We start from the raw sequence: 112,647 nt of genomic DNA, 5'->3' as shown, positions 1-112,647 counted from the left end.
GCCACCACTCGGCGTACTAGCGCACTGGGACTATGCCGAAGCAACGCACCGACTGCCGCCCGGCGCGACTCTGCTGCTCTACACCGACGGGCTCGTCGAGAAGCGCACGCTGTCGATCCAGAACGGCCTCGATCGGCTGCTCGCCGAGGCGCGCGACTCCGAATGGCCCGACCTCGAGGCGCTCTGCGACCATCTGCTCTCGGCCCTGGCGGAGACGGGCAAGGTGGCCGACGACATCGCACTGATCGCGCTCAGACCTCTGGCGCTGGCCGGAGCGCCGCTGTCACTCGACGTACCCGCCGAGGCGCACATGCTCTTCCAGGTCCGGCACGCCTTGCGTCGCTGGCTCCGCGAGTCGGGTGTCAATGCGCAGGATGCCGGGGAGATCGCGATCGCCTGCGGGGAGGCGTGCAGCAACGTCGTACGCCACGCGTACGGCGCCTCACCGGGCGACATGCACATCGAGGCGCGGCTGGTGGACGGCTCGGTCGAGCTGACCGTGCGCGACAACGGTCAGTGGCGGCTCCCGGCCGACCGCGGCGGCGGCTTGGGCCTGGCACTGATCCACGGGCTGTCGGACTCGGTGGACATCGACAGCGATCCGGAAGGTACGACGATCTTCATGCGACGACACGTAGCGGTCGGGGACGAGCAGTGACGGCGTACGCAGAGGTCGACGCTTGGACGAGCAACGGCGTCCAGGTCGTGCGGATCTCCGGCGAAGTCGACCTCACCAACGCCGCTGAGGTGCGGGACGCCATCAGCCGCGTCGCATCCCTCGACGCAACCGCCATCGCCGTCGACCTGACCGAGACCGCGTACCTCGACAGCTCCGGCATCGCGATGCTGTTCCGCCTCGCCGAACGACTCACCCACACTCGCCAGGAACTCCGCATCGTCGTCCCCCCGGACTCCCCCCTCCGAGCCGCCCTCGAACTCACCGACCTACCGCGGACTATCGCAGTCCAACACACCCTCGAGTGATCAAACGGTGGTCTTAGCCGACTGGCATTCCGGTGATGGCCTGGTGGTGGTTTCTGCGGGCGGCTGCCTGGTTGGCGAGTACTGCCGTCGCAGCGCCGGTGGCTGCGAAGAGTGCGCCGAGGGCGATCCAGCCTGGTGTGCCGTGGTCGATCGCGCTGGTGGTGACAACGGCCGGGCTAAGCATCTGGGCGACCGCATAGCCGGTCTGACTGAGCCCTTGGTACGCGCCGGCGCGAGCGGGGTCGGCGAGATCGAAGGCCATGGTCCACCCTCCGGCCTCGCCTTGGGTCTCGGCCGCGGACGCGGCAAGTGCGGCGAGGAGCAGTAGGGCGGTTGCTGTTGCGGTGCCGACGTACCCAGCGCACGCGAAGAGGACGCAGGCGGCCAGCAAGAACAGGCCTGCTCGTCGTACCGACTGTCCAGCAGTGCGGAGGTCTTGTGCGCGGCGGGACGCACGGACTTGGAAGAGCGCCACATAGACGGTGTTGACCAGCAGCAGCGCTGACACGACGACCGTCGGTGCATCGGTGTGGTCGGCGACCCACAGCGGTATCCCGACCGAGGTCAGTCCGAACTGGATCGCGAGTATGGCGTTGAGGATCGTCGACGCGACGTACGTACGATCGCGCAACGGGGACCTGCCACGCACTGATACCGCAGCTCCGCTCGACGCGTCCATGCGTGCCGCCAGTCCGTCGACCCTGCGACGCAGACCGATCAGCGGCACGGTGCCGAGCATCGTAACCGCGCCGACCAGGACAACTGTCAGGCGGTACGCCGCTGTCGTGTCGACCAGCAGCGCGAGCCCCGCGAGCAGACTGCCGCCGCCGATGAAGACGTTCATCACCACCCGCAGCCTGGCGCGAACGGTGACCCGCTCCGGGCCGACGTACCAACGGGCGAGCAATGTCACCTGGGCGGTGCTCTGCAGGCCGCGGGTGCCGGAGACGCAGGCCGCGATCACGATGAAGCTGATGACGTTGCCGGCAAGGGCATACGCCAGCAATGCGGCTCCGTTGGCGGCCAGCGTCCATTGCTGCAACCGGTCCGCACCGTAGCGGTCGCTGAGCCGCCCGCCGACGTACGACGCCAGAACGCCAACCGCGCCGGCCGCGGTGAGCCCGATGCCGACGGTGGCCGCGGACAGCCCGACTCCGCGGGTGAAGTAGAGGGCGCTGACGGCGAAGAACATGCCGCGGGACAGCGACAGCGCGGCCACGGCGGAGGCGAGCGCGCGTTCGACGGGATCACGGAGGAGTTCAGGCACGCGACAGTTGTCGCATCGGATGCTGTCGGGAGCCAGAGATGTAGCGTACTGCTTCATGATCGAGTACGAGCTCGCGGGCAACGATCTCGGCGAGGTGCGGTTCGCGATCTCACCGTTGCACGAGTTGGTGCTGTCCCTCCGGACACTGCGCGACCCCGGCCGGTTCCCCTTGCAACTGCCCTGGCTGCGGGCCACCGAGCCGGCACGCTCTGGGCTCGACCTGGAGCTGCTGAACGCACTGACCAACGAGGCGCTGTGGACGCCGGACTTCCTCACACCTCGGCCCTTCAGTCCGCTGGGCAGGATCGAGGACGAGCTAACGGCGCTTGTGGGCACTCCTCCTGGGGTCGTCCGCGCGGATCTCGCCGAGGTTCATCCTGGCGCTCTGCCGTCGGCAATCCGGGGCCGCCCGGCCACCGTCCTCCGCCGTCTGCTGGCCGCGCTGCGCGACTACTGGGACGCCTGCTTCGAGCCGTACTGGACGCGGATGCGCACGATCCTCGAGGCCGACATCGTCTACCGCGGCCGAGTCATGGCGAACGCCGGCCTGGCAGCGATGTTCACCGACATCGACCCCCATGTCCGGCTGGACGACACCGTCCTCCGGATCCACCTCCGCAGCGACCTCTCGTACCGCACCTCAACCGCCGGCCGCGGCCTCACCCTCACCCCCTCCCTCTTCAGCCGCCGCGCCGCAACTCCCATCTCCCCCGACGAGCCACCCCATCTCATCTACCCAGCCCGAGGCCTGGGCACCCTCTGGCAATCTTCCGTGGCAACGCCCCCTGCCGCCCTCGCAAACCTGATCGGCCGCGCCCGAGCCCGCCTCCTGTCCCTCCTGGAAACCCCGACCTCCACCACTGAACTAGCCGTCCGCCTCAACGTCACCCCCACCGCGATCAACCAACACCTCCGAGCCCTACAAGCCGCCGGCCTCCTGACCTCAGCCCGCCACGGCCGCTCGGTCCTCTACCACCGCTCCGACCTCGGCGACCGCGTCATCCGCGGCGCCTAGCTCCCGGCTTCGGGCAGAAATTGACAAGCGCTGAGTCGTGGAAGGTGCCAGGATGCCGGGCATGGTTGTGCGTGCGTTGAGTTTCGGGGCCGTGGCAGAGGCGTACGAACGGTTCCGGCCCGGATATCCAGTGGAACTCCTCGATCTGGTGACGTCGTACGCCGGCGAGCAGATCCGGACCGCGCTCGAGATCGGCGCCGGGACAGGCAAGGCGACCCGTCTGTTCGCGCAGGCCGGGATCGCGATCACCGCGACCGAGCCCGACGCGGCCATGCTCGCGGAGCTGCACAAACACCTACCCGCGAACGTCACGACGCTGCAGGCCGCGTTCGAAGACCTGCCGCTGGATTCGTCGTACGACCTGGTCTATTCGGCCGCCGCCCTCCACTGGACCAACCCAGAAGGCCGGTGGGAGCGCATGGCCTCCCTTGTCCGGCCCGGTGGCGTGTTCGCCTCGTTCGGCGTACCCATCGGGCTGGCCGACCCCGACCTCGACGAGGCCGCACGCGCCGCCCGTGCGCCGTACCTGGAGGACGACGGCGTCCCCTCTCCCGACGGCACACCCGCGGACCGCCCGATGCAATGGCCCGGCACGGAGCTCGAGCAGTCCGAGTGGTTCACCGACGTCCGGCAGTCAACGATCGAACGACTGTTGACGATGACCGCGCACGACTACGTCGGACACCTCTCAACGGTGTCGGCCTACGTAATGCTCCCACCCGCCGACCGCGACGAGGTCTTCCGCCGAACCCTCGAGGCCCTCCCCCAAACCGTCGAAATCAACGCCCAAATAGACATCCACCTCGCCCGCCGCCACAGCTAGCACGAGTCCGGCCAGGGGTTACGCTGTGGTCCACCCCGGACGCGAGGAGGAGCCATGGCCGACGACACCAATGATCCAACGGGCTTCGAGGCCGCCATCAAACCCTTGTTCCGGGAACGCGACCGCCGCTCGATGCTGAACCGCTTCGACCTCTGGTCGTACGACGACGTCAGCCTGCACGCCGACCGGATCCTCGCCCGTCTCCGGGAAGGCACGATGCCGTGCGACAGCGCCTGGCCGAGCGAGCGGGTCGACCTGTTCCAGCAGTGGAACGAGAACGGCAAGCCACAATGACCGGCAATGCCGTCCGACGTCGCCTTGTTGCCCTTAGCAACAACAGCTGATTCCCGATCCCAACTGCCACGACCGACGCCTGATCCACACGGGCGGCAACCAGTTCACATCATGCATGAGGGCGCACAGCTCCCAGAAGATTCCCTGCAAACGTAGTTCGCGGCTCCTCGCGCCCGCGGGTTGATCTCTCGTGGCGTCGTCTGCGCGGCTCTCACTCCCCTCGGTTTCTCTGACCTCTCGCGGGGGCACCTGACCATTGCCGTTCGATGCAGGAGAGGCGATGAGCGATCCACAGAAATCCAGTCCCGCTCCGCTGGAGCCAGCTGATGCCACCACTCCGGACACCGTCCGTGAGGGTGTGGTTATCGCCTTGCGGCCGATCGGGTCTCCAACCTCGATCGGCCTATACGGACTCGGCGCCGCCAGCTGGACGTTGGCAGGGCTGCAGCTGGGCTGGATCCCGGCCGCCCAGGGCAAGAGCGTGGCTGTCGTGTTGATGGGGTTCGCGTTCATCGCCCAACTGCTGGCTTCGGTGTTCGCGTTCATCGGTCGCGATGGCACGGTGGGTACCGCGATGGGCGTCCTTTCGCTGACCTGGTTGGTGATCGGTTTGGTGCTGCACAGTTCACCGCCCGGCACCACCAGTGACGCACTCGGAATGTTCCTCCTGTTCAGCGGTACGGCGATGGTGCTGGTCGGCATCACCGCCTCGACCAACAAGCTCGTCGTTGCATCGGTGTTCGGTCTGGCTGCCATCCGCTTCATAGTTGCCGGCGGCTACGAACTGTCCGGCAGCACCGGATGGGAACGTCTCAGCGGGGCGTTGGGGGTCGCACTCGTGCTCCTGGCGTTGTACACAGCCTTCGGCGCCGGCCTGGAGGATGCGCTCGGGCGGACAGTTCTTCCGCTGGGCCGGCACGGCGAGGGCAAGGTCGCGATGCAGGGCGGGCTGCTCGACCAGGTCAGCAGAGTCACGACCGAACCGGGTGTACGAACCAAGCTCTGATCTCATCACTCGCTATTCGCTGTCACGCCGATAACGCTGATCCCGGTCACCAGCGCCCACGAGGATCGGCCCCGGGACGGCGCCGCGCCGCACGCGACACTCGGGCACCCTCGGCGGCCGGCCCCGCTCGCCGAAGTACGGTGAGAGTCTTCACGATTGGGTACCGGCGACATAACAGACCACGTCTCGTGGAGGTACTGATGCCCGGAACGTCAGCGAACGTGAAGAACGAGAAGCAGTACGAAGCCCTCAAGGACAAAGGGATGTCGAAGCAGCGTGCGGCGAAGATCGCCAACTCCCCGAAGTCGAGCGAACACGGCGGCAAGCAGAGCGGCAAGGGCGGCAACAGCAGCCAGGGCGGCACGACCGCCCAGAAGAAGAAGGCCGGCCGCAAGGGCGGCAAGGCAGCCTCGAAGAGCTGACCGCCACAACCGCTGCGCGCTTGCCACTGAATGGCGCGGCCTCAGGAGCTTTCGAGGTTCCGGGGTGGGTACCGGCGCGGAATCATCCCTGAGGACAAAGGAGAAGCTGATGGTCTCCACCGGCGGCAGCACCGACCAGGATGTGATCGATGTCCTGACCGAGGACCACAAAGAGGCGCGGGAGCTTGCGAACCAGATCAGCGCATCCAGCGACGCCGACGAACGGCGAGAACTGACCGACCAGCTCATCGCGGAACTCGTCAGGCACTCGGTCGCTGAGGAGATGTACGTCTACCCCGCGATGCGCGACCACCTCCCCAACGGCGACCAGGCTGTCGAGCACGACATCAACGAGCACAAGAAACTCGAGACGCTTATGAAGCAACTCGAGGGCGCTGACGCCGGAACCACTGAGTTCGAGGACACGCTCCGGCAACTACAACAGGTACTCGTCGACCATGTGCAGGACGAGGAGACCGAGCACTTCCCGCAGCTGCGGGCCAACCTCCCCGCCGCCACCCTGGTCGAACTGAAGGACAAGGTCGAGCACGCGAAAAAGCTCGCTCCCACCAGACCACACCCCGGCGCACCGAACGCCGAACTCTTCCACAAACTCGTCGGCCCCGGCGTAGGACTGGTCGACCGCCTCCGCGACAAACTCACCGGCCGCTCGACGTAACAGGCGCAGATTCCGAACCCGCACGAGCCGACGAGGTCTCCTGCGGCGATCCCGCACTGCCACCCGACGAAGTTCTGAGCACCCGAGGCACGCCGGGAACATCCTGGGGGCGACCGCTAGTGTTTGCCTGGGCAAGGGACCTCACCTGGTGAGGGGCGACCCGAGGTCGATAATGCTGCCCTTGTTGCCATTTGCGCTCGTCGGTGTGGGCCGAACCGGACTGCCGATCGTCCAGGATCTCGGACAGCCGGGCCTGTCCTCATCGCGGCCGACGTCTGTCCCAGCGCGAACCGTCTATCCGAGCAGTCGGCCCGTCTTGCCAGATGACCTCACCGTGGCCGGAGTGCTCCTTTGTGCGCAACATCGGGGAACTCCTCGCGACCCGGTCGACGGCTCAAGGCGTTCGCGACCGAGCACAGGCTCCAGCTCATCAAGGTGTACGTCGAGGACCCGCGCCGTCCCGCGCCGCCTTCGACCTTCTCGAATCGCTCCTGGAGTCCGACGTGCAGCCGCTCGTCGTTCCAACGCTGCACCACCTCGCCGTACTCGGGCACCCGCGCAGATCAGAGCCGGCCAGCCGGGGTAGGCCTGACCACCGGAGCTTGCCTGCGCTGATCGAGGAAGATCTTGTCGCTGCGTCGGCGCGACCCGTCCGCTTCTCCGGCTCTTCAATGGACCGTCTTAAGCCGGTCCACCGCCTGACGGACGTCGTTCCGCTCGCGCACGTCGCCGGAGCCGGATATCTGCCGTGACGCTCGAGAGCCGACCATGGCGCCAATCCGAACTGCGCATCGATGAGTGCCAACGCGGATGCTGTGACCGCGACCTTGACGCCGGCCCGGAGGCACCGGCAAGCCCTTACGCATGACGCGAACCGAACTGTGGAAGACCCGATCGTTTTGCTGCACAGGGAGGTTTGCGATTGAACCCAGCTGGCACCCGGCCCTCCGACGGAGCTGGTCGAGCTGGGTCGGGAGCCTGATCCAGCGCTCCCGGGACGCACCAGCGCGCCGATCCGTCTACTGCGTCAGCTCGCGTCTGCCGCGTCGTCGAGGATTACCTCGTTGTGCTCGGAGCCGGTGGTCAGCTTCGGTTGGCCGGGCGGGAGGACCGGAGCCACCGCGCTCCACACTCGGCGCAGCGCGGCTTGATCGAATTCCTGCGGGGTCGCGGTCGCCAGCAGCAACACATCGCCACTGGTCAGCGACCGAACCGCGGCGAACGCTCCGGATGCCTCGAGACCAGCCACACCACCGAGCCGGTCCGCCAGTACCGCCGGGCACAAGGTGATCCAGCCGTAGCCGCGCAGAAACTTCGCGCTCTCCCCGATCGAGTCGATGGGATTGCGTTTGAGGGCCATGTCGAGCGAGGTCGTGTGGTTGATGTTGCCGTCGAGGACGACCTGCCCGTAGTAGACCGACCGGGACCCGACGCACTCGGCCAGGAACGACATCCACCGTTCGCCGGCGCCCGCAGCCGACAACTCCGGCGCCCACGCGTTGAGCGTCAGCCGCACCTGCCCGGGCTGGTCGAAGTGCTCGTCGATCGCGGTGATCTCCGCGCTTCCGAGATCTTCCTCAGAGTCGTCCCACATCGACAGGGTCAGGCCCAGCGGCCGAGTCTCCAGTCCGGCCAGGCGCTGCTCCCATCCGCGCTTCGAGAACTTCCGGTGTGACATCCGCGCGCCCCGGGGCTGGTCCACGAACCCCGCGCTGGCCGCTCCGGAAAGGACCTTGTCGAACAACGCGGGGAAAAACGCCACCCCAGACTCCAACCACCCGCGTGTCACCGCGGCGAAGTCCGCGTCGTCAGGGACCGAACAGTTCACCTCGACGTGTACGAGCGAGACGAATCGCATCCGTACTCCTCCAATCAGCCGGTCGCGGGAGCAGCGACAACGGTTCACAGTAGAAGCCGACACAACCGAGAGAGCGAACTCAGTGGATGGGCGGCGTTGCGGCACGAGGAGGTATTGCAGACAAGCGAAGTCCCGGTGGTAGTGCCTCCAGGGGTCACACCGCGGCACCGAGGCAGATGGCCCCGACCAGGACGGGACTGCTGTTGGTTCACGCTTGCTGTCGGGCGCGGGCGGTTTCACGGCCCGGGCTGGTCGCCATGGTCGCCGGCGGTGCGGTGCGGGGCCAGGTCCAGGCGGACCGCAGGATGAGGGCGAGAAGGATCAATTCCAGTACGACGCCAAGACCGTAGAAGTACAGCCAGGACTCGCCCACCGCGTTGAATGCCGTGACGGGGACGAAGAGCGACGCCACGATGAGGTTCGTGATGCGGTTCGCCCTGGCGGGCAGCGTCATCGACAGGACGACCATGAGGATCGGGATGGCCACGAGGGTCAGCGCCGAGGTCGAGAAGGTCTGGGAGAGGTCGAACTCGAAGACCTTGCCGTCGAGGATGTCTTCGACGACGCCTGGCGTGAAGAAGTTGAGAATGTCCACGTAGGCGTAGAGAAACATGAAGCTTGTCCACGTCGCGGCGAGCTTGGCTCGCACCGGGACCGGCTGGTCTTCCAGGGTGGCACGTGTTCTCATCATGGCCTCCGTTGTTGTGGTGTGCATCGGTAGGTCCACGATCGTCTGACCCGGCGACGGGCGCCTCGGCCCGGAGGCTCGGGTTCGCCTGGCCGATGGCATGGTCTGTCTCTAGTTCTTTCGGCTGGTACACCGAGGCGTACCGATCCCTAGGCTGGACGCGTGGTAACCATCCGGCGCTCCATCTGGCATGAGCCGCGGCCTGATGACGCCCCACCCGTCGGCCGGCTCGACTGGCTGCTGGTGGGCGTGTTCGCGGCCGCCGCCTTGATCGAGGGCATCGCTCGGCCTGGCTTGGCGTGGCGACCCGTTGTGACGGTGCTCGCCCTGGCGCTGATACCTGCCCTGCTCTGGCGGCGGGACCGCCCCCTGACGGCGGCCCTGGTCGGGTGGGGCGTCGCCGGGCTGCTCTCGGTCCTCCAGTTGGCTACGCACGCTGGGGACCTCGGCCTCGACTCCATGACGGCCGTCCTGATCCTGCTCTACTCCCTGGTGCGGTGGGGCTCCGGCCGGGAGATCGTCTTGGGGACGGCGTTCGTGACACTCGTCGTCGCGCTGGGGATGTACGCCGCCTCCGCGGGCCGGGCCGAGGTTTTCGGCGGGACCGTCCTCGTGCTGTTGTTCGTCGCCCTCGCGGTGGTGTTCCGCTACCGCGCGGACCTCTGGCGTCGCCAACAGCGCGAGATTCGCAATCAGGAGCGGGTGGCGCTGGCGCGCGAGCTACACGACACCGTGGCCCACCACGTCTCGGCCATCGCAGTACAGGCGCAGGCCGGTCGCGTGGTCGCCGGCATCCAGCCTGAGAAGGCTGCCGAGGTCCTGGCCGCGATCGAGCGTGAAGCGTCGCGAACCCTGGCGGAGATGAGATCCATGGTGCGGGTGCTGCGTGAGGAGGAAGCCGCCGCCTACTCACCGCAGCTGGGTGTCGCGGACCTCCCTGCTCTGGCGCGCGCGAACGCGACGCCCACCGTCGAGGTCTCGCTCGACGGTTCGCTGACCCGGCTGGCACGACCCGTTGACGCCGCGCTCTATCGACTCGCGCAGGAGTCGCTGACCAACGCCGTATGGCATGCCCGGAGCGCGACCCGCGTCGGGATCGACGTACGCCGGGAGGGCGACGCCGTCAGACTGCGGGTCAGCGACGACGGACGGACCGAGCCGGGGGCGGCCCCGGGGCCAGGATTCGGCCTGCTGGGCATGGCCGAACGCGCCCAGCTCCTCGGCGGATCGCTCTCCGCAGGCCCGGGGCCCGGGGGCGGCTGGGTGGTCGAGGCCGTACTGCCGGTGGAGGCGTTGCCATGAGCATCCGTGTTGTCGTAGCCGACGACCAGGACTTGGTCCGGACCGGGTTGGCGATGATTCTCGGCGCGCAGCCCGACCTCGAGGTCGTCGGAGAGGCGGCAGATGGGCTCGCAGCGCTCGACCTGGCGACCCGGCTGCGTCCCGATGTCCTCCTCGTCGACATCCGGATGCCTGGGCTCGATGGCGTCGAGGTGACGCGGCGCCTGGCCGGGCCAGACGTGACGGACCCGATGGCGGTCGTCGTGATCACCACCTTCGACCTCGATGAGTACGTCCTCGGCGCCCTACGCGCCGGCGCCCGCGGCTTCCTGCTCAAAGACGCCGGTCCGGAGCTCCTCGTGCAGGCCATCCACGCGGCGGCCAACGGGGACGCGCTGATCGCCCCCAACGTCACCCGCCGGCTGCTGGCAACCTTTGCCGGCCAGGCGCCGGAGGTACCGGTCCAGCCCATCACCCCGCTCACCGAGCGCGAGGAGGAGGTGCTCGCGCTAGTGGCACGGGGCCGGACCAACGCCGAGATCGCCACCGAGCTCTTCGTCGGCCTGAGCACGGTCAAGTCGCACGTCGCATCGTTGATGACAAAGCTCGGCGTACGCAACCGCGTGGAGATCGCGATGTGGGCCCACGACACCAGACGCGTGAGAGCAAATTAGCCGGTACAGATCGCAGCGTAGACAACCGCGACGAAGTGCTTCGCCAACATCAAGGAAGCGCACGGAGATGGCAGAGATGCACGTCAGGGCGTGGAATAACGGCGCGCACCACCGTATCCGGCGCCGGATACGGGCTGAAGATTCGCGTCGAGGACCGGACAGCATCTTCGAGCCGGCGTGGACCGACATCGTGCTGACTATTCCGGGCGAAGGTGAAGTAACGGCCGGCCGCCCTGTGGCTCACGTCCGGACGGTCATCCGTTCGCCGGGGCGACTGAAGATGCTGAGGATCTCCGACGGTTCCTCGCCCGTGCTACCGAACCAGTGCGGAACCTGGGTGCTGAACTCGGCCACCTCACCGGGGCCCAGCACCCAGTCCTGGTCGCCGACAACCAGATGCAGGTGGCCGGACAGAACGTAGATCCATTCATGGCCGTCGTGTGCGCGCGGCTGCGGGTCGACCTTGCCGGCCGGAACGACGATCTTCCAGGCCTGCGCGCCGTCAGGCTGTCCCGTCAGCGGGATCACGGTCCTGCCCTTGACGCGACCGGGCTTGAGCCGGATGCGCGGATCGCCTTCCTCCGGCGCGGCGACGAGATCGTCCAGCCCCACCTGGTAGGCGTGCGACAACGCGAGGAGCAGACCCAGCGTCGGCCTCCGCTGCCCGGTCTCGAGCCGCGACATCGTGCTCTTCGAGATACCCGTGACCTTCGCGACATCGGCAAGAGTCAACCGGCGGTGCGTGCGGAGCAGCTGCAACCGGGCGCCGACCCGTTCGAGCACTGCTGCGATCTCCGTCGCCGAGGTGTCCTCCACGCCACTCATCTGACGCCCATTTCCCACAAACAGCAACCTTCATAGCTATTCACCCGGCGCGGCCACAGCCTGAGGGCATGAACCCACCGCAAGAAGTCATCTCCCGGCCCTCGACGCCGGCAGCCGAACTGTCTGCCCGCAGCCTGAACGTCATGCGGATCGGTTATGCGTTCATGGGAATCGGTCTGGCAATCGTCAAGTGGCCGCTTCTCGTCAACAACGCCCGATCCCTCCCACTCTGGGAAGGAGTCGTCGTCTGTCTACTGACGGCTATGTCGCTCCTGGCCTTTCTCGGACTCAGATACCCCGTCCGGATGCTGCCGATCCTGCTCTTCGAGGTGATCTGGAAGCTCATCTGGATCGCTACGATCGCGATTCCTCACCTGATCTCGCACGACCTGGACTCCGCCACGCGCGCGGTGCTCGTCAACTGTTCCTTCGTCGTCGTCATCGTGGCCGTCGTCCCGTGGCGATTCGCCTGGCGGCACTACGTCCGGACGCCCGGAGATGCCTGGCATTAACTCCTGATCAGATCCGGACGCCGCGCCTGGCAAGCCAGGAATCGGTCAGGATCTCGGTCAGCTCGTCGTCGTCGAGGCGGTCGAGCCACGCGCAGATCGATGCCTTGACCTTGAACGTGTGCACCGCGAAGAAGACGTCGGAGCGATCAGCGAGCGCATCGCCGGAGTCGAGGTCGAGGGTCCAGAACTGCAGAACTTCCCGGCCCGCGTCATCCCACCGCAGCCTCGCGAACGGATGGCGTCCGACGTCGAACGTCGGCGAACCCTCATGCGCACGCCCGGGCCTCGCGCCGGCCAGTCCCCCGGCAATTCGCTCGACATCCTGCCACGTCGCCATCCGTCCAATCTCTCACGACAAGGCAGACAGCAGACGCTAGGACCAGTGGGTCGGGCGGGCCAGCCGGTTCGGGAGGGTGGTGGCGGCGTCGCCGTAGGTTGCGTTGATCTGCATCTGGGTCAGGAAGATGCTCTGCGCGAGGTGGGTGCCGCGAACGTCGGCGTCACGCAGATCGGTGCCGATGAGGTCGGCGTACGTGAGATCGGCCCCGCGCAGGTCGGCGCCGATCAGGTAGGCGCTGCGGAAGTCCGTACCCCGGAGGTCGGCGCCGCGCAGGTCCGCTCCCATGAGATCCGCGCCGCGCCGGTTGATCGGTGTGGGCGAGACGCCCGCGCGGACGAGCTCGCTGGTCCTGAGCAGCAGGTCGTTGATCCGTGAGCGATGAGCGAGTACGTCGAGAGCCGTGAGCGACTCCGGGCTGCCGAGGGCCAGCTGTTCCGTGTCGTCCAGCGCGCGCCTGAGCGCATCGGCGAGGGAAGGTGCCAGCTCCACGGCCTCGGTGAGGTACCAGAGCAGCTCGTGCAGCAGCCGCATCACCGCGAACGCCTCGAACATCTGCGCGCCCGAGTCCGCCGCCTGCCGCCAGTCACGGCCGCCGTACGTCACCTGGGTGACCTTCTGGCCGGCGCCGAAGCAGTCGTACACGGTGCAGCCAGGGAAGCCACCGTCTCGCAGCCGCGCGTGGATGCCACAGCGGAAGTCGTGCTTCAGATTCGGGCACGGTTCACCGGCCGGCTTATCGATGGCGAAGTCGGCGGAGGCGGTCAGCGCGAGCGCCACGCAGCACAGCCCGGCGCACTGCGCGCAGTCGGCGCGCAGGTCCAGGCGGCGTACGGGCCGGTGGCTCGGAGGCATGTCCCTGTCGAGGCTAGAGCGTGCTGCCGCACAGCGCATCAGCCGCGCCGGCCGCATCGTCACCTCCGCGGAGCTGCATCATCACCTCTCGCGCACAGGGAGCAGCTAACGGATGCCCGGAGTCGATCGCGAGTTGGTAGGCCCGCTCGGCGCCGTCGAGGTCGCCCTGATCCTGACGAAGTACTCCGAGATTGACCCAGCCCCGCGGGCCGATTGGCGCTGCCCGTGCGGCGTCATCGCGGCGAGTTGGGGCGCCGCGTCTGGTGGTTCCAATGGAGTTGTCCGTGCCATGACGTCTGTCTCACCGCACACCCCAAAGAGCGCCGACGCTTCGATGTCAGAAGCGTTAGCGGGCATCCTCGGAATCGGACAGGGTCGCGGCCCAGTCTGCGGACCAGCGGACGAGCGGGCGCAGCGCGCGGTGGGCGCCATGGCCCAGCTCGGTGAGGGCGTAGGTGGTGTCCGGATGCTGCTCGACCAGGGCGGCGTCGAGTAGCTCGGTCAGCCGTTGCCGCAGCACGCTGGAGGACATGTTGTCGCAGCGCTCCTGCAACGCACGGAACCCGACCGGCCCGTTTCGCAGTTCCCAGACGATCCGCAGGTTCCACCTACGGCCAAACAGGTCGAGGGCGGCCATCAGCGGCCGGCCGGTGCTCGACCCTCGGACCGCCCGTCCCGGCCTGGGTGTCGCCATCCGTCGTACCGTCCCATCTTGCGGCTTCGATATCCGACACACTATCGTCCACCACATCGATTCTATTTCCGAAGCACCGTGGGGTGCTTCGCGAGGCGATCACCACCAGGTTGTGCGACCGGCCGGCCCGAGATGTCCCGGGGGCGTTCTGGTCGCTCGCCGCTGAACGGAGGGTTGTTATGCACAAGCTGATGGTCCTGTATCCCGAGCCCGCCGATCCCGACCACTTCCGCGACTACTACGTGAGCAAGCACCTCCCGCTGGTCACACGCATGCCCGGCCTCCTCGCGTGGCGCTACAGCTTCGAGGTCGCAGCGACGCAGGAACCGACGCCGTACTTCGCCGTCTTCGAGGCCGAGTTCGCCGACGCTGCGGCAATGACCGCGGCTAGGTCGTCCCCGCAGGGCCAGCAAGCGGCTGCCGATGTCGCCAACTACGCCACCGGCGGTGCGGTCGTCATCGACTATCCGGTGCACAACGGCACCAGCTGAGCCAGGCATACGACGCGCTGGCGTGAAAGCGGCTCTCTTCCAAACCGGCGTCATCCCTGAGCCAACGAACAGGCTTTTGCTCAACTGGTCCGCGTGCGGCAATCAGTTCGCCGTCGCGGCGGGTGATGTCAGTCCGAGGCAGTAGCCATCCGGCAGGAGCGGGCGTCCCCGGCCCGCCGGCCACGGACAAGCCTCTCGCCGCCGGGTCGCGGCCGCGGTGCGCTCGCACGCAAGCGCACCGCGGCCGGCAGCCCCCAGACCGCCGACACCAGCCGGCAAGGACACATCGGCGATGATCCGTGGGCGGGCGGGAGCACGCGCAGCAGGCACGGAAGCGACGAAGCGCCTGCGTAGCGCGGGGATCCCCTACCTGATGCGCATGCCCGAGATAGCTCGAGCGATGACGAGGCGCTGGATTTCGGACGTGCCTTCGAAGATGGTGTAGATCTCTTCCAGCCTGGCGGCAACCTCGACCGGGAGGGGCACATCTGCCTCCTGACCTGCGGTTTCGCCATTCATCAATGATCATCGGTGACCAGCGCTTGTCAGCGTCTCACGGAGCAGTGACGGAGCAGGAACCTGCCCACAGCAACGTTTTGAGCCCTAGTCGAGGCTTGCACACAGGAGCAAACCCTCAACTCCGGCGAGCATGCTGACAGGCCAGTCAGCAGCGTCAGGTGGCCCGACTCACCCAGTCCGGCGCAGATCGTGGTTCAGAGCGTCACTCGGCCAAGCCAATCCCATGGAGGACGGCGGAACACGTAGCCGCAGCGTGACCGCCGGTCTCCTAGACCGTGCCTCGCAGGTTCGAATCCTGCTGGGGCACAGTGTGATGGGGCACAGTGTGTGCTGGGGGCACAGCACAAACGCGCTGGTCAGACGCAGAGCGTCATGAGCCAGTCCCACACGGACCGGTTCGCGTGGGACTACGCGTGGTGCGAACTCGTGGCGACCTAGGCCAATCCGAGTGTCTGCACGTCCACCCCTGCTCCTCAGGGCGGCCATTCCGAGCGCGGCGCAGGAACGCCTCTCGTCGGCCAGCCGGCCACCCACACCGTTCTGCGTTCCCAGTCGCGTGGGTCTTAATACTCCTCGTCAGCCTCGTGCGGGGCAGCGGGTCCACTCTCCCAGATTTCACGTTCGAGGTGATCCTGAGCAGCGCGCTCGGCAAGTAGATCCAAGTCACGCTCTGTCAGCTCTGGCTCGTCCCACCCGTCCTCCAGCCCCTCGTAGGTGTCTTCGCTCGTCAAACGCCGCTTCTCCGACTCGGTCGTCACCCACTGCCCAGCAATTGGATCCCAAGACCGCCCCCTTAACTCGTAAATCAACGTAATATCCTCGCGGCACCAAGAGTTAACCCACCCCGGAACCCGCCTCTCAATCTCTCTCCAGTCACGCTTTCTCGCCGAGGCACGGCGTCGCGAAAGAAGCAGGGTGATATCGAATCCGTAGCATTCGCTGACGAGCCGCTCGAGGTACGACGAGGGCTGACGGTACTCCCCCTGCAAAAGATACATCGTGAGCAATGCTTCCTTAACTGCTTCTGACTCGCAAGCCCAACTCCGGTCACGGATCCTAATTTTGTCGAGCCTTTCACGCAGAAACGCCGCAAAGTACATGGCGGTCTCGTTGTCTATGGACTGGCCCGATATGGCGCTTCGGATCCATCTCTTGAGAAGATTGTACTGAGCCTCACTCACAGGTTCACCGAATAGATGACGCTCCACTATCCACCAAGAGGCACCCAAGCAGGCACCGAACCGCCCCCGTGCGACCAACAGGCCGGCAGCGTCTGCTTCCGTGACTTCTTTGGCGTACTCAGACAACGCTAACCAAGATTTGCAAACAGAATCGCTAGCAAAATCGTCGACTGACGATGACGCCAATTTACGCAAGTTCCGCACTTCCGAAGTCCACTCATCTTTGAAAAACCCCGCCTCGTCGATGAGTTCCAGGCTTGCCCAGCCACTCATAAACATCATCTGAGCGGTGCGATTATCGTGCAAATAATCGGATATAAAATGCGACCGCGCATCCCGGTTGAGATTCAATAGAGCAACGAACGTCTCCAAGCGCATTCTGCGGCGTGGTGAATCCCAGTCATCACATAGCATATCGAACGCCAGTTTTCTACTGCGCTGCGGAAGCAGCGTGCCATCCATCAAGCGGATAGGCAATCCACTATTGCCTCCTCGCTGGCAGATGTCCTCAAATACTCGCCAACCACCACCGTCTTCTTTGTCGTCGTAGGCCTGGACCAGGAGTTCTGGCAAGACGGATGTCGGATCGGCGCGAAACGCCGTGATGATGTGGTCTGCCACCGATTTGGCGTCCGGCGCCGCACGGCAGAGCGACTCTGCTGTGAAGTACTCCAAGAAAGTTCGGTGCGAGAATCCGAAGATCCGTTCTCCATGTTCGCTCGTGCCGATCTTGGCCAGCAGCCATGCCCGCCCCGCGCAGAATTCCAAGAACTCTGCAGCTCGGCTCTTGGCATCGAACTCATCGATTCCCGCGATACTTGCCAGATACCCGCCGATTGCCTTGGTGATGACTTTCTCCTCAAGGCCAGCTTGCGCCGCCTTCGACTTATATACCCACCGAGCAATCTCTTGCATCAACCGTTCACCATAAGCAGGCATGTCTTCCGGCTGAGATATTCCGCGATGAGCGTCCCATCTGAGGAAGAGCAGCTCGGCGCACTTCGCGTAGATATCCCGGCGCTTACGAGGAATTGATCCCCTAGCTCTGTACAGGATGCACAGGAGCGATAGGAGCAACGGATTGCAGCGAAGATCCGTTACGGTCTGAGATTCGACGATGAACGGATCCGTCAGCTCTTGCCGATCAACCAGTGAAAACCAGCGAGCGGCATACTCTGCGACCTGCGGATCGGTGAACTCCTTGAGTCTGTAGTGCTGGAATAGACGCTCGTCCAGACTCGCGCGCTGATATCCCAGTTCACGGGAGGTAACGAGAACCGACATGGACGGATAGACCCGGCACAGCGCTTCGATTCGCTGAACCATTTCTACTCGTGCTGGAATGTCCGCGATTTCATCGAGTCCGTCAATTATGAGTTCGACTCGTCCCATCAGCAGGAGATCGCGCAGTTTGTCAGCGTCCTCTATCACATCCAGCGTGCGCTCCAACAGCCGGGCCATGTAGTCGACGAGCGAGCCGTGCCACCCCTCACGAAGATAATCTCTGCATCGCACGGCCAGTGTAATACGCGGGACGTCCTCAGAACCCGAAAGGGCATATACGAGATGAGATACGAATGTGGTCTTTCCAGCTCCAGGCGCGCCAGTCAGAACGATTCTGTACGGCAAACCGTTCCCCATCAAGGTTTCGCTGCTCTCCTCAGCGCCGTCGCTGCGGTAGATCACTCGTGGGATGTATAGATGCGCGAAGTCAGCTGCCGTATCGACATCTGTGTGCGTGAGGATCGGCGGTGGCTGGCGATTGCCAGTGCGCTCGAGCAGTGACGAATAGAGCTCCTCAAGCGCTCCTAGTCGGTCAATGTCGCTGGCCAGGTCAACGATTCTTGCGAGGTAGTCTGTTAACTCATCCCCTCTCTTGCGGACCATCAACGGGGTTTTCACAAATCTTGAGAATTGCGAAGCCTCGTCATTCGTCTTCTCCGCTTTCAAAGCGGCGAAGGCAGTGTCAAGCAATTCGACGATCCGCGTCCAAACCAAGTCCGCCGATTCGAGCCATTTTTCGGGCGAATCCACGTTCCATTTCTGGGCCGCCTTGATAAACGATACCCTGATCACATCAAGCGTCTTGTCGTCACTCGATAACGATGGGCCTAATAGCGAAACCGCCAGAAGACTCAGGATGGGCCGAACTGATGTTGATCGCAAAAACTGCTCGATGTCAGCGATTTCTGGCGCTGTAAGCGATTGCCCCACAAGGTCGTCGGCCAGGTCTAGCCAACTCGCTTCGAATCGGCCGGCAAGCCGGAGCCACCGGAGTCCTCTACTTCCGGCCGATAGCACAACTCCACCCGCGACCTGAGCAACGGTGCCTGAAATCAGCTCTCCCATGTCGGAACCATAGCCCCCCGATCAGCGGGTAGCCCACAACTCGACGTCGCGGCGATTCCACGGGATCACCGACGATCAAGTCGCCCACGCTCCAACAGTCGCAGACATCGACGCCGAACTGCGCGCTGCACTGGACGACAGCGTGTTCGTCGCACACAACGCGGGCATTGATCTTGGCGTCGTCGGCCGCGAACTTCAGGGCTATCGACCCACGCAAGTTCTGGACACGCTTAAGCTGGCCCGCGGGTTGCTGCCCGGCCTCGACTCGTACAAGCTCGGCGCGTTGGTCGATGCCTTCGATCTAGCCACAGGCCTTTCCCCCGACTTGGCGCCGCACCCAGGCGCCCACCGTCCAGCCATCTGTCGAGCCATCTGCTTGATCTCGACGCGTCGCTCACACCGAATGCTCTCGCATCCGGTGCCCGATTTATGACCGAGCCGGCCAGTTGGCGTGGCTCTGGAAGTACTGTGTAGCTTCCGGAGCCTCCGAGAATTCCAGCAAGCTGCCGACCTTGGCGGCAAGGATCTCCCGCACCTCCGTCGGCGTCGCGAAGAAGAACTCTCGTCGGAGATTGACTTGGTTCAGCCGCCGCTCCGCGAACGCCGAATGCAGTTCGTTCTCCAATGTCACTGCATCGTCAGAGAAGTAGAGCGCATGAACGTCGAACGGAAAAGGAACTGAGGCATCCCCCAGCTCGCGAATCCGGTCGAGCGGCTCGAGTCTGCGCGTGAGCCCGATCTTCACGACGTCCTTGCCGAAGGCACCGATGTTGCTGATGACGTACACATATCCGGCCCGGATATTGGCGGCCCGGAAGTCGTTCAGCTCGATGGCCTTGTCAAGCTCCCCCAGCCGTGCTTCGAGTTCGACCGCCTCCTCGAGCTTGCCCTGATCCCTCAATGCCTGCAATGCGTTCCGATAATGGGTTCGCTCTTTGTCGAGGCGCTCGCGCTCGGCCGCAAGTTCCTGCTCGGCTTTGCGCTCTTCGCGGAGTCGTTCCCGTTCCTCGCGCGCTTGCTCGCGCTCCTCCTGCACCTTCACCAGGTAGTCCGAGGTGAGCTCGATCTCCTCAAGTCTGAGAGCGTGGTAGCCCGGGGAGATCCGCATGTCCATCATGCTGCCGAGCCGGGCAATTGTCTCGACCGAGGCTTCAAGCCGCTTCTTCGCCGTCGCCACGGCGCCGGCTCGCAGGGATCGTACGCAGTTGTCCGCCTCAGCGTTGTACGCCCGGAGCATCAACTTGGCGAAGTCGGATGTCATCTTCCGTCCCTTTGCCAGGGAGTTGTTGTACGAGAACATGTCCGAGGCCAGCACAGCTTCCTTAGAACGTACGCGCGCCTTGATCCGCTCTCGTACGTCAGCGAGCCGATCTCTGTAGGCGTCGGCGTTCTCCAACGGGTGGTGATATTCGTAGATCCCAACCTGCTGCAGCAACAGCGCATCGTTGAGTTCCACGAGTTGCGCGCGGAGGTCCGCTGCCGACTGCTCCATGTCGTCGCGACCGTCCAGCGAACTCTGAGCCCGCAGACTCTCAACCGAAGCACGGAGATCGGCAAGCTTCTTCGTCTCGGCAGCGATCTCAGCTCGCAGTGCAGCCAGCCGGTCGCGCTCGCCGGCCAGCGCCTCATCATCGGACAGTGGCACGGTCGGCTCCGACACGATGCCCTGCTTGGGAGCCGACCCAGCATCCGGCGCGAGGTCCTCGGCAGGCTCGACCGCTGGTTCAGCAGCACGGTGTCTCGGTCTCGGCGATCCGTCCTGCTCGCCGTCGTCAGGAACCCAAAACGCCCAATTGACAGGCGCTGGTGGCCAGGACGGGTCCGGTAGCCAACCGTCCGGCGGCACCCAACCTTCTGGAGGGGTCGGCCAGCCCGGCGGGGTGTTGAACCTGAAGCCCTGCATGTCTCATCCTCCGCTCAGTGCCCACGTACTCCGGCCGACGTGTCGATGCGGGCGAGGGCATGCGGATTCTTCGAGACGACCGCCTTGAGGTACTTCAATGTCTCCGCAGGCATGACCCGGGCCAGATCGATCGCGTCGAACGTCGCACGATCGACAGCGACTGCGATCAGGGGCGTGAACGTCTCTTGCCCAGTGGCAGGATCGATATGCTCGACACCACCAGCAAGGGAGATGCTGTCGATCTTCCCGTCCCGATCCGATTCCCAGACTTCGTGCAGTGTCCTGAGCACCATGTTCTCGACCACCGACGAATAGCGGTCGCGTTGTTCCTTCAGCGTCTGAGGGGACTCGGTGACCTCGTCCTTGGCCTTCACATATCTGTACTGGCGGACCGTGGGGAGGTCCCCCGGTTGCGGAAAGGTCAGACTGATGCGCAGCTCGCGCGACTCCTGGTCGTACTCGTGGTCAACCGCCCAGGGAACGCTGTCGGGATACACCGAGTTGCCGAACACAATCCCGACGTACTCAGTCACCGCGTCCTGCTTCCCCGCCTGGAAGTTGTGGATCAGGACGTCGAGTTCAGCATTCGCGGCATCAACCTCGGCCTGACGGGTCTGGCACTCCTTGTCATAGCGTGCCCGAGCCGAGGCAAGGCTCTGAAGTCGCTGTTCCTCGGCGGCGGTGTGCGCCGTCAACTGCTCCAACTGCCGCATCGGGATCGAGGCCGAGTACGCCTGCCATTGCCGGTGCTGCTCCTCGAATGCTGCCCACGCCGCAGCAACCGTTGCAGCATGCTTCTTCTTGCCGGTCAGCGCGGAAAGACCCTTGGGCGCCTCCGGCTGCATGTACACCGGCTCCGCCGGCACCTGAATCGGAGCCGGCGGAGGAACCGGAGCCTGATACTTCGACTCGAACGGCGGATGCGAGGCGGACTTCCGCAACTTCTCCAGGTCTACGTAGTCGTCGACCTTCAGCGTCGCCTCGAGGATGCTGTCGATCTCCGCCAACTGCATCTCCAGGTGCGCGTTCATCGCCGCCACCTTGGACTCCTGCGCGGCGATGTGAAGTCGTTTCGCCTCCCGCTCAGCCTCCGCAGCAGCCCTCTCGTCAGCCTTGGCCGCCGCAACCCGTGCTCTCCCGGCAGCGTCGAGGGCACGGTCTGCCTCCCGCTGCGCTCGCAACTGCTCCCTCACAGCCGCAGCTTGCGCCCGCTCACGCTCGCGCTGCGCAACCGCAGCCTGGTGCTGCAACTCCGCGAAAAAACCACGCCTTCTACCCATTTCCACCCCATAAGCACGCGCGTCGGATCGACGCGCCCGTCCCCAAGGCCCACACCCCATGCGCCTCCTGTGCACCGTGCACGATAGTTGCAATCCGTAACCGAATCTACCCTTCAAACGACCGCTTCAGCGAGAGGTGCCAGCGCAGGTAGGCCACGGCGGACCCCTGAGGTCCCGGATCGGTAGAACGTCGACACGCGCTTGAGTCCGTCCCGAGTGTCGTCGTAGCCGCCTTGGCCGTCGATTCTGTCCGGGTCTCAGGCGTTGAGCTGCCGCACATCGGCGACGGAGGCGCGGCAATGGCGTACGTGAAGGATCTGTGGACTCGGGGCGTGAAGCAGGCGGATGGGACGACGGTACGCCTGCGGAACGAGCGATGGGGGCACGGCAAGAGGTGGTTGGCGGGGTGGGTGGATCCGGAGGGGCGGGAGCGGACTAAGGCGTTCGGTACGAAGGGGACGGCCGAGCGGCATGCCAATGCGATGGAGACGGATCGGGAGCGTGGGGAGTACATCGATCCGGAGGCTGGGAAGGTTCGGTTTGGGGAGGTTGCGGAGCGGTGGCTGGCTTCGCGGGTGGTGGATCCGGCATCGGCGATTCGGTACGAGACCATGCTTCGGTTGCACGTGGACCCGGTGTTTGGGCTGCGGCGGGTACGGAGTATCAAGCCGTCGGAGATTGCCGCATGGATCGCGAGGATGGGTGAGCGGTTCGGGCCGTCGACCACTCGGACGGCGTTCCTGGTCCTTAACGGAGTACTGCAGACCGCGGTAGACGACGATGTGCTCAAGCGGAACCCGGCTAAGGCTCGCGTGGTGAAGGTGCCTGCGGTGAAGCTCGGGCGGACGCAGGTTTGGGGCGATGACGTCGTACTCAAGATCGTTGAAGGACATGCGCCGGCGTACCGTCCGATCGCGTCAACTGCAGCGGCGTGTGGGCTGCGGCAGGGTGAGCTGTTCGGGCTGGCGGATGCGGACATCGACTTCGACGAGATGGTTGTTCGCGTGCGGCGGCAGGTGAAGAAGCTTGGGCGGGAGTTCGTGTTTGCGTTGCCGAAGAACGACACTGAGCGGACGGTGCCGATGTCGGATGGGACGGCCTTGATTCTGAGGGAGCACATCGAGGCTTACGGACCACGCCCGTACACCTTGCCCTGGGAGAAGGTCGACGGTGAGCCGCGGACGGTCAAGCTTCTGTTCCGGTGGACGGATGACAAACACATCCGGGCTCGTACGTACAACGAGCTGGTGTGGAAGCCGGCGCTCTTCTATGCGGGTGTGATCGCGGAACCGAGGACGGACCGGCGCGGGCGGCGGCAGTACGTGTCGAGTCGGGAGAACGGGATGCATGCGTTGCGGCACTACTACGCGAGCATCACCTTGGCTGGTGGTGTCAACATCAAGGAGTTGGCGGAGTACCTGGGTCATTGCGACCCGGGGTTCACGCTCCGGCTGTACACCCACATGCTGCCGCCATCGCATGAGCGGGCTCGGAAGGCGGTGGACTCCAGGCTGGCCAGACTCTTCTCTCTGACGTCTCACGGAGCAGGCACGGAACAGGGCGCCGTACGCTCCCCCACAACCTCCTGGGAGCCGGACGACGGCCTGGACCCCGACCAAACTCAAATCACCATCTGACCTGCACAAACACCTATCGGATGCGCATGCCGCTGATCGCCCGCGCGATCACCAACCTCTGAATCTCTGAGGTGCCCTCGAAGATGGTGTAGATCTTGGCGTCTCGGTGCATGCGTTCGACCGGGTATTCGCGGGTGTAGCCGTTGCCGCCGAGGATTTGGATGGCTTCTTCGGTGACCTTGACGGCTACTTCGCCGGCCTTGAGTTTGGCCATGGAGCCTTCGCCGTGGCGGTAGTCGGGGGTTTCGCCTCGCATGAGGGCGGCGGACATGTTGGCGGCTCGCCAGACCAACAACCTTGCGGCGTCGATCTCCATGGCCATGTCGGCGAGTTTGAAGGCGATGCCCTGGTTGTCGATGATGGGGCGGCCGAACTGTTCTCGGGTTTTGGCGTAGTCCAGCGCCACTTCGTACGCCGCGCGGGCGATGCCGATGGCTTGGGCACCGACGATGTGGCGGGTCATTTCGAAGGTGGCCATGGAAGCGTTGCGGCCTGACGAGCCGGCAGCGGCGGACTTGCGGGACTCGTGCGCCCGCGCCAGACGCTCGTCGAGTTTTTCCTTGCCGCCTAGGACGTTCGCGGCGGGGATGCGGACGTTGTCGAAGAAGACGTCGGCGGTGTGGGAGGCGCGGAGGCCGTGTTTCTTGAGTTTCGTGCCCATTTCGAGGCCACGAACCTCGGTCCGCGGTACGACGAAGGCCGCCTGGCCCTTGGTGCCCAGCGAAGGATCGACCGTGGCTACGACGACGTGGATGTCAGCGATGCCGCCGTTCGTGGCCCAGGCCTTCTGCCCGTTGATGACCCACTCGTCAGTGACAGCGTCGTAGACAGCCCGCGTGCGGATCGCAGAGACATCGGATCCGGCGCCCGGCTCGGAAGAACAGAAAGCAGCAACGCGTACGTCGTCCGCCGTGCCGTAGCAGCGGGGCATCCACTGGCTCCACTGCTCCGGGGTGCCGTTGGAGAAGATGGCGGACGACGCGAGGCCGGTGCCCTTCAGGGACATGCCGATTCCGGCGTCACCCCAGAAGAGTTCTTCATGAACGAGCGGCATCAGCAGACCCGAAGGGTCGACGAAGAGGTTGATGTTGGCGTCGAGGCCGTACAGACCGATCTTGGCGGCTTCCTGGATGACCGGCCAAGGCGTTTCCTCGCGCTCGTCCCACTCGGCGGCCGCAGGGCGGATCACGTCCGCGGCGAACGCGTGGGCCCAGTCGCGGATCTCGCGCTGCTCGTCGTTCAGCCCGAGTGAGAACGCGCTCCAGCCGGGTCGGGACCGCTCGGCGCCGAGTTCGCCGGCCAACGCCATCACGTCGGCGGAGACCGCGGACTTCGGATCGGTCATGGTCATCAACATCCTCCAACAGGCGGCAGTACGATGTTACCGACGAGTGTAACCGTCGTTTGCACCAAGGGGTACCGCTGTGGCTAAGATCGATCCATGAGCTCCGCGCTACTCGCGATCGGACGCCGCCGGACCACGGCGGAGCGTCGTCGCGACCGGGAGCGGGACATCATCCGGGCCACCCGCGACCTGTTCGACGAGCGCGGCACGATCGACGCCCAGATCGACGATATCGCCAAGCGGGTCGGGATCAACAAGGCGCTGATCTACCGGCACTTCGCCGGCAAGGAAGAGCTGTTCGCGCTCACCCTGGTCGACTACCTGAGCGAGCTCAACGACCAACTGACGAGCGCCGACAACCCGCGCAAAGCGCCGCTCAATCGGCTCAAGGCTCTCAGCGAGACCTTCGTCGACTTCTGCCTGGCCTACCCGGCGTTCACGGACTGCGCGATGAGCCTGCTCCGACGCACCGGCGAGGAGTTGTTCGGCGAGATCACCGAGCCGGTGATGATGAAGCTCGGTACGGCGATGGCCGCGCCGCTCGAGCGGATCGCGGCGATCCTGAAGGCCGGCCAGCGGACCGGCGTCTTCGACGAGGTCGACACTGCCTACCTGGCCAATCACCTGTACACACAGACACTCGGATCGTTGCATATGGCAAGGGTCGGGCTGATCGTGTCGAGCGGACAGCCCGGACACCCGGTGGTGCATCACGCGGATGTCGGTACGGTGCGAGAGACTGCCATCACGGCAACACTCGCAACAGCTGTCGGACGCAAAGCACTCAAAATCCAGCGAACTTCCGCCACCGCACGAAAGTCCAGAGGAGAGACATCGTGACCGAGACCCGCAAGGTGGCCGTCGTCGCCGGAAACCGGATTCCGTTCGCCCGGCAGGACAAGACCTACCGGCACGCCTCGAACTCCGACATGCTCACCGCCGCGCTGAACGGTCTGGTCGACCGGGCCGGCCTCGGCGGTCAGGAGGTGGGCGAGGTGGTCGCCGGCGCGGTCCTCAAGCACGCCCGCGACTGGAACATGGTCCGCGAGGTGGTCCTCGGTTCCAAGCTCGCCGCCACCACCCCGGCGTACGACATCCAGCAGGCCTGCGGCACCGGCCTGGAAGCAGCGATCCTGGTCGGCAACAAGATCGCGCTCGGTCAGATCGACGTCGGCATCGCAGGCGGCGTCGACAGCGCGAGTGACGCGCCGCTGGCAGTCAACGATCACCTGCGCAACATCCTCCTCGACCTCAATCGCGCCAAGACGTACCCGGACCGCCTGAAGGTTCTCGCCCGCGTCCGCCCCAAGGACGTCGTGCCGGAGATCCCGCGCAACGCCGAGCCGCGGACCGGCAAGTCGATGGGCGATCACGCCGCGCTGACCGCGCTCGAGTGGGGCATCACCCGCGAGGCGCAGGACGAGCTCGCGTACAACTCCCACATCAACCTCGCGAAGTCCTACGACCGCGGCTTCCAGAACGACCTGATCACGCCGTACCTCGGCCTCGAGAAGGACCAGAACCTGCGGCCCGACACGACCCTCGAGAAGCTGGCCAAACTCAAGCCGGTCTTCGGCAAAGGCGAGACCGCAACCATGACGGCCGGCAACTCGACCCCGCTCACCGACGGCGCGTCGACCGTTCTGCTGAGCACCGACGAGTGGGCGCGCGAGCACGGGCTGCGGCCCCTCGCGTACCTGACCCACTCGCAGACCGCGGCGGTCGACTACGTGAAGGGTGCCGAGGGCCTGCTAATGGCACCGGCGTACGCCGTCCCCCGCATGCTGCAGCGGGCCGGGCTGACGCTGCAGGACTTCGACTACTACGAGATCCACGAAGCGTTCGCGTCCCAGGTGCTGTCGACGCTGAAGGCGTGGGAGGATCCGATCTTCTGCAAGGAGCGGCTCGGCCTGGACGCGCCGCTCGGCGAGATCGATCGCGACAAGCTCAACGTGAACGGCAGCTCGCTGGCGGCGGGCCACCCGTTCGCGGCGACCGGCGGGCGGATCGTCGCCGCGCTGGCCAAGCAACTGGACGAGAACGGCGGCGGCCGGGGCCTGATCTCGATCTGCGCCGCGGGCGGCCAGGGTGTCGTCGCCATCCTCGAGAAGTAGGAGCTGAGATGACGGACCGCTACCAGACCTTCACCCGGACACCGCTCGGTCAGACCCTGGTGAAGAACCTCGGCCTGCCCGACCCGACGCCGTTACAGCGCTGGGTCGAGGGATCTCCGGTGATCGACGGGCCGGTCGTCTTCGGCGCGATCGGGGAGACCGACGCCGGCAAGGCGATCCAGGCCCTGCTGCGCGACATCGGCGCCTCGTTCAGTACGGCGACCGAAGGCGTCGCATCGATCGGCATCCGCCCGAAGGCACTCGTCTTCGATGCGACCGGCGCCGCGACGACCGCGGAGCTGACCAGCCTGCAGCGCTTCTTCTCCCCCGTCATCCGCCAGCTCGCCGCGGCCGGCCGCGTGATCGTCGTCGGCCGTACGCCGGAGCTCGCGACCTCCACCGAGCAGCACGTCGCGCAGCGCGCGCTCGAGGGCTTCACCCGCTCCCTCGGCAAGGAGGTGAAGCGCGGCGCCACGGTCAACCTCGTGTACGTCGCCCCGGACGCCCACGAGCAGCTCGACTCGACGCTCCGCTTCTTCCTCTCCCCCAAGTCCGCGTACGTCGACGGCCAGGTCGCCCGCATCGGGACCGGTCCGCTCGTCAGCAACGACCCGACCAAGCCACTTGCCGGCCGGATAGCTCTGGTGACCGGAGCGGCCCGCGGTATCGGTGCGTCGATCGCGGACACGCTCGCCCGCGACGGCGCGACGATCATCGGCGTCGACGTACCGCAGAACGCGGACCCGCTGCGCAAGGTCATGACCCGGCTCGGAGGCTCCGAGCTTCTCCTCGATGTCACCGCGGTCGACGCCCCGCAGCGGATCGCCGCCCACGCGCAGGAGCAGCACGGCGGGCTCGACATCGTCGTCCACAACGCCGGCATCACGCGGGACAAGCGGCTGGCGAACATGCGGACCGACGCCTGGGACGCCGTCCTCGACGTGAACCTCCGCGCCCCGGAGCGCATCACGGAGTACCTGATCGACTCCGGCGCGCTCAAGGACGGCGGCTCGATCATCGGGGTCTCGTCGATGGCGGGGATCGCCGGCAACAACGGCCAGACGAACTACGCGACCTCGAAGGCCGGCGTGATCGGTCTGGTCCAGGCGCTCGCGCCGAAGCTGGCCGAGCGGAACATCCGGATCAACGCGGTCGCGCCCGGGTTCATCGAGACCGAGATGACCGCGAAGATCCCGTTCACGATCCGCGAGGTCGGCCGCCGGATCAACTCGCTGCAACAGGGCGGGCTGCCGATCGATGTGGCCGAGACGATCGCGTGGTTCGCGGATCCGGCGTCGGCCGGCGTGACCGGCAACGTCGTCCGGGTCTGCGGCCAGAGCATCTTGGGCGCATGACATGCCGACCCGTCGGTACGACGACTCCCCCAAGTTCGGCGCGCTCTACGCCCGCACCGTGCGGGCCACGCTGCGCAGGGCCGACTACGAGCCCGACGAGGACGGGCTGACGCTCGAGCTGCCCCGGTCAGCGATCGACCAGGACCACCTCACGGCGTACCGCGATGTCACCGGGTTCCAGGCCGGGCCGGCGGTGCCGCCGACGTACCCGCATGTGCTCGCGTTCCCGCTGCACCTGGACCTGATGTCCGACCCCTCGTTCCCGTACAAGCCGATGGGGATCGTGCATCTGTCCAACACGATCACGCAGAAGCAGCCGATCCCGATCCACGCCGAGCCGGCCATCCGCGTGCACAGCACGCCGGAACGCCCGCACCCGAAGGGCACCGTCTTCGACATCATCAGCGAGGTCTTCGTCGACCACGAGTTGGTGTGGAGCGATCTGACCACGCTGCTCAGCCGCACGGCCGGCACTCCGGGCGCGCACGCGGACCTGCTGACCGACCCGGTCCTCCCGGCGGACGCGTGGTGGGACCTGCACGGCAACCTCGGCCGTCGGTACGCCGGCGCGTCCGGCGACCGGAACCCGATCCACCTGTTCAAGCTGACCGCTCAGGCGTTCGGGTTCCCCCGCCAGATCGCGCACGGGATGTGGGTCAAGGCTGCCGCGCTCGCGTCCATCCAGCGCGCCGGGCACCTGCCCGACGCCTTCACGGTCCGCGTCGACTTCCGCAAGCCATTGTTACTGCCCTCCCGGGTCCAGTTCGGCTACCAGCAGACCGGCAAGACGATCGATTTTGCGGTGTACGACGAGTCGCATGAGGTCACTCACCTGATCGGACAGCTGCAGGAGAACTGAGCTCCGCGATCCGATCGAGCACCTCACCGATCGCCTCCGGATCCCACCGGCCGCCGTCGCGCTCGCGGATCGCGAGCAGACCGGCCGCGTCCTCGCGCGCACCGATGACAGCCTGGTACGGCGCCAACCGGTTCTCGCGGATCCGCGCGCCGAGGCTGCCCTCGTCCGCGTGCGCGATCTCCACCCGCAGACCGCGATCCACCGCCCGACGGGCCACCTCGACGGCCCGCTTCTCCTCGTCGTCCGAGATCGGGAGTACGACGAGCTGCACCGGCGCGAGCCACGCCGGGAACGCCCCGCCGTGTACTTCGATCAGCTGCGCCATCGCCCGCTCGATGCTGCCGACGATGGCCCGGTGCACCATCACCGGACGATGCTTGTTGCCATCGGCACCGATGTACTCGAGGCCGAACGCCGCCGGCTGGTGGAAGTCGATCTGGATGGTCGACAGGCTGAACTCGCGGCCGGCCGAATCCTCCAGCTGGATGTCGATCTTCGGCCCGTAGAACGCCGCGTCGCCGGGCACCTCCTCGTAGTCGATGCCGGCCGCCTCCAGAACGTCCCGGAGCAACGAAGCGGCTTGGGCCCAACTCGCGGCGTCGCCGACGTACTTGCTGGACGGATCACCGAACCGCGCGTCCTCGGCCGGCAGAGCGAGGACGTAGCGCGACGCGCTGATGCCCATGTCGGCGTACGCCTGGTTGATCAAGGCCAAAGCCGCAGCGGCCTCCGAAGCGACCTGGTCGAGGCGGCAGAAGATGTGTGCGTCGTTGAGTTGCATCGCGCGGACCCGGCTGAGACCGCCGATGGCGCCGGACAGCTCGGCGCGGTACTGGCCGCCGAGTTCGGAGTACCGGAGCGGGAGTTCACGGTAGCTGTGCGAGCGAGAGCGGTACATGAGCGCGTGGTGCGGGCAGATGCTCGGCCGCAGGATCAGTTGCTCAGCGCCCATATCCATCGGCGGGTACATGTCGTCGTGGTACTTCGCCCAGTGGCCCGAGATCTCGTACAGCTCACGCTTCGCGAGTACGGGCGAATAGACCTGCTGGTAGCCGGCTCTTCGCTCGACCTCGGAGATGTAGCTCTCCAGGGCGCGCCGGACAGCAGCACCGGCGGGCAGCCAGTACGGCAGGCCGGCGCCGATCAGCGGGTCGGAGTCGAACAGGCCGAGCTCGCGGCCGATCTTGCGGTGGTCGTACATGATTCCTCCAAGAGAGTTGGAGCGAGCAACCACCGAGCACAACAAAGCCCCGGGGCACTCGCCCCGGGGCTTCGGTAGACAGTCAGGTGTCAGCGCGCCGGGACGAACCTCGGCGTCGTCGTCACTACTGCGCGCTTGATCACGTTTCTACGTTAGCAGATCAGAGTCCAGGCCAACGGGCCTGATGAGACCCTCTTGCGCAACCGACGCGATCAGGGCGCCGGTCTGCGTGTACAGGCGGCCGGTCGCGAAGCCCCGGGCGCCGGAGGCCGACGGGGACGACTGGTCGTACAGGAGCCACTCGTCGGCGCGGAACGGGCGGTGGAACCAGAGCGCGTGGTCCAGCGACGCAGGCTGGATGCGACGGTCGCCTATCACGATGCCGTGCGGCAGGAGGCTGGCACCGAGCAGAGTGAGGTCACTCGCATAGGCGAGCACACACGCGTGCAGTGCGGGATCGTCGGGAAGCTTGCCCGCGGCACGGATCCAGAACTGGCGGCCGGTCAACCCTGCAAGTCGTACGTCGAGCGCCGCCCACTCACGATCCCAGTCCGCAGCCGGACGGCCCGACCGCGCTTCGAGGACGGTCGCCAATCGCGGCGCCTCCTCCGGCGGTACGACGTCGTCCGGCATCGGGTCCTGGTGATCGAGACCGGGCTCCGGACGCTGGAAGGAGGCCGACATGTAGAAGATCGGCTTGCCGTTCTGCGAGGCGACGACGCGCCGGCTGCTGAACGAGCCACCGTCGCGGGTCGGCTCCGGGCGGTACACGATCGGTACCGACGTGTCGCCCGCGCGCAGGAAGTAGCCGTGGAGCGAATGCACGACTCGCTCCGGGTCGACAGTGCGGCTGGCGGCGGCCAGCGCCTGTCCCAGCACCTGACCGCCGAACACCCGCTGCATCGACGTCTGCGGCTGACGTCCCCGGAACAGGTCGACGTCGATCATCTCCAGGTCGAGCAGCTCGACCAGATCCTCCAGCGACTCAGGCATGCCTCATCCTGAGAGGCCGGTACGCCGATCCCACTATGGCACCGGTCACGCTGTGCCCCGGCCAACCGTCGCGCCCATGAACAACAACCGGAGGCCGTGAACAAGAAATAACCTGTTCAAGGCCCCCAGTTGGTGTCCAACTCCCCCACAGGTGGCCGGAGCGGGGTTGGATGGGTAGGGCTGGGTGGGGCGTGGCCGGGTGGGGCCGGGGTGGGCGAGGCGTGGCCGGGTGGGACCGATCACGTGGGGCCAGCCAACCGCCGCGCCCATGAACAGCAACCGGGGGCCTTGCACAGGAAATAACCTGTTCAAGGCCCCCGGTTCGTGTCCAACTCCCCCACTCGTGGCCGGAGCGGGCTGAGTGGGTGAGGCGTGGCCGGTGGGTGGGCGTGGCCGGGTGGGACCGGTCACGTGGGGCCAGCCAACCGTCGCGACCATGAACAGCAACAGGGGGCCGTGAACAGGAAATAACCTGTTCAAGGCCCCCGATTGGTGTCCAACTCCCCCACTCGTGGCCGGACCCGGGTTGGGTGGGCGAGGCATGGCCGGGTGGGTGAGGCGTGGGTGGGGTTGGGTGGGTGGGGCTAGTCGTTGTCCTCGCGGTTTAGTTCGGCGAGGAACTGCTCTACCTCGGCGCCCAGCTCGTCGGCCGACGGGGTCGAGTCGGCCAGCAGGCTCTTGCGGGACAGCGAGCCCTCAGCGGCGTCGTACTGCGTCTCGAGCGCCTTCACGACTGCACTTGCGTCCTCGGAAGCTTCGACCTGCTCGTCGACCAGCCGACCGGTGACGGCGGCCTCGTCGAGCAGGGCCTTGCTAGGGAGGAGAAGGCCCGTCGCGGCAGAGATCGCGTGCACCAGGGCCAGCGCGGCGCCCGGGAAGCGGTTCTCGGCCAGGTAGTGCGGGACGTGGACGGCGAAGCCCATCGCGTCCTTGCCGGCCTCGCCCAGTCGCACCTGCAGCATCGTGCCGGCGCTCGCGGGCAGCACCATCTCGCCGTCCCAGATGTTCGAGCGGGTGACCAGCTCGGGCCGGGTCGCGTGTGCGGTCAGGCCGAGCGGACGGGTGTGCGGCACGCCCATCGGGATGCCGTGGACGCCGACCGTGAGCGTCACGTTGTACCGCTCGATCAGCTGGCGCACTGCCCCGGCGAACCGGTCCCAGTGGTTGTCCGGCTCCGCGCCCTCGAGCAACAGGAACTCGACGCCGGCGTCGTCCGTGAGCAGGTGCAGGCTCAGGTGCGGCGGCGTGTAATCGGTGAACCGGTCCTCGGCGAACGTCACCTCAGGCCGCCGGGCCCGGTAGTCGTGCAACAAGTCGATGTCGAAGCGCGCGAGCAGCCGGTGGTCGAGCACCTCGAGCAGGTGGTCGGCGGTCACCCGGCCGGCCTGTCCCGCGTCCATGAACCCGTCCAGCGAGTGCACCATGACCTTCGGCGTCGCCGCCGGGCCGGTCGCCACCGACTCGTCGACGATCTCGTAGAGGTCGTCCGGTCGCAGCATCGTCGTTCTCCTTCACGCAGTCGCCAACAGGGCGGGTTGGGCCCCTCTATCCTGCCGTTCACCCAGTCCAACGCTGTCACTCGGGGCACAAATTCCGGCCGCGGCGAAGATTCAGGATGTTCCAAGAATCGTCGGTCGCCGAGACAGGTGGGAAAGCGCTTGCTAGGTTAGCGTCGTGAGCAGCGAACCAGATCCCGCCCTGACCGTCATGCTGGCGATGCACGACGACGCCAGGTCCCGCGTCCTCGTGCCGCGGGTCCGGGAGCGGCTCGAGGCGATCGCCACTGTGCTCCCGGTCGGCCCCGGGACCAGCTTCCTCGCCGACCCCGCCGTCCGGGCGGCGCTGCCGGACGTCGACGTACTGCTCACCGGCTGGGGATGCCCGCGGATCGGTCCGGAGGTGCTCGACGCGGCGCCGAAGCTGCAGGCGATCCTGCACGCGGCCGGCTCGGTCAAGGCGATCGTCGACCCGGCCGCGTTCGACCGCGGCATCCGGGTCTCGTCGGCCGCCACCGCGAACGCACAGCCGGTCGCCGAGTTCACGGTCGCCGCGATCGTGCTCGCCGGGAAGCGGGCGTTCCGGCTCGCGGCGCAGTACCGGATCGAACGGCGGAAGGCCGATCCGCACGGGATGCCGGGCAGTTACGGTACGACGGTCGGCCTGCTCGGAGCGTCACGGATCGGGAAGATGGTCGCGGAGCGGTTGCGCGGGTTCGATCTCGAGGTGCTGATCAGCGACCCGTACCTGACCGCGGACGAGGCTGCCGCGCTCGGTGCGGAGTTGGTCGGCAACGACGCGCTGTTCGAGCGCAGCGACATTCTCAGCGTGCACGCGCCGCTGATTCCCGAGACGGTCGGCCTGGTGGACGGGCGGCTGCTCGGTCTGCTCAAGGACGGCGCGGTGCTGATCAACACCGCCCGGGGCAAGATCATCGATGCCGACGCGCTGCTCAGCGAGTGCGTGTCCGGCCGGATCGACGCCGTACTCGACGTCACCGATCCCGAGCCGCTCCCGCCGGACTCGCCGCTGCTCGACCTGCCCAACGTCTTCGTCACCCCGCACGTCGCCGGTGCCGTCGGCAACGAAATCGCCCGCCTGGGCGAGATGGCCGTCGGCGAACTCGAACGCCTGGTCACCGGGCAACCCCTCCAACACGCCATCACCGCCAACGAACTCGGAAGGCTGGCATGAGTCGCCTCGTACTGCCCGACACCGACCGTGTGCTCTCCCGCCAGACCGGGTGGAGCCGTGCGCACTGGGAGGCGTTGGCGGATCACCTTCTCGACTCGCTGGTGCCGTACTTCTCCCCCGGCGCCTCGCTCGTCGAGCTGCCCGGCCGGCCGAGCCGCTCGGGTACGGCGTCCGACGCACTCGAGGGCTTCGCCCGGTCGTTCATGCTGGCCGCGTTCCGGATCGCCGGCGTGCAGGGCAAGGGCTGCGAAGACCTGATCGAGCGGTACGCGCGTGGCGTCGCGAACGGAGCGAATCCGGACCACCCCGAGGCGTGGCTGCGGCTCACCCCGCGGTCGCAGCAGATGGTCGAGGCAGCGGCGATCGCGGTGTCGCTGCACGAGACCCGCGAGTGGATCTGGGACCGGCTCGACTCGCGGGCGCAGCAGCACGTCGCGGAATGGCTCGGTGGGTTCAACGGGTCCACGACGCACGACAACAACTGGCGGCTGTTCCAGGTCGTGAGCGAACAGTTCCTCGCGTCGGTCGGGGCGCCGTACTCGCAGGACGACATCGACGGCGGCCTCGACCGGATCGAGGACTGGTACGTCGGTGACGGCTGGTACTCCGACGGCGACGGGCAGAACTTCGACAACTACATCGGCTGGGCGATGCACCTCTACCCGGGACTCTGGGCGCGGATGGCCGCCGCGACGCCGGGTGCGCAGTACGAGGACCGGCTGAAGCTGTACCGGGAGCGGATCAATCTCTTCCTGGAAGACGCGGTGCACCTCGTCGGCAACGACGGTGCACCGATCTACCAGGGCCGGTCGCTCACGTATCGCATGGCCGCGGCAGCGCCGTACTGGATGGGCGCTTTGCTCGACTCCACTCCCCTGAAGCCGGGCCAGACACGGCGGCTGTGCTCGGGTATCGCGCGGCACTTCGTGCAGCATGGCGTGCCGGATGAGCGCGGCGTACTGACCCTCGGGTGGTACGACACGTTCCTGCCGACGACACAGCAGTACTCCGGACCTGGCTCGCCGTACTGGGCTTCGAAGGGGTTCGTGGGCCTGATCCTGCCGCCGGAGCACCCGGTGTGGTCGGACCCGGAGGACTCGATCCCACTCGACGATGCGGATCAGCAGAGGGCGATGCCGAAGCCGGGATGGATCGTCCACGCGAGCCGCCACGACCAGGTCGTACAGCTGGTGAACCACGGCGCCGACCACGCGCCGGTCGCCGAGCCGGACGGCGTGGAGCCCGCAGGCGACCCGCACTACAACCGGCTGGCGTACGCGAACCACGCCGGGCCGGACCTGTCCGACCACGAGCCGCACGTGGACAACCTGATCTCGCTCGTCTCGCCCGACGGTGTCACCAGCGGCCGCGGCCGGATCCGCCGGCTCGGAGTGGATGAGCAGACGGCGTCCTCGTGGCACAAGGCGTGGCTCGGTTCCGAGGGTCCGTGGGCGATCGAGATCACGTCAGTGGTGCACAACGGGTGGGAGATCCGGTGTGCGCTGGTCGAAGGGCCGGACGGTGCATCGGTGCGCAGCGGCGGGTTCGCGGTCGCCGGCGAGCCATTGCCTGAGGCAACAGTCGGTACGGCGGCTGCCTCGACGCGGAACGCGGATGGGCTGGTGTCGGCGGTGGTCGGCCTGCATGGATATGACGGGGCCGGCGTGCATCGTGGGCTCGGCGTGAATCCGTTCGGTGCGCACTCGGCTACGCCGTACCTCACTGCCCCGCATCACGGCGAACCCTTGGTGCTGGTGAACGCGGTGCTGCTGACGCGGGACGCGCTGCGACCGGAAGCGCTGGCCGAGGGCCTCGATGTGACGGTGGATGGTACGACGGTGCGGATCGGCCTGCCGGGCGGCGGTGTCCGGGTCGTCGAACTGGGACGTCGGCACTAGATTGACGCCATGAGCACGTACGAAACACTTCTGCAGGAGCAGATCCGTAACGAATTCACGGCGTCACAGCAGTACGTGGCAGTGGCTGTCTGGTACGACGAGCAGGATCTGCCCCGGCTGGCTTCGCACTTCTACAAGCAGTCCCTGGAAGAGCGCAATCACGCCATGATGATGGTGCAGTACCTGCTGGACAAGGACATCCGGCCGCAGATCCCGTCGGTGGGTGAGGTCGAGTCGGACTTCAAGACCGCCCTGGAGCCGCTCGAGCTCGCGCTGGCCCAGGAGATCACCGTCACCCAGCAGATCGAGACGCTGGCCCGGACCGCGCGCGACGAGAGCGACTACATCGGCGAGCAATTCATGCAGTGGTTCCTCAAGGAGCAGGTCGAGGAAGTGTCCACGATGAAGACCCTCGTGAACGTGGCCAACCGCGCCGGCGAGAACCTGTTCCACCTCGAGGACTTCCTCGCCCGCGAGGTCGTCGGCGACGCCGCAAGCGACCCGACGGCTCCCGTGGCCGCCGGTGGAACGATCTGACGGTCACCGCTCCGACCGCGCATCAGGCGGCGCCGCCGACGAACTGCCGCCCACCAATCGCCGCCCACCAACGCCGCCTACCAGCTGCCGCCGCCCCCGCCGCCGCCTCCGCCACCGGAGGACCCGCCGCTGAAGCCTGACGAGCTGCCGCCTCCTCCGCCCGAGCTGGACGGAGTGGGCGGCGGGTCGAAGGTGCTCGCGACGGTCGCGCCCACCGCGCCCGCGGTCCAGCCGGATGTGTAGTAGGACGGTCCGTAGTACCAGACCGGGTCCGGAGTCAGCCGGCCCGCGGCAACCAGCTGCTCGCACACCCTCTGCCAGCGGTCGGCGATCCCGAAAGCGATGGCCCAGGGCAAGTACTTCGAGAAGATGTCCTCGCCCTCCTCGAACCGCAGCTGGTCCGCCTCGGCCGTGGCCAGGTACTTCTCGAAGCCGACCAGCTGGTCGGTCACCGCTCGCCCGGCCGGGTTCCGTTGCCCACGGCCACGGATCCCGATCCAGATGCCGATGGCAACGATCACGGCGACGACCGGGATCGCGATCACCACCGCCCGGCCGGCGCCGCCGGTCGTGGCGGCGACGGCCGTCCCGGCGATACCGGCGCCGAACACCCAGATTCCGATCATCGACATGCACGCACAGCCGAAGCCCGTCTTGAACGGCGATCCGCCGCCGGCCCGTGGCATCCGCAGGTACCAGCCGCGCTGCTTCACCTGCTCCCGCAGCGCGGCGATCATCCCGTTGTGCGCGTTCCGCATGGTGTTGTCGCCTACCGCGCCGCGCTGGAGCAGCACCTCCGAGCCCGGCTGCAGCGTCGGGAAGAGCCCGGACATCAGTGCCTGCTCGTGCGGTGCGGTCGCGACCGCCGGGTTCAGCAGGACGGCCTTCTGCGAGTCACCGGTGTTGTCGATCCGTACGCCGCCGCGCACGGCCATGTCGATCAGCGTCGCCGCGGTCTCCACCGTGGTGGCCTTGGCGTCGATGAGCAGGCCGCCCTCGGCGACCGGGATCCTCGGCGGCGAGAACGCGACCGGGATCTGGTCCTTGCTCAGATCGTCCTTCACCGGCTCGGCCGCGACGCCGTCCGGCGGGAACGTGCCCGGCGGCATTCCGGCGTACCGCTGGTCCTTGTTGCCGAACCTGGCGTATACGGCGGCGAGCACGATCGAGACCGCGGTGACCACGCCGGCGCCGATGAGCGAGAGCCACGACAGCCCGTTGCGCTCGAGCCAGTTCGGCGGGTCGACCAGGATCGGGGTGTCGTTCTGTACGGCGCCCGCGGTGATGCCGGCGACGACCGTGAGTTGTTGTCCGCGCTCGAGCTGGGAGGCGCCGAACACGCCGCGCTGACCGACGATGGACTTCTGCGGGCACGTCTGCGTCGACCCGGCCTCACCGGCGAAGCAGTCGACCTGGGTCACGCCTTGAGGGACTGTGACGTTGACCGTCACCTGGTTGATCACTGCGGACCAGGCGCTGCCGGTCGCGTCCCAGTACAGCTCGCTGTGGTCGGCGAAGTGCCGCAACGCACCGCGGACCTCGTACGAGATCACGTACGTCGCCTCGTTGCCGGGGACCGTGCGGTCCGCCGAACCGATCTTGATCTGGGTGTTCTCGTTGCGGTCGTTGTTCTCCTTGAACGTCTCCGTGGTGAAGTTGGTGCTCACCCCGGGCGTCGGCGAGGAGACCTTGATCTCCGAGACCTGGTACTCCTGGTCCTTGGAGTCGTCGTCCTTGTACGGCTCGCGGGTGACCAGGTCCCGGTAGATGCCGTGCCGGCCGGTGCTCCCGAAGACGTAGTCGATAGTCTCCTTCACCTGCAGCACGCCATCAGGCGTCACGGTGTAGTCGATGTGGAAGTTCCTGATCTCGTCGCCGGCGTCCGTCGTACCGGCGCCGGCCGGTACGGCGAAACCGGCCAGCGCCAGAACGACGAACAACGCGCTGATGACGAGCCCGAGTGCCCTACGCATGGCGGCGACACTACAGAGCGCGAGGGTCCGGCGGTGGGAGGCGGACACGAATCCGCGACCTGAAGACTCTTGTGCGAAGTGTCTGTTAGGGGAATCGTGGGTGGACCAGGAGGAACGTCATGGCAGACAAGACGAATGCTTCCCAAGGCACCGGAGCCGCGCCCGCTGTGGACAGTCCGGCCGCCATCCGCAATGTGGTCCTGGTCGGCCCGTCGGGCTCCGGCAAGACCACCCTCGTCGAGGCCCTGCTGGTGGCCTCCGGAGTCCTGAACAGACCCGGCACCGTCCTGGACGGAACCACGGTGTGCGACTTCGACGACGCCGAGCTCCGGCAGCAGCGCTCGGTGGGCCTGTCGCTCGCCTCGCTGCCGCACGACGGCGTCAAGGTCAACCTGATCGACACCCCTGGGTACGCCGATTTCGTCGGCGAGCTGCGCGCCGGCCTCCGCGCTGCGGACTGCGCGCTGTTCGTCGTCTCGGCCAGTGAGGGCGTCGACGAGCCGACCAAGGCGGTCTGGCAGGAGTGTGCCCAGGTCGGGATGCCGCGGGCGGTGGTGATCACCAAGCTCGACCACGCCCGGGCGAACTACCAGAACGCGCTCGCCACCGCGCAGGCCGCGTTCGGCGACAAGGTCCTCCCGCTCTACCTGCCCGCTGGTGACGGGCTGATCGGGCTGCTCTCCCAGACGTACTACGGGTATTCCGAAGGCAAACGTTCGACCTCCGCGCCGGATGCGGCGTACGCCGACGAGATCGAGGAACTCCGCGGCACGCTGATCGAGGGCATCATCGAGGAGTCCGAGGACGAGTCGCTGATGGACCGCTACCTCGGCGGCGAGGAGATCGACCAGAAGGTGCTGATCGAGGACCTCGAGCGGGCAGTCGCCCGCGGGTCGTTCTTCCCGGTCATCCCGGTCTGCAGCGCCTCCGGCATCGGCACGTTCGAGCTGCTCGAGGTGATCACCAGCGGGTTCCCGTCGCCGCCCGAGCACACCATCCCGGACGTCTTCAACCCGCACGGTGTCGCCCGCAAGGGGCTGACCTGCGACCCGGACGGTCCGCTGCTCGCCGAGGTGGTGAAGACGACGTCGGACCCCTACGTCGGCAGGGTCAGCCTGGTGCGGGTGTTCTCCGGCACCATCAGGCCCGACACGACGGTTCACGTGTCGGGCCATTTCACGTCGTTCTTCGGTGAGCACAACTCGCACGAGGACCACGACGAGGACGAGCGGATCGGCGCGCTGTCGTTCCCGCTCGGCAAGACCCAGCGCCCGGCGGGTCAGGTGGTCGCCGGTGACATCTGCGCGATCGGCCGGCTGACCCGGGCGGAAACCGGTGACACGCTGTCCGACAAGGCGGATCCACTGCTCCTGAAGCCGTGGAACATGCCCGAGCCGCTGCTGCCGATCGCCGTCCAGGCACACGCCAAGACCGACGAGGACAAGCTCGGCGTCGGGTTGCAGCGGCTGGCGGCCGAGGATCCGACGCTGCGGATCGAGCAGAATCCGGAGACCCACCAGATCGTGCTGTGGTGCATGGGCGAGGCGCACTCCGACGTCGTGCTCGACGCTCTGTCCAGCCGGTACGGCGTGACCGTCGACACGGTCGAGTTGCGGGTGCCGCTGCGGGAGACCTTCGGCGGGAAGGCGAAGGGCCACGGGCGGCATGTGAAGCAATCCGGCGGCCACGGGCAGTACGCGGTCTGCGACATCGAGGTGGAGCCGCTGCCGGAGGGATCGAACTTCGAGTTCGTCGACAAGGTGGTCGGCGGGGCGGTGCCCCGGCAGTTCATCCCGAGCGTCGAGAAGGGTGTCCGGGCCCAGATGGAGAAAGGCGTGTCGGCGGGGTATCCGATGGTGAACATCCGGGTCACGCTGCTGGACGGGAAGGCGCACAGCGTCGACTCGTCGGACATGGCGTTCCAGATGGCCGGCGGGCTCGCGCTGCGCGAGGCGGCGGCCGCTACGCACGTCAGCCTGCTCGAGCCGGTCGACCTGGTCTCGGTGCTGGTGCCGGACGACCTGGTCGGCGCGGTGATGAGCGACCTGTCCGGGCGGCGCGGGCGGCTGCTCGGCACGGACAAGGTCGGCGACGACAAGACGCTGGTCAAGGCCGAAGTACCGCAGGTTGAGATCACTCGCTACACGATCGATCTCCGGTCCTTGTCCCACGGCGCGGCCACCTTCAGCCGTCAGTTCTCCCGTTACGAGGCGATGCCGGAAGCGGTCGCGGCCAAACTGAAATGAGTTAAGGCTTGAGGCGGCGGCGTACGTCGCGGGATTTGAGGTACGCCGCCACATCGTCGTATCGCTCGCTCTGGTTGGCGAACTCGATGTACGAGCGGACGCGGTGCAGCCAGTCGAGCGTCGACGGCTTCACCGCGGCCAGCGCCTCGGTGAGATGACGCATGTCCAACGGCGGCTCGCCACCGCTGGTGAGCGCCTCGTCGATGACCTTGTCCACACCGCGCTCGATCAGCGCCCGCAGATCCGCGCCGCTGAACATCGGCGTCTGCGCGGCGAGCGCCTTCACATCGAGGCCGTCGGCCGGCACGTCTTTCGTCAGCACGGTCAGGATGTCCGCGCGGGCCGGCTCGTCCGGCGGCGGTACGAAGATCACCCGGTCGAAGCGGCCCGGCCGGAGCATCGCCTCGTCGACGTCCCACGGCGCGTTCGTCGCGGCGAGCACGAGCAGGCCGTCGTTCTCGGAGCCGATCGCGTCGAGCTCCTGCAGCAGTACGTCGACCAGCCGCCGCGCCTCGGATCCGCCGTGCTTGTGCCGCGCGAACGCCAGCGCGTCCAGCTCGTCGAGGAACAGCACGCACGGTCCGTTGGCGCGGGCGCGCTCGAAGGCAGCGTGCAGATTGCGCTCGGACACCCCGAGGTACGGGTCCATCACGTCCTCGATCCGGACGTTGATGAACGGCAGACCGCACTCCCCGGCCGTCGCCCGTGCGAGCAGCGTCTTTCCGCAGCCGGGCGGGCCGTAGAGCATGACGCCGCCGCCGGACTTGCGTCCGTACTTCTCGTACAGCTCCGGGCGGCTCAGCGGGAGGATCACCATCCGGTGGATCACCCGCTTGATCTCGTCCATCCCGCCGACCTGGTCGAAGGTGGTCGTCTCCTTCGCCGCCTCGGTGCTCAGCGAATCCGCCTCCGCCTCGGGACCGACCTTGATTCGTACGCCGCTGCGCTCGGCGATCATGCCGTCGACGAGCTGCTGCAGCCGACCTGTCCCCTCGACGACACCTTGCTGTCGGGCCGCTTCGAGCAGGTTCCGCAGCAGGGCGAGCCGTCCGTTCGCCGCGGCCAGCTCACCCACCGGCACGAACTGGTCGTCGGGAAGGCCTTGCTGGTCAAGCAGTACGACGTACTGGTCGAGCGCCTCCTCGTGCTCGCCCGCCGTGGCCAGCGACTCGGCGAGAAGCAGCCGAAGCATGACGTCCTCCGGGCTCGCCTCGACGGCTTTCCGCAGCGCGTCGATCCGGTTGTTACTCATGAACCCCATCTCCTGTTGATCCAGCGGCGGACCAGCGGTGGGACCACCCATGAGTACACGCAGAACGCCAGCCAGATCATGGCGAACGCGAACGACACAGGCGCGAGACCGACGGCTCGGAGGCCGTAGATGATCGCGACAACACAGATCCAAACGACCAGCGGATTCACCCGGGAGAACGGGCGCAGCGGAAGCATCAGCGGATGGTTGATCAGCTTCGCCTGGCGGGCCGCCGCGCGCAGGTCGGCGTCACCGGGTTGGGACGCGGCCGCGGACGCGAGTGAGGTGTAACCGGAGCGCGAGTCGCCGGTCAGCATGGAGGCCGTGCCGTGCAAGGCCCGCGCGTTCGGGTCCTCGGGGTCGTGCGCCAGCGCCTCGGTGCTGTGGCGATGCATGTCGCGGTCCTTCCCGAGCGCGAACGCCACCTGCGCACGAGCCGCCGACACCGCCGCGCTCTCCGGCGCGTGGGACGCGGCGCGCTCGACCAGTGCGCCGGCCTTGTCGGCTTGGCCGGCAGTCAGGCAGACCCGCGCGTAGCCGAGCAGGAGATCGGGATCGTTGGGGTCGAGGCTCAAACCCTGGAGGAACGCGGCCTCGGCCTCGGGCAGCCGCCCCTCGGAGCGCAGGGCCGAGCCGAGCACGTGGAGCAACGCCGGGAACGGGCCGTGCTGCGACAGGCCGTCACGCAGTACGTCGACAGCCTCGGCGTTCCGGTCGAGAGCGTGCAGAGCGGCGCCGCGGAAGAGGTACGCGCGGTAGTCGAGGGCTGTCTCGCCGGTCAGGCCCTGGAGCTCGTCCAGAGTGCGCTGCGGATGGCCGATCCGGAGCCAATGCGCCGCCATCTGCAGACGCGCTTCGCTCGGTTCGTTCATCGGATCACCGTCACCAGGAGCAGGATCAGACCCTCCGTCACAGCCCCGCCGATCGTGAGCCCGATCCCCACGGCCCAGAGCGAGCCGTAGTCCGTACCGCGGAGCTGGAACGCGCGGTCCATCGGGCGTTGCAGCCGGAGCTGGACCATGAAGCACAGCACTGCCACCACGCGTGAGCTGACCTGCAGGCTCTCGCCGTCGAGCAGGACGAACAGGGCGACAACCGCGATCAGGCCGACGAGTCCGGTCAGCAGGATCAGCCGGCGTTTGGCCACATCGACACCGAGCCGGCGCGAGTTCAGGAAGGCAACCGCCGTCGACGCGATCACGCCGCCGAAGAAGGCGACGTACGCCTGGGACATCAGCCGCCACGGGCGCACGGACATGTCCACACCCGCGCCGATCGTCGGGCGCAGAAGTTCGTCCGGCATCGGGCTCCTCGGGTGGACAGGCTCCGCACCATGTGATGCTCGCGCAGTGTATAGCCTGTGCCGATGAGCGAGAACTGCATCTTCTGCGGGATCGTGGCCGGAACCATCCCGTCGACCCAGGTGGCGTCCGACGACCGCGCGATCGCGTTCATGGACATCAACCCGGCGACCCGCGGCCACCTGCTGGTGATCCCCCGGACGCACTCCACCGACCTGCGTGAGGCGTCCGCCGAGGACCTCACGGCTGCGACCCTGCTCGCCCAGTCGCTGGTCGCCCGGGTGATCGAGCGTCTCGACGCCGACGGTGCGAACCTGCTCAGCTGCATCGGCGCGGACGCGTGGCAGTCGGTGTTCCACACCCACCTGCACGTGATCCCCCGCTACAAGGACGACCCCCTCCAGCTCCCCTGGCACCCGACGTCAGGAGACCTGGAAGAGATCAACGCGACCGCCGCGAAGCTCAGCTGAGCGTTCCGAAGAACTCGCGGAGATCCTGCACCAGCAGGTCCGGGGCGTCCTGGGTCGCCCAGTGGCTGCCGCGGTCGAACTCGTGCCAGGACACGATGTTTGCGTGGTCCCGCTCGGCGAACCGCCGCAGCGGCCGGAAGTCGAACGCGAAGCTGGCCAGCCCGGTCGGCGTGGTCGTCGGTTCCTTCGGGTGATCGGCGTGCTTGTCCTCGAAGTAGAACCGCGCCGAGGATGCGCCGGTGTTGGTCAGCCAGTAGATGGTCGCGTTGGTCAGTACATGCTCGTCGCTGCAATTGCTGAGCAGCTGAGCGATCCACGCCAGCTGACCGGTCGGCGAGTCGGCCAGGGCATGCGCCACGTTCTGGGGCGCCTGCTCCTGCAGCTTCGCGTAGGCGCCCAGGTTCTCGTTGAAGTACTGCAGGAACTGCAGATAGCCCTGCTCCTCGTCGGTCAGGTTCTCGAGCTCCGCCGGGTCGCCGCTGGGGAACGAGAACAGCTGCGTCACGTGTACGCCGATGACGTTGTCCGGATCGATCCGCCCGACCTCCGGCGACACGTACGAACCGCCGTCGTTGCCGTGAGCGCCGTACCGCTCGTAGCCGAGGCGGCGCATCAGCTCGGCCCAGGCGGCCGCCACGCGATACCTGTTCCAGCCGCGGTCCCGGGTGTGACCGGAGAAGCCGAAGCCGGGGACGGTCGGGATGACCAGGTGGAACGCCTGCTCGCCGTTCCTCGGGCTGGTCAGCGGCTCGATCAGGTCGAGGTACTCCAGCGAGGTGTTCGGCCATCCGTGGGTGAGGATGAGCGGGATCGCGTCCGGCGCGGCCGACCGCACGTGGAAGAAGTGCACGTTCTGCCCGTCGATCTCGGTGACGTACTGCGGGTAGGAGTTGAGCCGCTCCTCCCACTTCCGCCAGTCGTACGACGTCAACCACTGGTCGGCGAGCCGCTTCACGTAGGACAGCGGGACGCCGTACTCCCACTCGGGCGGCAGCGGTCCGGTCTGGACTGCGCCGGTGTGGTCGAGCTCGAGCTCGTCGGCCCAACGGGTGCGAGCCAGGCGGTCGTGCAGATCGTCGAGGTCGGCCTGAGGAATGTCGATGCGGAAGGGGCGGATCTCGGTGTTGTTGGTCATGGCATCACGCTAGAAGTCCATTAGGCGGGTTTGCTTCCTAATGGTCTGGGAGACTTTCGGACATGATCGAGACGTCGACCCGGCTCCTGAAGCTGCTGACATTGCTGCAGTCGCCCCGCGACTGGACCGGCGCCGAGCTCGCCGAGAAGCTGCAGGTGAGTCCGCGGACCGTCCGCACCGACGTCGAGCGACTGCGGTCGCTCGGCTACCCGGTCGACGCCACGCGCGGTTCGGTCGGCGGCTACCGGCTCGGAGCCGGCGCGGCCCTGCCGCCGTTGCTCCTGGACGACGACGAGGCCGTAGCCGTCGTGATCGGGCTACGGAAGGCAGCGGGCATCGCAGGCGTCGAGGAGATGTCGCTGCGGGCGCTGACCAAGCTGGAGCAGGTCCTCCCCTCACGGCTGCGCCGGCGGGTCAACACGCTGGCCAGCTACACGGTGCAGGTGCCTGCGGATGTCGCCGGTCCGGTGGTTGATCCGGAGCTGCTGAGTCAGTTGGCGGCTCTGTGCAGGGATCGGGAGCAGTTGCGGTTCGATTACCTCTCCCACGACGGCTCAGCCACACTCCGGCGGATAGAGCCGCACCGGCTGGTGAACTGGGGTCGGCGTTGGTACCTGGTCGGTTTTGACCGCGAGAAGGATGACTGGCGGACGTTTCGGGTGGACCGGATACAGCCGCGCATTCCGACCGGTCCGCGGTTCGCAGCACGCGAGCTGCCCGAGGGCGGTGATGTGTCGGCCTACGTGTCGCGTGGCGTCTCACGCGCCGCCTGGCGGTACACGGCATCGGTGGAGGTCGCCGTACCGGCGTCTGTTCTCGCTGAGCAACTGAGCGCAGCCGTGGGTGCGGTCGAGCCGATCGACGCGCAGCGGTCCTTGTTGCGGACCGGTGCTGACAGCGTGCAGACGCTCGCGGTCCACCTCAGCCTGCTCGATGCGGACTTCGTGGTCCGTGACGGGCCACCCGAACTGACGGCGTACCTCCGTCGGCTTGCGGATCGCTATCGGCGGGCGACCAGCTCATAGACGGACAGCAGCTCCGGGAGCAGGACCGACCAGTCGTACTGCGGTACGGCGACGAGGCCCGCGGAGCGGAGGCGTTCGCGGTCGTCGGGCCGGCGAAGCAAGCGCAGAACGCGGGCAGCGAGCTCGGCGGAATTGCCCGGCTCGAACAGCTCCCCCAGACGGCCGCCGTCCAAGACCTGATGGAACGCGGGCAGATCGCTCGCCACCACCGGTGCACCGGCGGCCATCGCCTCGAGCAGGACGATGCCGAAGGACTCGCCGCCGAGGTGGGGCGCGACGTACAGATCCGAGCCGGCGAGCATGTCGGCGCGGGCCTCGTCGTCGATCGCGCCGAGAAACAGAACGTTCTCCCGGTAGCGCGGCGGCAACGAGCGACGGGCCTCGTCTGCCTGTCCCGAGCCTGCGACGAGCACCCTCAGATGCGGGCGTTCGGCGAGCAGCAGCGGTACGGCGTCCAGCAGTACGCCGAGACCCTTGCGCGGCTCGTCCAACCGGCCGAGGAAGCTGATCGTGCCGTCCTGGCCCATCCACTCCGGACGCGGGCTGCCCTTGAACCGGGCGGTGTAGAGGCCGTTCGGGATGACGACGGCCTCACCGCCGATGTGCTGGACCATCATCGAGCGGGCGTTCTCGGACACCGCGATCCGGGCGTCGATCTTCTCCAGCGCCGGGCGGAGCAGGCTCGACGCGACGCTCATCGCGCGCGAGCGGACCTGCCAGGTGTGGAACGTCGCGACGAACGGCCCATCAGCCGACCAGAGCGCGATGATCGATGCGCTCGGCGTGGTCGGCTCGTGCACATGGACCACGTCGAAGTCCCCGTCGGCGAGCCAGCCCTTCACGCGAGCCGCCGTCCGCGGGCCGAACGTCACCCGCGCAACGGATCCGTTGTACGGCACGCCGACAGCGCGACCCGACGAGACGACGTACGGCGGAACCTTGTCGAAGTCGTCGACCGGTGCCAGGACCGAGATCTCGTGGCCGAGGGCGAGCAGCGCATCGGCGAGATCACGGACATGGTTCTGCACTCCGCCGGGCGTGCCCAGCGAGTACGGGCACACCACGCCGATCCTCACGGAACGATTCTCACCCCTCGAGGAAAATCCTCTGCAGCATGTGCCAATCCTGCGGGTGCGCTGCGATGCCGATCGCGAACGCGTCGGCGCAGCGCTGGGTCATCGCGGCCGCGCCGCCGTCGGGCTCGATCGCGTCGTGGAACGTGATGACGAGGTCCGGGCCGTCGTAGTGAAGCGTCGCCGGGATGAGTGGCGCGCCGGTCTTCAGACTCAGCGCGGCCGGGCCGACGGGCATCCGCGACGGACGGCCGAAGAACGTGACCGGGATACCGCGTTCGGAGAGGTCCCGATCGGCGACCAGGCAGACGAAGCCGCCGGCCCGGAGCCGGTCCGCGAGTACGGCGGTCACGTCGTCCTCACCGCCGGTCAGCGGAAGGACCTCCATGCCGAGCTTCTTGCGGTACTCGATGAAGCGGTCGAACAACGATTCCGGCTTGAGACGTTCGGCGACGGTCGAGACCGGCATCCCCGTCAGGCCGGCCCAGGCGCCGGCGTGGTCGTAGTTCGCGAGGTGCGGGAGCGCGCAGATCACGCCGCGTCCGGCTGCGTGCGCGTCGCGGAGCAGCTTCTCGTTGACTGTGCGGACGCTGTTCACGATCTCCTCGTCCGACCACTCCGGCAGCCGGAACGTCTCCTGCCAGTAGCGCAGGTACGAACGCATTCCAGCCAGAACGAGCGCGTCCAGCTCGGCCTCGGTTGCCTCCGGGCGTACGACGGCCAGGTTGCCGCGCAAGCGCCGTACGCCTCGGCCGTTGCGGCGGACCGTGCGGTCGGCGGCCTGCTGGAACAGCCACGAGACGGTGCGTTCGGGGAGGCGTCGTACGAGGGTCCAGGCGAGCGCGAAGGCCGCGTCGACCGCCCGCTGCTTGAGACCCTCCATCGTCAGTCGTTCTTCGGCTCCGCCGGCGGCGGGGTGTCCAGGCCCGCGTTCGCCGGGTCGGCCAGGACCTGCTTACGCACCGAGAGCGAGCGCTGGACGACGGTGATCGTGCTCGCCGCGGCGACGTACCAGATGACGATCTCCAGCAGGATCGGCAGGTTGAACACATCGGAGAAGAACGCCAGGATCAGCGTGAACACGAGCCGGTCGGCGCGCTCGGCCAGGCCGCCGCTCGCCTTCAGACCGAGGCTCTCCGCCTTCGCCCGGGCGTACGACGTGACCGCGCCCATCACCAGGGCCCACAGCGTCACCGCGGCCATCAGCGTCGAGTTGCCCTCGTGCGAGTTGGCGTAGTACATCACCAGGCCGCCGTAGATCGCGCCGTCGGCGATCCGGTCCAGCGTCGAGTCGAGGAACGAGCCCCACTTCGACGACGTACCCGACGTCCGGGCCATGTAGCCGTCGATCAGGTCGGAGAACACGAAACAGGTGATGACCACCACGCCGAGCCACAGCTGGCCGCGCGGGAAGAAGATCAGCGCCCCGGCGGACACACCGATAGTGCCCACCAGCGTGACCATGTCGGCGGTCACGCCGAGCTTGAGCAGGAGGGTGGCGATCGGCGTGATCACCTTGGTCCAGAACTGCCGGAATCTGTTAAGCATGGCGACGCGATCGTAGTCCAGACGGACCACTGTCCGGTGACATGCCACCCGATTCCACCTGCATGAGAGGTGAATCCGCGCGATGCTGGACGCTAGGAGGTGGGTGGGATGCGTCTGCTGGCCGGCGTGCTCGTTGTGCTCGTGGCCAGCGGCTGTACGGTCGCCCAGCGCGCCAACGACTCGCGACCGCCTGTCGTTCCTCCGACCGCGGTCGTGCCGACCGTCATCGCGCCCCAGCAACCCGAGGGCCTGGACGGTACGGCGGGAGCGCCCGGACCCCAGGTCTGTACGGCGATCACGCGCACGCTGGCCGCCAAGCTCCGGGTCCCGGTCACCGCGAAGCCGAACGCCTGGAACGACGGCGGCCTCCCCGCGATGGACCTGTGCACGCTGCTGCTCGAGGACCGGGCCGTGACGGTCGGCGTGAGCGCTCTGCCCAGTCAGCCCGACACACTCAGCCGCCTGATGGACGGGGCCGGCGCGCTCGAGGCATTGCCGGAGCTCGGACCGGACGCGTTCATCGCCGACTCGCGGCTGGTCTTCCACGTGGGCGACCGGGCCGTGCGGATCACGCCGGCGGGTGGGATCGATCGCAGCAACGCGGACGGGATCGACCGGGCGAAGGCGGTTGCGATCGCGCTGGCCGTGCGGGCCGCCGTACCGAAGAATCGTCGTCCGGCCCGGCAGTCGGACGAGACGTGTCAGCTGTCGACTCCGCAGGCGGAGCAGTTCGTCCGGCTGCAGGTTCAGCTGCGGCGCGACTATCGGGTGAAGGGCGCGTTGACGTGCATCTGGGGGACGTTCGACGCGACCGTGTCGATCGTCGAGGCCTTCGACCAGGCCGCGATCCCGGAGTCGCAGCGGGTGCCGCCGCCTCGTTTCGCGCCGATCGGCCAGCCCGGGTACTACCTTCCCGAGGCCGGCGAACTCGTGTTCCGGCAAGGCCGCCGCGTGGTCCGCGTCTCCGCGCTGACGAGCCCGCCCCGCGAGGTCACGCTCGACGCTCTGACCACCATCGTCGATCCGATGCTGCCGCTGTTCCTGCGTTGAAAGATGGCTGAAAACTTTCCGGTCCAGTCCAGCGTCTCACCACCATCAATCACCATTGGGGGTGGAGTTCATGATCAAGTGGACCGGGTACGGCGTTCTGACCGCCGGAGCTCTCGTCGCCGCGATGCTGGGGACCGGGACGGCGGCAGCACAGCCGAGCAGCACGCCGAGTGAGTGCCTGCTGAATCTCGGCTCGGTGACCGCCGGCGGGGATCACCGGATGCAGACCATCCAGGCCGAAGGCGCGCTGGTCGACGACCGGATCGTTGCCAAGGACCTCTATCCGGACGGACAGGTCAGGCTGAGCGCGACGGTTCGGTACGGCGCTGCCGAAGTCGGTGGCATGGCTCATCGGGGCCCGGTCATCATGGGTTCGACGATGTACGACACCAGCTACATCACGGCGAACGGCGGCGGAGGGGTAACGCAGAAGCAGGTCACGCGGGTCGGACCCGGCTGGCAGGTCTACCGCAGTCTCGACAGCTCGACGTACGTCACTGCCACTTACCAGCGTGAGACCGAGTACTCGCTGCGCACCGACGGCACGCTCTATCGCCGCAACGTGACATACAAGAACGGCGTGCCGAGCCGGCAGGTCACCGGGTGGCAGTCCGGCTACCGGGGTGTGAAGGCGATGACGCTGATCAGCCAAACGGCGACGTACGACACGTTCCTGATGACGCTGACGTCGGGCAAGCTCTACACGGCGCGCCTGCCGTTGGCGGGCGGGCAGATCATCCCGGGTGTGGTGAAGCAGGTGCGGGGCTCGACCTGGCAGGGGTTCGAATCGCTGGTAGCGGCGGCGTGCGGGAACGGGGTCCTGCTGCTCGGCATCGACAAGGACACCAAGTCCGCCTACCTGTATTCGGTGGGGCACGCGAACGGGACTGCCACCACGATCAGAATGATCCGCAAGGTGCCGGGAACCATCGGCGACCCGGTCTACTTCCACTGGCAGCTCTTCAGCGGCGAGCGGCTGGCCGGCGACTAGGGCCAGGATTTGGCGAGTAGAGCTCTGGTGTCAGCCAGGAGCTGTGGGAGGACCTTGGTGCCGGCGATCACGGGCATGAAGTTCATGTCGCCTGCCCATCTCGGGACAACGTGCTGGTGCAGGTGCGCGGCGATGCCTGCACCGGCGATGTCGCCCTGGTTCATACCGATGTTGAAGCCCTGTGCGCCCGACACCGTGCGGACTGCCTGCATCGCCTGGCGCGTCAGCTCGGCGACGTCGGTGACCTCGGCGGCAGTCAGCTCGGTGTAGTCGGCCACGTGCCGGTAGGGCACGACCATCAAGTGACCCGGGTTGTACGGGTACAGGTTGAGGACGGCGTAGGCCGCGTCGCCGCGGTGCACGATCAGCGCGTCCGTGTCGGGCAGACCGGGCAACCGGCAGAACGGGCAGCCCGAGCCGGCCTCGGAGCTGACCGGCTTGTTCTCGCCCTCGATGTAGGCCATCCGGTGCGGCGTCCACAGCCGCATGAACTCGTCAGGCTCCCCGACCCCGTCCTGCCGCACCAGCTCCTCCGGCTGGTACGGCGAGTCCGGGTGGTCCCTTGTCATACTTGGACGCGCTTCTTGACGGCCTCGACGATCTCGGTCACCGCGTCCGCGATCGGCACGCCGTTCTTCTGCTCGCCGTTGCGGTACCGGAACGACACCGAGCCGGCCGCCATGTCGTCGTCGCCGGCGATCAGCATGTACGGCACCTTGGACTTCTGCGCGTTGCGGATCTTCTTCTGCATCCGGTCGTCGGACGCGTCGACCTCGACCCGGATGCCCTGCGCCTTCAACTGCTTTGCGACCTCGAACAGGTAGTCGACATGCCCGTCGGTGATCGGGATGCCGATGACCTGGACCGGGGCGAGCCACGGAGGGAAGGCGCCCGCGTAGTGCTCGGTCAGCACCGCGACGAACCGCTCGATCGAGCCGAACAGCGCCCGGTGGATCATCACCGGCCGTTGCCGCGAGCCGTCCGGCGCGGTGTACTCGAGCTCGAACCGCTCGGGCAGGTTGAAGTCCAGCTGGATCGTCGACATCTGCCAGGTCCGGCCGATCGCGTCCTTGGCCTGGACCGAGATCTTCGGGCCGTAGAACGCCGCGCCGCCCGGATCCGGGACCAGCTCGAGACCGGAGCCCTCGGCAACTTCCCGCAGCGTCGCGGTGGCCTCTTCCCAGACCTCGTCGGAGCCGACGAACTTGTCCGGGTTCTTGGTGGAGAGCTCGAGGTAGAAGTCGTCCAGGCCGTAGTCGGCGAGCAGGCCGAGCACGAAGGTCAGCAGGTTGCGCAGCTCGTCGCGCATCTGCTCACGGGTGCAGTAGATGTGCGCGTCGTCCTGGGTGAAGCCGCGGGCGCGGGTCATGCCGTGCACGACACCGGACTTCTCCAGCCGGTACACCGTGCCGAACTCGAACAGCCGCAGCGGCAGCTCGCGGTACGACCGGCCGCGGGCCGCGAAGATCAGGTTGTGCATCGGGCAGTTCATCGGCTTCAGGTAGTAGTCCTGGCCCTGCTTGCGGATCTGCCCGTCCGCGCCACGCTCCTCGTCCAGGTGCATGGGCGGATACATGCCGTCGGCGTACCAGTCGAGGTGGCCCGAGGTCTCGAACAGCTGCCCCTTGGTGATGTGCGGCGAGTAGACGAACTCGTAGTCGTCCTCGACGTGCCGCTGGCGGGAGTAGTCCTCCATCACCTTCCGCAGGACGCCGCCCTTGGGGTGGAACACCGCGAGCCCCGAGCCGATCTCGTCCGGGAAGCTGAACAGGTCGAGCTCCGTGCCGAGCTTGCGGTGGTCGCGCTTGGCGGCCTCCTCCAGCCGGTTCAGGTAGGCCTTCAGCTCGTCGCGGGACTCCCACGCCGTGCCGTAGATGCGCTGGAGCTGCGGGTTCTTCTCGCTGCCCCGCCAGTACGCCGCCGCGGTCCGCATCAGCTTGAAGTTGCCGAGGTATCCCGTGGCCGGGACGTGCGGGCCGCGGCACAGGTCCTTCCACGCGACGCTGTCGTCGCGCTGGACGTTGTCGTAGATCGTCAGCTCGCCGCCGCCGACCTCGACACTCGCGCCCTCGGCCGCGTCGGCCGCCGAGCCCTTGATGCCGATCAGCTCGAGCTTGTACGGCTCGGAGGCGAGCTCTTCGCGGGCGTCGTCGTCGCTGACCACCCGGCGGCTGAACCGCTGCCGCTCCTTGATGATCTGCTGCATCTTCTTCTCGAGCTTGGTCAGGTCTTCCGGCGTGAACGGCGTCGGCACGTCGAAGTCGTAGTAGAACCCGTTCTCCACCGGCGGGCCGATGCCGAGCTTGGCCTCCGGGAACAGGTCCTGCACCGCCTGCGCGAGCACGTGCGCGGTCGAGTGCCGGATGATCGCGCGGCCGTCCTCGGAGGCTGCCTTGACCGGCTCGATCTCGTCGCCGTCGGCGACGACCCGGGACAGGTCGCGCAGCTCACCGTTGACGCGGGCGGCGATGGCGGAGCGGTCCTGGCCGAAGATCTCGGCGAACAGCTCCCCGATCGTCGTCGTCTCGGTCACACTCCGCTCAGCCTCGCCCTCGACGCCGACCAGATGGACCTTGACTTCCGACACAGTGCACTCCTTGGTTGCGGGTTCCCGGCCGATTGCCGGTCACGCCACAGATGGTATCGACATCGCGACGCCGACCCGACGGCGTATCCACAGGCCCGCCGTACCTGACGAAAGTCGGGGGTCGGGCCAGCCGTTGGTGCGATGTGCCGGGGGTGCCCGGATTCGTAGTTTCGACAGCGTGATCACCCTTGAAGGACTCACCAAGACCTACGGCGCCACCCGCGCCGTGGACTCGCTCGACCTCACCGTCTCGCCCGGCCGGGTGACCGGCTTCCTCGGCCCGAACGGCGCCGGCAAGTCGACCACGATGCGGATGATCCTCGGCCTCGACGCCCCGACCGACGGCGTCGCGCTCGTGGACGGCCGCCCGTACGCCGACTGGCCGTCGCCGCTGACCAAGATCGGCGCCCTGCTCGACGCCAAGGCGCTGCACCCGCGGCGGACCGCGCGGAACCACCTGATCGCGATGGCGCACAGCAACGGCATCCCGGTCAGCCGGGTCGACGCCGTGTTGTCGATCGTCGGCCTGGATCCGGTCACCCGGAAGCGGGCCGGGCAGTTCTCGCTCGGCATGGGTCAGCGCCTCGGGATCGCCGGCGCGCTGCTCGGGGATCCCGAGGTGCTGATGTTCGACGAGCCGGTCAACGGCCTTGACCCGGACGGCGTCCGCTGGGTGCGTGAGCTGATGCGTTCGCTCGCAGCCGAGGGCCGGACGGTCTTCGTCTCCAGTCACTTGATGAGCGAGATGCAGCTGACCGCCGACCAGCTGGTCGTGATCGGGCGCGGCCGGCTGATCGCCGACGCACCGGTCGCGGAGGTGATCGCGGGCTCGTCTCGCAGTACGGTCGCCGTCCGCGTCCCCGATCTCCGGCAGCACGCAGTACTGCGGGAGCGGCTGACGGCCGAGGCGGAGCGGGTGGACTCCGTCGACGAACGGCTGATCGTGACCGGTCTACCGGTGGAGCGGGTCGGTGATCTCGCGCACGAGCTCGGCGTACGGCTGCATGAGCTGCACACCGAGCATGCGTCGCTCGAGGAGGCCTACATGGAGCTGACAGCCGACAGCGTGGAGTACGGGGTGGCATCGTGAGCGACGCGATCCTCCACTTCGCCGACGAGCTGATGTCCTCGTGGTGGATCTACCTGGCGCTGTGGGGCTTCGCGGCGCTGGACGGCTTCTTCCCGGCGATCCCGAGCGAGACGCTGGTCGTCACCGCCGGTGTGTTCGCCGCGTCGACCGGTGAGCCCAACCTGTACGCCGTGATCGTGGTCGCGGCGCTCGGTGCGTTCATCGGCGACCACCTCTCGTACGCCCTCGGCCGCGGCGCCGGTGGGCGGCTACTCGACCGGGTCAAGCCGGGGACCAAGAGGCACACCGCCGTCCAATGGGCCCGGCGCTCGCTGGAGGAGCGCGGCGGTCTGGTCCTGGTCGTCGCTCGCTACGTGCCCGGCGGCCGTACTGCGGTCACGCTGACCATGGGCTCCGTCCGCTTCCCGCTCCGGAGCTTCACGCCGTTCGCCGCGCTCGCCGCGGTCAGTTGGGGCGCGTACTGCACGTTGGTGGGCTTCATCGGCGGTAAGGCCTTCGAGGACAACCCGCTCAAGGGCGTCGTCCTCGGCATCGGCCTCGCACTCCTGGTCACGCTGGTCGTCGAACTGGTCCGCCATCGGCTGCGCAAGCGCAAGCCTCAAGCTCAAGTAGACCCTCAACCCGTGGAAGCAGGCAGGCGATGAACGCGGTCCGGTCGGAGTGGACGAAGCTGTGGACGGTTCGGTCGAGCTGGCTGAACATCGTGGGGGCCGTCTTGCTGACAGCGCTGCTCGGTGTGCAGTACGGGTTCAGCCTCGCGTACGACAACTCCCATCGCGCGTACGCCGAGTCGCAGCCGGTCGGCGAGTTCGGCGCCTCGGTGATCCTGATCGTGCAGGTGGTCGTTGCCGCCTTCGCACTGCTGAGCGTGACATCGGAGTACGCCACCGGCAGCATCCGCTCGACCCTGCAGTGGACTCCGGTACGCCGGAACGTCGTGCTGGCGAAAGCCGCCGTATTGGCACCGGTCCTGTTCTGCTACGGACTAGTGGTGGCCGCGATCGCTTCCGTCACAGGAGGTCTGGCCGCGGGCTCCTGGGCTGAGTGGGACGCGGGCGGTCTCGTCGTCGACCTGCTGTCGGTCGGCTTCTATGCGACCGTGGCCGGCTTGTTCGTCGCCGGGATCGCCTGGGTGGTCCGCAGTACGGCGGGCACGCTGACCGTTGCCTTCCTGCTGCTCCTGGTCGTCCCGCTCATGCTCAGCCAGAGCTCACTCCGCGCGCTGGTCTGGGTCGTTGCGCTGCTGCCCGGTGGTGCCGGCCAGAACTATCTGACCGGCACCACAGACCCGCTCTCCCCCACCCTGAGCGCGATCGTCCTGGTCCTCTGGGCCTTGGGCGGTCTAGCGCTCGGCAGTCGCGTGCTGACCCGTCGCGATGCTTGAGATCGCGTCCGCCAGGGATTGCTCCGCCAACGGACGCAGGTGCGCGAGGCGCGGGACCAGCCCGGCCAGACTGAGCTCTGCCGTGATGAACCGGATGTTGTCGTCTCGGACGCCGTAGTTGGTGAAGTACGCGCGCAGGTAGGGCACCTCGTAGTCCCAGCCCTCCCGCCGCGTCCCTGGACCGTAGGCACCGCCGCGGCTGGTGATCACCACTACCTCGGTGTCTCCCAGTGCCAGCACGCCCGGAAAGGTGATGCGGTCGATCCAGGCCTTGAGCGCGGCGGGCAGCGAGAAGTTGTACAGCGGCGCTCCGATCAGGATCGTGCTGCTCGCCAGCACCTCGGTGATCAGCGGCTCGGTCAGTGCCCAGGCATCAGCTTCGGCGGCGTTCTCGACCAGGGCGCCGACCAGCTCGAGCGGCACCACGCCCTCCCGCTCGGAACGCCGGCCGAGCTGACAGTACGCCGTGTCGATGGGCGGCACCGGGTCCGCGGCGAGGTCGCGGTACCGGTACTCGGTCGAGTCGTGGTCGGACCGCCAGCGGTCCGCGAACAGTCTGGTCAGCCTCCTGGTCACCGACTCGTCGGAGCGATTGGCACTGGAATCCAGATGCAACAGCATGGTCACCTTCGTCGTCTCGTGGTCGTCAGACTGGGTGACGGCGGGTAGCGCGGAAAGGTGACCAGGTGGACGAGCTGACCGAGGCCTTCGAAGCCGAGCGCAGCAAGCTGGAAGCGGTCGCGTACCGCCTGCTGGGCTCGCACAGTGAGGCCGAGGACGCGGTGCAGGAGGCCTGGATCCGGCTCGACCGCACGGACGGCATCGACAATCTGGGCGGCTGGCTCCGCACGGTGGGGACGCGGATCTGCCTGGACATGCTGCGTGGTCGCAAAGCCCCGCCGGAGGATCCCGACGAGCTGGAGCAGGTGCCGACGGTACGGCGTACGCCGGAGGACGAGGCCCTGGTCGCGGACTCGGTCAGCCGGGCGCTGCTCGTCGTACTGGACACGCTCGAGCCGGCCGAGCGGATCGCGTTCGTGCTGCACGACATGTTCGCCGTACCGTTCGCGCAGATCGCCCCTATCGTCGAGCGGAACCCGGTCACCACGAAGAAGCTGGCCAGCCGGGCACGCCAGAAGGTCCAGGGCACGCCGTCGGTCCCCGCAGCCGAGTTGGCCCGGCAGCGTCGCGTGGTCTCCGCGTTCCTCGAAGCAGCCCGCGCAGGCGATCTCCACGCGATCCTGGCGGTGCTGGACCCGGACGTCATCCGGCGGGTCGACGCCACGGTGCTGTCTCCCGGCATGTCCGCCGAGCTACGCGGCGCGCGGGCAGTCGCGGAAGGCACGGCGGCGCTGGCCGCACGTTCCCAGCTGGCCGAGCTCGCGCTGGTGAACGGCGAGGTCGGCGTGGTGCTCGCCCCTCACGGCAAGCTACTGCTCGCCATCACCTTCACCTTTGCCGGCGAGGCGGACCGGATCACGTCGTACGACGTGGTTGGCGATCCGGACCGCCTCAGCCGGTTGAGTCTTGCGGTGCTCAGCGCGGAGCGTTGAGGGCGATCGTCACCTGCTCGGACACCCGGGCGGCCAGCTCCAACGCAGCGCGCCGGGTGGCGGGCTGCAGCGCGGAGTGGTCGAGCGGGCCCTCGGCGGCGATGTGCATGTCCATCGGGATGTCGACGACGGCGGCAGCGCGCGACTCGAAGTACGGCCGGAGCTGCTTCTCGACCTCCTTGTTGACGTCACCCGGACCGTTCGACACCGCGATCACCGCGCGGCGGATCAGCCGCTGCGCCTCGGGGCCCTGGTTGTCGAGCTCCTCGAGCATCTGCACGGCGGCCGCGCAGGACAGGCTCTTCCACTTGATCGGGATCACGAGGGCGTCGGCCGCCTTCATCGCCTCACGCCAGTTGCTGGAGCCCTCGTTGTTCCCGGTGTCGATCACGAGCACCTTGTAGAACCGGCTCAGCAAGCGGTGGATCAGATCGAAGTCGTTCGCCTCGATCTGGGCGTACGTCGTGGTCGCCGACGTCAGCACGTCGTACTGACCCGACACCTGGTGCCGCAGGTACGCCGCGACGTCACCGAGCCGGGCATCCGGCTGGGTCAGCATCGGCATCGCCTGCAGCATGTCCGTCACGGTGGACCGGGAGTTCGTGTCGTGGGTGCGCAGGTGCATGTTGCCGCGCAGCTCGTTGTTGTCCCACGCGACGACACCGCCGCCACGGGCCTGGCCGAGCGCACCCGACAGCAGCAGTGTGGTCGGCGTCTTGCCGGAGCCGCCCTTCGGGTTGGCCACAACGATCGTCACCGGACGCCGGAAAGCTGTCGCAGCGGTCGCCCGCGCGATCCGCTCGGACCGCTCGGCGCTGCCCGGACGAAGCTTCAGCATGCTGCGGACACCACGCTCGGCCGGAGCCTCCCGCGGCAACGGCAGAGCCTGGATCAGGTCGTCGGTGCGGAAGGAGAGGTTCTGCGGCTGGGGCTGCTGGCCGGGGATGCCCTGCGGGAAGAAGTGCTGCGCCGCCGGGGACAGCGGCTGACCGCCCTGACCACGCTGCGGTCCGCCCTGGCCGGGTTGACCGGGCTGACCCGCCTGGGGCTGGCCGGGCTGGCCGGGCTGGGGCTGGCCGACGGGGCCCTGCTCCGGGCCGAGTCCGCTACCCGAGCCGTGGAACGAGGAACCGCCGAAGACCGGGCTGTTCGGGGCCGCCGGAGTCTGGTCCGGGTGCTCAGCTGCCGACTCGGACGCGTCGGCCGGCTGCGGCTCGACCGGCTCCTCGTCGAAGTCCTCCGGCTGCGTCCACGACGCTGCGGCGGACTCGGCCACCGGCTGGGTCCAGGACGGCGCCGGCGGGGTGGCCTGCGGCTGGGTCCACGGCGCGGGCTGGTCGACCGGCTGGCCGGCGGCCGGCGTCGACCAGGAGTCGGCTGGGAACTCCTTGGACAGAGCGGGCTGCTGCTCGTCCTTCTCCTCGGCCGGCTCGGTGTCGTTAGGGTCCGGCTGGGTCCAGGAGGGGGTCGGCTGCCACATTCTCCGGACCTCGGCCGCCGCCGCTTCCCGGTCCTTGTGCTGTCCGGAGTTGTGCGAGTCGGTCACGACCTGGATCCCCGATTCTGTGAAGGGGGCGGGTGGCCCCTGGAGGGCTTGCTGGGTTGTCCGGAGGGTGAGGGCTCCGGGAGGCACCACTATCCCATGACCGGGTGTCCTCACCACGTCACCACCCGGAGCGTTCCGTGACCAGTATCCCGAGTGGCGAGGGGCATGCATCGGCCTGACGCGAAGAGGTCAGGAGGTGACCAGTCCGGCCTCGTGGGCGACGATCGCGGCCTGGACCCGGTTCTTCACGCCGAGCCGCACCAGTACGGCGCTGACGTAGGCCTTCACGGTCCCCTCGACCAGGTAAAGGCGGGCCGCGATCTCGGCGTTCGAGAGCCCCGCACCGACCAGTCCGAGCACGTCCAGCTCTCGCGGGCTCAGTACGGCGACCTGCTCCTTCGCGGCAGCCGCCCGCGCCATCGCGCCGCCTCCCGATCCGGCGCTCAGCTCGGCGATTACCCGCTGCGCCACCTTGGGCGACAGGTAGGCGGCGCCGTCGGCCACCGCCTTCAGTCCGGCGATGAGCTCGCGGGGGTCTCCTGACTTGAGCAGGAAGCCGCTCGCGCCGTCACCCAGCGCACGGGCGATGTACGCGTCCTCCGAGAACGTGGTGAGGATGACGACCGCGGTCTCCGGCACAGCCTTCCGGATCTCGGCGCCCGCAGCGAGGCCGTCCATCCGCGGCATCCGGATGTCCAGTACGGCGACGTCCGGCCGATGCCGGCGTACCGCTTCGACGGCCTCGACACCATCGGCTGCCTCGGCAACTACTTCGATCTCGTCGTCGGTGCCGAGAATCGCTCGGACTCCGGCCCGCACCATGGCCTCGTCGTCGGCGAGCATCACCCTGATCATCCGTTCCCCTCCGGAGTTGGTGCGACGGATCCGCTCGCCACGACCGCTTTGGCGACCAGTGCGCCGTCGGCGAAGCAGAGGCGGTACACGTAGTTGCTGGAGAAGGGGGCGGCCGGACGGTAGTACCGGCAGCTCCAGCCGGCCGGTGGGCTGTATCCCTCCGACGGCGCATCGATCATCTGCATCCGTGGCAGCACCTTCGCTACGTCTGCCTCGGACTGCCCGACGCTGAGTTGGTCGTACTGCGCGGGTCGCAGGATCGCGCTGTAGCCCGCGACGAGGTAGTAGCCAAGGGCCACCGCACCTACTACTGCACCGAGCAGCAGCGGTGCGGCGATGGCAGTGATCAGCCCGCGCTGTGCACTCCGTCGTACCGTGGCTCGCTCTACTGCGGCTGTCGGGGGTTCAGGACGACCGCCGGCTCGAGGCATTGTCGCTCTGACTGCGAAGCCGCCAGCTGGTCGCGGACCAGCTGCCAGTGAGCCGCCAGCGAGGCGGACCCGCTCTCGCAGGCCGTCCAGTCCTCGTCCGCCCGATGGCGCAGCCACCGGCCTGGCAGCTCCGGTGTCGACGACCTCCACGCGTACGTCGTCGTCTTCGGTGGACACGTTGACTGTCACGGATGCGCCGGGTGCGTGTTTGCTCGCGTTCGTCAGCGACTCCTGGACCACGCGGTGCACTGCACGGTCCACCATCGGCGACAGCTCACCGTCGAGGTCCCCGGTCAGCCGGACTGACAGTCCGGAGGCTGCGGCACGCTCTACCATCGCCCGCACGGTTTCGTCGTGCGGCATCGTCGGTGCGTCCTGATCACGCAGTACGCCGACGATCTCGCCGAGCCGTTCGGTCGCGGTGGCTGCCGACTCCCGCAACTCCCCCGCCGCCCGCCGGTGTGCGTCGGGCAGCGACGGGTCGAGCTCGAGCGCTGCAGCGCGCAGTGCGATCAGGCTGAGCTCGTGGCCGACCGAATCGTGCATGTCCTCGGCGATCCGCGACCGCTCACGCAGCCGCTCCTGGTCGATCTCCATCTGCTGTTCGCGCTCGATCCGCTCGGCCCGCTCCCAGCCAGCCGTGGCCAGCAGCGCTTGCTGAGCGCGGTACCGCCCGATCAGCCAGGGCAGTACGACGAGCAGCAGAGCGAGCAGGAGCATCAACAGCCACGTCAGAACGGCTTCGGTCGCCTGCGCACCCCGGCGTACGGTCAGAGCGAGAATCAGCATGCCCAGCAGCGACCAGCTGCACAGCAAGACGAAGTGCTTGAGCTGCGTCTCGCGCCGACCGGCCAGGTAGCTCAGCAGGCTGATCGCCGGTACCAGTGCGATCTGCACGCCGTTCGTCGTACCAAGGGCGAGGGCCAGGATGACGATCTCCGCCCAGGCCACTGCGGCCAGGGCTGCCAGCGGCCATCTGCGCCGGCCGTGGATAGCAAACGCCAGTACTGCGATGCACGCTGCTCGGAACCAGTACGGATCGTGGCGTGCGCCGCTTTCGGCGAGCACGAGGAAGCTGAACGCGGCCCACAGACCCACGTCCCCCAGGCGCCGCCACTTCATGCGGTAGACGCTACACAGTCGCGAGAAGGTCGCCCTACTGCCGAAAGTCAGGTGCTGCCTCGACAATCTCGAACGGGACCAGCGAGAGGTTCGGCACCGCCTCCCCGCGGAGCTGGGCGAGCAGGAGGTCGACGGCACGACGCCCCATCTCGGTCTGGTTCTGCCGGATGTGCAGGTACGGCGGTCCGCCGATGGAGTCGCCGGGCGAGTCGAAACACGCGACGACCCGGTCGCCGAGGACCCGGTCGACCATGCGGGCCAGGTTGTACTCACACGCGAAGTACGCCGTCACCTGGGGCATGCGGTCGCGGAACGCACGGATGACGTCCAGGTCCGCCCGCACGCTTTCGGTGGTCGTCGAGCCCGGCAAGGTGCTGCGGAGGTCGGTCAGCTCGTACGCGTGGCCGCGACCTGTAAAGGCTGCGCGAAAGCCTTCCAGACGGTCCTCAATGGAGGATGTGTTCACCGGCGGTGGCGAGACGAAGGCGATGTGTTCATGGCCCTGGTCCAGCAGGCGGGTGGTTAGTGCGCGGGCAGCCGCCACATTGTCCGTGTGTACGGCGGCTACCGGGATTCCGGCCAGGTGCCGGTCGACAAGGACCACTGGGAACCCGTCCAGGACCTGCCGGAGCAGACTGGCGTTGTAGAAGTCGCCGTGCACCGGGAACACGATCAGGCCGTCCACAGTGGCTACGAGCGAGTCGACCGCCTTCTCCTCGTCGGACTGGCGCCCGTGGGTTCGCCGTACGACCAGGTGGGCGTTGTACTCCGCACAGCGCTCCTCGATCGCGTTGAGCAGGTCCAGCCCGTACGCCTCGGACATGTCCGGGACGATGAGCGCGATCGAGCGGGCCTCCCGCCGTGGCGTCGGACGGAGCGGGATGGTCAGGTCGGTGAGGTCCGGCAGCCGGCGTACGACGAAGGTGCCCTTGCCGCGGATGCGCTCCACCAGACCGGCCTCACGCAGTACCTCAAGGGCGCGCTTGGAGGTGATCCGGCTGACCCCGAACTGGGCCGCCAGCTCCATCTCCGACGGCACCCGGTCCCCCGGCCGGAGGGCGCCGCGCCGGAGTTGCTCCAGGACGTGAGCGCAGATCCGCTCGTACAGCAGTGCCACCTGCGTGTCCCCTCGCCCGTTGTCTGGTTGACATATCCAATCATCCCGGACTGTCGGTGGCCGGTGGCAGTCTTCGGGCATGGACATCACCGGAAAGGTCGCAATAGTTACCGGAGCCGCGGTCGGCATCGGCCGCGCGATCGCTCGACGCCTCGCCGCGGCGGGCGCGTCGGTGGTGGTCGCTGACATCGACGCTTCTGGCGGCGAGCGGACGGCAGAGCTGATCGGACCGTCCGCGCGATTCGTGCAGGTGGACATGCGGGACGACGACGCGGTCGGCGAGCTGATGGCATGCCAACCGCAGATCCTGGTCAACAACGCCGGCGGTGGCGCTGTGCTCAGACCGTGCTTCCCGGAGGTGTCGGTCGAGCGGTGGACCGATTCGCTGCTGGTGAATCTCAGGGCGCCGATGCTGACGACTCAGCTGGCCCTACCAGGGATGCGGGCGGCCGGTGGCGGCGCGGTGGTGAACGTCGGATCGACTGCTGGGTTGGGATTCGGGCCGCACGTGTCACCGGAGTACAGCGCGGCCAAGGCGGCTCTGATCCGGCTGACGGCGACACTGGCGCCGCTCGACGGAGTGCGGGTCAACTGCGTCGTGCCGGACTGGGTGGCGACCGAACGCGGCGTGCGCGAGCGCGAGGCGCTCCCCGCATCGGAGCGCGGACCGGCCTTGGTTCCGCTCGAGGCAGTGACCGACGGAGTGGTCCGCTTCGTCGAGGACGAGACCCTTGCCGGCCGCGTCCTCTTGCTGAACCGCGCCGCCGATCCAGAATTACTAGCGGCGACCCCCTCCGACTGACAACATGCGCCCATGAACCGCCCTCCGGCCACCGCGACTCAGACACCGGACGCCACAACCCGTCAGCGGGTGCATCCGTTTGCCGTGCGGCCCGTGGTGGCCGTCGCGGTGCTCGTCGGTGTCGTACTGACCGCGCTGTCCGGGCGCTACGGCTACCACCGCGACGAGCTCTACTTCATGGTCGCGGGCCAGCACCTCAGCTGGGGGTACATCGACCAGCCGCCGCTGACCCCGCTGATCGCCCGCATCTCGACCACGATCTTCGGCGACACCGTGATGGGTCTGCGGGTGCTGTCGACGCTGAGTTGCGTCGCGACGATCATCGTGGTCGCGCTGCTCGCCCGCGAGTTCGGCAGTGCTCGGCGCGGCCAGGTGCTCGCCGCGATCTGTGCCGCCGTGTCCGGATTCGTGCTCGGCGTCGGCCACATGGTGTCCACAGCGACGTACGACCTGCTCGCCTGGATGCTGATCGCCCTGTTCGCGGTGAAGCTGCTGCGCACGCGCGACGGCCGCTGGTGGCTCGCGCTCGGGCTGACGGCTGGGATCGCCTTGGAGAACAAGTACCTCGTGGTGCTACCGGTCGCCGCGCTGCTCGTGGCGCTGCTCATCGTCGGACCCCGCAGCGTGCTGCGCTCGTGGTGGCTGCTCGCGGGCGTCGCCGTGGCCGGGCTGGTCGCACTGCCCAACGTAGTGTGGCAGTTCCAGCACGGCTGGCCGCAGCTCACGGTCGCCGGCGGGATCAGTGAGGACGACGGCACCGAGAACCGCATCATGTTCATCCCGCTGCAGATCCTGCAGCTGTCGCCGTTCCTGGTCCCGATCTGGGTGGCAGGGTTCCTCCGGCTGTGGCGGAAGCTGCAATGGGCGCGCTCCATCGCGCTCGCCTACCCCGTGCTGTGCGTGGCAGTCCTGCTCGCCGGCGGGAAGTCGTACTACGCCCTGCCACTGCTGCTCGTCCTCGTCGCAGCCGGAGCCGAGCCGACTCTGCGATGGGTAGATAAGCATCGGATCCAGGCCGTCATCGCTGTGGCGCTCACGGCACTGACCTCGGCCGTCTTCACGTTGCCGGTGCTGCCCGCATCAGCCGCCGACCTCGTCATCCCGGTGAACAAGGAGCAAGGCGAGCAGATCGGCTGGCCGGCCTTCACCGAGTCGGTCGCGATTGCGTGGGGGCAGATCCCGCCGGCGGAGCGGTCGACGGCAACCATCTTCACCGGCAACTACGGCGAAGCCGGCGCCCTGCGACGCTACGGACCGTCGCACGGCCTGCCCACGGCGTACTCCGGGCACATGAGCTTCGCCGACTGGGAACGGCCGCCGGACACGAACACCGGGCCGGTCCTGCTCGTAGAGATCCAGCGGACGCCGGTCTTCGAGGCGAATTTCCGGGACTGCAAGCAGGTCGGCACTGTGGACGCGATCGTCTCCAACGACGAGGACGGGACCGCGCTGGTCCTGTGCGATGCGCCGGCGGAGCCGTGGTCGGTGCTGTGGCCGAAGCTCCGGCAGTTCTACTGATGGATCTGGTGGACATTCCTGCCGGCCTGATCTTCCTCCGCGACGATCGCGTCGGCCGGCGCTGGCACGTCGACCTGCCCGCGTTCCGGCTGGGGCGTTGTCCCGTGACGGCAGCCGACGTACCGCTCACAGGCGTCAGCTGGTACGACGCAGTTGCCCTGTGCAACCAAATGTCTGTGGACGCGGGGCTGCCGGTCGCCTACGAGATCTCTGGCTCGGAGGTGAACTGTGATTGGACTTCCGCGGGCTATCGGTTGCCGACCGAGGCGGAATGGCAATGGGCCTGCACGGCGGGCGTACCGGCGTACCGCTATGGGGAGCTTGACGAGATCGCGTGGTACTCCGAGAACTCCGACGGGCGGGCCCATGCCGTCGGCGGAAAGGCCGCGAACGCCTGGGGTCTGCACGACATACTCGGCAACGTGTGGGAGTGGTGCTGGGATCTGTACGACCCCGACACCTACGGCTCCTACCGAATCTTCCGCGGCGCCGGCTTCGCCGACCCGGAACGCTCCGTCGGCTCAACAGTCCGCCGCCGCTCCCACCCGACCTTCGCGATCGAGGATCTCGGGTTTCGGGTCGCGCAGTCCGTTGTCACGGCTTGAGGGCGAGTTTGCCAACCGTGACGCCCGCCTCGAGCTCCGCGAGTACCTTCGGGCCGTCCGCCAGGTCGTAGACAGTCGGCTTGCCGGGCGGGTACACACCGGCGTCGATGAGCCGGCCCAGCTCGGCCATCACGTCGGCGAACAACTCCGGCGCTTGCTGGATGAACGTGGTGAGGTGATGCCCGATCACCTGCACCGGATGCTTGAAGTTCAACTCCCAGTTGCTGATCGAGGACTCCCCCGTGGCAGCACCGATCACGATGACCTTTCCCGTCACCCGCCGCGCAACCTCGATACTGCGCCGGAACGTTTCACCACCCACCGATTCGAGAACGACGTCGACGCTGCCGTCGCTCACCTCGGCCTTCAGCTGCCCGATCTCGATCACCCGATCCGCGCCAAGCCGCCGTACGACGTCATGCTTCGACGCAGACGCTGTCGCGATCACCGTTGCCCCGTAATACTTGGCGATCCGCACCGCCGCCTGACCAACGCCACCCGCAGCCGCGTGGATGAGGACCGTGTCGCCGGTCGCCAGTTGCCCTAAGTGGCGGAGCGCAGCCAACGCCGTCGCCCAGTTCAACACCAGACCGAGCGCTTCTTCATCCGTCCACCCCGCTGGCACCGGCACGAACTCGGCCATCACCATGTACTCCGCAAACGCCCCGTACCCGGTCCCGATCACGTGCTCCCCCACGCTCGCACCGGTGACGCCATCTCCCACAGCAACAACGTCACCCGCCGCCTCGAACCCAGCCAGATACGGCGGCCGCGGCCCACCGTCGTACGTCCCCCGCGCCCGCATCACATCAGCAAAGTTCACCCCCGCAGCCCCCACCCGCACCAACACTTCTCCCGCCGCAGCTGTTGGCACCTCTACGTCGACCAGGCGCATGTCTCCTGGCCCACCCGCCGAAGGCTGCTCCAATGCGCGCACAACCCACCACCCCTCCCAGTTGTTAGATCGGCATCGTACATCTGTTTGACGCCAGTCGTACAACCTGGTTGACCAATGCAAGCCGGCCAATGTCCGGTAACTTCCGGGGAGCCTCCGAGCACCAGGAGTTGTGCGATACCCCTGCCAGCGCCGACTCCCGAGCCAGGCCGCCGAGAGCGCCGCTGCCGAGATAGACGATCCGTGGCGTTCGCACAGCCAGTTGAGCTAGCCGTGCTGACCGACCGCCTCGCACTCCGTTGGCCGGTCCAGTCCGACTACCCCGCCCTGTGCACCCTCTGGACCGACTCGCGCGTCGCCCGCTTCATGGACGACTACCGCCAGCGAGACCCCAAGGCGTCCGCGACTGGGTCAACACCCACGCCAAACTGGTGAACTGGCCGAGCCCAGCCCGAGCCGCTGAGCCGCCCCGCCCAACCCAAGCCAAACCGCCGAACGAACTGCTCCACCCGGCCCACACTGGTGAACTGACCGCCGAGCCCAGCCCAAGCCGGTGAGCCGCCCGCCCAACCCAACCCAAACCGCCGAGCGAACGGCTCGACCCAGCCCACACTGGTGAACTGACCGCCGAACCCAACCCAAGCCGGTGAGCCGCTCGCCCAACCCGTCCCAAGCCGCCGAGCGAAGCGAAGGCGCAGGGGGTGCGGGTGGCGGAGCCCCCGCCGGCGGCAAGCGAAGCGCAGCCGCACAACACAACGAAGGCGACCCGGTCCGCGCTTTCCGCGGACACGAGTCGCCTATCGCCTTCGTGGACGATACTGGGATCGAACCAGTGACCTCTTCCGTGTCAGGGAAGCGCGCTACCGCTGCGCCAATCGTCCAAAGAAACCCCTCAGTTTGACCTGAGGTTCTCGAGGTGGAGACGGGATTCGAACCCGTGTACACGGCTTTGCAGGCCGTTGCCTCGCCTCTCGGCCACTCCACCACTGAGTAAGCTGGCATTGAGAAAGCTGGCACTGAGAAGTAGGCCCGCCGAACCCTCTCCGAGCGGACGACCGGGTTCGAACCGGCGACCTCAACCTTGGCAAGGTTGCGCTCTACCAACTGAGCTACGTCCGCAGTGCGACCGGGTTCCAGTGTCCCCCGGCGCGAAAAGAACATTAGCCCATCCCGGGCCGACTTCAAAAATCGGGGTCCGCCGGCAGGTCGACGTACCGTCATCAGCTGGTCACCTCGCAGTACCGGATCCCCTGCGCACTAAGGTGTTGCGCGGAAGGAGCACCACATGCGTATCTGGCTCAACGGCGCGTTGCTGGACGACGAGGCAACGGTCTCGCCGCTCGACCACGGGCTGACCACCGGCGACGGCGTCTTCGAGACGATCAAGGTCGAGAACGGCCGCCCGTTCGCAGTACGGCGGCATCTCGAGCGGCTCGTCCGCTCCGCGGTCGGACTCGGCCTGCCGGCCCCCGACGTCGCGGCGATCGAGTCCGGCATCGAGGCCGTGGTCGAGCCGGGGATGCAGTTCGCGCGGTTGCGGATCACCTATACGGGTGGTGTCTCACCGCTGTCGTCCGATCGCGGTACGTCCGGCCCGACGATCCTCATCGCGACCCAGGAGATCGAGCGGCCGTCCGCGACCTCCGCGATCGTCACGGTCCCGTGGGTCCGCAACGAACGCAGCGCTGTCGCCGGCCTGAAGACCACGTCGTACGCCGAGAACGTGCGCGCGCTCGCCTACGCGAAGGAGCGTGGCGGCAGCGAGGCGATCTTCGCCAACACGATCGGCAACCTTGCCGAGGGCACCGGCGCGAACATCTTCTGCGTGTACGACGGTGAGCTGGTCACGCCGACGCTCGACTCCGGCGCGCTCGCGGGTGTGACGCGCGGCCTGATCCTCGAATGGTTCGGCGGCGTCGAACGCGACGTACCGCTGGAGCAGCTGTTCCAGGCCGAGGAGATCTTCCTCACATCCACGACACGCGACGTACAAGGGATCCATCGAGTCGACGACCGAGAACTCCCCGCCCCGGGCACGATCACGGCCCAGGTCGCGAAGATCTTCGCCGAACGTTCCGCCGCCGAACCCAACCCGTAAGTCAGGCCCCGCTGTGATGGCGTGGATCTCCACGCCATCACAATCCGCGAATTGGGTCACCGCCAGGTGTGCGGGCGCGCCGGCGCCACAGTTGTGATGGCCTGGGGATCCGCGCCGGATCCCCGCCCGCACTGGAGTCGGGCGGAGGTCTCCGGATGTGCGTTGGCCAGCGGCTACTCGCCGGAGGCTTTGCGGCGTTCGCGGTAGGCGGCTACGTGCAAACGGTTGCCGCAGGTGCGGGCGTCGCAGTACCGCTTAGAGCGGTTCCGTGACAGGTCGATGAGGGCGTCGTCGCAATCCGGCGCCTCGCAGCGGCGGAGGCGTTCGCGTTCGCCGGCGGAGATCACCTGGGCAAGCGCGATCCCGCACTCCACCGTGATCCGGCAGGCCAGCGACGCGCCCGCGCGGGAATAGTGGATGTGCCACGGATGCCCGTCGTGGTTGGTCAGCCGCGGAGTCGACGTACCGCGCGCGATGATCGCGTTGATCATCGTCGCCGCCGACGCGTCGGAATCCGTGGTGAAGACCGGCGCGAACAGCGGCCGCAGATCGCGGACCTCGGCCAGGTCCGTCTCCGTCAACGTGTCGACCGCGCTGAACTCCCGCTCCTGGACGAACTTCTCCAGTTCCTCGAGGGTCTCCAGCGAGTCGACCTGGCTGTTCGGTCCGGGCATGGTGTTGACGAGCCGGACCAGCGTCCCGAGCGCCTGCTCGGTGTCGTGCGAGAAAGTCACAATCACGTCTCCAACGCGACGGGATCTCCGTCCTGCAGCAAGAGTAGCCCGGCCCGATTAGATCGTCGCTGCATTGATGCGCTAAGGTTTCACCCGCACCACCCCACAAGAAACACCAGCACCACCATCCGGGCGATTGGCGCAGTGGTAGCGCGCTTCGTTCACACCGAAGAGGTCACTGGTTCGAACCCAGTATCGCCCACCCGAAGAACACGCAGGTCAGAGCGGGAACCCGGCACCAGCCGAGTCCCCGCTCTCGTCGTTTCAGCCCTCGTCAGGCAGCGAAAAGGCAGCAAGAGCCCCTAGGACCCGCTCTTGGGAGCCTCCCTGGACGTGTGTGTAGATGGCCAGCGTCGTCGTCGGCCGCTCGTGCCCCATGACCCGCTGTACGTCGGGAACCGGCACGCCCGAGGTGATCAGCCATGACGCGTACGAGTGCCGGAGGTCGTGGAACCGCAGTCCACCTTCCGCGTGGCGCGAGACCGCCTTCACAGCCTGTGCCTTCGTCTTGAACAGCTCGGTCTCATCCCCAGCCGGTGTCGGCCAGGTGCCCCGGAACTTCTCACCCTCCTGCACGACCCAGCCCAGCAGTCCGGCCCGCACGAGCGACGGCCGCCAGATCCGCGACCGGAAGAGTGTCCGACGCAATGGGGTGCCCGCCTCGTTGATGAACACCTCCCCCGCCTGACCGGTTCCGTACAGCTCGCGGTACTCCTCCAGGAGTCGACCCACCATCGGCGGGACCGGTACGACGCGCCTCCCGGCTCGCGACTTTGGGTAGGGCTTCGGGGTCACGTGACCGTTGACCTCAACCGCCACGCGCTCGACTCGCAGAGTGCCGGCCATTAGGTCGACCGACTCCCACCGGAGTCCGACGCACTCGCCCCACCGCAGACCAGTTCCGCCAGCAAGGGCAACGATCGCACGGTGCCGCTCGGGCACGGCCGGGAGGAGTTGGGTGGTGAACTCCTCCCGACTGATCGTCTGCCTGTCCCCCGCCTGCTGCCGCTTCTTCGGTAGTCGTACGTCCTTGGCGGGGTTCACTGCGATCAGCCGATCGCGGACAGCAGTCTTCAGGACAGCACTGAACAGACGGTTGCACTCACCAACGGTTGACGGCGATAGCTGACGGGAAAGGCTGGTGATCCACTTCTGTGCCGACGAATGGTCGATCGCAGATAGCGGAGCGTTAGCCCAGTGCGCGACCACGTGGTTCTTGAGCAAGGACAGATCACGTGCCCGCGTCGTCAGCTCGACGTTGTGCGACTCAATCCACTGCGCGGCGTAGGTGCTGAACTTGATGCGTCGTGCAGCGTGCGGATCGACGTACGTACCGGTGTGCTTGGTTGATTCGATCGTGGCCAGGAAGGCGGACGCCTCCCGGCGAGTCGGGAAGGTCTTCGACGGTTGGCGGCCGGTCGCATCACGCCAGCAGGCTTTCCAGCTTCCAGCGGGGGTCTTTCGGACGTAGCCCATCTCGGTGTCAGCTCCAGTTCGACGCGGTAGCGAGGGTTGCGGTGTCGTCAGGGATCGGGGTGGCGTCCAGCCAGGTGTGGAATGCGCGGCGCGGTACGACCCAGCGGGTACCGAGTCGGCGCGCGGGAATCTGTCCGGTGCGGACCATGAGGTAGGCGGTGTTGCGCGAGACGGCCAGCAGTCGGGCGACTTCAGGCACCGTGTAGACCAGGGCGCGGAAGTCGTGAACGGTCGCCGTCGATTCGTCGTCCGGAACCGGGATCAGGTGCGGCACGGGTGCTTGGCCTTTCATGCGGCTCCAGAGGTCGAGTCGGCGCTGACAGCTCGGAGGGGCCAAGGCGTACCAGCCGTACCAGCCTCGTTTTCGCTGGTCAGGGTCGATGAGGCTTGGGTGGTTGGTACGGCTTGAGCCGTACCAGGGATGGAAGCCGTACCGGGGCTGACCTGCAGTGTTACGTCTGGTACGGCTGGTACGGCTTCCCCACCGGCCGGTTTTGGCTCGGGGCAGTAGCGGTTCCACGCGTCGGCGAAATCGCTGCGGTGGTAGCCCTTCGCTTGCCCGGTCGGGAACCGGATGGTGTCGCTGCGGATCTCGAACTCGCGCAGCAGGTTGCCCATCCGCATCGCCGTGAGTCCGGCCGCGCCCATCGTTGCCCAGGGCGCTTCCGCATCGCTGCGGAGCCGGTCCAACAGGATCTGTGTCGGCAGCGCGTCGGCGTCCTGGAACGCGGTCCGGCAGTCAGCCAGCAGCCGGGTCGGGATCGAACCCTCGTCGCCCGCGTCACGGTCGCTGGTGAGCGCTACAGCGGCCTTCCTGGCGGCTCGGGGCCACTGCCCGCCTGCCAGGTCGGCAACGGCGATCATCGGCTCCCAGGTGTCAGCGGCCCGGTCTTCCAGCGGCATGTCCGGCGTCGCGGCCCGCAGGATCTTGATGTGGCAGGTGAGCCACTGGTTGAGTCGTTGACGCAGCTCGTCCAGCTCGGGACCATCGCGGCCGACGCGGTAGGGGGCAACCTTCTCGCCGGGTGCGCGACGGCGCATGCGGATGACGGCGGCGCGGTCCTCGATGGTGTCCGGCATCGCGCCGATCCCTGCCAGGGCAGCCATAGCGAACGTGGCGATCTTCTCCACCGACCGGCTTCCTGCGTCGTACCGCAGGGCTGGACGGCCGCGCTGGTGACCGGCATTGAGCAGGCCGCGTAGGTCCTCGTTCTCCCCCGCCTTCGGGCCAAAGATCGTGTCGGCTTCATCGATCAGCAGCGTCGGCGGATCGTTCGGCGCGACCCCGATGGATCGGTAGACCGCTGACGGGCTGGCGTTGACAGTCATCAACGGCCGGTGGCTCATACCTTCCACCATGTCGAGTAGCCGGGACTTTCCGCAGCGTCGTTCGGGTGCCCGGATGACCAAGCGGGGCGCGCAGTTCCAAGCCGGTACGGCGTGCGTGGCGGCGATCCACAGCACGACGGCGATCGCGGCGGACGTGCTCGGCAGGACGACGTATCGCGCGATGGTGTCGGCCACGTCGTCCAGCAGCTCGGCACCGTCGATCTGCTCGGGCGTGGTGTCGGTCGGGGTGGTCATGCGGCAATCCCTTCGTCACGGAAGCCACCGGCAATGGCGGCTCGAATGTCGCGGGTGGTCTGCTCGGCTTGCTGCCCTACGTCGGTCAACGCGGCGATCGCGTCGGCGTGCTTGATCGCACCGGCCGCGACCATCCGCGCAACGCCCCTCGCGGCGCCGTAGAGCGTCGTACGGCGCTTGCCTTCGGGTGCGTTCCGGACAGCGTCCAGGTGCGCGCTCAGCAGCCGGTCAGGGTGGGAGATGCCCCCGCCCTGCTCGGTGGCGATTTGGCCGGCGCATGGCACGGGGGTGGCCGGTGGAGGCAGGCAAGCGGTGACGAGAGCGGGGGGCATCTCAGCCGGTTCGGTCGGCCCGTACTCGTCCCACCGGTACGGGCGGCCGGTGCGGTGATGGGTCGACGGCGGGAGGACGACGTACCCGCCGTCTGCCTTGATGTCGATCCCCTTGAATCCCGGCATCGGCCGCGACGGCACGTGCTGGCCGGGGTGGCGGTAGTACAGGTGCGTTCCCCATGAACCGGTCCGAACGTTCAGGGTGCGCGGCACCCATCGGCGGGCGATCAGGGTCGCGAAGCTGCCGTTGCCTCCGTGATCGGGATCTATGTCGACCACCAGCAGCCCGGAGACGGCACCGGTACGGACGGCGAGCTGTCCGGCCGGTACAGCCGCGACGATCGCGGCGACGCGGGCCGGGTCAGTGCTGGCGGCGTAGAAGCCGTGGCAGGTCAGGTGCCAGCAGCTCTCTGGGTCGTGCGGCTCGTCGCGGCAGAGCTGGCAGTTGGCAACTGGGCGCTTGGAGCGACCGAGCATGAACACCGGCCAGCCACGTTCGGCAGCGTCCAGGGCGGCGGTCAGCAGGTCATTCATCGGGTTGTCCTCCTCGAGGGCGATCGGGGCTGGTTGGTGGGGTCTGCGTCGGGTACCTGTGCGGTACGCGAACGCGGGTGCGGCCGTACCCACGACTCGCCAGGTTCCGGCGTTGAAGCACACAGCGCCGGAGCTGTCTCGTCAGGCCGCCGCATGGCTCGTCATGCAGTCGTTGCAGCGGCCGTCTGAGGTCGGGATGCAGTAGTCGGTGACGTCCCCGCAGAGCTGGCAGGTGCGGCGTGCCTGCATGGCCTTGTCCAGGGCGTTGAGCTGCGCGGGTGACGCCACGCGGGACGGGCGGGCGAGGTCGAGCCGGTACAGCCAGGCCCAGCGTTTCCCGCCTCGCCAGACCAGCAGCGCGTACGGCTCCTGCCCGCCCGGACACATCCGCATCGCCCGGAGCTGGCGGCGGGTAGCGAGCCCTGCGGGCGCCCACCGGAATCGGAAGACCGGCGTGCCGTGCAGGTTCCAGCCGAGAGCCTGTTGGCCGTTCCATAGCTCGATCCAGCGCGACGCAGCCGGGTGCAACGTGGCGCGGTCGATCGGGGCGGCCATCAGCGCTTGCCCTTGCTGGTCGAGTTGTCCCCGGCGCCGTGGACGGCGCGGATGTGGTTGATGACGTGGCGTCCGAGCCGGACCCGCAGCCCGGAGCCCTGGCAGCGTCCGCAGTAGCGATACGCACGGCCGAGCGGGGACTTGAACTTGCCCGCGCCCTTGCAGCGGCGGCACTTGCCGAACGGCCAGAAAAGGCAGCCGAGCAGGTAGAGACCGAGGGCGACGGTCACGATGAGTGCCACCGTGGCGACCTGTCCGGCCGTGTGCGCGGTGGCGGCAAGGTCGCTACCGTGGGTAGCGGCGGTGAGGGTAGAGGTAGCGGCGGTGTTCAGCACTGGAAGCCTCCAGAGGGGCTTTTTTTGGGCGTGAGGGACCGTGGCCGCTACTCGCTACCTGCGGAGATACGGCCTGGTCAGGGTGAGGTCGCGGGGTAGCGGGACGGGTAGCGACGGCGCTACCGGTAGCGGTCCGGCCGCTACTTCGACCGTCCCGCACCCCTAGCCAGATTGGTTACTCTCTGTTGCCACGCGGCTCAGTGGCCGGCGGTCTCTCTCCGGTCGATCGCGGCGCGGATGTCGTCTGCGCGGCAGCCCTTACGGTTCACGCCGTCGCGCTTCACGTCGCGGCTCGGCACGTGCAGCGCGCGGGCCTGCGCGCTGACCGCGTCCGGGGTGGTGCCGTCGTACTGCTCGGGCATCTGCTCGGCCAGCCGTCCGGCGATCGCCTCCCAGTGCGCGGCGGTGTCGGCACCGAGCACGGTCAGGACGTCGGCCAGCACGTCGCGGCTGGCGCGCTCCAGCTCCTCGCCCACGGCCGCGCCGGACAGGGTGCCGAGTCGTTCGCGGTGCTTGCGGGCGGCGTCGAGGATCTTGTCCGCGTCCTTGCCGTCGGCAAGGAACCCGCGCACGGTCGGCGTGTGGTCGCTCGCGCCGTACAGGTAGCCGACGCCCCGGAACTTGTCCCCGACCGGCAGCGAGGACGCGTCGTAGCCTTCGGCGTAGGCGTCGCCACCGAGCACGGCCATCGACACGTCCCGGTTGCCGCACTTGAGCGCGAACCGGATGGTGTGGTTGTCGCGGAACCGGTTGAACAGCCGCTGCACGTCACCCGCGCCGACACCGGACGGCTTCTGCGAGCTGGACACCAAGATCACGCCAGCACTCGGGCCGATCGCCAGGATCTTGGACAGCTTGTCCGCGACCTGCTTGTTCACCTCCTGGCTCGCGGTCTCGAAGTACACCTGAAACTCCTCCATCACCAACACCATCACCCGCAGCTCCGGATAGCGCCGGTCACGGGCCAGCTGCGGCGTGAGCTTGCCGTCCGGGCACTCATCCACCGGCAGCGACGTGAGCTTGGCGTTGACCTTGTCGATGTGGTCGAGCACCTCGTCCAGGACGGCCAGCAGGTGCCCGATCGGGTCGTCGTCCAGCGGGTTCGGCAGCTCGCCGAACACCATCCGGTGCGCGACCTTGCGGAACCCGAGCCAGTCCGGCGACTTCTTGCCGTCGACAACGATCAGCTTCACCCACGGGTCCAGCGCGGCGTGCAGCGCGACCAGGCGCGCGGTGAACGTCTTGCCCTTGCGCGGCTGCGCGCCGACCAGGACCGAGAACCACATCAGCGACAGCTCGACCAGGCGGTCTCGCTCGTCCTTGCCGAGTCGCATCGGCTCCCAGATCGAACGCGGCTTACCGTCGAGCATGTCCGTGCGACCGGCCGGGATGGCGAGGGGGTCGCGGTCGGCGACGAACAGCACGTGCCGGCGAGACGAGGAGTCGTCCTCGGTCAGGAACACCTGCCGCATGTGCACGTCCAGGCCGGAGGCGATCTTCTCCCGCGACTTCAACACGTCCGACCAGGACTTGCCCCACGGCAGATCGATGATCACCTGCGTTCCGGTGTCGGAGCTGTCGCGCGACATGATCGACCCGAACGTGACCTGCTGGTCTTGGCGGTCGGGGTTGCCGAGACCGGCCGCGTAGTAGGCGCGCAGGACGATGTCTGCGGTGAGCTTGCGGTACCGGGGCGCGACCACGGCCGTGCCCACGATCGTCTGCCCGGCCGGGCGGCCGTAGTGCGCCAGACCCGCCGTCGCGAGTGCGCCAGCGGCGACCAGGGCAGCACCAGGTGCCGAGCTGTAGAGGATCGGCGCACCGATCAGCAGGCCCAGGTTCTGCACGGCCAGCACGCCACCGCGCCACATCCGGGTTGCCTTGAGCTGGCGGTGGATCTTCTCCCACTCCTTCAGCTCGCCCGCGTCGGCGGCCTTCTGCTCCAGCAGATAGGAGTTCGGCACCCACCACCACCGCAGTTGGTTGCCGACCAGGCGGCCCAGGCCGCGACCGGCGAACCAGCCGAACTTGGCTGTGTACCAAGGCGAGCGGACCGCGTGGAAGGCGGCCACATGCCCGGTCCTCGCGAGCGCGCGGCGGATCGTGCCGCGCAGGTTCCCCGGCCGCAGGTGCACCGGGATGATCGGGATCCGCGCGCCCTCCTGCACCGGCAGCGCCAGTCCCGGCGTGTCCACCGGCACCAGCACGTTCCCGGTGGCCGGGTCGTCGTCGGCGTCGTCCAGGGCGATCTCGTAGGCGGTGTCCATCCGCTCCACCTCGGACGGCGACAGTGGCACCATCGCGCCGGCCAACTCGTCCGGAGCCTGCGTGTCATCGCGGCGAGCGCGGCGCGCGTCCAGGTCGATCGGCTTGGGCAGCTCGTTGTTCATCGGCTCAGTCATGTCACTTCTCCCCGTTCTCGCGAGTGTGGATCAGGTGGGCCAGGGCGGCGCCCATGCCGAGCACAGCGACCGGCAGGCAGGCAACGACGGTGGTGATCTGCCACGGCGCGCGGGTGACCCCAGCGGCCTCCAGCAGGTGATAGGCGACCTGCCCCAGCGCACCCAGACCGAGCGCGGACAGCGCCGACCACTTGGCGAACCGGCGAGCCCGGGCCGGGACGCGGCCGGACAGCCACACCCGCAGCGCGAAGGCGGCGTAGGTCTCAACTCCGATCGGCAGCGTGATTGCAGAGTTGATGGTGAACCCGTCCGCGATCCCCGGTAGCGGGTGTACCACCCCGAACCCGGTCAGCTCCCCGAGTCCGACCCAGCCGGACCAGACCGCCACAAACGCGGGCAACGCGAGCAGGAGGACCGGCCAGGATCGGACCGGCTTGACCTCCTCGGCCGAAGCCGCGGGAACAACCTCAGAGGGCGCGGCCTGAGCGGTCGGAGCCGGGTCTACAGGCGGCGTGACCTGCGGAGATGCCCCCTCCTCCGGCGCGGGGGGCATCTCCACCGCACCCACGCCATGCCCAGGGGCGGCCTGATCGGGCACCGCGTGCAGGTGCGGTTCTGCGGTGAGGGCGTCGAGGACCGAGCGGGCCTTGTCCGCGCCGATCCGGAACTCCTTCATGATCCGGTTCCGCGACGGCACCGAACCCAGCTCGTCAGCAAGCTTGCGGGCAGCCGGGATCAGGTCTTCCACCGGCACCGGGTACGTCGTACGAAGCGGGGTGCTCATCGCTGAACCTCCTTGCCCAGCAGGACAGTGCGGGCGTCGGTGAGGAACGCAGCCAGCTCCAGCAGGTCGCCATAGCGCACGGCGTGCTCAGCCGAACCAGTCGGTGGAACGTCACCGCGCACAGCGGTCACGAGGGCGGCGAGCCGAGCGTCCAGCTCGCGGTGAATGTCAGCCGGGGACTCAACACCCAGCCGGTCAGCCCAGCTCTGTTCCAGCGTGACCATGCGTCGGCGGCTCATGCGGCACCGTCCTCGGCGGTCTCCTGGTCGGCCAGGTCGCGGCTCAGGTCCAGGACTCGACGCTCGGCACGGCGAACGCGGCGACGATCCAGAACCGACGCGTACGGACCCGCGTTGATGAAGGCGATCTGCGCGTCCAATAGGTCCAGCTCAGCCGCGATCAGCGGCCACTCCTGCTCGATACCGGCCAGGTCCGCAGCCGATGGTTCCTGGCTAGCGACGGCCGACAGGTGGATGATGCTCATTGGGTTGTGCTCCTGTTCGTGAAGGGACTGGACCGGCCCGGACGCCTCGGCGGGTGCAACCGCCGGGGCGTCGCTGTTTGGTGCCTGACCAGAACATGAAGCGAAACTAAGGTGCGCACCACGGTAGCGCTTGGCCAATGGTTGCGCAAGCGAGGTGCGATACCCTGGATGGGTGAGTGATCTACGCGAAGAGTTGACCGCAGCGACCCGTCGATACCGCGAGACCGAGACTGCGCACGAGCAATCCCGGACCGAGATGCTGGCGGCTGTGCTGGCTGCGCTCCGAGGCGGTGTGCCGCCTACCGAGGTCGAGCGGTTGTCGCCGTTCACGGCGGCGTACATCCGGAGGGTTGCCCGCGCAGAAGGCGTCCCGCCAGCGGCACCAGGCCCGAAGCGGGTGAGCTCCTGAGTGGTCGGCTCGTTCATGCCTCCAGCGTCGAGGCGAAACGATCGATTGATGTGCACTCGGGACGCTGCGCACTTTTTTGCGCATTGTTCGGGCTGCTAGCCGGTTCACTAGTGGGACCAGATCAACCGAGGGGAAGTGCAGATGCACGTAGGTGAGCGCATCGGGGCCTACCGCAAGCGACGCGGTATGTCGCAAGACGCCCTGGCGGGACTCATCGGAATGTCGCGCTCCTGGCTGTCGCAGGTCGAGCGCGGCATTCGTGGTGTCGATCGACTGTCCACCCTGAACGACCTAGCAACCGTCCTGCGCATCGACGTCGCCGACCTGATCGGCCGGGACTGGGTGCTCGCACCCGATGCGCCAGAGCACGTGACGGCCGTCGACGCCGTACGAAGTCAACTCGCGGGCTACCACCACCTACTGGGCGAGCAGGCGATGCCATGGCCGCTCCCCCAGCTCCGGAACGGCGCTGTGCAGGTCCACCAGGCATACCAGGCTGCCAAGTACCACACGGCCACGACGATGCTCCCAGACCTCATCCGGGCCGCGGACGCGTACGACGCCTACCAGGGCCGCGACGGCCGGGAGACGCACCTTGCCCGGTGCTCGGTCTACTCGGCCGCCGCCAAGCTCCTCACGAAGGTCGGCGAGCACCAGCTCGGCTGGCTCGCTGCCGACCGCGCCACTCACGCCGCCATGGCCGCCGAGTCCAAGGCCGCGCAGGGCCTCGCGGCCTACCAGGTCGTCTGTGCCCTGCTCCGCAGCGAGCGCACCGACGACGCGGAACGGATCGCGGTCCGATCGGCCGAAGGTCTCATGTCGATGACCGGCTCAGACGCACCGGACGCGGTGTCGCTCGCCGGTTCCCTCTGGCTCATCTCGTCGGTTATCGCTGCGCGTCGGTCAGACCGCGCGACGGCAACCGAACGGCTGACGGCAGCCGGACAGCTCGGAGACTTCCTGGCGCACGACGGGAACCACTGGTGGACCGCGTTCGGGCCGACCAACGTCCTGATCCACCGCGCGTCAGTCGCAGCGGAGTTCGGCGAGCCGTCCAACGTGCTGCGAGTAGCCACGGAAATCGACCTGGACGCTATGCCGGCCGGACTCCAAGGCCGACGATCCCGCCTCCACATCGACCTGGCATGGGCGCAAACCCAAGCCAAGAACGACACGGAAGCGATCCTCCATCTCCAGGCAGCCGAGCGCGTAGCGCCCGAGTCGATCAAATACCACACCATCGCCCGCGAGCTGGTCCGCGAACTCCTACGCCGCTCCCGCAAGCCCAGCCCATCCCTGACCGCTATCGCCACCCGCGCAGGAGTCCTCGCGTGACCAACCGCACCCTCTACATCGTCGTCTGTGGCGCTCCCCTCGCTGCACGAGCTGGCGACGGCGTCAAAGCCGCCCGGGCCAATGGCTGGGACCCTCACGTCATCCCCACCGACGCGGCCATGCCCTGGCTGGCGGACCAGGACCTAGGAGGTGCCCCCGTCATCACCGGCAACCGCACCCCAGACCAGCCAAAGCGCACCCCGCCGGCCGACGCCGTCGTCGTCGTACCGATGACCTTCAACACTCTCAACGCCTTGGCCAACGGAAACGCCAACACCTACCCGCTGACAATCCTCTCTGCGGCTCTAGGCGCTCGCACGCCGATCGTCGCAACTCCTTTCGCCAAACACGACCTGGCCGGCCATCCTGCGTGGCTCGCCTCCCTAGCAGTTCTCCGCTACGCGGGCGTGACAATCGTCGATCCACATGACGGCTCAACACGGGCGCTGGAACCGGTGGCGTCCGGCACCGGTGACGATGTCACGGAAGTATTCCAGTGGGAGTGGATCTTTCACCAACTGTGACTCGAACGAGTACACACGTGGCATCCTGTCGCGGTGGAGCACTTTTCCGTAGAAGGTGACTGGTGGCTACCAGAGAGCGAGAATCACCGTGTCAGCGGGACCCTAAGCCACACCGCCGACGGCCTGGAATTGGTCTTGCATGGGCAACTGCGGGAATATCCGATGCCCGCCGATAACGAGGTCGTCGCATATGGCCCACCAGAGTGGACGGTTACTCCGCTAATCCATGGCAGGACTCGAGACTGGAAAGATGTCACCGTTTTTGAGGCCAATGGCGCGAATTATGCCGGGCCTGTACCCGGTGAAACCAGAGAGAGCTATCGCGTAACCCTCGCCCTTATTGGATGCCACGCGCCCGCCGACGACTTCTCAGGCGCGATGATCGAGTTTGACCAGCTAAATAGCTGGTCGGACGCGCCGTCGATAATCATAAATCCATCGTCCAATGAGCCAGATGAAAGTCAAATCACCAACAGGATCGCCGCTAGTGTTCGCCTCGAACCACTGACCTTGGCGCATGCGAACATCAACGGCGACTCGCTACGGCTAGAGACCGGCGTCCAGGGCTCGCGCAGCAGTCAGTCAATCCATTTCGACCAATTCTCAGCATTTGCTATAGAGATGGGACAGCCCGCCAACGCTAGAACCATCGTCGACACGCGTGTGCGGCCTCTGCAAGACCTGCTGATTTTTAGCCTTGGACGTTCGGTGCAGTTGACATCGCTGATGCTTCGACCGGCACTAGAAAATGGTCGCTACTGCGACGCGTACCTCAACGCGATTCAGCCAACCGACGATGCCAAACCAACTTCCCGCAACTCGCCATGGAGCTATTCCGAGCCGTCACTCCTGAGCGTACGGTGGTGCCCGCTGCCAATTGACGACCTGCTACGACAGTGGTTCGAGTTATGGAGCGACCTCCGGGAGACCTTCGTGTTGCTTCACGCTCCCCATTATGCGCCATTTATGTACACCGAGAATCGCTTTGCATCGATATTCCAGAGCGCTGAGGCGTTTCACAAGAGGCGCTTCGATTCGCGCGAACTCGACCCGGCAACCCACAAGAAGCGGGTGCAGGATGTGATTGCAGCCATTGACAGCAGTGGCGGTTCGCAGGAGATAAGCGATTGGGCGCGTCGAGTCCTCCAGGCAGCAAACTACAAACCCCTCTGGCTCAGAATCGATGAGCTAGTCAAGTCCACGGGCGCCGTGGGTGACGCCATCCTTGACGCAGCTCCAACCTTCGCCCGGGCGGCCGCGAATGCGCGAACGGGAGTTGCACATGGTGGCAGCAGCTCGTCTGAGAGGCCGGACAGCGTGGCTCGTTACTGGCATGGCGTCGTCCTGAGCTGGGTCTTACGCGCTTGCCTACTTCTCCAACTCGGCGTTCCTCTCGCGGAAGTCGTGGAACGAGTGCTCCAGAAAGCTCCATTTCAACATGCCGTCGAGCAGATCCGCATCGCCCAGCGCGAATGATCCAGCCCTAGCGATCAGCCATGGGCGATGCCGCGAGCATATTCGTTCCTCTGGACGCGTTTAGAGAAGTAGCCCGCGATCCTGTGTGCACCTCTCTGCCGCGAACGTAAATCTGGTCACACCAGCGTCGATCAGGAGTCGCCGCGAGCCGTCTTGATAATGTCGACTATTGATTGAGCAGTCAGTGCCGTTTCGCTCGCAGACTCACGGTTTTCTGTAGCAGGTAGCTCCGAGAATACTCGCCTTCCAAAAAAGGAGCGCAACTCTTCCCTTTGCGGAGGAGCCATATCTGCAGAGAATGCGGCCAGCGTCTTCAGCTGCACGGCCATGACCGCCGCCCAGCGGGCAACGGTTCTGTGTTGCGATGACTCTCGGGCTAAGTATGCGAACGCAGCCAAACCCGACAAAGCGATGCCGAGATGAGCCAACGAGGAGGCCAGAGTCGTCGGAGTCTCAATCGTCGTGTAGATGGAGAATCCCAGGACTCCGAGCAGAACCAGCAGACCGCCGAGGCGGAAGTAATTCGCCGATCTCCTTTCACCAACCTCGTAGGCACTGAAGGCCTTGGCGAGTTCGCTATCAGCCACCGAACCAGCCGCCTGTTGGACGTCATCAACGATTGCGTCGACACGCTCCCGTTGCTGCAACAGGTGACGCTCTGTGTCCATGTTTCCAACGGCGAACTCTGATTCTTTGTCGAGAGCCCGAAGATCATCATAAGGATCGTCACCACCTGCGACGTGAGTACGATACCCAGGAGTCCTTCTAATTTGTTCTCTTGTGAAGTTTTCGAGCTGAATCGCGGTGTCAAAGGCACGATCCGCATCCCACTCGTCCGCTGACGCTAAATCCTCTATCAGCTGAACGAAGACCTCGGCAACGCCTACATCAAGCTTTTCAGCGATAGGTAGCCCATTACTGTCACGGAAGCCTATCGCCTCCTTGAGATGACTGGCGGCGGTAGCGATTCGGTCAGCGCCTGGGCGACGAGGGAGCGACGACGGTTTGCCTAGCGAGCCGATGGCTTCCTCAAGGCGGAGCCTGATGGAGTTGATCTCCAGCGAAAACTCGTAGTCGGCAGTCATGGACAAGATCATGCACCAAGTGGAAGCGACCTAGTCGAGACCCGGGCAGCGAAAAGGCAGCGAGGCACATGGTGGACCCGGGTGATGCAGGCGCGTTCGCAGGGCCCCCCGACAGCTCAGATCGCCTTGGCGTCTTCGTTGGTACGAGGGATCCGCCTTCACACCGAAGAGGTCACTGGTTCGAACCCAGTATCGCCCACGAAGTCGATAGGCGACTCGTGCCTGCGGAGAGCGCAGGCCGGGTCGCCTTCGTCGTTTTGTGCGGCTGCGCTCCGCTTGCCGCCGGCGGGGGCTCCGCCACCCGCACCCCCTGCGCCTTCGCTTCGCTCGGCGGCTGTGGCTGGGTTTGCAGTTCGCTCACCAGCTTGCGCTGGGTCGGGCGATTCGGTCACCGGTGTGGGTTGAGCAAGCGGTTCGCGTACAAGCTTGGGTCGGGTTATGCAGTTCGCTCACCACCTTCGGCTGGGTTGAGCGGTTCGGTCACCTTGGGCTGGGTCGGGCAGTCCGCCAACCGGCTTGGTTGAGTTGGGTACTTCGCCTCCGTGGCTGGATTGTGCAGTTGGCTCGCCAGCTTGGGTTGGGTTGGGCGGTTCGCTCGGCTTTGTGGGCTTGGTTGGGCAGCTGAGCTCATCGGTTGGGCTGGGTTGGGTGGCTGGCTTGGGGGTGGTGGGTGGGGAGTCAGTTCTGCGGCGCGGGTTGGTTGGGGAATCGGCTTGTGGTGGGGGCGGGAAGGGTAGGGAAAACCTCTTTTGGTGAGTGGCTGACGGCAGGGTTGGGGGGTGTCAGAGTGAGGGGCGAGGCGTATTTGTCCGCTCACTCTGGAGGCGCCATGTCTGGCTCCCGTTCGTCTCGGTATTCGTCTTTGACGTCAGGTTCATCGGAATCGGCTTCTACGGTGGGGTCTAGTCGGCGGGTGTTCTTGGCTGGGTCTGGAGCTGTGGCGGCGGGGGCCGTCGGGGCGGTGCTGGTTGGGGCCGCGGGGGAAGCGCATGCTGAGGCCGCCGTGGCACTGAGTGGGCCGTCCAAGTTTGATCCGGACTTGCGGGAGTTGTTGCGGGACGTTGATCCGAAGCGGATCGGGGCGACTATTCAGCGGCTAACGGAGTTTGGGACTCGGCATACGTTGTCGAGTCAGGACGATCCGGTGCGTGGGATTGGGGCGGCTACGGACTGGGTCGCGGGGCAGATGGAGGCTATTGCTGCGACGTCGGGCGGCAGGATGACGGTGCAGCGGCAGTCGTTCATCCAGCCGGTTTCGAGCCGGATCCCTGTGCCGACGAGGATCACCAACGTCATCGCCACGCTGAAGGGGACGGCGTCGCCAGAGCGCTTCTACGTCGTCACCGGCCACCTCGACTCGCGGGTGACCGACGTTATGGACTTCACCAGTGACGCGCCGGGTGCCGACGACGACGGGTCTGGTGTTGCGTGTGTGCTCGAACTCGCTCGGGTCTTCGCGGCGCACCAGTTCCCCGGCACGATCGTGTTCGCCACCGTCGCCGGCGAGGAACAAGGGCTGTACGGCTCCGCGTTCATGGCGGCGCAGATGGCCGCGGCCGGCAACGACGTACAGGGCGTGTTCAGCAACGACATCATCGGGGCCAGCCGGTCGTTCGACGGCCACAAACCTGACCCGTTCACCGTGCGGATGTTCCTCGAGGGGATCCCGAGCAACGTGACCGCTGCACAGATCTCGCTGTTGCAGTCGGCCGGCGGTGAGAACGACGGGAAAGCTCGCCAGCTCGGCCGCTTCGTGCACTCGGTCGCGCCGCGCAGCCTGACCGGGATGAACATCCGGCTGGTATGGCGGCGCGACCGGTTCCTTCGCGCCAGCGATCACGTCTCGTTCCAGAGCCTGGGCTCCCCGGCCGCCAGGTTCACCGAGCCCCGGGAGAACTTCAATCACGAGCACCAGAACGTCCAGGTGGTCGACGGCGTGCAGTTCGGCGACCTCATCGAGTTCGTCGACTTCGACTACATCGCTCGAGTGACGAGGGTGAACGCCGCGGCGCTGTGGGCGCTTGCGACCTCCCCTGGTACGCCGAAGAACGCGCAGATCCACACGACGCCGCCCGGCACGCTCTCCGGCACCAACCTCACCACGCTGTCGTGGGATCCCAACCCCGAAACGAACCTGACCGGGTACGAGGTGGTGTTGCGCGAGACCACGGAGCCGACTGGACCAGCGCGATTCCCGTCGGGAACGTCACCACCGTGACGCTCGACATCTCCAAGGACAACGTGCAGATGGGCATCCGCGCCGTCGATCGCAACGGGAACCGGAGCCCGGCCGCAGCCCCACAGGCCGTCGCCTAGTCGTCAGTGCTTGATCAGCTCCTCGCTGAGCGTCCACAGGCGATCGGCGGACTGCGGGTCCAGCGCATGCGGGACGACGTACGAGGAAACGTCGTGGTCGGTGAAGTCGATGGGAGTGGGCTGGTCGAGCCGGGAGATCTCGTTGTCCTTCAGGTAGGTGCCGCCGTGCGACTCCAGCTGAGGGTTGGTCGCGGCGAAGACGGTTGTGCTGGCGCCCTGCGACGGCGTTTTGCGTTCGCGAGCGGGGTCGACGATTTGATTGCCAGCGGCATCTACCAGGTCCATGGCCTGTAGGTCTCCCGTAGTCAGCCAGGGGGTGCGGGTCTCGCCTTCGGGCAGGTGCGGGCCGAGGTTCGTGGTGACCACGATGCCGGGATGTACGGCGTACGCGTGGATGCCGTACTGCGACCACCGGCGCTCGAGCTCCACGGCGAACAGCACGTTCGCCGTCTTGGACTGGCCGTACGCGACGAGCGGGTCGTAGTCGTGGGTGAAATGCGGGTCGTCCCAACGGATGTCGGAGAGACGGTGACCGCCGGACGTGACGTTGACGACGCGGGCGCCGTGGGCCGCCTGAAGGGCGGGGAGCAGGCCGAGGGTCAACTGGAAATGGCCGAGGTGGTTGGTCGCGAACTGCGATTCGTAGCCACGAGCGTCGCGAACGAGCGGGCCGGCCATGATGCCGGCATTGTTGATGAGGATATGGAGCGGGTGTCCGGTCGCGAGGTAGCGCTCGACGAACGCGTCGACGGACTTCGGGTCGAGCAGATCGAGCTCGCTGGTCTCGACGCGGTCAATCCCCTCAAGGGCCGCAGCCGCGCTCGCGGGGTTGCGTACGGCAACTGTCACGCTGGCGCCGGCCTTGCTGAGGGCACGGGTGGTTTCGAGGCCGAGGCCGCGGTGCCCGCCGGTGACGATCGCGTTCTTGCCGGTCAGGTCGATGCCTGTCAGTACGTCGTCAGCGGTCGCCGCCGCGGTGAATCCGGTGCCGATCGGGTGCTGCTTCTCTGCCACCACGTCAAAGGGAGTCATGCCTCCACTCTGCTGCGCGAACGGCGTACTCTGAATAAGTATCAGTCCATATTTTCTTCGCGAGAGTCCGGAGCATGGTCGACGATCAGCTGTCCGAAGTGTTCGAGCTCGTCGAGGTGCGCGGGTTGGTGTCCGGCGGGTTCACCGTGAGCGGACGGTGGGTGTCGCGAGCCGACCTGGTCGAGTCGTTCAAGTTCGTCGCGATGGTCAGCGGACGGGCCCGTCTGAGCACGGACGGGATCGACGCGCCGATCGAACTCCTCCCCGGCGACGTCGCGATCCTCAACAATCGGTCTCGAATGGAGCTCGCCGGCGGCACCGGCGACGGGCCGGTTCGCGAGGTCGTTCCCGTCGAGACCGGCCTATCTCTCGCGAGCACCGCGAACGACGTCATCCTCGGCGGCCGGATCGACCTCAACGAGGCCGGCCGCCTGCTGCTCCTCGAGGCGCTGCCACCGGTTGCGCACGTCCGCGCCTCCCCCACCACCGGCGCCAATCTGCGCGGCAGCATCCATCGGCTGTTCGACGAGGTGGCCGGCAACCGCATCTGCTCGGCCTTCGCGATCCGGCAGCACGCGCAGTTGATGCTCCTCGAAGTACTCCGGGCGTACGTCGAACAAGCCGACCTGCCGCCAGGATGGCTGCGTGTGCTGACCGACGAACGCCTCCGCCCCGCGCTCACGCTCATGCACTCGCAGCCCGACAAGCTCTGGGGCCTGAACGAGCTCGCGCAGGCAACAGCCATGTCGCGTACGTCGTTCGCGGAGCGGTTCCGCGACGTAGCCGGCATGCCGCCGCGCGCGTACCTCAACCGCTGGCGGATGATGCTCGCCCAACGCGCACTCCGCGACGCCGACGTCAGCGTGGGATCACTGGCGACCGAGCTCGGGTACGCGTCGGAGAGCGCGTTCAGCACCGCGTTCAAACGCGAGGTCGGCGAGTCGCCGCTGCGGTACCGCTACCGCGTCCGCGATCAGGCGTTGTCCAGCTGATCGACCAGATCGGCGTCGAGCTGGAGCTCGACCGCTGCCAGCGCCTCCTCCAACTGCTCGAGCGAGGACGCGCCGAACAGCGGGATGACGTTGTGGTGCAGCAACCACGCCAGTACCACCTGGTTCGGCGTCACGCCGAGGTCGCGCGCAGCCCCGCGGAGCGCCTCATAGCGCACGTACGCCGTCGGGTGGGCGTAGCGCCGCTCGAACGGTCGGTCCGGACGTGTGTACGAACCAGTGAGGAGAGGCTGGTACGCCACCAACGTCATGTCCGGGTGCTCCGACAGGTAGTCGAAGTGCTCGACACCGGCGTGCTGATAGTGCGGAGTGCCGTGACGACGCTGGCCCTGCAGAGTCGGCGGGTTCGGCCAGAGGTAGCTCGAGTGTTGCTGGATTACGGCGTACTGCGCAACGCCTTGCGCAGCTGCGGTTTGCCGAGCGCGGTCGAGCCGCCAGGCGGCCGTGTTGCTGCAGCCAATCGAGTCGACGACTCCATCCGCGGCCAGTCGCCCGAATGCGGCAACCGTCTCGTCAAGCGGCGTACTGCGGTCGTCGATGTGCGCGTACTACAAGTCGATCTGCTCGACACCGAGCCTACTGAGACTGCCCTTGACCGCCGCATCTATCGCCGATGAGCTGAGCCCCTCCCAGTGCGCGTCGTCGGGATCGCCGGGCACCGTTGTCCGCGCACCGCACTTCGTGGCGATGAACAACTCGTCCCGGTTGCCGCGCTCCCGCATCCAGCGCCCGAGCAGCTCCTCACTGTCACCGCCGTGCCCGTGCCACTGGTTGTAGTTGTTCGACGTGTCGATGAACGTCCCACCCGCCTCCACAAACCGATCAAGAATCGCGATCGCAGTGTCGGTCGGCGTCGACGTACCGAAGTTCATCGCGCCGAGGCAGAGCGCGCTGACATTCCGTCCATTCCCAAGTGTCCGAAACAACATGCCCTCCACCTTCCCTCCTGGAGCGCACTCGAAGTCAAGCCGCACGGCACAATGTCGCGGTGAAGATCTTCAAGCGGGGCAACGGGCGTGAGCCTCGTCAGGCGGCACAGGAGTTTGCCGAGGCCGTACAGCCCGGGGACGCCGAACGGGCCGGTCGGCTGGCACAGGAGTTGACCGAGGTGCTGCCGGACTCTTTCGGTGCCTGGTTCGAGGCTGGCATGTACTCGAAGGCGCGCCAGCAGTGGGCGGACTCGGCCGCGCGGAATCGGCGGGCGGCGGAGCTGATCTCCGACGCGGAGCGGCGCGAGTTCGGCGGCGCCAACCCGGCCGCCTGGAACCTTGGGATCGCCGCGACCGCGCTCGGCGATTGGGCGACCGCTCGCTGGGCCTGGGCGGAGTACGGCATCAGCACGATCGAGCCCGGCGTCGAACCGATCGACCAACACTTCGGGCTGACACCGATCCGGCTGAATCCGGACCGGCCGAGTCTGACGCACCAGGTCGTTCCGGCGTACGGCGATACCGAGGTCGTCTGGTGCTGGCGGCGTAGCCCGGCGCACGCGGTGATCTCGAACGTGCCGTTGCCGGAGAGCGGTCACCGGTTCAGGGACGTAGTACTGCACGACGGCGAGCCGAAGGGGCAGCGGAACGACGTACCGGTGTTCGACGAACTCGCACGACTGGAGGAGTCCGGTCTGCCGACCTGGCAGGCGCAGGTGGTGGGGGCCAATGCCGACGACAAGGAAGTTCTGGCCGACCTGGCTGGCCCTGCGGGGCTCGGGGTCGATGAGTGGTCCGGCATTCGGTTGATGTGTTCGGAGTGCTCCCACGGGTCACCGGAAGCGCACCAGCACGCACCTGTGGCGACGGACGCCGTAGTACTTGGCCTGGCTGGGTCAGAAGCCGACCTGCGGGGCTGCCTCGACACGTGGTTGGCCAACCGACCGCATGTCACCTTGGCGGAGTTGACGTTGCTTTGGTGAGTCAGATGAGCCAGGTGCCCTTGTCCATCAAGGTGCGGTCCTTGAGTTCGTTGACCTCGCGCCAGGCTTGGATCTTGGTGGGAGTGACGCGGAAGAAGGGGTAGTTCGGTAGGGGGCGGGGGTCGAAGCCGGCCTTCGTGGCGAAGGACTCGCCTTCGGTGGCGGTGACGTCTGTGATCGCTGCGGTGCCGGTGATGTGGATGACGTCGCGGACCTGGCCGATCGTCAACTGCACCTTCGGGTTGGTCTGCAGGTTGCGGGCGGTGGGATTGGTGACGGTTGTGGACAGCAGCAGGGTGTCGTTGGACCACAGGAACGACAGGGGCATCAGGTACGGCGTGCCATCGAGCGACGCTGTCGCCACCCAGGCGTCGATGTCCTGCTCGAAGCGGCGCAGCATGTCCTGCTTGCGTACGGGCAGCGGGCGGGGTGGTTCCGTCATGGCGTGCTCCTCTTCGTTCTGATGTCACATGTGGTCCCAGCGCTACGTCATCGGGGTGACGGCGCAGGGCCGGCTGGTGTGACAGGTGGAGTGGTGATGGACATGGATGGGGACGACTGGCTCGCGACGCGGTTCGAGCAGAACCGGGACCGCCTGCGCGCCGTCGCGTACCGGATCCTAGGCTCTGAGCCCGAGGCGGAGGACGCAGTACAGGAGACGTGGATCCGGCTCAGCCGCAGCGACACCGCGACGATCGACAACCTGGGCGGCTGGCTGACCACGGTCGTCGGACGGATCTGCCTCGACATGCTCCGCACCCGCCGCGGTCGGCCCGAGCTGCCCGTCAGCGACCACTCCCCCGTGCTCGCGGACGACGTCGTACCCGATCCCGAGCTCGAAGCCGTGCAGGCGGACTCGGTCGGGCTCGCGCTGCTCGTCGTACTCGAGACGCTGTCGCCTGCGGAGCGGTTGGCCTTCGTACTGCACGACCTGTTCGCCGTACCGTTCGAAGACATCGCCCCGATCATCGGCAAGTCGCCGGCGGCCGCGCGGCAGATCGCGAGCCGCGCGCGGCGCCGGGTCCGCGGTACGCCGGAACCGTCCAGCGTGGACGTGGTCCGGCAGCAGGAAGTCGTCAGCGTGTTCCTGGCCGCCGCACGCAACGCGGACTTCTCCGCGTTGCTAGAGGTACTCGACCCCGAGATCGTCGTACGGGCAGACGCCGGCGCCTCCGAACGCGGCATCGCTGCGAGCATCACCGGGCACGACCGGGTCGCCGCCGCGTTCTCGGGGCGGGCGCAGGCGGCGAAACTCATGCTTGTCGACGGGATGCCCGGGCTGGTGTGGATGCAGCGCGGCGAACCGGTCGTTGTGTTCTCTTTCACGGTGGTCGAGGGGCGTGTCGCGACGATCGATCTCCGGGGCGATGCCGACTACCTGCGAACGGTCGATCTGGTGTCGTTGAAGGCGTGATCGGACGGCGTGGCGAGTGGACAGATTCGGTGTGACTCGTGTGACGGATGGGGTGCGATTCACGCTGGCAGTACCCGAATGACGACAGCGTGAAATCCGGGGTGGAATCCGGTTTTTGTCCGGGCGGAAAGTGCGCTACTGTTCTGCTCTCGCACCGAGGGAAACTGCTCGGGGTGATGCGGACGTAGCTCAGTTGGTAGAGCGCAACCTTGCCAAGGTTGAGGTCGCCGGTTCGAACCCGGTCGTCCGCTCGGAGAGGGTTCGGCCCAGCTTTCTCAGTGGTGGAGTGGCCGAGAGGCGAGGCAGCGGCCTGCAAAGCCGTTTACACGGGTTCGAATCCCGTCTCCACCTCGAACCTCAGTAGTCTTGAGTTTCCCGGACGATTGGCGCAGCGGTAGCGCGCTTCCCTGACACGGAAGAGGTCACTGGTTCGATCCCAGTATCGTCCACGAAGGCGATAGGCGACTCGTGTCCGCGGAAAGCGCGGACCGGGTCGCCTTCGTCGTTTTGTGCGGCTGCGCTTCGCTTGCCGCAAGCGGGGGCTCCGCCACCCGCACCCCCTTGGGCCTTCGCTTCGCTCGGCTCCGTGGCTGGGTTGCGCAGTTCGCTCACCAGCTTGGGTTGGGTTCCGCGGTCGGTCACCCGCGTCGGTTGGGCGGGGCGGTTCGCGTACCACCTTGGGTTGACTCGGGCGGTTCGGTCACCCGCGTGGGTTGGGCAGGTGGTTCGCGTACCACCTTCGGTCGGGTTGGGCAGTTCGGTCACCGGCGTGGGGTGGGTCACATCCTTAGGTGGGAGGCGCCGTTGAAGTCTAGGACTGTGCCGGTGGCGAATTCGGCTTCGGGAGAGGCCAGATAGATGATTGCGGCTGCTACCTCTGAGGGGTCGGCGACTCGTTCCAGGGGGCTTTCCTGGCTGCGGCGGTTGTAGCCTTCGCCGGCTAGGTTGACCGCGGCCATGTCGGTTTCCGTCCAGCCGGGGGCTATGGCAGTTACGGCTATGCCTTCGGGGCCCAGGGCTCGGGCCAGGGACTGGGTGAAGGAGACGATGGCGGCCTTCGAGGCGCCGTAGGCGGGTTGGTTGGGTTCGCCTCGGAAGGCGCCTCGGGAGGAGACGTTGATGATGCGGCCACCGCGGGACATGTGGCGGACCGCGCACCACGTCACATTGGCCGGGCCGATGAGGTTCACCGCGAGGGTGTCGGTCCAGGCCTGCTGCCACTCGGCGTACGTCGTCTCGCGGATCCGGTGCGGCACGTAGAGCCCGGCGTTGTTGACGAGTACGTCGATGGCGCCCAAGGCGTGTGCCGCGTCGTCGACCATCGATTCGATGGCAGCCGGATCTGCCAGGTCTGCCTGCACCATGACGTGCCCGCTGCCTGGCAGCTCCTTCAGGAGCTGGACCGCGGCGTCCGCTGAGGCACTGTAATGGACTGCTACTCGGTCGCCCGCGGCGGCGAAGGCGCGGGCTGTTGCTGCTCCGATCCCCCGGGATGCTCCTGTCACCAGCACTGATCGGTTCATGCAGACGATCTTTTCACCGCTCAGCCAGCAACGGGTGGAAGGGGTCTCAGGGCCGGGGCTTGTGGTCGCGGCGGTACGACTTGCTGGCGCGCACCCACTCCTTCTTCGCCTCGTTGCGGAGCCGGATGTCCGCACGACGCGCCATGTACGCCGCCTCGCGCTGCAGCTTCACCCAGCTGTCGTACCGGCGGTACGGCAACGACCCGTCGTCCAGAGCGGCTCGCACTGCGCAGTCGGGCTCCATCACGTGCGAGCAGTCCTTGAACTTGCACTGCCCGGCCAGCGCCGTGATGTCCGGGAACGCGGCCGCCAGCCCCTCCCCTGACTCCTGCAGACCGATCCCCCGCAGCCCAGGCGTGTCGATGACGACCCCACCGCTCGGCAGCACGATCAGCTCGCGCCGTACCGACGTGTGACGCCCCTTGCCGTCCTCGCGGATGTCCTGCACGTCCAGCAGTTCCACGCCGGCCAGTGCGTTCACCAGTGACGACTTGCCCGCCCCACTGGACCCCAGTAACGCCAGAGTGGCGTCCCCCTCCAGCAGTGCGCGTACGTCGTCCAGCCCCGCGCCAGTCGTCGCGCTGCACACCAGTACGTCGGCACCCGGCGCAGCCAGCGCCACGTCCTCAGCCACTGAGTCGGCGTCACCGACCAGGTCAGACTTGGTGAGTACGACGACCGGCCGCGCGCCGCTCTCCCACGCCAGCGCCATGAAGCGCTCGATACGCACGATGTTCGGCTCGGGGACCAGTCCGACGACGATGGCGATCACATCGACGTTCGACGCGAGCATCTGCCCGCGGGACGACCCGCCGACCTCCGCCCGGACGATCGCAGTACGGCGTGGAAGCACCGACTCGACGGTGATGCGGTCGTCCGGCCAGAAGCGCAGTACGACCCAATCTCCCGTGCACGGGCCGGCGTGAACGTCGGAGGCGATCGCGGTCAGCAAAGCGCCGGACCAGCTCGCGCGGACCGGGCCGTCCGCCGTGAAGACCGTCGCCAGGCCCTTGTCGACGCGGGCGACGCGTCCCGGGACCAGCTCTTCCGGAACGGATTGCAGGAAGTCGGCCGTGGAACTGTCGAGTCCCAGGGCCTGGAGTGTGGCTGACATGCGGCGAACCTTTCAGAGGGTCCGGCCGCGAGCTCAGCTCAGCGGACGGACAGTGTCGGAGACAGCAGGCCGTTGGGCCTGGTAGTAGCTCATGGCGGCTGCCTCCCTCCGGTCCGGTCGGTCCCGAGCCAGGGACCGTCTGATGTGGTCAGACTAGGTCGTCGGTGTCACCCTGCGCACCGGATTTTCCGACCGACGCAGGCTTCCGCACAGCCTCAGCAGCAGGCTTCTCGGACACAGGCTTCTCCGGCGCGGGCGCAGACTTCGGCGGTCGCGCGGCCAACCCCTCGACCTTGCGCGCCGCCTCGACCTCCGGGCGCTCGGACTCCAGCGGGGTCAGCGTGTGCTCATGGTGCGGCTCGGCCTCCGCCTTCATCACCGGCTCGACCTCGTCCTCCTCGGCGGCCTGCGACTTCACCTCGGCGACATGCTGCTTGTGCGGCCACAGCCGGTCCACGACAGCATTCAGCGCCGCACCTATCAGCACCGCGATGGCAGTCATATACAGCCACATCAGTACTGCGATCGGCGCGGCCAGCGGGCCGTAGATCGACGTACCGCCGACGGTGCTCTGCAGGATCCACCGCAGGACGAAGCTGCCCAGGATCCAGATCGACAGCGCCAGGAACGACCCGGGCAGGTCGGAGACCCATGGCGTCCGGATCGGCACGGATAGGTGGTACAGGGTGTTCAAGAAGCCCGCGGACAGGATCGTGACGACCGGCCAGTACAGCTGGTTCAGGAAGTCCAGGTTGTGCGGGAGGAGCGCGTCGACCGCGTCCGGACCGGCCAGCACCAGCGGCAGGACGATCACGCCGATGATGAGCGCCGCGCAGTACAGGCTGAAGGACAGCGCGCGGGTCCGGACGATGCCGCGCTTGCCGCCCATCCCGTACATGATCGTGATGGTGTCGACGAACACGTTCAGCGCTCGGCTGCCGGACCATAGCGCCAGGACGAATCCGATCGAGATGACGTCCGGCCGGCCGCCGTTCAGCACCTGGTCCAGGGTCGGCTCGATGACGTTCCTGATCGAGTCGTCGGTCAGCGCCCGCGCGGCCAGATCGACGATCTGCTGCTTGACCTCGTTGATCGTCTCGACCTCGAACCACTTGCTCGCGATGTAACCGAGCGACCCGGCGAGTCCGAAGATCAGCGGCGGCAGCGAGAGGATGGCGTAGAACGCACCCTCGGCCGCCAGCCCGGTGACGCGGTAGCGCAGACACACCCCGACGGTCTGCGTGAGCAGACTCCAGGTCGTCGCGGGGATGCGGCGGACCCATGCCAATGAGAGGGAGCTCCCACCAGTGGGTCCTGCCCCGATACGTGCCATACCGCTTACCGTACTGACATGGCGGACCCATTCGCGGTAACGAATCAGGCTCCCCCACTGCGGGGCGTGAACTTCTTCACCCAGGATGCGGCGCTCGGTGACGCTCTGCGTCCGTACGCCGGCCTGGCGGACGACCCCGGTCTCCACCGGATCGGCGAGCTGGCGGGTTCGGAGGAGGCCCGCGCACACGCCCTCCCGGCGAACCAGAACCCGCCGGTACTGCGCACGCACGACCGCTACGGGAACCGCATCGACGAGGTCGAGTTCCACCCGTCGTGGCACTGGCTGATGGAGCAGGCCGTCGGCTTCGGGCTGCAGGCCGCGCCGTGGACCAGCGATCGCCCGTCGCCGCACCTGACCCGGGCGGCCGGGTTCTATCTGTGGTCCCAGGTGGAGCCGGGGCACGGGTGCCCGATCTCGATGACGTACGCCGCGGTGCCGGCGCTGCGCGCGGACGAGGGTCTCGCGAAGGAGTGGGTCCCGCAGCTGGCGTCGACGGAGTACGACGTACGCCGGCTGCCGGTCGCCCAGAAGAGCGGTGTCCTCGCCGGGATGGGGATGACCGAGAAGCAGGGCGGGTCCGACGTACGGGCGAACCTCACCACCGCGACGCCCGTGGGCGACGGTGAGTACCAGCTGAACGGGCACAAGTGGTTCTGCTCGGCGCCGCAGGTCGATGTGTTCCTGGTGCTGGCGCAGGCGCCGGACGGGCTGAGCTGCTTCGTCGTACCGCGGGTGCTTGCTGATGGCAACCGGAACCCGTTCGCGCTGCAGCGGCTGAAGGACAAGCTCGGCAACCGGTCGAACGCCTCGTCCGAGGTCGAGTTCCACGGCACGATCGGATACCGGCTGGGTGAGGAAGGCGCCGGGGTCCGCACGATCATCGAGATGGTGGCGGCGACCCGCCTGGACTGCGTGCTGGGCTCGGCGGCACTCCAGCGACGAGCGCTCGTCGAGGCCATCTGGCATACCAGGCACCGGAATGCCTTCGGCGGGTTGCTCGCCGACAAGCCGGCAATGCAGAACGTCCTCGCCGACTTGGCCATCGAGAGCGAAGCGGCCACAGCCCTAGCCATGCGCCTGGCGGCAGCAGTAGATACATCCCGCGCCGCCGGCCCCAGAGGGGGCGGCGGCGCGGGGAACGGGGAGGTGCCGGGCGCCGGGCGGAGCGCGGAGCAGGAAGCGGCGTTTCGGCGGATCGCTCTGCCGTTGGCCAAGTTTTGGGTTTGTAAGCGGACGCCGTTCATGGTGGCGGAAGCGTTGGAGTGTCTGGGCGGGAACGGGTATGTCGAGGAGTCCGGGCTGCCGCTGCTCTACCGCGAGTCGCCGTTGAACTCGATCTGGGAAGGGTCGGGGAACGTCAACGCGCTCGACGTACTGCGAGCCCTGAGAAGGCCCGAGTCGCTCGACGCCTGGCTGACCGAGATGGCCGCCGTACAAGGCGCCGACGCCAGGCTCGATGCCGCGGTGAACGACGTACTGCAAGCGCTTGCTGATATCGAGAACGCCGAGGCAGGTGCGCGGAGGCTGGCTGCGCTGATGGCCCTGTGCCTGCAGGGTTCGTTGCTGATCAGGTACTCGACACCGGCGGTTGCGGACGCGTTCGTGGCGTCCCGGTTGGCGAACGACTGGGGCGGTGTTTTCGGGACCCTGCCGAGGACCACACCGTTCCCACTGATCCTCGAGCGCGCGGTAGGGTGAGCGGCGTCGCGACTGGCGCGCTGAAGGTGGAGAACCACCGGGGAGCGAAACCCGTCGGCACCGTGCGCCTGGGTGCCTTCGACCCACTGCAACCGCAGGAGAGACAACGATGCCTCAACCCACCGACAACACCGCACCGTTCGATGCCGCCGCCGCGTCGGCCGCGTACAACAACGCGCTGCAGGTGATCGCCGCGGTCGAACCGACGATCGCCGGCGCGATCAAGGCCGAGCTGGCCGACCAGCGGTCCTCGCTGAAGCTGATCGCGAGCGAGAACTACGCCTCCCCCGCCACCCTGCTGACGATGGGCAACTGGCTGTCCGACAAGTACGCCGAGGGCACGATCGGTCACCGCTTCTACGCCGGCTGCCAGAACGTCGACACCGTCGAGCAGGCCGCCGCCGACCACGCGCGGGCGCTGTTCGACGCCCCGCACGCCTACGTCCAGCCGCACTCGGGCATCGACGCGAACCTGGTCGCGTTCTGGGCGATCCTCGCGCAACGGATCGAGTCCCCGGCGCTGGCCGAGGCAGGCGCGAAGCACGTCAACGACCTGTCCGAGGACGACTGGACCAAGCTCCGCAAGGCGCTCGGCGACCAGAAGATGCTCGGGATGTCGCTGGACGCCGGCGGTCACCTGACCCACGGCTTCCGGCCGAACATCTCCGGCAAGATGTTCAACCAGCACTCCTACGGCACCGACCCGGGGACCGGCCTGCTCGACTACGACGAGGTCGCCCGCAAGGCCCGCGAGTTCAAGCCGCTGATCCTGATCGCCGGCTACTCGGCGTACCCGCGCAAGGTGAACTTCGCCAAGATGCGTGAGATCGCCGACGAGGTCGGCGCGACGCTGATGGTCGACATGGCGCACTTCGCCGGTCTGGTCGCGGGCAAGGTCTTCACCGGCGACTTCGACCCGATCCCGCACGCGCACGTCACCACGACCACGACGCACAAGTCGCTGCGTGGTCCGCGCGGCGGCATGGTGCTGTGCCAGCCGGAGTACGCCGAGTCCGTCGACCGCGGCTGCCCGATGGTGCTGGGCGGTCCGCTGAGCCAGACGATGGCCGCGAAGGCAGTCGCTCTGGCCGAGGCGCGGCAGCCGTCGTTCCGTCAGTACGCGCAGGCTGTCGCGGACAACGCCGTCGTACTGGCCGAGGGCCTGATGAAGCGTGGCGTGAAGCTCGTGACGGACGGCACCGAGAACCACCTGGTGCTGCTCGACGTGTCGTCGTACGGCATCACCGGCCGGCAGGCCGAGTCGGCGCTGCTCGATGCCGGCATCGTCACCAACCGGAACGCCGTACCGCGCGACCCGAACGGCGCCTGGTACACCTCGGGTGTCCGGATCGGTACGCCGGCGCTCACCACGCGCGGATTCGGCGCCGACGAGTTCGACCGGGTCGCCGAGCTGATCGTGGACGTGCTGTCCTCGACCACCCCGACGACCACGTCGGCGGGCGCCCCGTCCAAGGCGAAGTACGTCCTCGCCGACGGTGTCGCCGACAAGACCCGCGCCGCCTCGGCCGAGATCCTCGACAAGCACCCGCTCTACCCGGGCCTCGTGCTCAACTGACGTAGAACAGCGCCCGCTCCCTTCTGGAGCGGGCGCTTTCGTCTGCGGTCAGGCGTCCTGCTGGACACCCATCAGCGCGTCCTGCGAGGCCTTTGCGGCTCGCTTCGGCATCAGGACTGCGGCGAGGATCGCGCCGACGGCGGCGATGGCTGCCGACACCCACATCGTGGTGTTCAGGCTGCTCATGAAGGCGTCGCGGACGTTGGCGAGCAGCTCCGGCGAGGCCGCCTGGGCGGCGACCGCCAGTCCGCCGCCCAGGCTCTTCTTGACCGTGTCGGCGACCTGCGCGGGCAGCCCGGTCGTGTCGAGGTCGTGGCGGTAGACCGAGTTGAGCACGGTCCCGAGTACGGCGACGCCGACCGTGCCGCCAACCTGGCGGAACGCCTGCAGCAGACCGGATCCGGTCCCGGCCCGTTCCGGATCGAGTACGCCGAGCGCCGCGTTCATTGCCTGCGGCATCGAGCAGCCGAGTCCGAATCCGACCACCACGAACCAGCTCGCCGTGTACCCGTACCCGGTCCCGAGATCGGTGAAGGCGCCGAGCGCGAACCCGACCGCCATCACCACGAACCCGGTCATCACCACCAGACGCGTGCCGATGCGAGCCTCCACCGGCTCGGCCAGCTTCGCGCCGATCGTCATCCCGCCGATGAACGGCAGCAACTTCAGCCCGGTGTGCAGCGCATCCGATCCGTTGATGCCCTGGAAGTACTGCGGCATCGTGAAGAGCAGCCCGAAGATCGCGAACACCGACACCGTCAGCAGTACGGCGCCACCGGTGAACACCCGCTCGCTGAACAACCGGAGCTCGATCAGCGGCTCACGGTTGCGCCGCTGCCAGACCAGGAACCCGGCGATCAGCACGACGGCCAGTCCGAGGAACATGATCGTGACACCGTCGGTCCAGGACGATTCGCCGGCCTTGGTCACGCCGTACACGAGCGCCGCGAGACCGGTGCTCGACAACACGATGCCGAGCCAGTCGATCGCCGGCCGGTTCGAGCTGCGGGTCTCGGGGACGAGCAATGTGACCGCTAGGGCCGCGATGAACGCGATCGGCACGTTCATCAGGAAGATCCACTGCCAGCCGGCGTGATCGAGGAGCAGACCGCCCACGATCGGGCCGAGCGGCATACCGATGCTGTTGGCAACGACGAAGAACCCGATCGCCTTCTTCCGGTCCTGCTCGGTGCGGAACAGCACGGTGATCAGCGACAGCGCGACGGGAACGATCATCGCCGCCCCGATCCCGAGGAACGCGCGCGCCGCGATCAGTTGACCCGCGGAGTCGGACAGCGCACAGGCCAACGACGCGAGGCCGAACAGGGTGAGCGCGATCGCGATGATCTTGCGCCGCCCATACCGGTCGCCGAGCAGGCCGGCCGGCAGCAGCAGCGCGGCGAGGACGAGGTTGTAGCTGTTCGCCATCCATTGCAGCTGGCTGGTCGACGCGTCCAGGTCCTTGGCGAGCGTCGGCAGCGCGACGTTGAGCACGGTCGTGTCGAGGCCGAGCACGAGGACGGCGAGACAGAGTGCGATGAGTACGCCGAAGCGGCGGGCGCCGGTGAGCGTCGGGGCCGGGGCGTCGGTGGTCGAGGTCATGGATTCAAATTATCAGAACTTTGTGATAGTTGCGATAAATCAAATTACCGTAAGCTTCAACCATGGCGGAGGAACCGAGCCGGGAAGCCGTGAGCCAGTTCGTCGAGCGGTTCGCTGGCGTGCTGGCGAACAGCGGCGTACCGACGATGTCGGCTCGGGTGATGGGCGCGATGCTGGTCAGCCCGACCGGCACGATGACGGCAGCCGAGCTGGCCGAGTCGTTGAAGATCAGCCAGCCGGCGGTGTCCGGCGCCGTACGGCAGTTGTTGCAGGTGTCGTTCATCTCGCGCGAGCGGCTGCCCGGTTCACGCAAGGATCACTACCGGATTCGCGAAGACGTCTTCGCCGCGATCCTCGAGCGCCGCAACCTCGCGCTGAGCGAGTGGGAGGCGACCAGCCGCTCCGGCGCCGGTCTCTTCCCGGCCGACTCCCCCGTCGCCCGCCGGCTGACCGAGGCCGCGGACTTCTTCGCCTTCATCCACACCGACATGGAACAGCTGATCAAGAACTGGCGCGCGGACCACCCGGGATGAGCCGCGATCTGGTCGGTACTGCGTGGTTGGACAGCGACGAGCGGACTCGCTGGGAGACGCGCATCATGCGCCGGCGCGTACCGCTCTACCGGTTGGGAATCGCCGCGCTGCGTGCGCTCAACACGCTGACCGGCGGGCCGAATCGCCCTTCGCTGAAGGTCACCCAGTGGGAGCGGGTCGGGCCGATAGGCGAGACGTTCGTGATGGACAAGCTCGAGACGATGACCGGTCGGACCGATCACCCGGTGACCTCGCGGGCCGAGCTGCGGGCACGTACGTCGTTGGCGTCGCGGCTGGCCCGGGCGATCTCCGCGGATGAATGGCCGCAGATCATCACGGAGTACGAACGCCGCCGGCGGGGCGAGCGTCCGCAGTACCGGTATGTCGGGCACCGGCCGCTGAACGCCGAGTCGCATGCGTTGATGGATGAGGCGTGGGTGCGGGGCGAGCTGCCGACCGACCAGTTCCGGGCCTGGAACGTGCTGAAGTTCGAGGACGAGGGCGCCTTCTACAGTGAGTTCTTCACCGACGGAGGTGCACGGGGCTACCCCGGCGGCGAGACGAACGCCGGCTTTCGACTCGGCCGGATCATGTTCGACGTCAGCTGGCGCGAGAAAGCGTCACTGTCCGGCGAACAGCACGTCCTCCGCCGCAGCCGAGTCCTCCGCGCAAAGGAACTCGTCAAGTTCTTCCGCACTGAACTGAAGGAAGCCATCCACCCTCCAACACCCTCCCCCATGCAGACCACCGCCGTACGCGAGCACCCCTACACACCCCCGGTCGTCGCCGCAATCTCCGACTTCACGAAGCCCGAGCCCCTCCGCTCCCCCACCGCACGCGGCGAGACCACACCCGACCGCAAGCAAGCGTCGGCAATCGACGCCGTGGCAAAGGCTCTTCCGCCGCCGGTCACCGACGGCTCGGCGAGGGCGCGTCCGGTCAGTGGACCGGCGGGAGGGGAAGGTCGACCAGGAGCAGGCGAGCCACCGCCAGCGCAACCTCGTCCGCCCCATGCGGCGCAACCACCTGCGCGCCCACCGGCAGTCCCTGCGACTTTCCGACCGGGACGCTCACCGCGGGATGGCCGGTCACGTTGAACACCCAGCACGGATCACCGGTCACGATGCTCTGCTCATGCTGATCGTAGCCGTGGGCAACAGTCAACGTGGTCGGCGTGACGAGTGCATCCACCTCGGCGAACAGATCAGCAAGCGCAGTGTTGTTGAAGTCCCGGACCTCCCGAGCCCGCCGCGCCGCGGACGCCTCCACCCCGCGCCCGTTGTCCAAGTCGGACAACACTCTCCACGCTTCCTCCGTGGGCGCGAGCTCCAGCGGTACGTCGACCAGTTCGACGTCAACCGCCCCAATCCGCTCCCGCACAACCCGATCGACACCCGGTTCAGCCGCACACGCCCCAAGCGTCGACCGATAAGCAACCCGCCACCGACGACTTTGAGCACCCACCAACCACGAATCGCCGTCGGCGATGGTTGGCCGGTGCTCAAGGACGCGAACCGGCCAACGTGGAAGGGCGGTCGGGTCGAGGCGGTGGGGGCCGGAAGCGATGCTGGTCGCGAGGATGACGTCGTCGAGGTTGAAGCCGATCACGCCGGCGGTGGTCAAACCGCCGAGGGGACGCCCGCCTGGGCGCGGGATGCGGCCGTGGGTGCCTTTGAAACCGATGACGCCGGAGAACGAGGCCGGGATGCGGAGCGAGCCACCGCTGTCTCCGCCCGTTGCCAGAGGTACGACGCCCGCCGCGACAGCCGCAGCACCACCTGCGGTCGAACCACCTGGTGAGCGGGAGAGGTCCCACGGGTTCCGGGTGTAGTCGTGGCCGTTCCAGCCGAAGGTCTGCGAGATCGCGCCGGGCCGGGCCCGGGTCGACCAGCCGATCGGGATCGCGCCGGCGGCAACCAGCCGGCCGATGATCGGCGCGTCCGGCGGCGTACGCGACTTGATCAGGAACGGTACGCCGGCCAGCAGACCCGTCGGCTCCAACTGCTCCGCCACAGCCCGCGCGGCCGCAGCATCCAGTTCGTCCAGGAAATGCAGCACCGGATCGAGCCGCTCAGCCGCGGCAATCGCGTTCTCGACAACCTCGACCGCAGTCACAGCGCCGGACCTGACGTCAGCCGCAATCGCGCGCGCCGAACGGCGGTCGCCGGTCATTCGGCGACGAGGGCGTAGGCGAAGGCGAGGCGGCGATCCAGCCAATCCGCCATGATGCGGATCGACGAGTTCGAGATCATCACCAGTTCGTCGGAGGTGCGCCATTCGAGAGTGCGGGACTTGGTGAGCTGGTCGCCGCCCTCGTCGCCTACCCCGGTGAGGCCGTCCAGTACGCCGGCTATGACGCGGGTGACGGCCTTGGCGGCCAGGCGGCCAGGGCTGCCGGTCAGCCATTCGGTGCGGCCGGTGATGGCGGGGTGGCCGGGCTGGTCGATGCGCCAGTTGGGGCGGAGGAGCGGGCGATGCGACGGGAGGCGGGTGATGGTTCCGATGACGGCCCCCGCATCATCGTGCACGGCCCACGAGTGCTCGCCCGTGGCCACGACTTGGCAGAGGAGCTGGGTCAGGTCGGCGTCGAGGTAGAGCGAGCGGTCGGGACCGACGTACGCATAGGGCTCGAGTTCGCGGTCGTCGTTCGAGCCCTGGACGGCGCGGATGGCGTTCGGGCCGAACTCGATCTGATTGTGCGTGCGGGTGGCCGGGCGGGAGATGTTGCCGAGGGTGAATTCCCGGACGTCTTCCCAGCCAGCCACCCGCGTGAGTTTACGTCAGCGCATAGACCGCGATCGCCGCGAAGTCGTCCGCAGGTTCGGCTGTCTGCCAGGACCGTACGTCGTCCACATACCGCGAGTCGTGACCGGTGTACTGCGCATACGGGTCGGACGCGTCCGCCGGGCAATGGGTCATCCCGTCGAGGTAGTCGTCGAGCCCGTCCGTGAAGAGATCGGCGGAGTTGGGACCGTTGACGACCGCGCCGGTCAACTGCCGACCGGTGATGTTCGCGATCTGGTGGTGCGGGCAGCGCTCGAAGGTCTGCCCTACGCCGATGACGAACGAGACGCCCCAGGCGTTCGCGCCGAAGGCCCAGTCGAGTTGCCGTTGACCGAAGGCGTCATACCGACGGTCACCCGTCACCTTGCGGTAGAGCCGCGCGGTAGTAGCCAACCCGAAGGTGTGCGGTACGGCGTCGAACTCGGCGTACTGCGCCCCGGCGCGGAACGGATCCGCCGCCGAACGCGAGACCCCGATCTCCAACTGGGCCCGCAGGTCACCGGCCAACTCGCGGACCAGCGGCCGATCGGTCCGCGCAGCCCGGATCAGATCCGCGTGCGCCAACGCACTCACGTCGTACAGGTTCAACGTGTCCCCGCCGGCCTCATGAGCGAGGTACTGCGAAGCCCAGTACGCCGCCTGCTTCAGCCACGCTCCGGCGCGCGGATCGCCCAACCGCTTGGCAGCCAAGGCCAACTCGGTCGCGCCCAGCTCGAGGTCGTCGCGCCACGCCGTCTCCGGATAGAACGCGAACGGCAACGACGTCACCAGCTGCCCGACGTTCGTCGTCTTGGCCTGCGCGAAGATCTGCGCGGCCGTCTCGAGATGCCGGCGCGCGTCCGCACGGTTCGGCTCGACCTGTGCGGCCAGCGCGAACGCGGCCGCCGTACGTCCGGCCAGGTTGGGGCTGATCGGCTTGCCCGGCGCGGCGGCCCGGAATACGGGCCGGTTGCGCAGGAAGCGCTCGGACGGATCGGTCAGGTGGTCGTCGACACCGGGCAACCGCCAGATGTCGTGGTCGCCGATGTAGGTCTCGGTGTCGTTGCCCGCGCCGACGCCGACCTGGATGTACAGCGTGCGCGTCCGCTGGTCCCACATCTTGTCCAGCCAACCCAGCCCGTGCCGCGCCTCCGCCAGCACCTTGGCGTCCGGCCGGTCCCGAACCGATGCCCACAGCAACGATTCCGAGTACGCCGCGATGTGGGTGAACTTCAGGTAGTCGCCGGCGTCGTACCAACCGCCGGTGACGTCGACCGGACCGCCGATGCGCTTGAGTTCGCCGACCGTCTGGTCGCTGTCCGGATCGACGAACTCGGGGATCTGGTAGACGAGCGCTTTCGCATCGTTGCGATGGGCGTTGTCGCGCTGAGCCGTGAAGAACTGCACGACCTTGTCCTTGGCGCTCGCCCGGAGGGGGCCCGATGAAGCCCGCACGTCGAACCCGGCGGACGCGACCCCGGGCACCTCGACCCGGTAGTGGCCCGGGACCTTCAGTGCCGACAGATCCAGTTGATAGACGTGCGGGTACGTCGCGTTCCACTCCCCCACGTCCTTGCCGACCGAGCCGCTCAACACCCGCCGCCCGTACCGGTCCACGACGGCGAAACGAGTCGCGACCCCGCGACTCAGAACGTACGCCGCCTTGCTGTCGAAGGCGCCGTACCCGAGCTGATTGACCCGCACCGCGCCACCGGCCGCGGCATCCGCTGCAGTCACCGGCCCCACCACCAACCCCGCTGCCGCCACCGCGGCGATGAACCGACGCCAGGACCTCACGATTGTCTCCCTCCGACCAATCGTTAGGAAAGTTTCCTATTGTTGATCGGACGGTAGCGCACGGCGACGCCGGAGTACAGGTTTCAGGTGCGCAAGCGCGACGCCGACCACACCATCAGCGCCGCGAAGCCCGCACCGAGCAACGCACAGGCGGCCGGGACGCTGGTCAGCGAGATCAGCGCGCCGAAGCCGGTCATCGCGAGCGGCATGAGGGCTTCGTCGGAGAGGCTGACGATGCTCGAGGTCCGGCCGAGGAAGGGCGGATCGATCGTCTGCTGGAACGCGCCGGACAGCAGAGCCGACGCGAGACCGGCCGTGGCGCCGATCATGCCCATCGCGACGAACACCGCCAACCGCGGAACCGAGCCGATCATCACGCAGCCGACCGCCTGGACGATCAGCAGGAGCAGCCCGGCCCGTGCGGGTCGGCGCGGCTTCCAGCGCATCGCCACGATCGCTCCGGCCGCGGCGCAGACGCCCGAGCACGCCTGGAACCAGCCGAGCGCAGCCGGACCCCATCCGTCGAGGTGGACCCGCTGCACCAGGCCGACGGACAGCACCGGACCGACGCACAGGTTCAGCCCGAAGAACGCGATCACCAGCGTGCGCGCCGCCTCTTCCCGCCGCAGGTAACCGAACCCGGCCGACAGGTCCCGACGGATCGAGTGCCCACTAGGCGGCGGCTGCGGGAACCGGGGCCGGACCACGAACGCCAGGACCAGTGCGATGACTCCGAACGACGCCGCGTCCACGACCATCACCGTCAGCAGCCCGCCGTGCGCGACCAACAGACCGCCCAACGGCGCGCCGACGAACACCGCCAGCCGGTTCGCCAACTGCCGTCCGGCCGCCAGCGGGACCAGGTCGTCCGACTGCACCATCCGACGCGGAAGCGTTCCCGCCGCCGGGTTGTAGAGCGCGTCGACGGCCCCGAAGACGACCGCGACGGTCAGCAGCAACGGGAGCGTGACCTGGCCGGCCGCGACAACGAACGCGGCGACGACCAGGACGGCGATGCGCCCGAGGTTCGCGACGATCATCGTGCGCCGGCCGTCGAGGCGATCCGCGAGCGCGCCGCCGAACAGCAGGAAGAGCGCTCGTGGCAGCGCACCGATCCCCATCACCAGACCCGCCGCGGCAGGTGAGGCGACCTGCGCCGCGCTCCAGGCGAGGCCGACGTACCACGCGACGTCTCCGGCCTCCGAGACAGCGCCGGACAGGATCCAGGCCTGCACCCGCCGGTCGCGGCGTAACGGCGGCAGGACGGCGGTCGATGCGCTCATGGCCTGGCCGGCACGCCGTGCGCGAAGACGTAGATCGGCGTCGCGGACGGCTCGGCCGACGGATTCTCGTAGTACTCCTGGATCAGTTCGCCGATGCGCTCGCCGAGCTCGGCCAGTCGCTCCGGGGTCAGCCGCAGCCAGCTGTCGGTTGCGAAGGCCGCTCGGTCCCACTCCTCGCCGTACTCCGGGCGCTGCTCGAACCACTGTCGAACCTTGTCGAGGTGATGTGTGACGTTCCTCTCCTCGGACACGGTTGCGATGAGCTCGCCGGCAGGCTCTCCGCCCGCGTCGGCGACCGACCAGCTGTACGACTGGTGGGCGCTGCGCCACCAGCGCTCCCGTCGGTTCTTCGCCAGCTCGGGCGCTTCCTCGATCACCTCGGCCGCCGCCAGCACCTTCAGGTGATGACTGATGTTGCCGACCAGCTCGCCGGTGCGCGCGGCCAGTTGGGAGGCGGTGGCGGGACCTTCGACGCCGAGCAGGTCGATCAGTCGGCGGCGCAGCGGGTGATGGATGGCGGCGATCATCGACGAGGTCGCCGAGCGCCGGTTCGCGGGTGCCATGCGCCGTACCGTAGCTTCCACAAGACTTCTTGCACAAGAGTTCTTGTGCAAGACGTTCCGCGCCCGAAGCAATCTCCAGCAGGCTGGTAGACATAGCCATATCGTGAGATCGGGTCTCAGGATGCAGGATTGACAGTTGCAAAGTCGGGCGCTGGCGCTGACGCTTGTGGACATGCTCGCTGCCCGATCCACCCACCTCGTAGGTCGCATTCATGTCGACCTCGGGCGGATGCGCAGCGCCATCTGTTGTCCTTCGATGTTCTGACAGCGACCCATGCCCGGGCCAACGACGGCCCCTGATCCCTCCCGATCACCGCTGGGTGCGCACCGCGCGGAACGCATCGAACCGACGACGCTTCGATCCCGCCGCACCTCGGTGAGCACCTGTCACTAGGACAAGGACACGTCCCCGATGACTGCTGGCGTCACCTCTCCGGCTGCCCGCAAACCCGCCCGCCCGCGCAAGGGCAAGGGCGAAGGCCAGTGGGCCCTCGGCTACCGCGAGCCGCTGAACAAGAACGAGGAGAACAAGAAGAACGACGACGGCCTGAACGTCCGGGCCCGGATCGAGAACGTCTACGCGCACCGCGGCTTCGACTCGATCGACCCCGCCGACCTGCGCGGCCGCTTCCGCTGGTGGGGGCTGTACACCCAGCGCAAGCCCGGGATCGACGGCGGCAAGACCGCGACGCTGGAGCCCGAAGAGCTGGACGACCGCTACTTCATGATGCGGGTCCGCATCGAGGGCGGCCAGCTGACCGCCGAGCAGCTGCGCGTGATCGCCGAGATCTCCACGACGTACGCGCGCGACACCGCCGACATCACCGACCGGCAGAACATCCAGCTGCACTGGATCCGGATCGAGGACGTGCCGGCGATCTGGGAGCGGCTCGAGGCTGTCGGGCTCTACACCACCGAGGCCTGCGGCGACGTACCCCGTGTCGTGATCGCCAGCCCGGTCGCCGGGATCGCGGCGGACGAGATCATCGACCCGACGCCGGCCATCGACGAGATCGTCTCGAAGTACATCGGGTCGGACGAGTTCTCGAACCTGCCGCGGAAGTTCAAGACCGCGCTGACCGGTCACCCGTCGCACGACGTCGTACCGGAGGTGAACGACATCGCGTTCGTCGGTGTCGTGCACCCCGAGCACGGCCCGGGCTTCGACCTGTGGGTCGGCGGCGGCCTGTCGACGAACCCGATGCTTGCGCAGCGACTCGGCACGTGGATCCCGCTGGATGAGGTCGCCGAGGCGTGGTGGGGCGTGACGAGCATCTTCCGCGACTACGGTTACCGCCGGCTGCGGACCCGGGCCCGGCTGAAGTTCCTGCTGGCGGACTGGGGTGTGGAGAAGTTTCGTGAGGTGCTCGAGGAGAAGTACCTGAAGCGGAAGCTGATCGACGGCCCGGCGCCCGAGGTTCCCGCCGTACAGGGTGACCACGTCGGAGTGCACAAGCAGAAGGACGGCAAGTACTTCGTCGGCGTCGCGCCGGTCGTCGGCCGGGTCTCCGGAGCGAAACTCGCGCAGGTGGCCGACGTGGTCGCGAAGCACGGGTCGAACCGGATCCGGACCACCGCGCAGCAGAAGCTGCTCGTGCTCGACGTCGAGGAGTCGCAGGTCGACTCACTGATCGCCGAACTGAACGCGCTCGGGTTCCAGGCGAACCCGTCGGCCTGGCGGCGGAACACGATGGCCTGCACCGGCATCGAGTTCTGCAAGCTGGCGATCGTCGAGACCAAGGCCAAGGCGGCCCAGCTGATCGACGAGCTCGAGGAGCGGATCCCGGAGCTCGACGTACCGATCACCGTGAACGTGAACGGCTGCCCGAACTCGTGTGCCCGGATCCAGGTCGCGGACATCGGCCTGAAGGGCCAGCTGGTGATGGATGCCGACGGCAAGCAGGTGCCGGGGTACCAGGTGCACCTCGGCGGTGGTCTCGGGCTGGACGCCGGCTTCGGCCGCAAGCTCCGTGGCCACAAGGTCACCGCCGACGGCCTCACGGACTACGTGGAGCGTGTCACCCAGAACTACCTCAAGGAGCGCAACGAGGGCGAGCGGTTTGCCCAGTGGGTCACCCGTGCGGATGAGGAGGCACTTACGTGAACGAGCGAAGCGAGTTCACCAATAAGCACAGCAGCGCATCGCTCATCGCCCCCGCAGCGAAGCGAGGACGGCGATGAGCGAGCGTGCGGCACCTCTGTACTGCCCGTACTGCGGGGATGAGGACATCAGGCCCTCCGAAGAAGGCCATGGCGCGTGGGAGTGCCGGCCGTGTGCACGGGTGTTCCAGCTGAAGATGATCGGACTGCGGGTGACGGTGGAATGAGTCCTCAAACAAGCGCTGATCTGAAGACGCTCGCCGAGGAGGCGAACGAACGGCTCGCCGACGCGTCGGCGGTCGAGGTGCTCGCGTGGGCGCGGGAGACCTTCGGTGACGAGCTCGTCGTGACCGCCTCGATGGCTGACGGAGCACTCCCCCATCTCGCGGCGCAGGCCGCGCCGGGGGTCGACGTCCTGTTCCTCGACACCGGCTACCACTTCGCCGAGACGATCGGGACCCGGGACGCGGTGGCGGCGACGCTGCCGATCCACCTGATCAACGCCACCCCGAAGCAGACGGTCGCGGAGCAGGACGCGGAGTACGGCGAGAAGCTGCACGATCGCGACCCGAACAAGTGCTGCGCGCTGCGCAAGGTCGAGCCGCTGAACCGGTACCTGTCCGGCTACAAGGCCTGGGTCACCGGCATCCGCCGCGAGGAGGCGCCGACCCGCGCCAACACCCCGGTCGTCGAGTACGACGCCAAGCGCGACATGGTCAAGCTCAACCCGATCGCACCGTGGACGCAGGACGACCTGGACAGCTACATCCAGGACAACGGCGTACTCGTCAACCTGCTGCAGTACGACGGCTACCCGTCGATCGGCTGCGAGCCGTGCACGCAGCGCGTCGCGCCCGGCGAGGACCCGCGCAGCGGCCGCTGGGCCGGCACCGGCAAGGTCGAATGCGGGCTCCACACATGACCGCCACGGTGACCGAGCTCGACGCTCTCGAGAGTGAGTCGATCTTCGTGTTCCGCGAGGTGGCGGCGGAGTTCGAGCGGCCGGTGATCCTGTTCTCCGGCGGCAAGGACTCGATCGTGATGCTGCACCTGGCCCGGAAGGCGTTCTCACCGGCCGGGGTGCCGTTCACGTTGCTGCACGTCGACACCGGGCACAACTTCCCGGAGGTGCTCGCCTACCGCGACGCCACCGTCGAGCGGCTCGGCCTGCGGCTCGAGGTCGCCAGCGTCGAGGAGTACATCGCCGACGGCCGGCTGCGCGAGCGCACCGACGGGACCCGGAACCAGCTCCAGACGATTCCGTTGCTCGACGCAATCAACAGGCACCGGTTCGACGCGGTCTTCGGCGGCGGCCGGCGGGACGAGGAGCGGGCTCGGGCCAAGGAGCGGATCTACAGTCTGCGCGACGAGTTCGGCCAGTGGGACCCGCGGAACCAGCGCCCGGAGCTGTGGTCGCTGTACAACGGCAAGCACCGGCCGGGCGAGCACGTCCGGGTGTTCCCGCTGTCGAACTGGACCGAGCTCGACATCTGGAACTACATCGAGCGCGAGCAGATCCCGCTGCCGAGCATCTACTACGCCCACGAGCGCGACGTCTTCGAGCGCGACGGCATGCTGCTTGCCGTCGGCCCCTACTCGAAGCCGCGCGACGGCGAGACCGTTGCCAAGCGCACCGTTCGGTACCGGACCGTCGGCGACATGTCCTGCACCGGAGCCGTGGCCTCCACCGCCGGGAGCGCGGCCGAGGTCGTCGTCGAGGTCGCGGCCAGCGAGATCACCGAGCGCGGCGCCACCCGCGCCGACGACCGGGCCAGCGAGGCCGCGATGGAAGACCGCAAGCGAGAGGGGTACTTCTGATGAGCACCCTGTTGCGTCTGGCAACAGCCGGATCGGTGGACGACGGCAAGTCCACGCTGGTCGGGCGGCTGCTGCACGACTGCAAGGCGATCCTGGCCGACCAGATCGCGCACGTGAAGACGGTCTCCGAGGCACGCGGCGGCGACTTCGACTTCGCGCTGCTCACCGACGGCCTGCGGGCCGAGCGCGAGCAGGGCATCACGATCGACGTCGCCTACCGGTACTTCGCGACCGACAAGCGCTCGTTCATCCTCGCCGACTGCCCGGGGCACGTGCAATACACGCGGAACACCGTGACCGGCGCGTCGACCGCGGACGTGGTCATCATCCTCGTGGACGCGCGGCACGGCGTACTCGAGCAGACCCGGAGGCATCTGGCCGTGGCCGGCCTGCTCCGGGTGCCGCACGTCGTCCTCGCGGTGAACAAGATCGACCTGGTCGGGTACGACGAGGCGGTGTTCACCAAGATCGCCAAGGACGTGAACGAGGTTGCCGACCAGCTCGGCATCGCGGACATCCAGGCGATCCCGGTCTCGGCGCTCGTCGGTGACAACGTGGTCGACAAGTCCGGAGCGACGGACTGGTACGACGGCCCGACGCTGCTCGAGTACCTGGAGAACGCCGACGGGCGGATCGACAACTCCCAGCAGCCGCTGCGGTTCCCGGTGCAGTACGTGATCCGGCCGCAGACCGACGACGAGTACCGCGATTACCGCGGCTACACCGGAACCGTTGCCTCCGGCACCGTTTCGGTCGGCGACCAGGTGATCGTGCTGCCCGCCGGCCGGCGTACGTCGGTCGCCGGTATCGACCGCGCTGTCGTCACGGCGACCAGCACCGCCGTCGTCGAGCGGCCGTCCGCGGTGGCCGGCGAGGCCGTCACGGTCCGGCTGGCCGACGACCTCGACGTGGCCCGCGGCTCGGTCATCGTGGCTGCCGAGGCCTCCCCCGGCACCCGCCGGGAACTGGCCGCCACCGTCAGCTGGTTGTCCGACCGGCCGCTGACGGTCGGAGCCCGGGTGCTGATCAAGCACACCACCACCACCGCGCAGGCGATCGTCACCAAGATCACCGGCGCGCTGGACCTCGACACGCTCGGAGTCATCGACGCCACCGAGCTCGCACTGAACGACATCGGCAAGGTGCAACTGAAGATCGCCGCACCGCTGGCCGCCGACCCGTACTCCCGCAACACCATCACCGGATCGTTCCTGCTGATCGACGCCCACGACGGGTGGACGCTCGCGGCCGGCATGATCGACGACGAAGAAGGGGAACTGCTGTGACTGCTCCAGCGCTCGTGATCCTCGCCCACGGTAGCCGCGACCCGCGCTCGGCCGCCACCGTCCACTCGCTCGTGAAGTGCCTGCGCGAGACGCGTGACGACCTGCGGATCGAAGCCTCCTTCCTCGACCACTGCCCGCCCACGCCGTACCAGGTGATCGGCAAGCTCGCCGCCGAGGGCGTGGAGGAGATCGTCGTCCTCCCGCTGCTGCTGTCGTCGGCGTACCACGCGAAGATCGACGTACCAGCCGTCGTCGACGAGGCGCGTTCGCGGTTCCCGAGTCTGCGGATCATCGCCTCCGACGTCCTCGGGTACGACGACACCCTGCTCGACGTCCTCGACCGCCGGATGCGGGCCGAGCTCAAGGACGGGCGTGTCCGCGAGCTGGACGCGCTGGTGCTGGCGTGCGCCGGTTCGAGCGACTCGCACGCGAACGCGAGCGTCACGCGACTCGCGCGCCTGTGGGGTCAGCGGCACAAGCTGCCGGTGACGGCCGCGTTCGTCTGCGCCGCGTCGCCGTCGCCCGCCGAGGCCGTGCTCAAGTGGCGTCTCGAGGGCCGCCGGCACGTCGCGGTCGGGTCGCTGTTCCTCGCTCCCGGCGTACTCCCGGACCGCGCCGAGTCCACGGCTCGCCGGGCCGGCGCGGTCGCCGTGTCGGCCCCGCTCGGCGTGAGTGCCGAGGTGGCCCGCCTGGTCCTGCTCCGGTACGGCGTTGCGGGTCTCGACCTGCTCACGCTCGAGCCGGCTCCCCGCCCGGTGATCGCCCGCCCGGAGCTTGTCCGCGCCGGTTAGAAGCGCTGTGGGTCGACGAAGGAGGCGTCCGTGTAGGGCGCCTCCTTCGTCGTTGCCTGGGCCAACAATTCACCGATTCCCGCGCAGTGCTTGAAGCCGTGGCCGCTGTCGCCGCCGGCGATCAGCAGCCGGTCGTCGTACCGCCCGGCCAGGAACTGGCCGTCGGGCGAGTCGGTGACCATGCACGGGATCGCCTTGACCGGCGCCGGGTCGAGCCCCGGGAACGCCCGGCCGACCGCGGCCGCGAGCTCGGCGATGTCGTCGAGCGGGTGGATGTACCGGTCCAGGTCGTCGGCGTCGAACCCGCCCACGTGCCGGCCACCGTCCAGCCCGATCTTGACCCCGAAGCCTTCGTCGGACCCGTGTCCCCACAGCCCGCGTCCGTCCGCGAATTCCCAGATGAACGACGGGAAGTTGGCCAACTGGAACGCCTCCGAGTCCGGATCCATCGCCTGGAACCAGAACATCGGCGTCCGTCGTGGCGTCAACGGCAACCCCGGCACGAGGTTGCGCAGCCACGCACCGCCACACACCACGACCTGGTCCGCCTCGATGTCGATGGTCGGCGTCCGCACGGTCGTGCCTTCGATCGAGGTCACCATCGTGTGCGGGTAGACCGTCGCTCCCAGCCGCTCGGCCTCGGCCACCTGCGCCTTCACCGTCCGCTCGGCGTAGCAGATCCCCGCCTCCGGATCCCACACCGCAACGTCCCCCGGCTCCAGGTTGTACTGCGGGTACTTCGCCCGCACCTCCTCATGGGTCAGATCGGTCGTCGCCGCCCCAGCCGCCTGGGCCCCCTTCACCGGCCGGCTCGTCGGCCCACCCACATTGAGCGACCCCGTCTGCCGCACATAGGTCTCGCCGGTCCGCTCCCCCAGCTCGGTCCACAACGCCAGC

105 protein-coding genes, 7 tRNA genes, 2 pseudogenes and 1 riboswitch (2 of these 115 only partly in view) are annotated in these 112,647 nt (G+C 67.5%); of the genes and pseudogenes, 54 read left to right on the top strand and 60 right to left on the bottom strand.

The annotated features are described in order from the left end of the window. Both EV653_RS08110 and EV653_RS08105 read left to right on the top strand, forming a co-directional pair. Nucleotides 1–658, top strand: partial view of an ATP-binding SpoIIE family protein phosphatase gene (locus EV653_RS08110; protein WP_134099565.1) — the end only. The gene continues 1,505 nt to the left of window position 1, outside the view; 658 of the gene's 2,163 nt are visible here — the last part of the coding sequence; its start codon lies beyond the left edge, outside the window; its stop codon occupies nt 656–658. Then, nucleotides 655–984: an STAS domain-containing protein gene (locus EV653_RS08105; protein WP_134099561.1), complete on the top strand. Its 330-nt coding sequence runs from the start codon at nt 655–657 to the stop codon at nt 982–984. Before EV653_RS08110 ends, EV653_RS08105 begins: the two co-directional genes overlap by 4 nt. Nucleotides 985–997: 13 nt before the next feature. Here EV653_RS08105 and EV653_RS08100 read toward each other — a convergent pair whose 3' ends face one another. After that, entirely contained in the window at nt 998–2,251 is a 1,254-nt protein-coding gene (locus EV653_RS08100; protein ID WP_202871505.1) for an MFS transporter, read from the bottom strand. Between the two features lie 55 nt (nt 2,252–2,306). Between EV653_RS08100 and EV653_RS08095 the strand changes: the two genes are divergently transcribed. The 6 genes from EV653_RS08095 (at nt 2,307) to EV653_RS08070 (ending at nt 6,490) form a co-directional block, all read left to right on the top strand. After that, complete coding sequence (locus EV653_RS08095) at nt 2,307–3,266, top strand: ArsR/SmtB family transcription factor (RefSeq protein WP_134099555.1); 960 nt, start codon at nt 2,307–2,309, stop codon at nt 3,264–3,266. 52 nt (nt 3,267–3,318) lie between these two features. Further along, nucleotides 3,319–4,089 (top strand): class I SAM-dependent methyltransferase, encoded by a 771-nt coding sequence (locus EV653_RS08090; RefSeq protein ID WP_238159624.1) that lies wholly within the window; start codon nt 3,319–3,321, stop codon nt 4,087–4,089. Between the two features lie 54 nt (nt 4,090–4,143). Further along, a complete protein-coding gene (locus EV653_RS08085) occupies nt 4,144–4,383 on the top strand; it encodes a hypothetical protein (RefSeq protein WP_134099552.1) in 240 nt (79 codons plus the stop codon). A gap of 280 nt (nt 4,384–4,663) precedes the next feature. After that, complete coding sequence (locus EV653_RS08080; RefSeq protein ID WP_134099549.1) at nt 4,664–5,389, top strand: hypothetical protein; 726 nt, start codon at nt 4,664–4,666, stop codon at nt 5,387–5,389. A 200-nt stretch (nt 5,390–5,589) separates the two neighbouring features. Next, on the top strand, nt 5,590–5,811 hold the full coding sequence (locus tag EV653_RS08075) for a DUF7218 family protein (protein WP_134099545.1): 222 nt from the start codon (nt 5,590–5,592) through the stop codon (nt 5,809–5,811). A gap of 109 nt (nt 5,812–5,920) precedes the next feature. Beyond that, entirely contained in the window at nt 5,921–6,490 is a 570-nt protein-coding gene (locus EV653_RS08070) for a hemerythrin domain-containing protein (protein WP_134099542.1), read from the top strand. Nucleotides 6,491–6,819: 329 nt separating this feature from the next. Here EV653_RS08070 and EV653_RS08065 read toward each other — a convergent pair whose 3' ends face one another. The 3 genes from EV653_RS08065 to EV653_RS08055 form a co-directional block, all read right to left on the bottom strand. After that, a complete protein-coding gene (locus EV653_RS08065) occupies nt 6,820–7,044 on the bottom strand; it encodes a hypothetical protein (protein WP_134099539.1) in 225 nt (74 codons plus the stop codon). 473 nt (nt 7,045–7,517) lie between these two features. Further along, a complete protein-coding gene (locus tag EV653_RS08060; protein ID WP_134099536.1) occupies nt 7,518–8,348 on the bottom strand; it encodes a hypothetical protein in 831 nt (276 codons plus the stop codon). Nucleotides 8,349–8,556: 208 nt separating this feature from the next. Next, entirely contained in the window at nt 8,557–9,036 is a 480-nt protein-coding gene (locus tag EV653_RS08055; protein WP_134099532.1) for a DUF6326 family protein, read from the bottom strand. Between the two features lie 162 nt (nt 9,037–9,198). On the opposite strand from EV653_RS08055, the gene EV653_RS08050 reads away from it, so the two are divergent. Together EV653_RS08050 and EV653_RS08045 are read left to right on the top strand one after the other, a co-directional pair. Beyond that, a complete protein-coding gene (locus tag EV653_RS08050; RefSeq protein ID WP_134099529.1) occupies nt 9,199–10,338 on the top strand; it encodes a sensor histidine kinase in 1,140 nt (379 codons plus the stop codon). Beyond that, nucleotides 10,335–10,991, top strand: a complete 657-nt coding sequence (locus tag EV653_RS08045; RefSeq protein WP_134099526.1) for a response regulator — start codon at nt 10,335–10,337, stop codon at nt 10,989–10,991. Before EV653_RS08050 ends, EV653_RS08045 begins: the two co-directional genes overlap by 4 nt. 240 nt (nt 10,992–11,231) lie before the next feature. Here the strand turns inward: EV653_RS08045 and EV653_RS08040 are convergent, their stop codons facing one another. Beyond that, nucleotides 11,232–11,816, bottom strand: coding sequence for a helix-turn-helix domain-containing protein (locus EV653_RS08040; RefSeq protein ID WP_134099523.1), 585 nt, complete (start codon nt 11,814–11,816; stop codon nt 11,232–11,234). 68 nt (nt 11,817–11,884) lie between these two features. Here EV653_RS08040 and EV653_RS08035 point away from each other — a divergent pair, with 68 nt between their 5' ends. Next, complete coding sequence (locus EV653_RS08035) at nt 11,885–12,328, top strand: hypothetical protein (RefSeq protein ID WP_134099520.1); 444 nt, start codon at nt 11,885–11,887, stop codon at nt 12,326–12,328. 7 nt (nt 12,329–12,335) lie between these two features. Here EV653_RS08035 and EV653_RS08030 read toward each other — a convergent pair whose 3' ends face one another. The 3 genes from EV653_RS08030 to EV653_RS08020 form a co-directional block, all read right to left on the bottom strand. Next, nucleotides 12,336–12,665 carry an MmcQ/YjbR family DNA-binding protein gene (locus EV653_RS08030; RefSeq protein ID WP_134099517.1) on the bottom strand — a complete coding sequence of 110 codons (330 nt, stop codon included), beginning with the start codon at nt 12,663–12,665 and terminating at the stop codon, nt 12,336–12,338. A 36-nt stretch (nt 12,666–12,701) separates the two neighbouring features. Continuing rightward, the gene (locus tag EV653_RS08025) at nt 12,702–13,520 is read right to left on the bottom strand and encodes a pentapeptide repeat-containing protein (protein ID WP_134099514.1); all 819 of its coding nucleotides are present in this window, start codon (nt 13,518–13,520) and stop codon (nt 12,702–12,704) included. A gap of 346 nt (nt 13,521–13,866) precedes the next feature. After that, entirely contained in the window at nt 13,867–14,214 is a 348-nt protein-coding gene (locus EV653_RS08020; protein WP_134099511.1) for a winged helix-turn-helix transcriptional regulator, read from the bottom strand. Nucleotides 14,215–14,393: 179 nt separating this feature from the next. Here EV653_RS08020 and EV653_RS08015 point away from each other — a divergent pair, with 179 nt between their 5' ends. Beyond that, on the top strand, nt 14,394–14,705 hold the full coding sequence (locus EV653_RS08015) for an EthD family reductase (protein WP_134099508.1): 312 nt from the start codon (nt 14,394–14,396) through the stop codon (nt 14,703–14,705). A gap of 366 nt (nt 14,706–15,071) precedes the next feature. On the opposite strand, the gene EV653_RS41600 is transcribed toward EV653_RS08015, so the two are convergent. Both EV653_RS41600 and EV653_RS08005 read right to left on the bottom strand, forming a co-directional pair. Then, nucleotides 15,072–15,224 (bottom strand): acyl-CoA dehydrogenase family protein, encoded by a 153-nt coding sequence (locus EV653_RS41600; protein WP_202871504.1) that lies wholly within the window; start codon nt 15,222–15,224, stop codon nt 15,072–15,074. Between the two features lie 563 nt (nt 15,225–15,787). Continuing rightward, nucleotides 15,788–18,754, bottom strand: a complete 2,967-nt coding sequence (locus tag EV653_RS08005) for an NACHT domain-containing protein (protein WP_134099505.1) — start codon at nt 18,752–18,754, stop codon at nt 15,788–15,790. 43 nt (nt 18,755–18,797) lie between these two features. Here EV653_RS08005 and EV653_RS42685 point away from each other — a divergent pair. After that, a pseudogene (locus EV653_RS42685) lies at nt 18,798–19,187 on the top strand (3'-5' exonuclease); the annotation flags it as partial. On the opposite strand, the gene EV653_RS07995 reads toward EV653_RS42685, so the two are convergent. Both EV653_RS07995 and EV653_RS07990 read right to left on the bottom strand, forming a co-directional pair. Continuing rightward, nucleotides 19,182–20,657, bottom strand: a complete 1,476-nt coding sequence (locus EV653_RS07995) for a DUF4041 domain-containing protein (protein ID WP_134099502.1) — start codon at nt 20,655–20,657, stop codon at nt 19,182–19,184. The pseudogene EV653_RS42685 and the gene EV653_RS07995 sit on opposite strands and share 6 nt — an antisense overlap. 14 nt (nt 20,658–20,671) lie before the next feature. Continuing rightward, a complete protein-coding gene (locus EV653_RS07990) occupies nt 20,672–21,937 on the bottom strand; it encodes a hypothetical protein (protein ID WP_134099499.1) in 1,266 nt (421 codons plus the stop codon). A 299-nt stretch (nt 21,938–22,236) separates the two neighbouring features. Here EV653_RS07990 and EV653_RS07985 point away from each other — a divergent pair, with 299 nt between their 5' ends. Further along, nucleotides 22,237–23,574, top strand: coding sequence for a tyrosine-type recombinase/integrase (locus EV653_RS07985; RefSeq protein WP_134099496.1), 1,338 nt, complete (start codon nt 22,237–22,239; stop codon nt 23,572–23,574). 13 nt (nt 23,575–23,587) lie between these two features. Here EV653_RS07985 and EV653_RS07980 read toward each other — a convergent pair whose 3' ends face one another. Continuing rightward, nucleotides 23,588–24,925, bottom strand: a complete 1,338-nt coding sequence (locus tag EV653_RS07980) for an acyl-CoA dehydrogenase family protein (RefSeq protein WP_238159623.1) — start codon at nt 24,923–24,925, stop codon at nt 23,588–23,590. 90 nt (nt 24,926–25,015) lie between these two features. Between EV653_RS07980 and EV653_RS07975 the strand changes: the two genes are divergently transcribed. From EV653_RS07975 to EV653_RS07960, 4 genes are read left to right on the top strand one after another with little or no spacing between them, the layout of a single operon-like run. Further along, nucleotides 25,016–25,759: a TetR/AcrR family transcriptional regulator gene (locus EV653_RS07975; protein ID WP_134099493.1), complete on the top strand. Its 744-nt coding sequence runs from the start codon at nt 25,016–25,018 to the stop codon at nt 25,757–25,759. Further along, nucleotides 25,756–27,033 carry an acetyl-CoA C-acetyltransferase gene (locus tag EV653_RS07970; RefSeq protein WP_134099490.1) on the top strand — a complete coding sequence of 426 codons (1,278 nt, stop codon included), beginning with the start codon at nt 25,756–25,758 and terminating at the stop codon, nt 27,031–27,033. Before EV653_RS07975 ends, EV653_RS07970 begins: the two co-directional genes overlap by 4 nt. Nucleotides 27,034–27,041: 8 nt before the next feature. After that, nucleotides 27,042–28,388 carry a 3-oxoacyl-ACP reductase gene (locus tag EV653_RS07965; RefSeq protein WP_134099487.1) on the top strand — a complete coding sequence of 449 codons (1,347 nt, stop codon included), beginning with the start codon at nt 27,042–27,044 and terminating at the stop codon, nt 28,386–28,388. 1 nt (nt 28,389) lies between these two features. Then, nucleotides 28,390–29,247 carry a MaoC/PaaZ C-terminal domain-containing protein gene (locus EV653_RS07960; RefSeq protein ID WP_134099484.1) on the top strand — a complete coding sequence of 286 codons (858 nt, stop codon included), beginning with the start codon at nt 28,390–28,392 and terminating at the stop codon, nt 29,245–29,247. On the opposite strand, the gene thrS (EV653_RS07955) is transcribed toward EV653_RS07960, so the two are convergent. The 3 genes from thrS (EV653_RS07955) to EV653_RS07945 form a co-directional block, all read right to left on the bottom strand. After that, on the bottom strand, nt 29,213–30,448 hold the full coding sequence (gene thrS, locus EV653_RS07955; RefSeq protein ID WP_134099481.1) for a threonine--tRNA ligase: 1,236 nt from the start codon (nt 30,446–30,448) through the stop codon (nt 29,213–29,215). The two genes, EV653_RS07960 and thrS (EV653_RS07955), sit on opposite strands and share 35 nt — an antisense overlap. 147 nt (nt 30,449–30,595) lie before the next feature. Next, the gene (locus EV653_RS07950) at nt 30,596–31,441 is read right to left on the bottom strand and encodes an acyl-CoA thioesterase (protein ID WP_134099478.1); all 846 of its coding nucleotides are present in this window, start codon (nt 31,439–31,441) and stop codon (nt 30,596–30,598) included. Between the two features lie 584 nt (nt 31,442–32,025). Beyond that, complete coding sequence (locus tag EV653_RS07945; protein ID WP_134099475.1) at nt 32,026–32,940, bottom strand: proteasome assembly chaperone family protein; 915 nt, start codon at nt 32,938–32,940, stop codon at nt 32,026–32,028. Between the two features lie 175 nt (nt 32,941–33,115). On the opposite strand from EV653_RS07945, the gene EV653_RS07940 reads away from it, so the two are divergent. The 3 genes from EV653_RS07940 to EV653_RS07930 are packed head-to-tail and all read left to right on the top strand — an operon-like array spanning nt 33,116 to nt 36,567. Further along, nucleotides 33,116–34,132, top strand: a complete 1,017-nt coding sequence (locus EV653_RS07940) for a hydroxyacid dehydrogenase (protein WP_238159622.1) — start codon at nt 33,116–33,118, stop codon at nt 34,130–34,132. Further along, nucleotides 34,129–36,030 carry a DUF2264 domain-containing protein gene (locus EV653_RS07935; protein ID WP_134099472.1) on the top strand — a complete coding sequence of 634 codons (1,902 nt, stop codon included), beginning with the start codon at nt 34,129–34,131 and terminating at the stop codon, nt 36,028–36,030. Before EV653_RS07940 ends, EV653_RS07935 begins: the two co-directional genes overlap by 4 nt. A 9-nt stretch (nt 36,031–36,039) precedes the next feature. Beyond that, nucleotides 36,040–36,567: a ferritin gene (locus EV653_RS07930; protein ID WP_134099469.1), complete on the top strand. Its 528-nt coding sequence runs from the start codon at nt 36,040–36,042 to the stop codon at nt 36,565–36,567. 77 nt (nt 36,568–36,644) lie between these two features. Here EV653_RS07930 and EV653_RS07925 read toward each other — a convergent pair whose 3' ends face one another. Continuing rightward, the gene (locus EV653_RS07925) at nt 36,645–38,540 is read right to left on the bottom strand and encodes a DUF2207 domain-containing protein (protein ID WP_134099467.1); all 1,896 of its coding nucleotides are present in this window, start codon (nt 38,538–38,540) and stop codon (nt 36,645–36,647) included. Nucleotides 38,541–38,659: 119 nt separating this feature from the next. On the opposite strand from EV653_RS07925, the gene EV653_RS07920 reads away from it, so the two are divergent. Next, nucleotides 38,660–40,786: an elongation factor G-like protein EF-G2 gene (locus EV653_RS07920; RefSeq protein ID WP_134099464.1), complete on the top strand. Its 2,127-nt coding sequence runs from the start codon at nt 38,660–38,662 to the stop codon at nt 40,784–40,786. Nucleotide 40,787: 1 nt separating this feature from the next. Here the strand turns inward: EV653_RS07920 and EV653_RS07915 are convergent, their stop codons facing one another. From EV653_RS07915 to EV653_RS07905, 3 genes are read right to left on the bottom strand one after another with little or no spacing between them, the layout of a single operon-like run. Continuing rightward, entirely contained in the window at nt 40,788–42,038 is a 1,251-nt protein-coding gene (locus EV653_RS07915) for a tetratricopeptide repeat protein (RefSeq protein WP_134099461.1), read from the bottom strand. After that, a complete protein-coding gene (locus tag EV653_RS07910) occupies nt 42,035–42,910 on the bottom strand; it encodes a tetratricopeptide repeat protein (protein WP_134099458.1) in 876 nt (291 codons plus the stop codon). The genes EV653_RS07915 and EV653_RS07910 overlap by 4 nt, the downstream gene beginning before the upstream one ends. Continuing rightward, nucleotides 42,907–43,341, bottom strand: coding sequence for a hypothetical protein (locus tag EV653_RS07905; RefSeq protein WP_202871503.1), 435 nt, complete (start codon nt 43,339–43,341; stop codon nt 42,907–42,909). Before EV653_RS07905 ends, EV653_RS07910 begins: the two co-directional genes overlap by 4 nt. Nucleotides 43,342–43,404: 63 nt before the next feature. Here EV653_RS07905 and EV653_RS07900 point away from each other — a divergent pair, with 63 nt between their 5' ends. Continuing rightward, nucleotides 43,405–43,809, top strand: a complete 405-nt coding sequence (locus tag EV653_RS07900) for an HIT family protein (RefSeq protein WP_134099455.1) — start codon at nt 43,405–43,407, stop codon at nt 43,807–43,809. Here EV653_RS07900 and EV653_RS07895 read toward each other — a convergent pair. Then, complete coding sequence (locus tag EV653_RS07895; protein WP_134099452.1) at nt 43,802–44,944, bottom strand: epoxide hydrolase family protein; 1,143 nt, start codon at nt 44,942–44,944, stop codon at nt 43,802–43,804. The two genes, EV653_RS07900 and EV653_RS07895, sit on opposite strands and share 8 nt — an antisense overlap. Nucleotides 44,945–45,006: 62 nt before the next feature. Between EV653_RS07895 and EV653_RS07890 the strand changes: the two genes are divergently transcribed. Beyond that, nucleotides 45,007–45,969: a helix-turn-helix transcriptional regulator gene (locus tag EV653_RS07890; protein WP_134099449.1), complete on the top strand. Its 963-nt coding sequence runs from the start codon at nt 45,007–45,009 to the stop codon at nt 45,967–45,969. Here the strand turns inward: EV653_RS07890 and EV653_RS07885 are convergent. Genes EV653_RS07885 through pgsA form a run of 3 tightly spaced genes read right to left on the bottom strand, consistent with a single transcriptional unit; the run spans nt 45,945 to nt 48,590 of the window. After that, nucleotides 45,945–47,045, bottom strand: coding sequence for a glycosyltransferase family 4 protein (locus EV653_RS07885; protein ID WP_134099446.1), 1,101 nt, complete (start codon nt 47,043–47,045; stop codon nt 45,945–45,947). The two genes, EV653_RS07890 and EV653_RS07885, sit on opposite strands and share 25 nt — an antisense overlap. A gap of 10 nt (nt 47,046–47,055) precedes the next feature. Then, nucleotides 47,056–47,925: a phosphatidylinositol mannoside acyltransferase gene (locus tag EV653_RS07880; protein ID WP_134099443.1), complete on the bottom strand. Its 870-nt coding sequence runs from the start codon at nt 47,923–47,925 to the stop codon at nt 47,056–47,058. Between the two features lie 2 nt (nt 47,926–47,927). Further along, nucleotides 47,928–48,590, bottom strand: coding sequence for a phosphatidylinositol phosphate synthase (gene pgsA / locus EV653_RS07875; RefSeq protein WP_134099440.1), 663 nt, complete (start codon nt 48,588–48,590; stop codon nt 47,928–47,930). Between the two features lie 108 nt (nt 48,591–48,698). Here pgsA and EV653_RS07870 point away from each other — a divergent pair, with 108 nt between their 5' ends. Together EV653_RS07870 and EV653_RS07865 are read left to right on the top strand one after the other, a co-directional pair. Beyond that, nucleotides 48,699–49,640: a hypothetical protein gene (locus tag EV653_RS07870; protein WP_238159621.1), complete on the top strand. Its 942-nt coding sequence runs from the start codon at nt 48,699–48,701 to the stop codon at nt 49,638–49,640. A gap of 70 nt (nt 49,641–49,710) precedes the next feature. Then, a complete protein-coding gene (locus tag EV653_RS07865; protein WP_134099437.1) occupies nt 49,711–50,631 on the top strand; it encodes a hypothetical protein in 921 nt (306 codons plus the stop codon). Here the strand turns inward: EV653_RS07865 and EV653_RS07860 are convergent. Then, nucleotides 50,628–51,200, bottom strand: a complete 573-nt coding sequence (locus EV653_RS07860; protein ID WP_134099434.1) for an HIT family protein — start codon at nt 51,198–51,200, stop codon at nt 50,628–50,630. The two genes, EV653_RS07865 and EV653_RS07860, sit on opposite strands and share 4 nt — an antisense overlap. Beyond that, complete coding sequence (gene thrS / locus EV653_RS07855; RefSeq protein ID WP_134099431.1) at nt 51,197–53,218, bottom strand: threonine--tRNA ligase; 2,022 nt, start codon at nt 53,216–53,218, stop codon at nt 51,197–51,199. The genes EV653_RS07860 and thrS (EV653_RS07855) overlap by 4 nt, the downstream gene beginning before the upstream one ends. Nucleotides 53,219–53,396: 178 nt before the next feature. Between thrS (EV653_RS07855) and EV653_RS07850 the strand changes: the two genes are divergently transcribed. Genes EV653_RS07850 through EV653_RS07840 form a run of 3 tightly spaced genes read left to right on the top strand, consistent with a single transcriptional unit; the run spans nt 53,397 to nt 55,692 of the window. Further along, on the top strand, nt 53,397–54,308 hold the full coding sequence (locus EV653_RS07850) for an ATP-binding cassette domain-containing protein (RefSeq protein ID WP_134099428.1): 912 nt from the start codon (nt 53,397–53,399) through the stop codon (nt 54,306–54,308). After that, nucleotides 54,305–54,952 carry a DedA family protein gene (locus tag EV653_RS07845; protein ID WP_134099425.1) on the top strand — a complete coding sequence of 216 codons (648 nt, stop codon included), beginning with the start codon at nt 54,305–54,307 and terminating at the stop codon, nt 54,950–54,952. Before EV653_RS07850 ends, EV653_RS07845 begins: the two co-directional genes overlap by 4 nt. Further along, nucleotides 54,949–55,692, top strand: a complete 744-nt coding sequence (locus EV653_RS07840; RefSeq protein WP_134099422.1) for an ABC transporter permease — start codon at nt 54,949–54,951, stop codon at nt 55,690–55,692. The genes EV653_RS07845 and EV653_RS07840 overlap by 4 nt, the downstream gene beginning before the upstream one ends. Here EV653_RS07840 and EV653_RS07835 read toward each other — a convergent pair. Continuing rightward, nucleotides 55,651–56,313 carry an FMN-dependent NADH-azoreductase gene (locus EV653_RS07835; RefSeq protein WP_134099417.1) on the bottom strand — a complete coding sequence of 221 codons (663 nt, stop codon included), beginning with the start codon at nt 56,311–56,313 and terminating at the stop codon, nt 55,651–55,653. The two genes, EV653_RS07840 and EV653_RS07835, sit on opposite strands and share 42 nt — an antisense overlap. Nucleotides 56,314–56,378: 65 nt before the next feature. On the opposite strand from EV653_RS07835, the gene EV653_RS07830 reads away from it, so the two are divergent. Beyond that, on the top strand, nt 56,379–57,245 hold the full coding sequence (locus tag EV653_RS07830) for a sigma-70 family RNA polymerase sigma factor (protein WP_134099414.1): 867 nt from the start codon (nt 56,379–56,381) through the stop codon (nt 57,243–57,245). Here EV653_RS07830 and EV653_RS07825 read toward each other — a convergent pair. From EV653_RS07825 to EV653_RS07810, 4 genes are all read right to left on the bottom strand, one after another. After that, a complete protein-coding gene (locus EV653_RS07825) occupies nt 57,229–58,791 on the bottom strand; it encodes a MinD/ParA family ATP-binding protein (protein ID WP_134099411.1) in 1,563 nt (520 codons plus the stop codon). The genes EV653_RS07830 and EV653_RS07825 overlap by 17 nt on opposite strands. A gap of 189 nt (nt 58,792–58,980) precedes the next feature. Next, a complete protein-coding gene (locus EV653_RS07820; protein ID WP_134099408.1) occupies nt 58,981–59,646 on the bottom strand; it encodes a response regulator in 666 nt (221 codons plus the stop codon). Next, the gene (locus tag EV653_RS07815) at nt 59,643–61,199 is read right to left on the bottom strand and encodes a sensor histidine kinase (RefSeq protein WP_134099406.1); all 1,557 of its coding nucleotides are present in this window, start codon (nt 61,197–61,199) and stop codon (nt 59,643–59,645) included. The genes EV653_RS07820 and EV653_RS07815 overlap by 4 nt, the downstream gene beginning before the upstream one ends. 34 nt (nt 61,200–61,233) lie before the next feature. After that, the gene (locus EV653_RS07810) at nt 61,234–62,316 is read right to left on the bottom strand and encodes a GntR family transcriptional regulator (RefSeq protein ID WP_134099403.1); all 1,083 of its coding nucleotides are present in this window, start codon (nt 62,314–62,316) and stop codon (nt 61,234–61,236) included. Between the two features lie 79 nt (nt 62,317–62,395). Here EV653_RS07810 and EV653_RS07805 point away from each other — a divergent pair, with 79 nt between their 5' ends. The 3 genes from EV653_RS07805 to EV653_RS07795 are packed head-to-tail and all read left to right on the top strand — an operon-like array spanning nt 62,396 to nt 65,241. After that, nucleotides 62,396–63,118, top strand: coding sequence for an SDR family NAD(P)-dependent oxidoreductase (locus EV653_RS07805; RefSeq protein ID WP_134099400.1), 723 nt, complete (start codon nt 62,396–62,398; stop codon nt 63,116–63,118). Nucleotides 63,119–63,130: 12 nt separating this feature from the next. Then, entirely contained in the window at nt 63,131–64,636 is a 1,506-nt protein-coding gene (locus tag EV653_RS07800; RefSeq protein ID WP_134099397.1) for an ArnT family glycosyltransferase, read from the top strand. Then, nucleotides 64,636–65,241, top strand: a complete 606-nt coding sequence (locus tag EV653_RS07795; RefSeq protein ID WP_134099393.1) for a formylglycine-generating enzyme family protein — start codon at nt 64,636–64,638, stop codon at nt 65,239–65,241. Before EV653_RS07800 ends, EV653_RS07795 begins: the two co-directional genes overlap by 1 nt. On the opposite strand, the gene EV653_RS07790 is transcribed toward EV653_RS07795, so the two are convergent. The 4 genes from EV653_RS07790 to EV653_RS07775 form a co-directional block, all read right to left on the bottom strand. Further along, nucleotides 65,231–66,136 (bottom strand): zinc-binding dehydrogenase, encoded by a 906-nt coding sequence (locus EV653_RS07790; protein ID WP_134099390.1) that lies wholly within the window; start codon nt 66,134–66,136, stop codon nt 65,231–65,233. The two genes, EV653_RS07795 and EV653_RS07790, sit on opposite strands and share 11 nt — an antisense overlap. 809 nt (nt 66,137–66,945) lie before the next feature. Next, a tRNA-Val gene (locus tag EV653_RS07785) sits at nt 66,946–67,017 on the bottom strand. Between the two features lie 33 nt (nt 67,018–67,050). Then, nucleotides 67,051–67,121, bottom strand: a tRNA-Cys gene (locus tag EV653_RS07780). A 61-nt stretch (nt 67,122–67,182) separates the two neighbouring features. Then, nucleotides 67,183–67,255, bottom strand: a tRNA-Gly gene (locus tag EV653_RS07775). A gap of 166 nt (nt 67,256–67,421) precedes the next feature. Here EV653_RS07775 and EV653_RS07770 point away from each other — a divergent pair. Beyond that, nucleotides 67,422–68,234 carry an aminotransferase class IV gene (locus EV653_RS07770; protein ID WP_134099387.1) on the top strand — a complete coding sequence of 271 codons (813 nt, stop codon included), beginning with the start codon at nt 67,422–67,424 and terminating at the stop codon, nt 68,232–68,234. Nucleotides 68,235–68,407: 173 nt separating this feature from the next. Here the strand turns inward: EV653_RS07770 and EV653_RS07765 are convergent, their stop codons facing one another. Next, nucleotides 68,408–68,968: a CGNR zinc finger domain-containing protein gene (locus EV653_RS07765; protein WP_134099384.1), complete on the bottom strand. Its 561-nt coding sequence runs from the start codon at nt 68,966–68,968 to the stop codon at nt 68,408–68,410. Between the two features lie 130 nt (nt 68,969–69,098). Between EV653_RS07765 and EV653_RS07760 the strand changes: the two genes are divergently transcribed. After that, nucleotides 69,099–69,170, top strand: a tRNA-Val gene (locus EV653_RS07760). A 62-nt stretch (nt 69,171–69,232) separates the two neighbouring features. Here the strand turns inward: EV653_RS07760 and EV653_RS07755 are convergent. From EV653_RS07755 to EV653_RS07710, 10 genes are all read right to left on the bottom strand, one after another. Beyond that, nucleotides 69,233–70,444 (bottom strand): tyrosine-type recombinase/integrase, encoded by a 1,212-nt coding sequence (locus EV653_RS07755; protein WP_134099381.1) that lies wholly within the window; start codon nt 70,442–70,444, stop codon nt 69,233–69,235. Nucleotides 70,445–70,451: 7 nt separating this feature from the next. After that, nucleotides 70,452–70,736 carry a helix-turn-helix domain-containing protein gene (locus EV653_RS07750; protein ID WP_134099378.1) on the bottom strand — a complete coding sequence of 95 codons (285 nt, stop codon included), beginning with the start codon at nt 70,734–70,736 and terminating at the stop codon, nt 70,452–70,454. Next, complete coding sequence (locus EV653_RS07745; protein WP_134099375.1) at nt 70,733–72,028, bottom strand: DUF3631 domain-containing protein; 1,296 nt, start codon at nt 72,026–72,028, stop codon at nt 70,733–70,735. Before EV653_RS07745 ends, EV653_RS07750 begins: the two co-directional genes overlap by 4 nt. Beyond that, nucleotides 72,025–72,894, bottom strand: coding sequence for a bifunctional DNA primase/polymerase (locus EV653_RS07740; RefSeq protein WP_134099371.1), 870 nt, complete (start codon nt 72,892–72,894; stop codon nt 72,025–72,027). Before EV653_RS07740 ends, EV653_RS07745 begins: the two co-directional genes overlap by 4 nt. A gap of 141 nt (nt 72,895–73,035) precedes the next feature. Beyond that, nucleotides 73,036–73,449, bottom strand: a complete 414-nt coding sequence (locus EV653_RS07735; protein WP_238159619.1) for an RRQRL motif-containing zinc-binding protein — start codon at nt 73,447–73,449, stop codon at nt 73,036–73,038. Then, nucleotides 73,449–73,691 (bottom strand): hypothetical protein, encoded by a 243-nt coding sequence (locus tag EV653_RS07730; RefSeq protein WP_238159618.1) that lies wholly within the window; start codon nt 73,689–73,691, stop codon nt 73,449–73,451. The genes EV653_RS07735 and EV653_RS07730 overlap by 1 nt, the downstream gene beginning before the upstream one ends. Before the next feature lie 290 nt (nt 73,692–73,981). Then, a complete protein-coding gene (locus EV653_RS07725; protein WP_134099365.1) occupies nt 73,982–76,186 on the bottom strand; it encodes a cell division protein FtsK in 2,205 nt (734 codons plus the stop codon). A gap of 1 nt (nt 76,187) precedes the next feature. Next, on the bottom strand, nt 76,188–76,970 hold the full coding sequence (locus tag EV653_RS07720) for an ABC transporter permease (RefSeq protein ID WP_134099362.1): 783 nt from the start codon (nt 76,968–76,970) through the stop codon (nt 76,188–76,190). Further along, nucleotides 76,967–77,209: a hypothetical protein gene (locus EV653_RS07715; protein ID WP_134099359.1), complete on the bottom strand. Its 243-nt coding sequence runs from the start codon at nt 77,207–77,209 to the stop codon at nt 76,967–76,969. Before EV653_RS07715 ends, EV653_RS07720 begins: the two co-directional genes overlap by 4 nt. After that, on the bottom strand, nt 77,206–77,454 hold the full coding sequence (locus EV653_RS07710; RefSeq protein WP_134099356.1) for a DUF6284 family protein: 249 nt from the start codon (nt 77,452–77,454) through the stop codon (nt 77,206–77,208). The genes EV653_RS07715 and EV653_RS07710 overlap by 4 nt, the downstream gene beginning before the upstream one ends. Nucleotides 77,455–77,626: 172 nt before the next feature. Between EV653_RS07710 and EV653_RS07705 the strand changes: the two genes are divergently transcribed. The 4 genes from EV653_RS07705 to EV653_RS07690 all read left to right on the top strand — a co-directional run bounded on the left by EV653_RS07705 (nt 77,627) and on the right by EV653_RS07690 (nt 81,198). Next, the gene (locus EV653_RS07705) at nt 77,627–77,863 is read left to right on the top strand and encodes a hypothetical protein (RefSeq protein ID WP_134099353.1); all 237 of its coding nucleotides are present in this window, start codon (nt 77,627–77,629) and stop codon (nt 77,861–77,863) included. A gap of 141 nt (nt 77,864–78,004) precedes the next feature. Further along, nucleotides 78,005–79,198 (top strand): helix-turn-helix domain-containing protein, encoded by a 1,194-nt coding sequence (locus tag EV653_RS07700; RefSeq protein ID WP_134099350.1) that lies wholly within the window; start codon nt 78,005–78,007, stop codon nt 79,196–79,198. After that, nucleotides 79,195–79,722: a flavoprotein gene (locus tag EV653_RS41025; RefSeq protein WP_166679315.1), complete on the top strand. Its 528-nt coding sequence runs from the start codon at nt 79,195–79,197 to the stop codon at nt 79,720–79,722. Before EV653_RS07700 ends, EV653_RS41025 begins: the two co-directional genes overlap by 4 nt. Before the next feature lie 33 nt (nt 79,723–79,755). Next, the gene (locus EV653_RS07690) at nt 79,756–81,198 is read left to right on the top strand and encodes a HEPN domain-containing protein (RefSeq protein WP_134099347.1); all 1,443 of its coding nucleotides are present in this window, start codon (nt 79,756–79,758) and stop codon (nt 81,196–81,198) included. 131 nt (nt 81,199–81,329) lie between these two features. Here EV653_RS07690 and EV653_RS07685 read toward each other — a convergent pair whose 3' ends face one another. Continuing rightward, nucleotides 81,330–82,283 carry a hypothetical protein gene (locus EV653_RS07685; RefSeq protein ID WP_134099344.1) on the bottom strand — a complete coding sequence of 318 codons (954 nt, stop codon included), beginning with the start codon at nt 82,281–82,283 and terminating at the stop codon, nt 81,330–81,332. A gap of 1,186 nt (nt 82,284–83,469) precedes the next feature. Between EV653_RS07685 and EV653_RS07680 the strand changes: the two genes are divergently transcribed. Further along, on the top strand, nt 83,470–84,501 hold the full coding sequence (locus EV653_RS07680) for a M20/M25/M40 family metallo-hydrolase (RefSeq protein ID WP_202871502.1): 1,032 nt from the start codon (nt 83,470–83,472) through the stop codon (nt 84,499–84,501). Between the two features lie 101 nt (nt 84,502–84,602). Here the strand turns inward: EV653_RS07680 and EV653_RS07675 are convergent, their stop codons facing one another. Next, complete coding sequence (locus EV653_RS07675) at nt 84,603–85,631, bottom strand: SDR family NAD(P)-dependent oxidoreductase (RefSeq protein ID WP_134099341.1); 1,029 nt, start codon at nt 85,629–85,631, stop codon at nt 84,603–84,605. 74 nt (nt 85,632–85,705) lie between these two features. On the opposite strand from EV653_RS07675, the gene EV653_RS07670 reads away from it, so the two are divergent. Continuing rightward, on the top strand, nt 85,706–86,623 hold the full coding sequence (locus EV653_RS07670; protein ID WP_134099338.1) for an AraC family transcriptional regulator: 918 nt from the start codon (nt 85,706–85,708) through the stop codon (nt 86,621–86,623). On the opposite strand, the pseudogene EV653_RS42020 reads toward EV653_RS07670, so the two are convergent. After that, a pseudogene (locus EV653_RS42020) lies at nt 86,605–87,513 on the bottom strand (aldo/keto reductase). The gene EV653_RS07670 and the pseudogene EV653_RS42020 sit on opposite strands and share 19 nt — an antisense overlap. Nucleotides 87,514–87,629: 116 nt before the next feature. On the opposite strand from EV653_RS42020, the gene EV653_RS07660 reads away from it, so the two are divergent. Then, a complete protein-coding gene (locus EV653_RS07660; protein ID WP_134099335.1) occupies nt 87,630–88,553 on the top strand; it encodes a tetratricopeptide repeat protein in 924 nt (307 codons plus the stop codon). Nucleotide 88,554: 1 nt separating this feature from the next. Here EV653_RS07660 and EV653_RS07655 read toward each other — a convergent pair whose 3' ends face one another. Continuing rightward, a complete protein-coding gene (locus EV653_RS07655; RefSeq protein ID WP_134099332.1) occupies nt 88,555–88,995 on the bottom strand; it encodes a pyridoxamine 5'-phosphate oxidase family protein in 441 nt (146 codons plus the stop codon). A 96-nt stretch (nt 88,996–89,091) separates the two neighbouring features. Between EV653_RS07655 and EV653_RS07650 the strand changes: the two genes are divergently transcribed. The 4 genes from EV653_RS07650 (at nt 89,092) to EV653_RS07635 (ending at nt 90,416) form a co-directional block, all read left to right on the top strand. Continuing rightward, nucleotides 89,092–89,967 (top strand): sigma-70 family RNA polymerase sigma factor, encoded by an 876-nt coding sequence (locus EV653_RS07650; RefSeq protein WP_370357415.1) that lies wholly within the window; start codon nt 89,092–89,094, stop codon nt 89,965–89,967. A 178-nt stretch (nt 89,968–90,145) separates the two neighbouring features. Further along, nucleotides 90,146–90,218: transfer RNA gene (locus tag EV653_RS07645), tRNA-Gly, on the top strand. 29 nt (nt 90,219–90,247) lie between these two features. Further along, nucleotides 90,248–90,318 (top strand) — tRNA-Cys (locus tag EV653_RS07640). A gap of 26 nt (nt 90,319–90,344) precedes the next feature. Then, nucleotides 90,345–90,416 (top strand) — tRNA-Val (locus EV653_RS07635). A 330-nt stretch (nt 90,417–90,746) separates the two neighbouring features. On the opposite strand, the gene EV653_RS07630 is transcribed toward EV653_RS07635, so the two are convergent. From EV653_RS07630 to EV653_RS07620, 3 genes are all read right to left on the bottom strand, one after another. Then, nucleotides 90,747–91,490, bottom strand: coding sequence for an SDR family NAD(P)-dependent oxidoreductase (locus EV653_RS07630; protein ID WP_134099329.1), 744 nt, complete (start codon nt 91,488–91,490; stop codon nt 90,747–90,749). Between the two features lie 46 nt (nt 91,491–91,536). Further along, the gene (rsgA, locus tag EV653_RS07625) at nt 91,537–92,604 is read right to left on the bottom strand and encodes a ribosome small subunit-dependent GTPase A (RefSeq protein ID WP_134099326.1); all 1,068 of its coding nucleotides are present in this window, start codon (nt 92,602–92,604) and stop codon (nt 91,537–91,539) included. Between the two features lie 148 nt (nt 92,605–92,752). Further along, complete coding sequence (locus EV653_RS07620) at nt 92,753–93,937, bottom strand: YihY/virulence factor BrkB family protein (RefSeq protein WP_134099323.1); 1,185 nt, start codon at nt 93,935–93,937, stop codon at nt 92,753–92,755. A gap of 18 nt (nt 93,938–93,955) precedes the next feature. Here EV653_RS07620 and EV653_RS07615 point away from each other — a divergent pair, with 18 nt between their 5' ends. Next, on the top strand, nt 93,956–95,638 hold the full coding sequence (locus EV653_RS07615; RefSeq protein WP_134099320.1) for an acyl-CoA dehydrogenase family protein: 1,683 nt from the start codon (nt 93,956–93,958) through the stop codon (nt 95,636–95,638). Next, nucleotides 95,637–95,719, top strand: a riboswitch (ZMP/ZTP riboswitch). (Overlaps the previous gene by 2 nt.) A 28-nt stretch (nt 95,720–95,747) precedes the next feature. Next, nucleotides 95,748–97,214, top strand: a complete 1,467-nt coding sequence (locus tag EV653_RS07610) for a glycine hydroxymethyltransferase (protein ID WP_134099317.1) — start codon at nt 95,748–95,750, stop codon at nt 97,212–97,214. A gap of 48 nt (nt 97,215–97,262) precedes the next feature. On the opposite strand, the gene EV653_RS07605 is transcribed toward EV653_RS07610, so the two are convergent. Next, entirely contained in the window at nt 97,263–98,816 is a 1,554-nt protein-coding gene (locus EV653_RS07605) for a DHA2 family efflux MFS transporter permease subunit (RefSeq protein ID WP_134099314.1), read from the bottom strand. A gap of 62 nt (nt 98,817–98,878) precedes the next feature. On the opposite strand from EV653_RS07605, the gene EV653_RS07600 reads away from it, so the two are divergent. Next, complete coding sequence (locus EV653_RS07600; protein ID WP_134099311.1) at nt 98,879–99,349, top strand: GbsR/MarR family transcriptional regulator; 471 nt, start codon at nt 98,879–98,881, stop codon at nt 99,347–99,349. A gap of 939 nt (nt 99,350–100,288) precedes the next feature. Here EV653_RS07600 and EV653_RS07595 read toward each other — a convergent pair. The 5 genes from EV653_RS07595 to EV653_RS07580 all read right to left on the bottom strand — a co-directional run bounded on the left by EV653_RS07595 (nt 100,289) and on the right by EV653_RS07580 (nt 105,755). Further along, the gene (locus EV653_RS07595; protein ID WP_166679314.1) at nt 100,289–101,464 is read right to left on the bottom strand and encodes an amidase; all 1,176 of its coding nucleotides are present in this window, start codon (nt 101,462–101,464) and stop codon (nt 100,289–100,291) included. Nucleotides 101,465–101,517: 53 nt separating this feature from the next. After that, nucleotides 101,518–102,114 carry a hypothetical protein gene (locus EV653_RS41020; protein WP_166679313.1) on the bottom strand — a complete coding sequence of 199 codons (597 nt, stop codon included), beginning with the start codon at nt 102,112–102,114 and terminating at the stop codon, nt 101,518–101,520. A 10-nt stretch (nt 102,115–102,124) separates the two neighbouring features. Further along, complete coding sequence (locus EV653_RS07590; RefSeq protein WP_134099305.1) at nt 102,125–103,909, bottom strand: glycoside hydrolase family 9 protein; 1,785 nt, start codon at nt 103,907–103,909, stop codon at nt 102,125–102,127. 83 nt (nt 103,910–103,992) lie between these two features. After that, entirely contained in the window at nt 103,993–105,192 is a 1,200-nt protein-coding gene (locus EV653_RS07585) for an MFS transporter (protein WP_134099302.1), read from the bottom strand. Then, on the bottom strand, nt 105,189–105,755 hold the full coding sequence (locus tag EV653_RS07580; RefSeq protein ID WP_134099299.1) for an ArsR/SmtB family transcription factor: 567 nt from the start codon (nt 105,753–105,755) through the stop codon (nt 105,189–105,191). The genes EV653_RS07585 and EV653_RS07580 overlap by 4 nt, the downstream gene beginning before the upstream one ends. A 412-nt stretch (nt 105,756–106,167) precedes the next feature. Between EV653_RS07580 and EV653_RS07575 the strand changes: the two genes are divergently transcribed. The 5 genes from EV653_RS07575 to EV653_RS07555 all read left to right on the top strand — a co-directional run bounded on the left by EV653_RS07575 (nt 106,168) and on the right by EV653_RS07555 (nt 111,750). Further along, complete coding sequence (locus EV653_RS07575; RefSeq protein ID WP_134099296.1) at nt 106,168–107,859, top strand: nitrite/sulfite reductase; 1,692 nt, start codon at nt 106,168–106,170, stop codon at nt 107,857–107,859. 219 nt (nt 107,860–108,078) lie between these two features. Next, nucleotides 108,079–108,777, top strand: a complete 699-nt coding sequence (locus tag EV653_RS07570) for a phosphoadenylyl-sulfate reductase (RefSeq protein ID WP_134099293.1) — start codon at nt 108,079–108,081, stop codon at nt 108,775–108,777. Further along, nucleotides 108,774–109,673 carry a sulfate adenylyltransferase subunit CysD gene (gene cysD / locus EV653_RS07565; protein WP_202871500.1) on the top strand — a complete coding sequence of 300 codons (900 nt, stop codon included), beginning with the start codon at nt 108,774–108,776 and terminating at the stop codon, nt 109,671–109,673. Before EV653_RS07570 ends, cysD begins: the two co-directional genes overlap by 4 nt. Then, a complete protein-coding gene (locus EV653_RS07560; RefSeq protein ID WP_134099288.1) occupies nt 109,673–110,959 on the top strand; it encodes a sulfate adenylyltransferase subunit 1 in 1,287 nt (428 codons plus the stop codon). The genes cysD and EV653_RS07560 overlap by 1 nt, the downstream gene beginning before the upstream one ends. Further along, on the top strand, nt 110,956–111,750 hold the full coding sequence (locus EV653_RS07555) for a sirohydrochlorin chelatase (RefSeq protein WP_134099285.1): 795 nt from the start codon (nt 110,956–110,958) through the stop codon (nt 111,748–111,750). The genes EV653_RS07560 and EV653_RS07555 overlap by 4 nt, the downstream gene beginning before the upstream one ends. Here the strand turns inward: EV653_RS07555 and solA are convergent. Next, nucleotides 111,747–112,647, bottom strand: partial view of an N-methyl-L-tryptophan oxidase gene (gene solA / locus EV653_RS07550; protein WP_134099282.1) — the 3' portion only. Its footprint extends 200 nt past the window's final position; only the last 901 of its 1,101 coding nucleotides appear in the window; its start codon lies beyond the right edge, outside the window — the gene reads right to left on this strand; the stop codon is at nt 111,747–111,749. The two genes, EV653_RS07555 and solA, sit on opposite strands and share 4 nt — an antisense overlap.

This window comes from Kribbella pratensis (assembly GCF_004365355.1).
In the GTDB taxonomy this organism is placed as follows: Bacteria; Actinomycetota; Actinomycetes; order Propionibacteriales; family Kribbellaceae; genus Kribbella.
This window is presented reverse-complemented; position numbering and strand designations above follow the sequence as displayed.

Coding starts and splice junctions, on each gene's coding strand:
- EV653_RS08060 (WP_134099536.1), bottom strand. CDS start 8,348: ATGCGATTCGTCTCGCTCGTACACGTCGAGGTGAACTGTTCGGTCCCT.
- EV653_RS07905 (WP_202871503.1), bottom strand. CDS start 43,341: ATGCCGGACGAACTTCTGCGCCCGACGATCGGCGCGGGTGTGGACATG.
- EV653_RS07840 (WP_134099422.1), top strand. CDS start 54,949: ATGAACGCGGTCCGGTCGGAGTGGACGAAGCTGTGGACGGTTCGGTCG.
- EV653_RS07720 (WP_134099362.1), bottom strand. CDS start 76,970: ATGAGCACCCCGCTTCGTACGACGTACCCGGTGCCGGTGGAAGACCTG.
- EV653_RS07910 (WP_134099458.1), bottom strand. CDS start 42,910: ATGAACGAACCGAGCGAAGCGCGTCTGCAGATGGCGGCGCATTGGCTC.
- EV653_RS07575 (WP_134099296.1), top strand. CDS start 106,168: ATGACTGCTGGCGTCACCTCTCCGGCTGCCCGCAAACCCGCCCGCCCG.
- EV653_RS07770 (WP_134099387.1), top strand. CDS start 67,422: ATGCGTATCTGGCTCAACGGCGCGTTGCTGGACGACGAGGCAACGGTC.
- EV653_RS08090 (WP_238159624.1), top strand. CDS start 3,319: ATGCCGGGCATGGTTGTGCGTGCGTTGAGTTTCGGGGCCGTGGCAGAG.
- EV653_RS07605 (WP_134099314.1), bottom strand. CDS start 98,816: ATGACCTCGACCACCGACGCCCCGGCCCCGACGCTCACCGGCGCCCGC.
- EV653_RS07685 (WP_134099344.1), bottom strand. CDS start 82,283: ATGACTGCCGACTACGAGTTTTCGCTGGAGATCAACTCCATCAGGCTC.
- EV653_RS07570 (WP_134099293.1), top strand. CDS start 108,079: ATGAGTCCTCAAACAAGCGCTGATCTGAAGACGCTCGCCGAGGAGGCG.
- EV653_RS07935 (WP_134099472.1), top strand. CDS start 34,129: ATGAGTCGCCTCGTACTGCCCGACACCGACCGTGTGCTCTCCCGCCAG.
- EV653_RS08030 (WP_134099517.1), bottom strand. CDS start 12,665: ATGGCGACGTGGCAGGATGTCGAGCGAATTGCCGGGGGACTGGCCGGC.
- EV653_RS07965 (WP_134099487.1), top strand. CDS start 27,042: ATGACGGACCGCTACCAGACCTTCACCCGGACACCGCTCGGTCAGACC.
- EV653_RS07805 (WP_134099400.1), top strand. CDS start 62,396: ATGGACATCACCGGAAAGGTCGCAATAGTTACCGGAGCCGCGGTCGGC.
- EV653_RS08075 (WP_134099545.1), top strand. CDS start 5,590: ATGCCCGGAACGTCAGCGAACGTGAAGAACGAGAAGCAGTACGAAGCC.
- EV653_RS07975 (WP_134099493.1), top strand. CDS start 25,016: ATGAGCTCCGCGCTACTCGCGATCGGACGCCGCCGGACCACGGCGGAG.
- EV653_RS08015 (WP_134099508.1), top strand. CDS start 14,394: ATGCACAAGCTGATGGTCCTGTATCCCGAGCCCGCCGATCCCGACCAC.
- EV653_RS07650 (WP_370357415.1), top strand. CDS start 89,092: ATGGACATGGATGGGGACGACTGGCTCGCGACGCGGTTCGAGCAGAAC.
- EV653_RS07995 (WP_134099502.1), bottom strand. CDS start 20,657: ATGCAGGGCTTCAGGTTCAACACCCCGCCGGGCTGGCCGACCCCTCCA.
- EV653_RS07735 (WP_238159619.1), bottom strand. CDS start 73,449: ATGGCCGCCCCGATCGACCGCGCCACGTTGCACCCGGCTGCGTCGCGC.
- EV653_RS07925 (WP_134099467.1), bottom strand. CDS start 38,540: ATGCGTAGGGCACTCGGGCTCGTCATCAGCGCGTTGTTCGTCGTTCTG.
- EV653_RS07740 (WP_134099371.1), bottom strand. CDS start 72,894: ATGAATGACCTGCTGACCGCCGCCCTGGACGCTGCCGAACGTGGCTGG.
- rsgA (WP_134099326.1), bottom strand. CDS start 92,604: ATGTCAGCCACACTCCAGGCCCTGGGACTCGACAGTTCCACGGCCGAC.
- EV653_RS07820 (WP_134099408.1), bottom strand. CDS start 59,646: ATGATCAGGGTGATGCTCGCCGACGACGAGGCCATGGTGCGGGCCGGA.
- EV653_RS07675 (WP_134099341.1), bottom strand. CDS start 85,631: ATGACTCCCTTTGACGTGGTGGCAGAGAAGCAGCACCCGATCGGCACC.
- EV653_RS07750 (WP_134099378.1), bottom strand. CDS start 70,736: ATGAAAGGCCAAGCACCCGTGCCGCACCTGATCCCGGTTCCGGACGAC.
- EV653_RS07980 (WP_238159623.1), bottom strand. CDS start 24,925: ATGACCATGACCGATCCGAAGTCCGCGGTCTCCGCCGACGTGATGGCG.
- EV653_RS41600 (WP_202871504.1), bottom strand. CDS start 15,224: ATGAATGGCGAAACCGCAGGTCAGGAGGCAGATGTGCCCCTCCCGGTC.
- EV653_RS07985 (WP_134099496.1), top strand. CDS start 22,237: ATGGCGTACGTGAAGGATCTGTGGACTCGGGGCGTGAAGCAGGCGGAT.
- EV653_RS08080 (WP_134099549.1), top strand. CDS start 4,664: ATGAGCGATCCACAGAAATCCAGTCCCGCTCCGCTGGAGCCAGCTGAT.
- EV653_RS07890 (WP_134099449.1), top strand. CDS start 45,007: ATGATCGAGACGTCGACCCGGCTCCTGAAGCTGCTGACATTGCTGCAG.
- EV653_RS08045 (WP_134099526.1), top strand. CDS start 10,335: ATGAGCATCCGTGTTGTCGTAGCCGACGACCAGGACTTGGTCCGGACC.
- thrS (WP_134099481.1), bottom strand. CDS start 30,448: ATGTACGACCACCGCAAGATCGGCCGCGAGCTCGGCCTGTTCGACTCC.
- EV653_RS07865 (WP_134099437.1), top strand. CDS start 49,711: ATGATCAAGTGGACCGGGTACGGCGTTCTGACCGCCGGAGCTCTCGTC.
- EV653_RS07585 (WP_134099302.1), bottom strand. CDS start 105,192: ATGAGCGCATCGACCGCCGTCCTGCCGCCGTTACGCCGCGACCGGCGG.
- EV653_RS07930 (WP_134099469.1), top strand. CDS start 36,040: ATGAGCACGTACGAAACACTTCTGCAGGAGCAGATCCGTAACGAATTC.
- EV653_RS07880 (WP_134099443.1), bottom strand. CDS start 47,925: ATGGAGGGTCTCAAGCAGCGGGCGGTCGACGCGGCCTTCGCGCTCGCC.
- EV653_RS08005 (WP_134099505.1), bottom strand. CDS start 18,754: ATGGGAGAGCTGATTTCAGGCACCGTTGCTCAGGTCGCGGGTGGAGTT.
- EV653_RS07620 (WP_134099323.1), bottom strand. CDS start 93,937: ATGGCACGTATCGGGGCAGGACCCACTGGTGGGAGCTCCCTCTCATTG.
- EV653_RS07815 (WP_134099406.1), bottom strand. CDS start 61,199: ATGAAGTGGCGGCGCCTGGGGGACGTGGGTCTGTGGGCCGCGTTCAGC.
- EV653_RS08055 (WP_134099532.1), bottom strand. CDS start 9,036: ATGAGAACACGTGCCACCCTGGAAGACCAGCCGGTCCCGGTGCGAGCC.
- EV653_RS07920 (WP_134099464.1), top strand. CDS start 38,660: ATGGCAGACAAGACGAATGCTTCCCAAGGCACCGGAGCCGCGCCCGCT.
- EV653_RS07755 (WP_134099381.1), bottom strand. CDS start 70,444: ATGGGCTACGTCCGAAAGACCCCCGCTGGAAGCTGGAAAGCCTGCTGG.
- EV653_RS07960 (WP_134099484.1), top strand. CDS start 28,390: ATGCCGACCCGTCGGTACGACGACTCCCCCAAGTTCGGCGCGCTCTAC.
- EV653_RS08025 (WP_134099514.1), bottom strand. CDS start 13,520: ATGCCTCCGAGCCACCGGCCCGTACGCCGCCTGGACCTGCGCGCCGAC.
- EV653_RS08035 (WP_134099520.1), top strand. CDS start 11,885: ATGAACCCACCGCAAGAAGTCATCTCCCGGCCCTCGACGCCGGCAGCC.
- EV653_RS07560 (WP_134099288.1), top strand. CDS start 109,673: ATGAGCACCCTGTTGCGTCTGGCAACAGCCGGATCGGTGGACGACGGC.
- EV653_RS07680 (WP_202871502.1), top strand. CDS start 83,470: ATGGAGGCTATTGCTGCGACGTCGGGCGGCAGGATGACGGTGCAGCGG.
- EV653_RS07615 (WP_134099320.1), top strand. CDS start 93,956: ATGGCGGACCCATTCGCGGTAACGAATCAGGCTCCCCCACTGCGGGGC.
- EV653_RS07900 (WP_134099455.1), top strand. CDS start 43,405: ATGAGCGAGAACTGCATCTTCTGCGGGATCGTGGCCGGAACCATCCCG.
- EV653_RS07600 (WP_134099311.1), top strand. CDS start 98,879: ATGGCGGAGGAACCGAGCCGGGAAGCCGTGAGCCAGTTCGTCGAGCGG.
- EV653_RS07630 (WP_134099329.1), bottom strand. CDS start 91,490: ATGAACCGATCAGTGCTGGTGACAGGAGCATCCCGGGGGATCGGAGCA.
- EV653_RS08040 (WP_134099523.1), bottom strand. CDS start 11,816: ATGAGTGGCGTGGAGGACACCTCGGCGACGGAGATCGCAGCAGTGCTC.
- EV653_RS07710 (WP_134099356.1), bottom strand. CDS start 77,454: ATGAGCATCATCCACCTGTCGGCCGTCGCTAGCCAGGAACCATCGGCT.
- EV653_RS07950 (WP_134099478.1), bottom strand. CDS start 31,441: ATGCCTGAGTCGCTGGAGGATCTGGTCGAGCTGCTCGACCTGGAGATG.
- EV653_RS07655 (WP_134099332.1), bottom strand. CDS start 88,995: ATGACGGAACCACCCCGCCCGCTGCCCGTACGCAAGCAGGACATGCTG.
- EV653_RS07790 (WP_134099390.1), bottom strand. CDS start 66,136: ATGCGCCTGGTCGACGTAGAGGTGCCAACAGCTGCGGCGGGAGAAGTG.
- EV653_RS07745 (WP_134099375.1), bottom strand. CDS start 72,028: ATGACCACCCCGACCGACACCACGCCCGAGCAGATCGACGGTGCCGAG.
- EV653_RS07715 (WP_134099359.1), bottom strand. CDS start 77,209: ATGAGCCGCCGACGCATGGTCACGCTGGAACAGAGCTGGGCTGACCGG.
- EV653_RS08085 (WP_134099552.1), top strand. CDS start 4,144: ATGGCCGACGACACCAATGATCCAACGGGCTTCGAGGCCGCCATCAAA.
- EV653_RS07670 (WP_134099338.1), top strand. CDS start 85,706: ATGGTCGACGATCAGCTGTCCGAAGTGTTCGAGCTCGTCGAGGTGCGC.
- EV653_RS07725 (WP_134099365.1), bottom strand. CDS start 76,186: ATGACTGAGCCGATGAACAACGAGCTGCCCAAGCCGATCGACCTGGAC.
- EV653_RS07800 (WP_134099397.1), top strand. CDS start 63,131: ATGAACCGCCCTCCGGCCACCGCGACTCAGACACCGGACGCCACAACC.
- EV653_RS07610 (WP_134099317.1), top strand. CDS start 95,748: ATGCCTCAACCCACCGACAACACCGCACCGTTCGATGCCGCCGCCGCG.
- EV653_RS07945 (WP_134099475.1), bottom strand. CDS start 32,940: ATGCTGCGACCGGACGACCTCTACGAGATCGTCGACGAGTCGGTGGCG.
- EV653_RS08020 (WP_134099511.1), bottom strand. CDS start 14,214: ATGGCGACACCCAGGCCGGGACGGGCGGTCCGAGGGTCGAGCACCGGC.
- EV653_RS07795 (WP_134099393.1), top strand. CDS start 64,636: ATGGATCTGGTGGACATTCCTGCCGGCCTGATCTTCCTCCGCGACGAT.
- EV653_RS07860 (WP_134099434.1), bottom strand. CDS start 51,200: ATGACAAGGGACCACCCGGACTCGCCGTACCAGCCGGAGGAGCTGGTG.
- pgsA (WP_134099440.1), bottom strand. CDS start 48,590: ATGCTTAACAGATTCCGGCAGTTCTGGACCAAGGTGATCACGCCGATC.
- EV653_RS07895 (WP_134099452.1), bottom strand. CDS start 44,944: ATGACCAACAACACCGAGATCCGCCCCTTCCGCATCGACATTCCTCAG.
- EV653_RS07870 (WP_238159621.1), top strand. CDS start 48,699: ATGCGTCTGCTGGCCGGCGTGCTCGTTGTGCTCGTGGCCAGCGGCTGT.
- EV653_RS07700 (WP_134099350.1), top strand. CDS start 78,005: ATGCACGTAGGTGAGCGCATCGGGGCCTACCGCAAGCGACGCGGTATG.
- EV653_RS07990 (WP_134099499.1), bottom strand. CDS start 21,937: ATGGGTAGAAGGCGTGGTTTTTTCGCGGAGTTGCAGCACCAGGCTGCG.
- EV653_RS08095 (WP_134099555.1), top strand. CDS start 2,307: ATGATCGAGTACGAGCTCGCGGGCAACGATCTCGGCGAGGTGCGGTTC.
- EV653_RS07580 (WP_134099299.1), bottom strand. CDS start 105,755: ATGGCACCCGCGAACCGGCGCTCGGCGACCTCGTCGATGATCGCCGCC.
- EV653_RS07915 (WP_134099461.1), bottom strand. CDS start 42,038: ATGAGTAACAACCGGATCGACGCGCTGCGGAAAGCCGTCGAGGCGAGC.
- cysD (WP_202871500.1), top strand. CDS start 108,774: ATGACCGCCACGGTGACCGAGCTCGACGCTCTCGAGAGTGAGTCGATC.
- EV653_RS07835 (WP_134099417.1), bottom strand. CDS start 56,313: ATGCTGTTGCATCTGGATTCCAGTGCCAATCGCTCCGACGAGTCGGTG.
- EV653_RS08070 (WP_134099542.1), top strand. CDS start 5,921: ATGGTCTCCACCGGCGGCAGCACCGACCAGGATGTGATCGATGTCCTG.